Annotated in this window: 93 protein-coding genes, 1 tRNA gene and 3 pseudogenes (1 of these 97 running past the window's edge); 48 read left to right on the top strand and 49 right to left on the bottom strand. The window is 70.0% G+C overall.

Annotation, left to right across the window (positions count from 1 at the left end):
* Nucleotides 1-10: 10 nt before the first annotated feature.
* The 5 genes from ACFWZ2_RS21430 to ACFWZ2_RS21450 all read right to left on the bottom strand — a co-directional run bounded on the left by ACFWZ2_RS21430 (nucleotide 11) and on the right by ACFWZ2_RS21450 (nucleotide 7,029).
* Nucleotides 11-4,171, bottom strand: a complete 4,161-nt coding sequence (locus ACFWZ2_RS21430) for a DUF6531 domain-containing protein (protein WP_384547920.1) — start codon at nucleotides 4,169-4,171, stop codon at nucleotides 11-13.
* 7 nt (nucleotides 4,172-4,178) lie between these two features.
* The gene (locus tag ACFWZ2_RS21435) at nucleotides 4,179-4,490 is read right to left on the bottom strand and encodes a hypothetical protein (protein ID WP_384547922.1); all 312 of its coding nucleotides are present in this window, start codon (nucleotides 4,488-4,490) and stop codon (nucleotides 4,179-4,181) included.
* Nucleotides 4,491-4,570: 80 nt separating this feature from the next.
* Nucleotides 4,571-5,671, bottom strand: a complete 1,101-nt coding sequence (locus ACFWZ2_RS21440; protein WP_384547923.1) for a hypothetical protein — start codon at nucleotides 5,669-5,671, stop codon at nucleotides 4,571-4,573.
* Nucleotides 5,668-6,309, bottom strand: coding sequence for a hypothetical protein (locus tag ACFWZ2_RS21445; RefSeq protein ID WP_384547926.1), 642 nt, complete (start codon nucleotides 6,307-6,309; stop codon nucleotides 5,668-5,670). The genes ACFWZ2_RS21440 and ACFWZ2_RS21445 overlap by 4 nt, the downstream gene beginning before the upstream one ends.
* A 144-nt stretch (nucleotides 6,310-6,453) precedes the next feature.
* Nucleotides 6,454-7,029: a hypothetical protein gene (locus ACFWZ2_RS21450; protein ID WP_384547928.1), complete on the bottom strand. Its 576-nt coding sequence runs from the start codon at nucleotides 7,027-7,029 to the stop codon at nucleotides 6,454-6,456.
* A gap of 317 nt (nucleotides 7,030-7,346) precedes the next feature.
* On the opposite strand from ACFWZ2_RS21450, the gene ACFWZ2_RS21455 reads away from it, so the two are divergent.
* Nucleotides 7,347-8,585 (top strand): DUF6236 family protein, encoded by a 1,239-nt coding sequence (locus ACFWZ2_RS21455; RefSeq protein WP_384547930.1) that lies wholly within the window; start codon nucleotides 7,347-7,349, stop codon nucleotides 8,583-8,585.
* A gap of 42 nt (nucleotides 8,586-8,627) precedes the next feature.
* Entirely contained in the window at nucleotides 8,628-9,188 is a 561-nt protein-coding gene (locus ACFWZ2_RS21460; RefSeq protein ID WP_384548099.1) for an HD domain-containing protein, read from the top strand.
* A 4-nt stretch (nucleotides 9,189-9,192) separates the two neighbouring features.
* Here the strand turns inward: ACFWZ2_RS21460 and ACFWZ2_RS21465 are convergent, their stop codons facing one another.
* Together ACFWZ2_RS21465 and ACFWZ2_RS21470 are read right to left on the bottom strand one after the other, a co-directional pair.
* Nucleotides 9,193-9,660, bottom strand: coding sequence for an NUDIX hydrolase (locus ACFWZ2_RS21465; protein ID WP_384547932.1), 468 nt, complete (start codon nucleotides 9,658-9,660; stop codon nucleotides 9,193-9,195).
* Between the two features lie 153 nt (nucleotides 9,661-9,813).
* Nucleotides 9,814-10,471 (bottom strand): annotated as a pseudogene (locus ACFWZ2_RS21470) (serine hydrolase); the annotation flags it as partial.
* 230 nt (nucleotides 10,472-10,701) lie between these two features.
* On the opposite strand from ACFWZ2_RS21470, the pseudogene ACFWZ2_RS21475 reads away from it, so the two are divergent.
* Nucleotides 10,702-10,860, top strand: a pseudogene (locus tag ACFWZ2_RS21475) (arsenic transporter); the annotation flags it as partial.
* A gap of 115 nt (nucleotides 10,861-10,975) precedes the next feature.
* On the opposite strand, the gene ACFWZ2_RS21480 reads toward ACFWZ2_RS21475, so the two are convergent.
* The 6 genes from ACFWZ2_RS21480 to ACFWZ2_RS21505 all read right to left on the bottom strand — a co-directional run bounded on the left by ACFWZ2_RS21480 (nucleotide 10,976) and on the right by ACFWZ2_RS21505 (nucleotide 15,232).
* Nucleotides 10,976-11,052 (bottom strand) — tRNA-Pro (locus ACFWZ2_RS21480).
* 284 nt (nucleotides 11,053-11,336) lie between these two features.
* On the bottom strand, nucleotides 11,337-12,680 hold the full coding sequence (locus ACFWZ2_RS21485; RefSeq protein WP_384547933.1) for an endonuclease domain-containing protein: 1,344 nt from the start codon (nucleotides 12,678-12,680) through the stop codon (nucleotides 11,337-11,339).
* 454 nt (nucleotides 12,681-13,134) lie between these two features.
* Nucleotides 13,135-14,031, bottom strand: a complete 897-nt coding sequence (locus ACFWZ2_RS21490; RefSeq protein ID WP_384547935.1) for an IS3 family transposase — start codon at nucleotides 14,029-14,031, stop codon at nucleotides 13,135-13,137.
* Entirely contained in the window at nucleotides 14,028-14,327 is a 300-nt protein-coding gene (locus ACFWZ2_RS21495; RefSeq protein ID WP_384547937.1) for a transposase, read from the bottom strand. The genes ACFWZ2_RS21490 and ACFWZ2_RS21495 overlap by 4 nt, the downstream gene beginning before the upstream one ends.
* A gap of 21 nt (nucleotides 14,328-14,348) precedes the next feature.
* Nucleotides 14,349-14,585 carry a hypothetical protein gene (locus ACFWZ2_RS21500; RefSeq protein ID WP_384547939.1) on the bottom strand — a complete coding sequence of 79 codons (237 nt, stop codon included), beginning with the start codon at nucleotides 14,583-14,585 and terminating at the stop codon, nucleotides 14,349-14,351.
* Entirely contained in the window at nucleotides 14,582-15,232 is a 651-nt protein-coding gene (locus tag ACFWZ2_RS21505) for a plasmid pRiA4b ORF-3 family protein (RefSeq protein ID WP_384547940.1), read from the bottom strand. The genes ACFWZ2_RS21500 and ACFWZ2_RS21505 overlap by 4 nt, the downstream gene beginning before the upstream one ends.
* A gap of 72 nt (nucleotides 15,233-15,304) precedes the next feature.
* Between ACFWZ2_RS21505 and ACFWZ2_RS21510 the strand changes: the two genes are divergently transcribed.
* The 8 genes and pseudogenes from ACFWZ2_RS21510 (at nucleotide 15,305) to ACFWZ2_RS21545 (ending at nucleotide 24,390) form a co-directional block, all read left to right on the top strand.
* Nucleotides 15,305-15,565, top strand: coding sequence for a hypothetical protein (locus ACFWZ2_RS21510; protein WP_384547942.1), 261 nt, complete (start codon nucleotides 15,305-15,307; stop codon nucleotides 15,563-15,565).
* A gap of 323 nt (nucleotides 15,566-15,888) precedes the next feature.
* A complete protein-coding gene (locus tag ACFWZ2_RS21515) occupies nucleotides 15,889-16,653 on the top strand; it encodes a hypothetical protein (RefSeq protein WP_384547944.1) in 765 nt (254 codons plus the stop codon).
* A 189-nt stretch (nucleotides 16,654-16,842) separates the two neighbouring features.
* The gene (locus ACFWZ2_RS21520) at nucleotides 16,843-18,780 is read left to right on the top strand and encodes an SMI1/KNR4 family protein (protein WP_384547946.1); all 1,938 of its coding nucleotides are present in this window, start codon (nucleotides 16,843-16,845) and stop codon (nucleotides 18,778-18,780) included.
* Between the two features lie 163 nt (nucleotides 18,781-18,943).
* Complete coding sequence (locus ACFWZ2_RS21525; RefSeq protein ID WP_384547948.1) at nucleotides 18,944-19,606, top strand: hypothetical protein; 663 nt, start codon at nucleotides 18,944-18,946, stop codon at nucleotides 19,604-19,606.
* A 31-nt stretch (nucleotides 19,607-19,637) separates the two neighbouring features.
* Complete coding sequence (locus ACFWZ2_RS21530) at nucleotides 19,638-20,609, top strand: TRM11 family SAM-dependent methyltransferase (protein ID WP_384547949.1); 972 nt, start codon at nucleotides 19,638-19,640, stop codon at nucleotides 20,607-20,609.
* Nucleotides 20,596-21,111 (top strand): annotated as a pseudogene (locus tag ACFWZ2_RS21535) (DNA cytosine methyltransferase); the annotation flags it as partial. The gene ACFWZ2_RS21530 and the pseudogene ACFWZ2_RS21535, both read left to right, overlap by 14 nt.
* A 79-nt stretch (nucleotides 21,112-21,190) precedes the next feature.
* Nucleotides 21,191-21,592 carry a hypothetical protein gene (locus tag ACFWZ2_RS21540; protein ID WP_384547951.1) on the top strand — a complete coding sequence of 134 codons (402 nt, stop codon included), beginning with the start codon at nucleotides 21,191-21,193 and terminating at the stop codon, nucleotides 21,590-21,592.
* Nucleotides 21,593-22,119: 527 nt separating this feature from the next.
* A complete protein-coding gene (locus tag ACFWZ2_RS21545; protein ID WP_384547953.1) occupies nucleotides 22,120-24,390 on the top strand; it encodes a recombinase family protein in 2,271 nt (756 codons plus the stop codon).
* 34 nt (nucleotides 24,391-24,424) lie between these two features.
* On the opposite strand, the gene ACFWZ2_RS21550 is transcribed toward ACFWZ2_RS21545, so the two are convergent.
* From ACFWZ2_RS21550 to ACFWZ2_RS21565, 4 genes are all read right to left on the bottom strand, one after another.
* The gene (locus ACFWZ2_RS21550; protein ID WP_384547954.1) at nucleotides 24,425-26,803 is read right to left on the bottom strand and encodes an N-6 DNA methylase; all 2,379 of its coding nucleotides are present in this window, start codon (nucleotides 26,801-26,803) and stop codon (nucleotides 24,425-24,427) included.
* Nucleotides 26,804-26,819: 16 nt separating this feature from the next.
* Nucleotides 26,820-29,222, bottom strand: coding sequence for an EcoAI/FtnUII family type I restriction enzme subunit R (hsdR, locus tag ACFWZ2_RS21555; RefSeq protein WP_384547956.1), 2,403 nt, complete (start codon nucleotides 29,220-29,222; stop codon nucleotides 26,820-26,822).
* A 29-nt stretch (nucleotides 29,223-29,251) separates the two neighbouring features.
* Nucleotides 29,252-29,917: a ScbR family autoregulator-binding transcription factor gene (locus tag ACFWZ2_RS21560; RefSeq protein WP_384547958.1), complete on the bottom strand. Its 666-nt coding sequence runs from the start codon at nucleotides 29,915-29,917 to the stop codon at nucleotides 29,252-29,254.
* 368 nt (nucleotides 29,918-30,285) lie between these two features.
* The gene (locus ACFWZ2_RS21565) at nucleotides 30,286-31,431 is read right to left on the bottom strand and encodes a DegT/DnrJ/EryC1/StrS family aminotransferase (RefSeq protein WP_384547960.1); all 1,146 of its coding nucleotides are present in this window, start codon (nucleotides 31,429-31,431) and stop codon (nucleotides 30,286-30,288) included.
* Between the two features lie 184 nt (nucleotides 31,432-31,615).
* On the opposite strand from ACFWZ2_RS21565, the gene ACFWZ2_RS21570 reads away from it, so the two are divergent.
* The gene (locus ACFWZ2_RS21570) at nucleotides 31,616-33,220 is read left to right on the top strand and encodes an AMP-binding protein (protein ID WP_384547962.1); all 1,605 of its coding nucleotides are present in this window, start codon (nucleotides 31,616-31,618) and stop codon (nucleotides 33,218-33,220) included.
* Here the strand turns inward: ACFWZ2_RS21570 and ACFWZ2_RS21575 are convergent.
* Genes ACFWZ2_RS21575 through ACFWZ2_RS21585 form a run of 3 tightly spaced genes read right to left on the bottom strand, consistent with a single transcriptional unit; the run spans nucleotide 33,201 to nucleotide 35,550 of the window.
* Nucleotides 33,201-33,728: a GNAT family N-acetyltransferase gene (locus tag ACFWZ2_RS21575; protein WP_384547964.1), complete on the bottom strand. Its 528-nt coding sequence runs from the start codon at nucleotides 33,726-33,728 to the stop codon at nucleotides 33,201-33,203. The two genes, ACFWZ2_RS21570 and ACFWZ2_RS21575, sit on opposite strands and share 20 nt — an antisense overlap.
* A 26-nt stretch (nucleotides 33,729-33,754) precedes the next feature.
* Nucleotides 33,755-34,501 carry a hypothetical protein gene (locus ACFWZ2_RS21580; protein WP_384547966.1) on the bottom strand — a complete coding sequence of 249 codons (747 nt, stop codon included), beginning with the start codon at nucleotides 34,499-34,501 and terminating at the stop codon, nucleotides 33,755-33,757.
* Nucleotides 34,502-34,524: 23 nt separating this feature from the next.
* Entirely contained in the window at nucleotides 34,525-35,550 is a 1,026-nt protein-coding gene (locus ACFWZ2_RS21585; protein WP_384547968.1) for a serine/threonine-protein kinase, read from the bottom strand.
* Nucleotides 35,551-35,857: 307 nt separating this feature from the next.
* On the opposite strand from ACFWZ2_RS21585, the gene gcl reads away from it, so the two are divergent.
* The gene (gcl, locus tag ACFWZ2_RS21590; RefSeq protein WP_384548101.1) at nucleotides 35,858-37,636 is read left to right on the top strand and encodes a glyoxylate carboligase; all 1,779 of its coding nucleotides are present in this window, start codon (nucleotides 35,858-35,860) and stop codon (nucleotides 37,634-37,636) included.
* A gap of 76 nt (nucleotides 37,637-37,712) precedes the next feature.
* Nucleotides 37,713-38,996 (top strand): Shedu immune nuclease family protein, encoded by a 1,284-nt coding sequence (locus ACFWZ2_RS21595; RefSeq protein ID WP_384547969.1) that lies wholly within the window; start codon nucleotides 37,713-37,715, stop codon nucleotides 38,994-38,996.
* Nucleotides 38,997-39,306: 310 nt separating this feature from the next.
* Here ACFWZ2_RS21595 and ACFWZ2_RS21600 read toward each other — a convergent pair whose 3' ends face one another.
* The 3 genes from ACFWZ2_RS21600 to ACFWZ2_RS21610 form a co-directional block, all read right to left on the bottom strand.
* The gene (locus ACFWZ2_RS21600) at nucleotides 39,307-40,764 is read right to left on the bottom strand and encodes a catalase (protein WP_384547970.1); all 1,458 of its coding nucleotides are present in this window, start codon (nucleotides 40,762-40,764) and stop codon (nucleotides 39,307-39,309) included.
* A 209-nt stretch (nucleotides 40,765-40,973) separates the two neighbouring features.
* Nucleotides 40,974-41,879, bottom strand: coding sequence for a 2-hydroxy-3-oxopropionate reductase (locus tag ACFWZ2_RS21605; protein WP_384547972.1), 906 nt, complete (start codon nucleotides 41,877-41,879; stop codon nucleotides 40,974-40,976).
* A 53-nt stretch (nucleotides 41,880-41,932) separates the two neighbouring features.
* Complete coding sequence (locus tag ACFWZ2_RS21610) at nucleotides 41,933-42,766, bottom strand: TIM barrel protein (protein ID WP_384547974.1); 834 nt, start codon at nucleotides 42,764-42,766, stop codon at nucleotides 41,933-41,935.
* Between the two features lie 126 nt (nucleotides 42,767-42,892).
* Here ACFWZ2_RS21610 and ACFWZ2_RS21615 point away from each other — a divergent pair, with 126 nt between their 5' ends.
* From ACFWZ2_RS21615 to ACFWZ2_RS21650, 8 genes are all read left to right on the top strand, one after another.
* Nucleotides 42,893-43,171: a hypothetical protein gene (locus ACFWZ2_RS21615; protein ID WP_384547976.1), complete on the top strand. Its 279-nt coding sequence runs from the start codon at nucleotides 42,893-42,895 to the stop codon at nucleotides 43,169-43,171.
* Nucleotides 43,168-43,545, top strand: a complete 378-nt coding sequence (locus ACFWZ2_RS21620; protein WP_384547978.1) for a helix-turn-helix domain-containing protein — start codon at nucleotides 43,168-43,170, stop codon at nucleotides 43,543-43,545. The genes ACFWZ2_RS21615 and ACFWZ2_RS21620 overlap by 4 nt, the downstream gene beginning before the upstream one ends.
* Before the next feature lie 160 nt (nucleotides 43,546-43,705).
* Nucleotides 43,706-44,221 carry a 2-oxo-4-hydroxy-4-carboxy-5-ureidoimidazoline decarboxylase gene (gene uraD, locus ACFWZ2_RS21625; protein ID WP_384547979.1) on the top strand — a complete coding sequence of 172 codons (516 nt, stop codon included), beginning with the start codon at nucleotides 43,706-43,708 and terminating at the stop codon, nucleotides 44,219-44,221.
* Nucleotides 44,218-44,634: a hydroxyisourate hydrolase gene (gene uraH, locus ACFWZ2_RS21630; RefSeq protein ID WP_384547981.1), complete on the top strand. Its 417-nt coding sequence runs from the start codon at nucleotides 44,218-44,220 to the stop codon at nucleotides 44,632-44,634. Before uraD ends, uraH begins: the two co-directional genes overlap by 4 nt.
* A 5-nt stretch (nucleotides 44,635-44,639) precedes the next feature.
* A complete protein-coding gene (pucL, locus tag ACFWZ2_RS21635; RefSeq protein WP_384547983.1) occupies nucleotides 44,640-45,572 on the top strand; it encodes a factor-independent urate hydroxylase in 933 nt (310 codons plus the stop codon).
* Nucleotides 45,573-45,639: 67 nt separating this feature from the next.
* Nucleotides 45,640-47,064, top strand: a complete 1,425-nt coding sequence (locus ACFWZ2_RS21640; RefSeq protein WP_384547984.1) for a nucleobase:cation symporter-2 family protein — start codon at nucleotides 45,640-45,642, stop codon at nucleotides 47,062-47,064.
* A 45-nt stretch (nucleotides 47,065-47,109) separates the two neighbouring features.
* Entirely contained in the window at nucleotides 47,110-48,495 is a 1,386-nt protein-coding gene (locus ACFWZ2_RS21645) for an 8-oxoguanine deaminase (protein WP_384547986.1), read from the top strand.
* Between the two features lie 347 nt (nucleotides 48,496-48,842).
* Entirely contained in the window at nucleotides 48,843-50,207 is a 1,365-nt protein-coding gene (locus tag ACFWZ2_RS21650; RefSeq protein ID WP_384548103.1) for a nucleobase:cation symporter-2 family protein, read from the top strand.
* A 71-nt stretch (nucleotides 50,208-50,278) separates the two neighbouring features.
* Here the strand turns inward: ACFWZ2_RS21650 and ACFWZ2_RS21655 are convergent, their stop codons facing one another.
* Nucleotides 50,279-52,087 (bottom strand): DUF4157 domain-containing protein, encoded by a 1,809-nt coding sequence (locus tag ACFWZ2_RS21655; protein WP_384547988.1) that lies wholly within the window; start codon nucleotides 52,085-52,087, stop codon nucleotides 50,279-50,281.
* A gap of 507 nt (nucleotides 52,088-52,594) precedes the next feature.
* On the opposite strand from ACFWZ2_RS21655, the gene ACFWZ2_RS21660 reads away from it, so the two are divergent.
* Both ACFWZ2_RS21660 and ACFWZ2_RS21665 read left to right on the top strand, forming a co-directional pair.
* Nucleotides 52,595-53,734, top strand: coding sequence for a nucleobase:cation symporter-2 family protein (locus ACFWZ2_RS21660; protein ID WP_384547989.1), 1,140 nt, complete (start codon nucleotides 52,595-52,597; stop codon nucleotides 53,732-53,734).
* A 57-nt stretch (nucleotides 53,735-53,791) separates the two neighbouring features.
* A complete protein-coding gene (locus ACFWZ2_RS21665; protein WP_384547990.1) occupies nucleotides 53,792-57,298 on the top strand; it encodes a hypothetical protein in 3,507 nt (1,168 codons plus the stop codon).
* A gap of 12 nt (nucleotides 57,299-57,310) precedes the next feature.
* Here ACFWZ2_RS21665 and ACFWZ2_RS21670 read toward each other — a convergent pair whose 3' ends face one another.
* Nucleotides 57,311-58,228: a hypothetical protein gene (locus ACFWZ2_RS21670; protein WP_384547992.1), complete on the bottom strand. Its 918-nt coding sequence runs from the start codon at nucleotides 58,226-58,228 to the stop codon at nucleotides 57,311-57,313.
* A 170-nt stretch (nucleotides 58,229-58,398) separates the two neighbouring features.
* Nucleotides 58,399-59,259, bottom strand: coding sequence for a chitosanase (locus tag ACFWZ2_RS21675; RefSeq protein ID WP_384547994.1), 861 nt, complete (start codon nucleotides 59,257-59,259; stop codon nucleotides 58,399-58,401).
* Between the two features lie 301 nt (nucleotides 59,260-59,560).
* Here ACFWZ2_RS21675 and ACFWZ2_RS21680 point away from each other — a divergent pair, with 301 nt between their 5' ends.
* Nucleotides 59,561-60,208, top strand: coding sequence for a DUF4360 domain-containing protein (locus ACFWZ2_RS21680; RefSeq protein WP_384547996.1), 648 nt, complete (start codon nucleotides 59,561-59,563; stop codon nucleotides 60,206-60,208).
* Nucleotides 60,209-60,312: 104 nt separating this feature from the next.
* On the opposite strand, the gene ACFWZ2_RS21685 is transcribed toward ACFWZ2_RS21680, so the two are convergent.
* A complete protein-coding gene (locus ACFWZ2_RS21685; RefSeq protein WP_384547998.1) occupies nucleotides 60,313-62,538 on the bottom strand; it encodes an alpha-N-acetylglucosaminidase in 2,226 nt (741 codons plus the stop codon).
* Nucleotides 62,539-62,739: 201 nt separating this feature from the next.
* Here ACFWZ2_RS21685 and ACFWZ2_RS21690 point away from each other — a divergent pair, with 201 nt between their 5' ends.
* The 3 genes from ACFWZ2_RS21690 to ACFWZ2_RS21700 all read left to right on the top strand — a co-directional run bounded on the left by ACFWZ2_RS21690 (nucleotide 62,740) and on the right by ACFWZ2_RS21700 (nucleotide 66,191).
* A complete protein-coding gene (locus ACFWZ2_RS21690; RefSeq protein WP_384548000.1) occupies nucleotides 62,740-63,501 on the top strand; it encodes an IclR family transcriptional regulator in 762 nt (253 codons plus the stop codon).
* Between the two features lie 174 nt (nucleotides 63,502-63,675).
* Nucleotides 63,676-64,038 (top strand): hypothetical protein, encoded by a 363-nt coding sequence (locus ACFWZ2_RS21695; RefSeq protein WP_384548001.1) that lies wholly within the window; start codon nucleotides 63,676-63,678, stop codon nucleotides 64,036-64,038.
* 317 nt (nucleotides 64,039-64,355) lie between these two features.
* Nucleotides 64,356-66,191: an alpha-L-fucosidase gene (locus ACFWZ2_RS21700; RefSeq protein WP_384548003.1), complete on the top strand. Its 1,836-nt coding sequence runs from the start codon at nucleotides 64,356-64,358 to the stop codon at nucleotides 66,189-66,191.
* 11 nt (nucleotides 66,192-66,202) lie between these two features.
* Here the strand turns inward: ACFWZ2_RS21700 and ACFWZ2_RS21705 are convergent, their stop codons facing one another.
* Nucleotides 66,203-66,463 (bottom strand): DUF397 domain-containing protein, encoded by a 261-nt coding sequence (locus ACFWZ2_RS21705; RefSeq protein ID WP_384548005.1) that lies wholly within the window; start codon nucleotides 66,461-66,463, stop codon nucleotides 66,203-66,205.
* Nucleotides 66,460-67,293 carry a helix-turn-helix domain-containing protein gene (locus ACFWZ2_RS21710; protein WP_384548007.1) on the bottom strand — a complete coding sequence of 278 codons (834 nt, stop codon included), beginning with the start codon at nucleotides 67,291-67,293 and terminating at the stop codon, nucleotides 66,460-66,462. Before ACFWZ2_RS21710 ends, ACFWZ2_RS21705 begins: the two co-directional genes overlap by 4 nt.
* Nucleotides 67,294-67,448: 155 nt before the next feature.
* On the opposite strand from ACFWZ2_RS21710, the gene ACFWZ2_RS21715 reads away from it, so the two are divergent.
* Together ACFWZ2_RS21715 and ACFWZ2_RS21720 are read left to right on the top strand one after the other, a co-directional pair.
* Complete coding sequence (locus ACFWZ2_RS21715; RefSeq protein ID WP_384548009.1) at nucleotides 67,449-67,892, top strand: ATP-binding protein; 444 nt, start codon at nucleotides 67,449-67,451, stop codon at nucleotides 67,890-67,892.
* 147 nt (nucleotides 67,893-68,039) lie between these two features.
* Complete coding sequence (locus ACFWZ2_RS21720; protein WP_384548010.1) at nucleotides 68,040-69,347, top strand: phytase; 1,308 nt, start codon at nucleotides 68,040-68,042, stop codon at nucleotides 69,345-69,347.
* 19 nt (nucleotides 69,348-69,366) lie between these two features.
* Here the strand turns inward: ACFWZ2_RS21720 and ACFWZ2_RS21725 are convergent, their stop codons facing one another.
* Nucleotides 69,367-70,818, bottom strand: a complete 1,452-nt coding sequence (locus ACFWZ2_RS21725; RefSeq protein ID WP_384548011.1) for an MFS transporter — start codon at nucleotides 70,816-70,818, stop codon at nucleotides 69,367-69,369.
* A gap of 104 nt (nucleotides 70,819-70,922) precedes the next feature.
* Between ACFWZ2_RS21725 and ACFWZ2_RS21730 the strand changes: the two genes are divergently transcribed.
* The 9 genes from ACFWZ2_RS21730 to ACFWZ2_RS21770 all read left to right on the top strand — a co-directional run bounded on the left by ACFWZ2_RS21730 (nucleotide 70,923) and on the right by ACFWZ2_RS21770 (nucleotide 79,962).
* Nucleotides 70,923-71,318 carry a winged helix-turn-helix transcriptional regulator gene (locus ACFWZ2_RS21730; protein WP_384548013.1) on the top strand — a complete coding sequence of 132 codons (396 nt, stop codon included), beginning with the start codon at nucleotides 70,923-70,925 and terminating at the stop codon, nucleotides 71,316-71,318.
* 178 nt (nucleotides 71,319-71,496) lie between these two features.
* The gene (locus ACFWZ2_RS21735) at nucleotides 71,497-72,825 is read left to right on the top strand and encodes a S41 family peptidase (protein ID WP_384548105.1); all 1,329 of its coding nucleotides are present in this window, start codon (nucleotides 71,497-71,499) and stop codon (nucleotides 72,823-72,825) included.
* An 83-nt stretch (nucleotides 72,826-72,908) separates the two neighbouring features.
* Nucleotides 72,909-73,223: a hypothetical protein gene (locus tag ACFWZ2_RS21740; RefSeq protein ID WP_384548015.1), complete on the top strand. Its 315-nt coding sequence runs from the start codon at nucleotides 72,909-72,911 to the stop codon at nucleotides 73,221-73,223.
* A 5-nt stretch (nucleotides 73,224-73,228) separates the two neighbouring features.
* Nucleotides 73,229-77,575, top strand: coding sequence for a DUF6531 domain-containing protein (locus ACFWZ2_RS21745; protein WP_384548017.1), 4,347 nt, complete (start codon nucleotides 73,229-73,231; stop codon nucleotides 77,573-77,575).
* Complete coding sequence (locus ACFWZ2_RS21750) at nucleotides 77,572-78,405, top strand: colicin immunity domain-containing protein (protein ID WP_384548019.1); 834 nt, start codon at nucleotides 77,572-77,574, stop codon at nucleotides 78,403-78,405. Before ACFWZ2_RS21745 ends, ACFWZ2_RS21750 begins: the two co-directional genes overlap by 4 nt.
* A 13-nt stretch (nucleotides 78,406-78,418) precedes the next feature.
* Nucleotides 78,419-78,844 (top strand): contact-dependent growth inhibition system immunity protein, encoded by a 426-nt coding sequence (locus ACFWZ2_RS21755; RefSeq protein WP_384548021.1) that lies wholly within the window; start codon nucleotides 78,419-78,421, stop codon nucleotides 78,842-78,844.
* A gap of 34 nt (nucleotides 78,845-78,878) precedes the next feature.
* Nucleotides 78,879-79,091, top strand: a complete 213-nt coding sequence (locus tag ACFWZ2_RS21760) for a hypothetical protein (protein ID WP_384548023.1) — start codon at nucleotides 78,879-78,881, stop codon at nucleotides 79,089-79,091.
* 36 nt (nucleotides 79,092-79,127) lie between these two features.
* Nucleotides 79,128-79,712 carry a hypothetical protein gene (locus tag ACFWZ2_RS21765; RefSeq protein ID WP_384548025.1) on the top strand — a complete coding sequence of 195 codons (585 nt, stop codon included), beginning with the start codon at nucleotides 79,128-79,130 and terminating at the stop codon, nucleotides 79,710-79,712.
* On the top strand, nucleotides 79,705-79,962 hold the full coding sequence (locus tag ACFWZ2_RS21770) for a DNA-binding protein (RefSeq protein ID WP_384548027.1): 258 nt from the start codon (nucleotides 79,705-79,707) through the stop codon (nucleotides 79,960-79,962). Before ACFWZ2_RS21765 ends, ACFWZ2_RS21770 begins: the two co-directional genes overlap by 8 nt.
* A gap of 3 nt (nucleotides 79,963-79,965) precedes the next feature.
* Here ACFWZ2_RS21770 and ACFWZ2_RS21775 read toward each other — a convergent pair whose 3' ends face one another.
* The 11 genes from ACFWZ2_RS21775 to ACFWZ2_RS21825 all read right to left on the bottom strand — a co-directional run bounded on the left by ACFWZ2_RS21775 (nucleotide 79,966) and on the right by ACFWZ2_RS21825 (nucleotide 90,700).
* Nucleotides 79,966-81,261 carry an MFS transporter gene (locus tag ACFWZ2_RS21775; protein WP_384548028.1) on the bottom strand — a complete coding sequence of 432 codons (1,296 nt, stop codon included), beginning with the start codon at nucleotides 81,259-81,261 and terminating at the stop codon, nucleotides 79,966-79,968.
* Nucleotides 81,262-81,386: 125 nt separating this feature from the next.
* Nucleotides 81,387-82,211, bottom strand: coding sequence for an endonuclease I family protein (locus ACFWZ2_RS21780; RefSeq protein ID WP_384548030.1), 825 nt, complete (start codon nucleotides 82,209-82,211; stop codon nucleotides 81,387-81,389).
* 192 nt (nucleotides 82,212-82,403) lie between these two features.
* A complete protein-coding gene (locus ACFWZ2_RS21785; protein ID WP_384548032.1) occupies nucleotides 82,404-82,826 on the bottom strand; it encodes an acyl-CoA thioesterase in 423 nt (140 codons plus the stop codon).
* Nucleotides 82,827-83,048: 222 nt separating this feature from the next.
* The gene (locus tag ACFWZ2_RS21790) at nucleotides 83,049-83,702 is read right to left on the bottom strand and encodes a hypothetical protein (RefSeq protein ID WP_384548034.1); all 654 of its coding nucleotides are present in this window, start codon (nucleotides 83,700-83,702) and stop codon (nucleotides 83,049-83,051) included.
* 66 nt (nucleotides 83,703-83,768) lie between these two features.
* A complete protein-coding gene (locus ACFWZ2_RS21795) occupies nucleotides 83,769-84,656 on the bottom strand; it encodes a TIGR03619 family F420-dependent LLM class oxidoreductase (protein ID WP_384548036.1) in 888 nt (295 codons plus the stop codon).
* A gap of 70 nt (nucleotides 84,657-84,726) precedes the next feature.
* A complete protein-coding gene (locus ACFWZ2_RS21800; RefSeq protein WP_384548038.1) occupies nucleotides 84,727-85,335 on the bottom strand; it encodes a histidine phosphatase family protein in 609 nt (202 codons plus the stop codon).
* Nucleotides 85,336-85,436: 101 nt separating this feature from the next.
* Nucleotides 85,437-86,228, bottom strand: coding sequence for a hypothetical protein (locus ACFWZ2_RS21805; RefSeq protein ID WP_384548040.1), 792 nt, complete (start codon nucleotides 86,226-86,228; stop codon nucleotides 85,437-85,439).
* Nucleotides 86,228-87,520 (bottom strand): VWA domain-containing protein, encoded by a 1,293-nt coding sequence (locus ACFWZ2_RS21810; RefSeq protein ID WP_384548041.1) that lies wholly within the window; start codon nucleotides 87,518-87,520, stop codon nucleotides 86,228-86,230. Before ACFWZ2_RS21810 ends, ACFWZ2_RS21805 begins: the two co-directional genes overlap by 1 nt.
* Before the next feature lie 80 nt (nucleotides 87,521-87,600).
* On the bottom strand, nucleotides 87,601-88,827 hold the full coding sequence (locus tag ACFWZ2_RS21815; protein ID WP_384548107.1) for an FAD-dependent monooxygenase: 1,227 nt from the start codon (nucleotides 88,825-88,827) through the stop codon (nucleotides 87,601-87,603).
* A 35-nt stretch (nucleotides 88,828-88,862) separates the two neighbouring features.
* Nucleotides 88,863-89,444, bottom strand: a complete 582-nt coding sequence (locus ACFWZ2_RS21820; RefSeq protein ID WP_384548043.1) for a peptidase — start codon at nucleotides 89,442-89,444, stop codon at nucleotides 88,863-88,865.
* 44 nt (nucleotides 89,445-89,488) lie between these two features.
* On the bottom strand, nucleotides 89,489-90,700 hold the full coding sequence (locus ACFWZ2_RS21825) for a pyridoxal phosphate-dependent aminotransferase (protein WP_384548045.1): 1,212 nt from the start codon (nucleotides 90,698-90,700) through the stop codon (nucleotides 89,489-89,491).
* 84 nt (nucleotides 90,701-90,784) lie between these two features.
* Between ACFWZ2_RS21825 and ACFWZ2_RS21830 the strand changes: the two genes are divergently transcribed.
* Entirely contained in the window at nucleotides 90,785-91,456 is a 672-nt protein-coding gene (locus ACFWZ2_RS21830; RefSeq protein WP_384548047.1) for a winged helix-turn-helix transcriptional regulator, read from the top strand.
* A gap of 39 nt (nucleotides 91,457-91,495) precedes the next feature.
* Here ACFWZ2_RS21830 and ACFWZ2_RS21835 read toward each other — a convergent pair whose 3' ends face one another.
* Nucleotides 91,496-92,707, bottom strand: a complete 1,212-nt coding sequence (locus tag ACFWZ2_RS21835) for an amidohydrolase (protein ID WP_384548049.1) — start codon at nucleotides 92,705-92,707, stop codon at nucleotides 91,496-91,498.
* Nucleotides 92,708-92,795: 88 nt separating this feature from the next.
* Between ACFWZ2_RS21835 and ACFWZ2_RS21840 the strand changes: the two genes are divergently transcribed.
* From ACFWZ2_RS21840 to ACFWZ2_RS21850, 3 genes are read left to right on the top strand one after another with little or no spacing between them, the layout of a single operon-like run.
* Nucleotides 92,796-93,467, top strand: coding sequence for a TetR/AcrR family transcriptional regulator (locus tag ACFWZ2_RS21840; RefSeq protein WP_384548051.1), 672 nt, complete (start codon nucleotides 92,796-92,798; stop codon nucleotides 93,465-93,467).
* Complete coding sequence (locus ACFWZ2_RS21845) at nucleotides 93,467-95,200, top strand: ABC transporter ATP-binding protein (protein WP_384548052.1); 1,734 nt, start codon at nucleotides 93,467-93,469, stop codon at nucleotides 95,198-95,200. The genes ACFWZ2_RS21840 and ACFWZ2_RS21845 overlap by 1 nt, the downstream gene beginning before the upstream one ends.
* 1 nt (nucleotide 95,201) lies before the next feature.
* Complete coding sequence (locus ACFWZ2_RS21850; protein WP_384548054.1) at nucleotides 95,202-97,166, top strand: ABC transporter ATP-binding protein; 1,965 nt, start codon at nucleotides 95,202-95,204, stop codon at nucleotides 97,164-97,166.
* A 7-nt stretch (nucleotides 97,167-97,173) separates the two neighbouring features.
* Here ACFWZ2_RS21850 and ACFWZ2_RS21855 read toward each other — a convergent pair whose 3' ends face one another.
* Nucleotides 97,174-97,887, bottom strand: a complete 714-nt coding sequence (locus ACFWZ2_RS21855) for an SDR family oxidoreductase (protein WP_384548056.1) — start codon at nucleotides 97,885-97,887, stop codon at nucleotides 97,174-97,176.
* A gap of 421 nt (nucleotides 97,888-98,308) precedes the next feature.
* Between ACFWZ2_RS21855 and ACFWZ2_RS21860 the strand changes: the two genes are divergently transcribed.
* From ACFWZ2_RS21860 to ACFWZ2_RS21875, 4 genes are read left to right on the top strand one after another with little or no spacing between them, the layout of a single operon-like run.
* Nucleotides 98,309-99,877, top strand: a complete 1,569-nt coding sequence (locus tag ACFWZ2_RS21860; RefSeq protein ID WP_384548058.1) for an AMP-binding protein — start codon at nucleotides 98,309-98,311, stop codon at nucleotides 99,875-99,877.
* 1 nt (nucleotide 99,878) lies between these two features.
* The gene (locus tag ACFWZ2_RS21865; protein ID WP_384548060.1) at nucleotides 99,879-102,305 is read left to right on the top strand and encodes an amino acid adenylation domain-containing protein; all 2,427 of its coding nucleotides are present in this window, start codon (nucleotides 99,879-99,881) and stop codon (nucleotides 102,303-102,305) included.
* 34 nt (nucleotides 102,306-102,339) lie between these two features.
* Nucleotides 102,340-103,587: a cytochrome P450 gene (locus ACFWZ2_RS21870; protein WP_384548062.1), complete on the top strand. Its 1,248-nt coding sequence runs from the start codon at nucleotides 102,340-102,342 to the stop codon at nucleotides 103,585-103,587.
* Between the two features lie 24 nt (nucleotides 103,588-103,611).
* Nucleotides 103,612-105,129 (top strand): tryptophan 7-halogenase, encoded by a 1,518-nt coding sequence (locus ACFWZ2_RS21875; RefSeq protein ID WP_384548064.1) that lies wholly within the window; start codon nucleotides 103,612-103,614, stop codon nucleotides 105,127-105,129.
* On the opposite strand, the gene ACFWZ2_RS21880 is transcribed toward ACFWZ2_RS21875, so the two are convergent.
* The 6 genes from ACFWZ2_RS21880 to ACFWZ2_RS21905 are packed head-to-tail and all read right to left on the bottom strand — an operon-like array spanning nucleotide 105,101 to nucleotide 114,330.
* The gene (locus tag ACFWZ2_RS21880; protein ID WP_384548066.1) at nucleotides 105,101-109,597 is read right to left on the bottom strand and encodes an amino acid adenylation domain-containing protein; all 4,497 of its coding nucleotides are present in this window, start codon (nucleotides 109,595-109,597) and stop codon (nucleotides 105,101-105,103) included. The two genes, ACFWZ2_RS21875 and ACFWZ2_RS21880, sit on opposite strands and share 29 nt — an antisense overlap.
* A gap of 26 nt (nucleotides 109,598-109,623) precedes the next feature.
* The gene (gene fabG, locus ACFWZ2_RS21885; RefSeq protein ID WP_384548068.1) at nucleotides 109,624-110,370 is read right to left on the bottom strand and encodes a 3-oxoacyl-ACP reductase FabG; all 747 of its coding nucleotides are present in this window, start codon (nucleotides 110,368-110,370) and stop codon (nucleotides 109,624-109,626) included.
* A gap of 24 nt (nucleotides 110,371-110,394) precedes the next feature.
* Nucleotides 110,395-111,504 (bottom strand): beta-ketoacyl synthase N-terminal-like domain-containing protein, encoded by a 1,110-nt coding sequence (locus tag ACFWZ2_RS21890; protein WP_384548070.1) that lies wholly within the window; start codon nucleotides 111,502-111,504, stop codon nucleotides 110,395-110,397.
* Nucleotides 111,505-111,515: 11 nt separating this feature from the next.
* Nucleotides 111,516-112,760 carry a beta-ketoacyl-[acyl-carrier-protein] synthase family protein gene (locus tag ACFWZ2_RS21895; protein ID WP_384548072.1) on the bottom strand — a complete coding sequence of 415 codons (1,245 nt, stop codon included), beginning with the start codon at nucleotides 112,758-112,760 and terminating at the stop codon, nucleotides 111,516-111,518.
* A 26-nt stretch (nucleotides 112,761-112,786) separates the two neighbouring features.
* Complete coding sequence (locus ACFWZ2_RS21900) at nucleotides 112,787-113,029, bottom strand: acyl carrier protein (RefSeq protein ID WP_384548074.1); 243 nt, start codon at nucleotides 113,027-113,029, stop codon at nucleotides 112,787-112,789.
* Nucleotides 113,026-114,330, bottom strand: a complete 1,305-nt coding sequence (locus ACFWZ2_RS21905) for a cytochrome P450 (RefSeq protein ID WP_384548076.1) — start codon at nucleotides 114,328-114,330, stop codon at nucleotides 113,026-113,028. Before ACFWZ2_RS21905 ends, ACFWZ2_RS21900 begins: the two co-directional genes overlap by 4 nt.
* A 444-nt stretch (nucleotides 114,331-114,774) precedes the next feature.
* On the opposite strand from ACFWZ2_RS21905, the gene ACFWZ2_RS21910 reads away from it, so the two are divergent.
* A protein-coding gene (locus tag ACFWZ2_RS21910) for a lysine N(6)-hydroxylase/L-ornithine N(5)-oxygenase family protein (protein WP_384548078.1) crosses the window boundary here: on the top strand, nucleotides 114,775-115,343 show its start. 754 nt of this gene lie beyond the right edge of the window; 569 of the gene's 1,323 nt are visible here — the first part of the coding sequence; its start codon is at nucleotides 114,775-114,777; its stop codon lies off the right edge, out of view.

Here is a 115,343-nt window from a genome sequence, read left to right on the forward strand (position 1 = left end):
AACTACAGCCTCACTGCTTGATCCTGGCCGTCACTCCAGAGGATCCGCACCCATTTCCGTTGGCATCCTTGAGGTTTGCGGGCTTCAGGCCGCTGTACCACCCTCCGTCCTCTGTGCATCCCTTGGCGATGAGCCCTTCGGGGTCCATCTGGAGGTGTGGATTGGTGACATAGGCGACCGGGTTCGGTCCTGCGTCCAGGCCGAGCGGATCAGGGCTGATGTACCGGGCAGTTTCGGGATCGTAGTGCCGGAAGTAGTTGTAAAAGAGCCCCGTTTCCCCGTCGTCGTACTGCCCAGGGAAGCGGAGGGGCGTGTAGGCGGCGGCGTCACGGTTCCAGGACGTTGCGCCCCACACAGTCGTCCGGCTCTGCCAAGCCACATCCCCTTGTTCGTCGACGAGTTCACTGGGGGCGCCGACGAGGTCCGTGACGATGGCGAAGAAACGCGAGTCGACGTCCGCCTGCGGCTCAGCGTCAAGGCCGGTTCGCCGTTCGAGTTGGGTGAGGGGACGGTAGGCGTCGTAGTCCCAGGTCAGCGTCGTCTGCGTTGCCGTGTCGGTCTGTTCGACCACACGAGGGCCGTCCCAGGTGAAATAGACGGAGTGCATGATCGAGCGTTCGTCGTCCGTCATGCGGTGCTTGGCCGTGCGGCGCCCCAGCGGATCGTAGGTGTACGTCCACAAGGTCCCGTCGGGGGTGCGGCAGGAGGTCAGCCGACTTTCCGCGTCCCAGGTATAGCGCCATGTGTCCGGCTTTCTCGATAGCCGGTTCTTCTGGCGCAGGACGGTGCGTCCTGCCGCGTCGTATTCGCACCGGATCCGGCCGGCAGTGAGCAGCCTGGTTCCCTCATAGGTGCGCTCGCCTCGCCCCTCACAGCGATGGGCCTCATCGGGCCATTCCGCCTGGGTCTGGTTGCCTGCGGCGTCGTAGGTGTATTCCTCGGTCCAGTTCTCGGCTGTGACGTGCCGTGGCCTGCCGGTCAGGTCCAGATCGAAGGACGTGCTTGTCCCGAGCAGCCGGTCGGATATGCGTTCCAGGAATCCGTCAGCACGGTAGTCGTAACCGAGGTCTCGCACGATGCGGTCAGGGGTGGCCAGAACTTGCGATATCAGACGGTCGCATTCGTTCCAGGCTGAGGTGAGAGTGACGGGTTGGCCGGACCGGCCGAAGGCCCGCGACACTTCGCGGCCCCGTGCGTCGTGGGCGAAGACCAGGGGGCGGCCGTCACTGCTCACGCTCGTGCGGTTTCCTGCGGCGTCGTAAGCGAACTCGGACACCGCTCCCGTGGGCGTGGTGCGGGATGTGACACGGCCCAGCAGATCGTAGGTGTAACGCGTGGTGCGCCCGTCGACCGTCTCAGAAAGCGGGCGCCCGAGGGCATCGCACTCGAAGGTCATCGTCGAGGTCGGGGAGGACAGGCGCACCAGGTTGTCGGCCGCATCATAGGTGTAGTGGGTGGTGTGCCCTGCTACGTCCTTCGCCACGATACGGCCGAGCGCGTCATAGCTGGTGGATATGCGCCCGCCGAGGGGTGTTGTGCGGGCAACGACCCGGCCTGCCTGGTCGTGCTCGTAGCTGATGGTGCGGCCGTCGAAGTCGGTTTCCGATGTCAGGCGCCCGGCCGGATCGTATGTGTATGTCCAGGTGAGGTTCTGGGGGTTGAGGACCTGGACGAGTCGAAGTTCGGTGTCGTAGGTGAACTCGTAGCGGCTGCCATCAGGGCCGATGCGGGCCGCGACCCGGTCGAAGTGCGTGTATTCGAAGCGGGACACGGTGCCCAGGGCATCCGTGCGGGCCGTGCAGTTGCCCTCGCCGTCCCAGGTCGATGTCTCTTCGCTGCCATCCGGCATGACGCGGCGTGCGAGCCCTCCTTCCACGGTCCAGGTCATCCGCGTGACAGCGCCGAGTGGGTCCGTGACCGTGACAGGGCGGCCGAAGGCGTCGCGTTCGTAGCAGGTCACCGCGCCGAGCGGGTCTATGACCTGGATCGGAAGCCCTGCCTTGTCGCAGCGGATGTGTGCGGTGTGGCCCAGGGGATCGGTGACGCCGGTGAGGTGCCCTGCCGAGTTGTAGGCGAAGCGAATCTGGGCACCCGCCGCATCGGTGGCTGCGGTGAGGTTGCCCCGTGCGTCGAAGGTTTGATGGCGTGTGAGACCAGAAGGTCCGGTGACTCGGACCGGCTGGCCCAGTTCGTTGTACTCCACGATTGTTCCGCGCCCGTCAGGGCGGATGGCGGAGGCGAGGAGTCCGGTCTCGTCGTAGGTGAACTGCCTCGTGTGACCGAGAGGGTCGGTGACGGAGACCAGGCGGCCCTGGTCGTCCCACTCCTGGTGGGTGACATGGCCGAGCGGGTCCGTCCGGCGGACGAGGCGAGATGCCTCATTGTGTTCGTAATAGCTTGTGTGGCCAAGGGAGTTGGTGACCTTGGTGGTGCGGGTCTCATCGTCGTAGGCAAGTGTTCCCGAAAGGCATCCGCCGCTGCCTTCCGTAGCTACGACGCGACCGTGGTCGTCGTATCTGTAGTTGTACGCCGTGCCGTTGCGGTCGAGCCAGGAAACGATGCGGCCCGCGTCGTCGTACGTGAAGTGCTCGGAAAGACCTGAGGAGTTGGTGACGTCAACTAGGTTCCCTGTTGCCTCGTCATAGCCAAGGGTGAGAAGGCTGATCCCGCGCGAAGAGGGGGCGTCGGCGTCGAGGAGGCGCAGGCCGGTGATGCGAGGCAGGTGAGGATGCCGGTCCAAAGCGATCCGGTAGCCGGCAGTGTGACTCACCTCGATCGGGGCGCCGTCAGCAGCGTAGTGGACGGTGATGCGCTGGTCATTGAGGTCCGCGATCTCCTGCAGAGGGAGGTCGATGGCTTGGCCGTCCGCTGCAGGCCGGGGGGAATGGAAGACATGTGCAAGGCCGGTGCCCGGGTCGAACAGCCGCAGGGCACCGTCGGTCTCGGTGTCCCAGGACAGGAAGAGACGCGCCCCGGTTGTCGGAGATACGGGCTCGGCTGCATCGGGAGCCAACCGCGGGAAGACCAGGCGCGCGCCGTCGGGGGTGGCGTAAGTGATGGTCTCATCGCCGACTTGAAGGCGCTGGTCGAGCGTCGAAGCCCAGGATATGCCGAACCAGCCGCCCCACCGATAGGACGAGAGGTGAGTGCGTTCCAGGACGAGGGGAAGGGTGCCCGGCAGTTGGACGTCCGTCTCCATCAGGAGCATGTCGCCCGTGGCGACGTCGATCGGATCGACTACCCACTCTCTTAGCTTTGCTCGGATCGACGCGAGATTTACCTGCAGTTTCCCGGGCAGCAGGTTCGGGCGGCCCAGACCATCGCGGCCCAAGCCCAATGCCTTGCCGATCTTGGACAGTTCGCCGGGCTTGAGTTTCTTGAGTCCCTTGCCGAGGGCCTTGCCCAGGACGCCGGCGCCGACGCCGAGGATCGCGCCCTCGGCCAGCAGCTTGGAGAGCTTGGCGGGGTCCTTGAAGGCGCCGGGATCTTGCAGGGCGGCGTCGAAGGCGGCGAACTTCATTCCCTCGCCCGCCATCTTGCCGACCCTGGCGATCGTCTTGATCTCCCCGAGGGCCTTCAGCGCCCGCTCCAGGCCGCGGATCGCCTCCATCACGGTGCGGATGACCGAGGCCATGCGGGTCCCGGACTTCTCGATCCGGGCGATCAGCGCCACGACCTTCGCGGCGCGGGCACCGGCCGCGAGGTTCCCGGCGATCATGGACAGGCCGCCGGTCAGCACCGACAGCGCCAGGCTCGCGATCTCGAACTCGGCGATCTCCGCGAGGAGCACGCCGATCTCGGTCAGCAGTTCATGGGCCTCGTCGGCGAAGTCGTCCAGCGCCTTGGCACCGGTGCGCAGCGAGTCGGCCATCTCGGTGGCCTGCGTGCGGGTGGCCTTGGCCCGCTTGTGGAGGGCCTTGGCGGCCTTGCCCTCCCACTCCAGATCCGTGAGCGCGCTCTCGGCGGCGTGTGCGGCAGCGTCAAGGCCCTTGGCCAGGGAGCGCCACTGCTTGGCTATCTCGCGAATGCCGTCTGGATCGACGAGCGGATCGGTGATGCCCAGGAACTCCAGTCCGCTGGCGAGGGTGTCACCGAAGGCGTGGTTGGCCTTGTTGATCCAGTGCAGCGGGTTGAGGTCCTCGACGTCGATGCCGGGGATGTCGAAGCCCATGGACGGCTCAGCCCTTCTTGGCGCGGGCCGCGGCGCTCAGCAGCACGTCCAGCACGTCGAAGGCATCGGAGACATCGCCCAGGAACTTCGCCTCCGCCTCCCACTCCTTGTGCAGGCTCTTGGTGAGTTTGGCGATGGTGTCCATACCGTCCTGGATGTCGTCCTTGGCACTCATCAGCGAGCCCAACACCCCGAAAGCGGACAGGTCGTGCGAGGCCGCCTTGAAGTCATGCAACGGCTTGCGGGTGTGATCATCCACCTTGCCCAGCGCGGACGCCGCCTTGTGCAGGGATTCCGCATCCTTCTTCAGGTCCGACATACCTGCCCGCCCCCGTGGGTTGAGATGGTTCTACGTGCTACGCGCTGACGCGTGCAGACCGGACCGGCCTGCAGCCTCGGTCAGCGGTTGATGGACTGGATCTCCTGGACCGTCATGTCCTGGGTCGTCTCGAAGGTGCCATCCGGCAGATCACCCTTCGCGCCGCCCGTGCCCTCCCAGGAGATCTCCCAGGTGATCGACGCCTTCAGCTCGTACGGTTCGCCGCTCGTGGCGCGGAGGTACTGGATCCCGCACGGCGGCTCCTGCCCGGCGTCGCCCTTCTGGTACGGGGCGCCAATGGAACCGTCCTCATTGACCGGGCAGTCACTGGAAGAGGGGAAGGTCTTCGCATCCTCGGTACCCGGCTCCAGATGGAGGGCGACGGGCTTCGCGGTGGTCACCGCGTACAGGCCCGTGCCGGGCAGGTCAGCGCGGACCGTGACGTCCTTGAAGGTGGCCTTGTCCAGCCACACCCAAGTGGGCAGGTTCACCGTCGACTTGCTCTCGGGCTTCAACTCGACCTCGGTGTCCGGGACCCTGATCTTGTCGTACGCAAAGGCGGCGAGCGTCTCAGGCGTGGGGGCGTTCTTGTCCTTGGGGATGGTGCCCTCGTCCTGCCAGAACATGATCCGGCCGCAGTCCCACGCCTTGGAGTCCTGGTACATGCCCTCGCGGACCGTGCTGCGCCAGAACATGCCCTTCTTGCCGAGGTTGTACTTCTTGTAACCGTCGGCCGTGGTGTCTCCGGGGCGATTCAGGTCGAAGTTGGAGTCCGCCTTGCCCTTCTCGTAGTGGTCCACCCAGAGGCCGTTGCTCCACCACACGTGGGCGTTCACCAGCCCGCCCTCACCAGTCGCGACCGCGTCCTTCAGTTGCTTCGGCGAGAAGACCGGCTCGTACCAGCAGGCCGGAGGCTCCCAGTTGGGGTCCACGGACTTCAGCTCGCCCACCGACGCCTTCGTCGTCTGGCCGCCGGGGTACGTGAGCTTGATCTTCGAGTCGGACACCGAGGCCATCAGGTCCTTGCCCGATGCGCCACCCTCCACGGAGTTATGTGTCCCTCCGCCTCCTGGTGACTCCTTCCCGCCGTCGCCGATGGCGAGTGCTGGTGAAGGGAACAGGACGGCTGCGGCAACGAGTAGAGCCAAGGTTCCCTCGACGGAACGCCGGAGGGATGTCATCGGCCGCAACCTCCCTCGTCGGTCTCCACGGTTGAGGTCTGCCAAACACCCTGGGCGTTCCTGTCCAGCCGCGTTCGGTACTGGATCTTGGGATTCTCGCCTTCTGGCGTACCTGCGACCTTGCCGGTCTTGAGATTCCGGGTGTAGCCCTTGGCCTCGTCAACGCAGTAGAAGAGGACGCCGAACCCTTCATTGCTCACATGCACCTGGGGATTGAAGACGCGGACGCTTCCCTTGAGGGTGAGATCTTTGTACGTCTTTACCCACTCGGCTCCGGATTTGCGGGCCGTGCCCGTGGTGTAGAACTTCATCGCGCTGAACTGCGGATCGCCCGCCATGATGGCGGCGTATCCGGCCCGCAGGCGGCCCTTCCCATCGTCCAGGATGGCTTGCAGCTTCGGATCGCTGTTCGTCCAGCCTTCGAAGTTCGCCTGGAACGTCTTGGGCAGCTTGATCTCCGGCCGCTTGGCCCCGTCCGCCGACACGGACGGCGAGGACGAAGCCGACTTCTCACTGCCCGTGTCAGCGCCGGCGATCTTGTCGTTGTCCTTGCTGTCGTCCGAGCCGCCGCAGGCGGTCAGCAAGAGGGCCGCGGATGCGGTGAGCGCGGCCGCGACGAGCCGGGTCGAGCGAGTCACTGTTGTCTCCGGTGAGGTGAGGGTTAACCCAAGCGAAGCAACGCTATCTGTGACCACCTGGTGACGATGAGAGCGGGTCAGGCTTTGGCTGAGACGTAGTGGTGCTGAACCGCCCCGGCTCGAGTGGAGACCACGGCGATCCCACTACGCACGCCTCTTCTCCAGATTCCCCAGCACCTGTCCAGCCACCTTGCGCGCCTGGTTGTTGAGGTCCTTCTCGGCCACCACGTGGGCGGGCGAGTACCTCTCGACGTACAGGAACTGCCCCGCTCCGATGTCTACCGTGAGCGACGACCGCCAGGTATCGCCGTACATGACCTGCCGCGCTGCGTTACGGCCCTTGAGGATCACGGGGACGGCCTTCGTCGGGCTCGCGTCCGTCGCGTCGGCAACCTGGAGCAGTGCGGTTTCGTTCTTGAACAGGCTGACGACGTAGCCTGCCGGATTGTCCTCGTCGGACGTCATCAAGAAGTAGCAACTGACCTCGCCCTTGGCCGAGTCGGGCTCGGTGTCCTCGATACCGGCGGCCTGCTGCTGGGCATCCGTGAGCGCGGCCTGGCAGATGGAGCTCTCGTCGACTCCATCTGCCTTGATCGGCGCGGCGGCTGACGTACCTTCGGCGGCGGACTTGGCGGACGTAGTCGCCGGGGTTTCCGAGGAGGAGCATCCCGTCACCAGCAGAGCGGAGAGTGACACCAGGGGCCACGCGCGCGACGACATACGCACTGTGGATTCTCCTCAATAGCCTTTGGCTGCGGCGAGCTGAAGCGGGCACGACATCGTAGCCACCAGATCTCCGCCCACCTCACGCTGGCAGTCGTGCGACCTCCCGAGCACACCCCCAAGACAAGGTCACTTCGGCGCCTCCGTGCCCGTAGTTGTGCACCACGGGGGCCCTGCCGCCCTCACGGGTGTCGACCTCGACCCGCACCTCCGCCGTCGCAAGCCCAGTGATCCACCCACAGCAGGTGTGGGTCATGATGACCGCGTGCCGCCGCGCTAAGCAACGGTGGCGAGCGATGGGGGGGGAACACGGAATGCAGACCATCGGCCTCTACTACCCGCACGTCCACGTCCAGAAAGACGTCTGGCTGAAGACCGCCGCCCTCTACTGGCCCAAACTCGCCCGAGTGGTTGCCGACGGCTATCCGGTCAGTGATTCCGCGACAGCCATTGCCTTGGGGGATGGGCTCGATTTCTGGGAGGACCTCGATCCGAAGAGCGCCGCGGCCGCGGTTGAGGGTCCCTTTCTGTCCGTCATCAGGGAACACGCTGCCGCACTTCGGTATCTGTACTCGGTCTCGCCCGATCAGCTTCGCGGCGGTGACGGTGCCGATCCAGTGCCGCAGAGTGCGAATCGCCTCAACCGGTACGCGCCCCCACCCGCACCGGGAGACCCCGTCGGGGTCCGGAGGGTTACGCGAGCTGCGGAGTTGTTCTGGGACGAAGTCTCCCCGGATCTCCGCGAGGCTCTGATCAGAGAGGGCCTGGCGCTGAACACCAATCGGCCCTTCGAGCGGTCCGGGTACGTGGACAGCCACTGGATCTCCATGGACCCGATGCTGGCCTGGGTGTACAAGTGCGCCCTTACACACGAGATCGCCTCCCGGAACCGCCTGCACCCCACTACGGACCAGATCGCCGCACACCAAGCGAGCCAAGCCTGGGACGCCGAGCGTATAGCGGCTGTCCTGCTGGGGCACCGTGTGGGACCGTCCGAGGAGCCAGTGGCGGGTCGCCTCGGCCAGCTCGCGGTCCAGATGGTCCTTCCGGACAACATTGCGCAGGTCCCAGTGCAGAAGCTTGTCGAACTGCGCAAGCGTCACGAGACCGAGTTCAACGCCTTCATGGGCGCCGTCGCTCTCGCGGCGGAGGATGTGCAGGGAGAGCTTGCCGGCATCGAGAGCCACAAGATCCTTGCCTCCTACCTCGACCATGTACGGCAGGAGCGTTTCCAGAAGCCACTGGATGACCTCAAGGCCGCCATGAAGGGTCTGAAGATCGACACCGCGTTCGGGGCGATGAACATCCAGACCCAGCTGCCCGCGGTCAGCGGGGCGCTCGGCGGACTGGCCATCGACAAGCCGTACGTCACCGCCCTCGGTGTCGCCTACGGACTCCTGGGGATTCGACACTCCACAGCGAAGCAGCGCGACCAGCTGCTGGCCAACTCCCCCGTCTCGTATCTACTCAGGGTCGAACAGGGCCTGGAGCCCGGCGGCCTGATGCGCCGAGTGACGCGTGCAGGGCAACGGGTCGGGGGAAGCGGGACTTGAGGCGGTCTACAGCCGCTGTCACCGACGTATCCTCCAACCGTGATGACGGTCGGGCGGTCGTATGAATTGGCGGAGGCGCTGCTGGGCGAGAGTCTGCCGAAACGCTGGGAGCACACGAAGGGCGTGGCAGCCTGCGCTCGACGGCTGGGGCCGCTGTTCGGGGACCAGAGTGAGTTCCTGGAGGCGGCTGCCGTTCTGCACGATATTGGGTACGCGCCGCCGCTGGTCGTCACCGGCTTCCACCCGCTTGACGGTGCACGTCATCTGCGGACGCTCGACGCGGTCGACGATCGAGCCGTGCGCCTGGTGGCGAACCACTCCTTCGCGCTCCTGGAGGCCGAGGAGCGTGGGCTTCGCGCTGAGCTGGCCGACGAGTTCCCGCTGCTCGACGATCCTCTCCTGGTGGACGCGTTGGTGTACTGCGATATGACCACGACGCCGGACGGCGGGCGTACGACGTCGGAGGAGCGGGTGGGCGAGATCCTGGGCCGCTACGGCAAGGACAGTGTCGTCGGCCGGTTCATCCGCCGGGCCGCACCTGGGATCCACGAGAGCGTGGGCCGGGTGCGGGCGGTGGCGAACGAGCTGGGCGTGGTGCTCTGAGCAGCTATCCCAGGTAGGGGTAGGTGCCGGCCAGGTAGTGGCCGATCTGTTCATGCATGCTGGGGTGGATGTCGAGGGCGTCGAGGTCGTCCGGGTGGGCCCAACGCACGTCGTCCGCCTCGTCGTTGATCGTGGGCTTACCGCCGACGGGGCGGCCGATGTACGCGACCTCGTACTGCTGGCGGATCTCACCGTCGGTGTAGGCGACGATGTGGTGCGGGTTGGTGTAGACGCCGAGGAATCCGGTGACTTCGGCGACGATGCCGGTCTCTTCCTCGCATTCGCGGACGGCGCACTGGGCGGCGGTCTCCCCGATGTCCTGGGCGCCTCCGGGCAAGGCCCATTGGCCGGTGTCGCGGCGTCGTTGCAGGAGGATCTCTCCTTTGTCGTTGACGACGAGCATGTTGCTGGCGGGGATCAGGGTGCTGGCCTTGGGAGCCTTGGGGTCGTTGTAGTACTCAATCCTGCCCACTGCGGTGGTGCTCCTGCCTGTCGGGCGCCCAGGGGCGCGCTGTCTTCCAGACCGCTTCGAAGCCCTCGTCCTATCGTTCGAACCATTCCGCATTGGCGAAGGCTGTAGACACGGCTGACCGCGTGGGATGAGTCCGCTGTGCTGGGGCTCTCGTCACGTGAGTGACCTGCGTACTGCGTCGGCCAGCGATGCGGCACGTACATCGTCGGGGCCGCTGATGATGTGGTTCATCACGTAGCCGAAGGTGATGCCGTGTTCGGGGTCGGCGAAGCCGAGTGAGTCGCCTCGGCCGGTGTGGCCGAAGGAGTGCGGACCGGTCATGGGGTTGTCCTCGGTGGGCAGCATGGATCCGGAGCTGAACCGGCTGGGCGCCACCAGCACTTGGTCCATCCCGTTGGCCTGTTCCTTGGTGGCCGAAGTGAGGGTCTCCGGGGTGAGCAGGCGTGTCAACGGCGTCCACCTCGCCGATCAGCCCGCGTACATGCGCGCCAGTCCACGCACGGTGCCGATGCCGTTGGAGACCGGGAGCTCCGCGGCCTGTACTTCGGGGGAATTGAAGTCGATCTCGGCTGGGCCGGTGACTGTGTATGCCCTGTTACTGAAAGAGTTCGGGTCGCGCCAAGCGGCGACCTGTTCGCGGAGTTCCTCAGGGGTCGACTCTGGAGGAACGGTGGTGACGTCGACGTCCGACGTCCGGCTACCGGTGCACCATGCGGCTGCCCCGGCCGCATTCGCTCGTCGGCAGCCCGATGAAGAGGTCCAGGCCCAGTGGGGCGGGGATCTCGTCGGCGAAGAAGTCGCCCGGCGTGCGGACGCCGTGGACCTACTTCTTGAACTCGGCGCGGCCGGGAACGGTGATGCGGTGCCGACGTGCGAATGCGGCGGCGGGGTCGGTGAACCCGGCCGAACCGATCACGATCGCCACGTCGCGCCATGGTGGGACTGTGCTATGCAGTTGAACTGCTGCACGTGCCCGGATGTGATCCGTGCTCGGTAGCGCTTGCACTGGATGATTCGAGGTTGCCGTCGCCGTCGGCGAGGCGTTCCCGGTGTCTCCTTGCCGGGGTGCTCGCGGTCGTGGCCGTCACCACCGCTGTACTCAGCCTGGACGCGACGGTGGTACTGCTCACCCCCGTGGTGTTCGCGGCGGCGCGGACCGGGGTGCGGGCAAAGCCGTATGCGTACGTCGCCGCGCACCTAGAATTGTGCGCTTTCGCGGATGGAGGGTGATCGTGTTGTGACCACCCCTCCCTGGAGAACGCTGGAGGTGGTCCTTTCGCTTTGGAGGAAACGGCTTCCGACCTGCGTGAAATGTTGGTCGGGACGACAGGATTTGAACCTGCGACCCCTTGACCCCCAGTCAAGTGCGCTACCAAGCTGCGCCACGTCCCGATGCCCGTCTGACCTGGAGCTTTCACCGGCCATTCGTGCATGAGAACCATATCAGGGGGACCGTGCGTCCTTAGCCGATCAAAGCAGGTGCCGGAATCCGGCCGGCGCGACCGGGTGCCTGGGCGTCAAGGGCGCCTCCCGTCGCCTCGCCGGCCACATCGTGCAAGTGCACAGCAGGGTCTGGGGTATCACTGCTGCGCATGTCGCCGGGGCGTACGGGGTGACCGTGTCGGGGGTCAGCAGCTGCGAGGTGACGTGAGGGTGCCAGGTCTCTTGGCGCGCGTTCAGAACAGTGCCAGGCCCTCGCCGCTGGTGTCCGCGATGACTGGCCGGGACTGGGTGGGGAGGTCGTCCAGGCGGTCGGGGCCGGCTGCGGCGGCCACGGCAGGGGCTGTCTCGGCCAGCCAGATGCGAAACCGCTCGGCGGCTTCGCGGTAGGGGACTTGCGCCAGGATGCGGTGCTCGCCGGAGGGGCAGAGGTCGACGGCGACCGTGAGCAGGCAGGAACGGGGTGCCTGCTGATTGCCCGTCCAGGACACGCGCAGGACACCGCAGGGCGTGCGCCCGCGGGGGGCTTGGTGGCTCGGGCGTAGTGATCGGCAGGCTGTGTGGGCGGTCCATGCGGCCAGGTGCGGCAGGGGCAGGGTGGTGCGTGCGCGGCAGCCGGGGCAGCGGTGCCAGTGGCGGAGCCAGTCGTCGGTGTCGGTGTGGAAGAGGCGTGTGTAGCGGCCGGCTACGCGGATGTCGTTGCTGTACAGGTGGTCGGGGCGTTCTTGTGTGTTGCAGGACTGGCAGACGGGGGCGCGGACGTAGCCGTGTTCGTGGCAGTGGTCGAGGACGGTGGCGGGTGCGGTGCGGCAGACGGTGCACGCCCACCCGGCCACCCTGCGGGCGGTACCGGGCTTCCTGCTGAGCACCGAGTACAGCTGGCCGTCCAGCTCTTTGTTGTACGGGCGCAGTGAGGCGATGGGGCCCTCGGGGCTCGTCATCCGCCGACCGTCGGCGTCTTGGGCCTGCCGGGGAAGGGAGGGCGGCTCGGTGACGGCTGCGCTCGCCTGGCGGGTCCGCGCTGCGTGTACCCACTGCGTTTCGGTGTGCTCGGCCGCATCCAGCAGCCTGACCACAGCACGCGGCAGCCACCACGTCCGCTGCGTCCCGTCGCGGGTCTGCTCCACGAGGATCTGTCGCCAGTCGATCCCCGCCAGATGGTACGGCCGGCCGACTTCACGACGTGCTGCCCGCTCGGGGCCGCTCAGCTCCTGCAGTTCCCGCGTGATGCGCTGGCGCCAGCGCAGCGGCTTTTGATCGTTGCACTCCTGCCTCGGCGTCCCACGGAACGGACCGATGCGGACCAGGTCGTGGCGGTCCATCCTCACCGCGTTGAGTTCCGCGGCAGCTCGGCGCACCTCGACCTCGGGCACACTCCACTGACCGTCGCTGGCCCTCTCCGTTGCCACCACATGGCTGCAGAGCAGGACGTACCCTGCCCGGGCGTGGGCAGGAGAGCGGGTGCATGTCCCAGACGCCGTCGGCACAGCGCTGTCGGCCGTCAAATCGGCCCACAGCGCGTCCGCGGCACCCAGGGTGATCAGGCCGTCCGTGCGACCGGGCATGACACGCTCTGACATACCGACAGGCTAACGGCCTGCAACACGGCAACGGGTCTCCAAGCGCCTCAGTCAGCCGCGCCGCCGCCCGCAACTCCCTATTCCTGAGTACCTGGTTCGTCAGCACCTCCTGTGCCCGCAGCCTCACCACCCGAATGTCAAGAGTTGTGAGCGGACAGCGGCCACGATCAAGGGCCGTTGACCGACCCCAGGGGCCCCAGTTCATGAGCGGGAAGGCTCTGCACCTCTCGGGCCTCTGGCACGGCGAAGAGCTGTGCCCGTCCGTGTTGTCGGCTCACGGGTGGGCGCAGTGGTCGAAGCGGAGGCCATCAAGGAGAACTGAGGTTCTTGATCACTTTGCTCGCCGTGGTGCGCGCGGGTCCGAGGCGTGGGTCCTGGGGGTGGGAGTGCGGCCCGAGCAGCTTGGCGCAGACGAAGAGGGTGAAGTTCCACCGCGATCTTGGACACTCGATCGTTACGCTGCGAGGGTGTGACCTTGTTCGTGGCGCTGACGCGTCTCGAGCGGGGTGAGATAGCCCCACTGCGGATGCTTGCGCAGGCGTCGGCGGTTGTAGAAGGTTTCGACGAAAGAGAAGATTTCCGCTCTCGCGGTGGCCCGGTCGGGCCAGAGGCGGGTGCCGATCTCCTCTTTCAGCACGGCGAAAAAGCTCTCGGCCGCAGCGTTATCGTAACAGGAGCCTGTTCTTCCCATACTCTGTCTCAGGTTCAACTTGCCTGTCTCGCGGCGCAGTTCACTGGAGGTGTATTCGCTGCCGCGGTCCGAATGTGCGATGCAGCCGGGCTTCAGACGGCCGCGGCCGGCAGCCATTCTCAGCGCGTCGACGACCAGGCCGGCGCGGTGGTGGTCGGCCATCGAGTAGCCGACTATCTCGCGGGTGGCCAGGTCCAGCCAGGTCGCGAGGTAGAGCCAGCCCTCGGCGGTGGGGATGTAGGTGACGTCGCCGACCAGCTTGGTGCCTGGCGTGTGCGCGGTGAAGTCGCGGCCGAGCAGGTCGCGTGCGGGAACGGCCTTCTTCGCCTGCCGGGTCAGGTTCCGGCGCCTGCGGCGGGGCACGCCGCAGGCGCCGCGCTCCCACATGATGCGCTCGATCCGCTTGCGGTTCACTCGCCTGCCGAGGCGTCGGAGTTCGGCGTGGATGCGTGGGGCACCGTAGGTGCCCCTGGAGGCGGTGTGCAGCACGGTGATCTCGTGCGCGAGGGCCTCGTCGGCCGCCTGCCGGGCGGCGCGGGCCTTCGCCGCGGCCTGCCAGGCGTAGAAGGAGGAGCGGGCCACGCTCAGCAGCCGGCACAGGAAAGCAATGCCATGGGTGGTCTTCTCCGCCTCGATGAACGCGAACACGTCGTCGTTCACCGGTCGCTCTCCTTCGCGAAGAAGACCGCGGCTTTTCGCAGTACCTCGATCGTCTTGGCCTGCTCGGCAGCGAGCTTGCGCAGCCGCTTGAGCTCCTCGCGCTCCGCCGTACTGAGCTCGCCGGGGCGGCCTTCGCCGCGGTCGGTCTTGGCCTGCTTGTACCAGCCGCGCAGCGACTCCGGGCTGACCCCGAGCTCCCGGGCGATCTCGGTCACCGTGCGGCCCGTGGAGTCGACGAGCGCAATCGCATCCTGTTTGAACTCCGCGGTGTACCGCTTCGTGTACTTACTTCCCACCTGGCACTGCTTTCCCTGGGCTCACATGTCCCAGTGTCCAGGTGTCCAAGCAACAGGTGGAACTTCAGACTCCCTGGCGTGCGCGGCCTGGGCGGCGACCGTGCGCTGCTGGATGGCGGCGAGTACCTCGTGAGCTTCGGCCAGGTGCAGTCCGGCGGTGGCCGGGGTGAGGGCGGCGCGCTTGAGCGTGCCGACTTCGTGGGTCTCGAGGGCTGTGCCGTCCTGGTGGTCGATGACGAGCTGCACGGTGAGCTTCACGGGCGTATCCCTCGGGTGTCGAGGCCGAGCTGGTGCAGGGCTCGGTTGACGGGGCGGCGGTCGAAGTCGTCCAGGAGGGCGTAGCGGTGCAGGACGAGCATCCCCTCGCGGTGGTCGAGGACCAGTTCGCGGCAGGTTGCCTCGTCGGGGGCGGCGAGGATCTCGGAGAGTACCTCCGCCATGCGGCCCGCGATGGTCAGTGGAGACAGGTCCCGGCGCAGCCGCAGGCACTCCGTCACGCTGCAGCAAGCATCTTCCGGGGGCGCCTGGCGGGCCCCGCGGGTGCAGGCCGGGTGGGGGTGGCGCGGTGCCGGGGTGAGGATCTGCTTGACGAGGATGTCGTGGTGCCACTGGGCGATGAAGTCGTACTGGTAGCTGAACCGCTCGCGCACGCGCAGGGCGAAGCCGGCGAGGCGGACGTGGTGGGCGTTGTGGGAGAAGCCGGTCCCGCCGGGGCGCCACAGCCCGTAGTCCATGCCGTGGACGGTGAAGCGGTGCAGGTGGTCATCACTCCAGCTGAAGGCGGTCTGCAGGATCGCGTGCAGGCCGGCGATCGAGGTTTCGGCGTCTACGAGCAGGCGGCGCCAGATCGGCGGGCTGATCCCGCGCAGCACCACCCGCAGTTGATACACCGCGTCCCCGGGCACATCCGGGTTCCTGCCCGAAGTGCCTCATGGTCACAGGCGGTTCACCCCCCCGTGTGCCCGTTGTGCTAGCGCGTGGACCGCTCCACCCTCTACCGCCGGGTCGAAGACCTGCGTGAACCGGAGGAACTGCGCTGCCGCGCCTGCGAAGTCATCATCCTCGCCCCGGAAGTCGCCTGCCCCAGCTGCAGCGAGGACGACCCCGCACCCGTCGCGCGCACCGCGTACGACGAGGCCCACGCCGAAGACCCGCCGGAACCCGACGACCACGGCGGCCTCGCACGCATCGGCCACCCGACCGTCACCCCGGGCTCACTCGCCGATCAGCAGAGGTGATCAGCGACGCCTGCCCTTCCACGTCCGCGCTCACCTCACACGGGAACGTCAGCAGGTGTCCACAACTGTCCATTCAGCGCGGGGCCTTCGAGAACCTGCTGCTGTGACCATTATCGAGAGCATCATGTCTGGCCTGATCGTTGCGCTGATCGGATGGGGCACACGGTGGGCCTGGACCCGCTGCCGCCAGTGGTTCCGGGCCCGACGAGCGGACGCCAACGCCCCTTCCGACGGCTGAGCAGATCCGATCCATCGACCTGAGACAGGGGCACGACATGGGGCGAACAGGGAATTTGGAACAGCCGGACCTTGCCCCCGGACCGATGCGTGACTTCAGCACGGCCATGCACGCGTTGCACCAGCGGGCCGGAAGTCCCAGTGTCCGGGACATCGCAGGCGAGATAGGGCTCGCCCATGGCACCGTCCACAACGTATTCACCAAGCCCAGCCTCTCCCCCCGGGATACGGCCATGGCCGTCGCCGAAAGGCTCACACTCCGGGTGCGATGGGGTAGCGGGGTCGACCCTGAAAAGGCCATCGACGCGGAGCTGAACCGGCTGGAGCAGCTCTGGCACCGGGCCTGGGAGGCTGAGAACCCCTCTCGTCGGCCCGAGCTGCCTGATGCCACAGTCGAGCTGCTTCATGGCCTCAGCCCCAAGTGCACCCTGTGTCACCATTCCCGGCAGCCTCGTGACATCGCCCCCATTCAGAGTTGGCCCGCCGCACGTCGCCTGGCCTTAGGCCCCCCAGGCCAGGACGGCACGCCCAGCGTCCGCTATATATACGACCCGTGGCGGCTGCTGGTCCTCTGCCAGCACTGCCAGCAGAGGCAGCACGCCGGAGCTGCGGATGAGCAGGAGCTTCGTACGGCGCGAACCACGCTGGACTGCCAGTCCGGGGCGGCCCGGCACTACGCCCGCTTCATCGACCAGTATCTGACTGATAGCCAGTCTTTTGACTCGGTCATGCTCCCGGCGCTCGCTATCGTCAGCGCCGATCCTGCAACCCATATAGCCCCGTACGTCATACACGGAAAAATCAAGGTTGACCGCGCCCGGGGGATGGTGACCATAGGCAAGATCGAATGAGCTGACTGGTCCTTGGCAGAGCCCTACGGCCCCTGGTCACCGCTACCCCGCCCCCCACGGTTTTCCCGCCCTCGCACTCTTGGGCCACGCAACGCCCTCATAGCGACCTTTGGCGCTGTCACGTTCCGGGCCCGCACCGTGCCCCGTGGGCGGGCGTTGATGTCAGTGCCGGGTGCGACGATCGCACTCATGACTGAGATGGCTGGTGCGAGTTACGACTGGCAGGGCTTCCTCACGCGGTGGAGCGAAGAGTGGGCGGACGCATGCGATCCCGGTGAAGTGCGGGACGCCGGTGATGAAGAGGCCCGCCGCGCCCGCTGGCTGGGCTTCCAACCGGCGACACCTGCGCACATCGCGGCCCTCGAAGAGCGCCTTGGGCACCGACTGCCGCCGTCGTACCGGACGTTCCTGGAGGTCACCGACGGCTGGCGGCATGCAGGTGGATTCGTGTGGCTGCTCGCGGGCACGGAGGGAGCCCGCTGGCACGAAGACGGCGCGGAACTCGCCGAGATCTTCCAGGAGGACCTGGACGAGGAAGCAACGCGGGAGGAGATCCTGGAGGCCACCATCTGGACCCGGGGCCTTGAACTGGCGGTGGAATCCGATGCCGTGGACGTCATGCTGGACCCGGAAGACGTGGACGAACACGGCGAATGGGCGGTGTACACATGGGCGCCTTGGCGGGCCAGCCCTCCTGAACGGCACGCGTCCTTCTGGGAGTTCATGCAGGACGTATACCGGGAGTTCCACAGCCTGCGGGCGGGAGCCGTCAACGCGCCGGAGTTCGTGAACGCCACGACTGAGTCGCTGGACGCCAAGGTGGATCAGGCACGGCGTGCCGCGCTGCGCGGCGACCATGAGCGGGCTGAGGCGGTCTTCAAGGAGGCACAGTCGTTCGGCAGGCCCCGCGCCGGGGCGCTGCGGGACCAGATCAGGTGGCTGCTCGGTGACCGGTACTCCAGGTACTTCCACGGACTCGCTAGCGACTCTGTGTACGCGCCGGATCTGCTGCCCGCCCTGATCGCTGGCCGCGGGGGGCGGCGGTCCTGGAATGAGGAAGGAACGCATGAGTTCCAGATGCGCGGTGGATCCGATGAGGTGCGAGCGCTGGAGCGGCTGATACTGCGGCAACTGCGGGAGGGCGCCTACGCGTACACCGCGCCAGGGCCGTTCGGTGACGCTGTGGAGAGGGCCCGGGAGCAGGCGCGGTGGGGCGAGATGGACGTGGCCTGGCGGACACTGCTGACCGCGATGCCCCAGTGGCAGCCGCTGGGCGTTGACCACCTCGCGCCGGTGGGCCTCGCCGCTGACCCGCTCCTCGGGTCGCTGCTCACACCGGAACGGGGTCGGGCACTGCTGGCCACCCCCAGAGGCGAGGAGGCGACCGGCAGCTGCGGCGTGGCGGTCGACGAAGACCCCGAGGGCCTGGCATGGCTCGCGGAACGGCCTCCGAACGGCCAGCGTCAGAAATATCGATTTGTCCTCGTGGAGGGGGTGGAGCCCGATGTGCTGCCTGCCCTCATCGGCGATGAGGACGGCGCGGAACTGCACGAGCCGATGACGCTGTGGGATGCGCACGCGAAACTGCGGTCGAGCCGGACGTCTTCCTCGTACGAGGACAAGGCACTGGTCGCCGTCGGTCGGGCCGGGCACGGCTGGAGCTTCGCCTTCGACAATCGGCCACAGGGGTTCAACGAGGCCCGGTTCGTCTCCCCGGTCGTCGCCGCCGCACGGCACGGTCGTGCCGTAGTGGTCTGGGCCGCGCCCGACCAGTTCGGCAGAGGCGCCCTGTTCCACCTCTCCGTGGCCGAGCGCGGCACGGAACGCTACTCGTTCACGGTCCTCGGTGAACGGTGCGAACGCTCCGGAGCGATACCGCAGGACCTGGACCCGGACCGCCTCTTCCCCGAGGTTCGAAGCGGTGGCCCGAACCGGGAACTACCGGGTGAGGCCGCGGCCTTGGCGGCGATTACCGCGACGTTCGGTGTCATGCTGCCCCGTTTCGCCCTCGACCATGGCCGACTGCACACCTTTGCCACCCGCTCCTGGACACGCCCGCCTGGCCCAGGCGAGACGTACATGGTCATCACCTCCGGCCCGCTTCGACCAGGCACCTCAGACGCGTGAACTCCCGCCCGCCGGGGCCGCGCAGCAGCGCCACCGCGCGTGACGGTAGCGTCCTTGGGAATCGTGCGAGTTCGGCATCACGGCAAAACTCAGTCGTGGATTCCCTATTACTTCACGTCAGCACGAGACGGCCGCACCCGCGGCATCGGGCGCCACCCAGCCCATGTCCAAGACTCCATCCCCCGCCATCCACCCGCACACGTCCCGCTCCCTGCCGACGACGATCTGGTTCCCCGGACCGGACGAGCCCAACGCCGCGCCCATCCCCGGTGCGGTGCTGCCCGCCTGGGCGATCGACAAGGTCCGCACCGAGTACATCGGACGCCCCGGCCACCGGCCCGCCCCGCTGCTCAAGATCGCGATCCGGGACACGGACCCGGGCATGGACACCCGTATCCCCTGCACGTCCCTTCCTGCCGCGACCGACGCAGTAGACGCCACGGGCGGGCCGTCCATCCTGCTCGCCGAGCTCCACCCCGACACCCTCCCCGCCCCTGCCCACGGCCTGCCGACCGGCGGTATTGAGATGCCCGGTGCGCAGGAGGACGGCTGGGCCGGGTTCTTCCACCGCGCCCACCGGCTCCTGCCCGCCCACGGCTTCCTGCTGTTGGCCACCCGCCAACGCCGGGACTCCGGACGCCTCACCGACCCGCTCGGCGCGCTGATCGCGTCCGCCCGCACCGCCGGTTTCCGCTACCTCCAGCACATCGTCGTCGCCTACGCACACCCGGTCGGCGACCGTCTCGTTGGCGCCTTGCCTGTGGATGCCTCGCCGGGTGTCGCGCACTGCGACCTGATCGCCCTGTCCGCGATCACCCATGCGTAGGCCGAGGAAGCAGAGGAGCAGGAGAACCGCCGTGCCGTCCCCCCTCTCGGTCTGGAACACCGCCCCCACCTCCGGCCCCGCCCAGCGCGGCGACCGCTACGTGACCGGCTCCGCAGCCCACCCGGCCAAGATGCTCCCCGCCATCGCCGCCCACGCGATCACCACCTACACCAGGCCCGGCGACCTGGTCCTGGACCCGATGTGCGGCATCGGCACCACCCTCGTCGAGGCCCTCCGCCTGGGCCGCCACGCCCTCGGCGTCGAGTACGAACCGCGCTGGGCCGCCCTGGCCCGCGCCAACATCCGCCACACCCCCCAGACGACCGGACCCGGCAGCACAGACGTCGCCTGCGGTGACGCCCGCCAACTGACCGACCTCATCGACCAACGCCACCACGGTCACGTCGCGCTCGTCGTCACCTCACCTCCGTACGGGAGCTCGGTGCACGGACAGGTCCGCTCCACCCGCGAGACCGGGCACCGCGGCGTGACCAAGAAGGACTTCCGCTACAGCCACGACCCCTCCAACCTCGCCCACGTCTCCACCGACCGCCTCCTGCACGCCTTCACCGAGATCCTCACCCAGTGCCGCCACGTCCTGCGCCCCGGCGGCACCGTCGTCGTCACCACCCGCCCCTGGCGCGAACGCGGTGAACTCATCGACCTGCCCTCCGCCGTCCTCGCCGCCGGCCAGGCCGCGGGACTGACCCCCGCCGAACGCAACGTCGCCCTCCTCGCAGGCATCCGCGACAGCCGCCTGATCCCACGCCCCTCGTTCTTCCAGATGACCAACGTCCGCGACGCCCGCCAACGCGGCATCCCCCTCGCCGTCGTCCAGCACGAAGACGTACTCGTCTTCACCAAGCCCGGTCCGCACACCGGCAGCACCGGTGGAGCAACCACCCACACGCGACAGGGCACGACGAGAACCCGCTGGCCGCTCACCACATCAGCCGTCCGCTCCCGCACCTGTGCCCGAAGGAGCCGCTGTGGCGGGCGCTGACCTGACCATCGGCAGCCTGTTCTCCGGCGTCGGCGGCCTGGACCTGGGCGTCCAGGCCGCACTCGGCGGCCACATCGCCTGGCACGCCGAGACCGACCCCCACGCTGCCCAAGTCCTGACCCGCCACTGGCCCCACGTCCCCAACCTGGGCGACGTACGGGCCATCGACTGGCACCGGACCGCACCCGTGTGCGTCCTCACCGCCGGATTCCCCTGCCAGGACCTCTCCGTCGCCGGTCCTCGCGCCGGATTGGTCCCCGGCTCCCGCTCGGGGCTCTGGCGCCATGTCGTTGACGCCGTCGACGCCCTCAACCCCTGCCTGGTGGTGATCGAGAATGTCCGCGGCCTGCTCTCCACCCGCGCCGGAACCCACGCCCTTCGCCAGCTGGAACCCTGCCCGCGGTGCATGGGAGACTCACCCGCACCACCCCGCATGCGGGCACTGGGCGTGCTACTCGCAGACCTGGCCGACCTCGGGTACGACGCGAGATGGACATGCGTACGCGCCTCTGACGTCGGCGCACCCCACCGCCGCGAGCGGGTGTTCCTCACCGCCTGGCCCGCAGCACCCCACCGACGAAGTGCTGTTGAAGACCCCCACGGCGAATCTGGGAGTCAACGGCGGCACTCAGCACCCGGCCAAGCGGAAGGCCGGCGGCCACGGCCCCACCCTTGCCGACGAGATCGAGCACCTGCTGCCCACCCCGCGAGCGAGCGACGGCACCAAGGGCTCGCCGAACCAGCGGTACAGGAACGGCGGCCTCACCCTGGCGTCCACCGCGGCGGAGCTGTCTGTTGCGGGTGCGCAGGCAGACTGTGGCGACGTCACGCCGCTGCTGCCCACCCCGACGTCAGCGGATGCCAACGGCGGCGCGGGCACGACCCCGAAACGCAAGGGCGGCATGAACTTGAGAACGGCCGTCACTCACCTGCCCGCTGGTGGGGCGACTACCGGCCCGCCATCCGCCGATGGGAGCACGTGATCCACCGCCCCGCACCCCAGCCGACGCAGCCCGGTACACGCCGTCTCTCCGCCGAGTTCGTCGAGTGGATGATGGGCCTGCCAGAGGGGTGGGTGACCGCTGCCGACATGCCACGTGCTGCTCAGCTCCGGCTTCTCGGCAACAGCGTTGTCGTTCGGCAGGCCGAAGTGGCTGTGAGGTCCCTCCTTGGCGCTCACGCGGGGGCCATGCGATGAGTCATTCGGCGCATAAAAACGGGCCGAATGAGATTCGTGATCCGGGCGAAGACGAGGCTTCATTCGGGCGAAGTCGTGTAGATCGGCATACCGATCCCGAGAAGTTGTCAGAAGAGTCCGCCGATGTCATCTGGCTGGTGAACGACGAGCACGAACAAGCCTCATATCACCGTCTGTTGAAGCTGCTGTTCAGCTGCCGCTCTGACGGTCCCTCACCCTAAGCTGCCGCGACATGCATGGCCCCGGGGTGCTCCAACACCCCGGGGCCCGGGTGGCCTTGAGGGCTGCCCGGCCAGTCGTGGAGGGACTGACATGACTCACACTCTCACGCCTACCCTGCGGGCTGTCGACTATCTCCGGGTGTCGACCGAGGAGCAGGCCAAGGGCTACGGCATCGCGTATACGGGGAAACGAACGGCCAGATACATCGAACGTAAGGGCTGGGCTCATGTGGACACGTATGCCGATGAGGTCAGCGGCAGCTTGGAGGCCCATCAACGGCCCGATCTGAAGCGCCTTATGGAGGACGCCAGGCGCACGCCCAGGCCATTCGACATGGTGGTGGTCAATGAAGGGCGTGGCATCGGCCGTACAGGTCGGGCTTTCTGGAAGTGGGTCTGGGAGCTTGAAGATCTCGGTGTGTACGTAGCCGTCGTCAAGAAGGACTACGACAACACGACGCCCTCAGGTCGCTCCCAAATGCGCAAGGACGCGGACTACGCCGAGGAAGAGCGCGAACTGATCCGTGAGCGGACTCAAGGGGGTGTCCAGGAGAAGGCCGAAGAAGGGGGCCACCCTGGCGGCGTCGCGCCGTTCGGCTGGCTCATCGAGGACAAAGGGAAGAAGGGGAAGAGCCGGATCGTGCTCGACGAGGACTTTGCGGCTCCGCTCCTCCGAGCTGCGAGGAAGCGCATCGTTGAGGGCGGCCTGGCTCCTCACGCGGTGGAGGATGAGTTCAATCGTCAGGGCGTACGTGGTCCGACGCGGGATTACTGGCCCCGTGGTTCGCTCCGGCACATCCTGACCGGTCGTGCGGTGCAGGAAGCGGTGCGGGTCCACAGGGACCCCGGGAGCAACCGCGGATCGCGCGGGACGCGATTGGACTCCGCGGGTAAGCCGCTGTACGGCGAGACCGTCGTCATCGACTTGCCGCCGCTCTTCACCAAGGACGAACTGAGGACCCTCAACGCCGCGTTGGCCCGGACCGTGAGTGTGCCCTCCGCGGGCACGACGGTGCACTCCTTGAGTAGGCGCCTCATCGGAACCTGCGGCAAGCACTACACAGGCAACAGCCGCATTGGGCGGGAGGGAGCGCGGGTCTACCGGTGTACGGGGAAGGCCCAGCGCTACGTGGGAGCGCCACGATGTGACTGCCCGCAGATCGATGCCACAGAAGTGGAGCGGCGAGTCTGGGACGAAGTGTGCTCCCTGCTTTCGGATCGAGATCGTCTGGTGGCCATGGCTGAAGACTGGATCGACCTTGGACGGTCCGGCCGCGTCGACTTCGTCGCACGAATCGCCGAGCTGGAGAAACAGCTGGTCGGCCACGACACCGCGATCTCCGCGGCCGTTGTCGTGGCAGCGAAACAGCAGGACGCCAAGTCCGCCATCGAGCGAGCCGTTCTCACCCTGACGAAAGAGCGGGAGCAGACCGTTCAACTCCTTGAGGAGGTTCGGCGGTGGCAGCAGGAAGCCGAGCAAGCCGTTCAGCGAGGCCTTGATCTGCAGGAGCTGGTGGAGATGGCCCGCCACCGGCTTCCTGACATGGATGCCGATCAACAGGCCCTGGCTTTCAAGCTGTTGGACATCCGGGTCACCGTCCTGGGAGAGATCCGGCGGAAGACGCGACGCGACGACGGGATCAGCGAATGGTTCCGTTCGCGCGAGCGCCATGTGCCTTCGCTCACGGACGAGGCCTGGGCGTTGGCCGAGCCGATCTTCGCCATGCGCAGGGGCAGGCGCCTCAACGACCCGAGGGGCGTCCTCGCCGCCATGTTGCACAAGGCACGGACAGGGTGCGCTTGGGATGCGCTGCCTTTCTCGAAAGGCAGCCTCGCCAGTTCATGGCAGCGATGGAGTTCGACGGGACTTTGGGCGCAGCTGATGGACGCCCTGGCCGATGTGCCGGGCTCGGCTCTTCCCGAGAACGGCGTGACGCTCCCACCCCTGGAGATCCAAGGACGCGTCGACCCGCGGCTCTTCGTTCGCCTAGATAAGCCCCCTGAGAACACCGACGTGTTCAAGGCGTCCGACTACAAGATCTCCCCGTTCGAGCTGGAGAGCGCGCTGTTGGAGCACGAGGCGGTGGCCGAGGCGGCCGTCGTGCCCGCGCCGGACCCGGTGCGGCTCGCGGTCCCCAAGGCGTACGTCGTGCTGGCGAAGGGCTGGACGCCGGACGAGAAGACCGCGGAGGCGATCTTCGAGTACACCCGGTCGGTGCTGGCCCCCTACAAGCGCATCCGGCGCATCGAGTTCACGGAGGAACTGCCCAAGACCGTCTCGGGGAAGATCCGGCGGGTCGATCTGCGGGAGCGTACGGCGGAGGGGACGCCGGACGAGTGGCTGGAGCCGGGCAGGGGCTGAGAGGTCGTACGGCCGTCGCGGCCCGGGTGCGGGCTCAGGATGCGGAGGCGGATTCCAGCGAGAGCTGGGCGATGCTGTCCGGTACTTCGTCCCGAGCCCGGTCCGCGAGGTCGTCGCCGCCCGTCATGGGCGGCGCGTCGACCCGCGTCGCCGCGACGGCCAACTTCTCCGCGACCGCGTCGCAGTGGGCCTTCCTGGTCTGGAGTTCGTCGCAGAGCTCCATCAGTTGACCGAGCCGCTCGACGATCCGTCCCTGTTCGCCCAGCGGCGGCACGGGAACAGAAACCGCGGACAACTGCGCCTGGTTCACCTTCGGCATGGCCAGACGGTTGTCGCCCCGGGTCACCGCCTTGATGAAAGGGGGCGACAGGATGAACGCGTGCAGGTAGCGGGCGTCGATCCAGGAGTCGATCGGATACATGTCGGCACTGCAGAGGCCTTCGAAATCGACCAGGACGGATTTCGAGAGATTCGGGCGGATCTTCGAGTAGAGGATCTGGCCGGCGAAGAACCGGTGCTTGCTGCTCGTGACGCCGTCCTCCTGAATCGTCCGGTAGTTCAGCAGACGACCCGTGGCCTTCTCGATCGAGTCCGGCGCGACATGGGGCATACCGGGGGATTCGGTCGGGTCGACCAGGTGGGAGGCGATATGGGCGACCTTGGAGAACGGCGCCCATTCCCAGCCTCGCGGAAGGGGGAACGGGGGAACCGGGGCGATGGTGGTGGTGGATTCGGTGCTGCGCCTGCGCCCGCGCTTCGGCTTGGCGGCGGCTTCCGCCCGAGCGGCGAGGGAGCGGAGAAGCGCACCGGCCTCCTCTTCCTCGGGCTGCTGCGGGACGAGCTGACCCCGCACGGCCAAGTCGTAGATCATTTCCCGCAGACGCGAAACTCCGCCGGGGGCCTGGGCGATGACATCGAAGGACTCGATGAACTGCCGTGACGGCAGGGCCTGCGGTCCGAGCGCGCTCTTCAGCTCGCCCTTGAGGGAGTTCAGGGTGTTCGTCAGCTGCAGCGCGGCCCGGCGGTGTTCCCGCGTGAGGACGACGGGGTCGACATGGGCCAGGTCTTGGGCGTTGGGGTTCTTGACGTCGAGGCTGTAGCCGGAGCCCACGATGTCACTGACGTGGACCTTCCAGGCGTGGTCGTTCTCTTCCCTGGCGTGCCACCATGCCTGCTCGGGGCCGAACTCCTTGAGCTGCATGGGCTTCGTCTTGCTGTAGCTGGAGACGCCGGAGGGGAAGGGGTGCTCGTAGTACCAGATCTCCTGTGTCGGTTCCCCCTTGGTCAGGAACAAGATGTTGGTCTTGATGTCCGTGTACGGCGCAAAGACGCCCTTGGGGAGTCGCACGATGGTGTGCAGATTGCACTCCTCAAGGAGCCGCTTCTTGAGACGTGCCTTGATCCCGTCCCCGAAAAGGGTGCTGTCGGGGAGGATGACCGCGGCCCGCCCGCCCTCTTTGAGCAGCTCCATGACGAGCACGAGGAACAGGTCCGCTGTTTCGCGCGTGCGGAATTCGGACGGGAAGTTCAGCTCGATGCCGTCTTCCTCCATCCCGCCGAACGGAGGGTTGGTCACGATGATGTCGACTTGATCGTCGGAGCCGTAGTCGCGCAGCGGACGGGCGAGCGTGTTCCCGTGCCGGATCCTGTCCGGTACTTCGACACCGTGGATCATCATGTTCGTGACGCAGAGCAGATGCGGCAGGGCCTTCTTCTCGACACCCGCGACATTCCGCTTGAGCTGTGCAAGCTCCTCCGTCGTGGAAACCGTCTGCCGCGCGTGTTCGTACGCGGCGGTGAGAAAACCGCCCGTGCCGCACGCGGGGTCAAGAATGGTCTCCCCGGGTTCGGGGGCGATCATCTTGACCGCGAATTGGGTCGCCGCGCGTGGTGTGTAGAACTCCCCGGAATTTCCGGCGCCTTGCAGGTCGCGCAGGATCTTCTCGTAGATCTCACCGAAGAGATGACGCGTGGTGGACTCGTTGAAGTCGATGTCGTCGTTGATCTTGTTGATCACCTGACGGAGCAGGGTGCCCGACTTCATGTAGTTGTACGCGTCTTCGAAGACGCTCCGCAGCAATGCGCCACGCTGTCGCGTGCGGTCGTCCATGGCATCGAGGTCGAGCTCCTTCATGGTGGGAAAGAGCTGACCGTCCACCAGCGCCAACAGGCGCTCGCCCGTGGGGGCGTCCTTGCCGAGGGACTCCTCGTCCGCCCATGCCTCCCAGCGGAGATGCGCGGGCACGGGGGAGACGAAGTCGTCGTCGTCGAGCTCGGCCTGCGCCTCCAGGTCGCTGTAGATCTTGAAGAAGAGCATCCAGCCGAGCTGGCCGATCCGCTGGGCGTCCCCGTCCACACCGGCGTCCTTGCGCATGATGTCCTGGAGGGACTTCACGGTATGGGTGAGGGACATCAGGAACTCCCAGGACCTAGCCAACGATGTTGTACAAGCGGGATTTCAGCTCCCGGATGGCATTTCGGTACCGAACTTTACCGCCGAAGCAGCGTACCAGCTCCACCGGCGTGCCAAGACGGTCAAAGGGGGAAAGCTTCAGGACCTCGATATTGTCGAGAGGCCCGATCCCCTGATCCACATACTTGTCGAGCAGGGCGGCCATGACACGTTGGGACAGTGGGGTACTTCCGAGAGGCCCTTGAATCGTCAGCTCGACCCGCTCGCGGCGCGTGTGAAGAGGCATGTCGAAACCGGCGTGCAGAATGACATCAAAAGGATCGAACTGGGGCCCGTACTGGGTGACGAGGGACTCGACGAGAGAGTCGTCGGGGAACGTTTCGGCGAGAAATTCTCCCGGCTTGTCGGCGGCAGCCCATCGCGCCTTGAATTGTTCGGCGGACGTGAACTCCTCGCGTATCTTCCGCCGCGTGTAGTCGGTGCGGAGTTCCTTGACAATTTTTCCCGTGTGGTCCCGGTATTGAATGCTTTCGTCGACCACGGTGAAGGTGACGCCGCTGACGACATGAGTCGCGGAGGGAGCGGAAGGCGCGGAAGGCGCGGAAGACGTGAAAGGAGCGGAAGGCGCGTCCCCCGGGTCCAGGATCTCGCTGATCTCGCTCTCTTCGAGCGGCGGGGCGTCCTCGTCGTCGGGAACGTCGATCTCGACTTCCTCCGGCGAGACGTCGAGAATCTGGATCGGCGGCCCGTCCCAGTCGTCATCGGCGAAGAGTTCGGTTGCCCCGCGGAAATCCAGGATGGTGAAGAAGTACTTCTGGTGATCGGCGCGGATTCTGGTGCCGCGCCCGATGATCTGCTTGAACTCGGTGAGGGAGCGGATCCTGCGATCGAGCGCGATGACGTGGCACGTCTGCGCGTCCACGCCGGTGGACATCATCTTGGAGGTCGTCGCGATGACGGGGAGCGGGCGCTTGGGGTCGATGAAGTTGTCGAGCTGCTCCCTGCCCTGAGGGTTGTCGCCGGTGATGCGCATGACGTAGCGGTGGCTGCGCTGCACCTGTTCCGCGTTGAGCGGGTCGTTCGCCAGCGCTTGGCGCATCTCTTCCGCGTGGTCGATGTTCTCGCAGAAGACGATGGTCTTGTCCATCGGGTTGGTGCCGGCGAGGAAGGAACTGACCTTGTGCGCGACCGCCTTCACCCGTTCCGGGAATCTGATGGACCGGTCGAACTCTTCGGCCCGGAACGTGCGCTGCTCGATGCGGTTCCCGGAGTCGTCCGTCTGGTCGACGGCCGGCTGCCAGCCGGTCACGTCGTGGTCGAAGCGGACACGGATCACCTTGTACGGGGCCAGGAATCCGTCCTCGATGCCCTGCCGCAGCGAGTAGCTGTAGATCGGTTCGCCGAAGTACTCGATGTTCGATACGTACTTCGTCTCCTTGGGGGTGGCGGTCATGCCGATCTGGACCGCGGAGTCGAAGTGGTCGAGGACTTCCCGCCAGGCGGAGTCCTCCCGGGCGCTTCCGCGGTGGCATTCGTCGACGACGATGAGGTCGAAGAAATCCCGGGGGAGCTTGTCGAAGACCGGCTCGACTTCCTCGGACCCCATGATCGCCTGGTACAGGGCGAGATAGATCTCGTAGGACGTGTCGACCTTCCCCGTCTCGCTGTCGACGAGGCCCCTGTCCAGCTTTGTCATCACGGCGCCGAAGGGGCCGAAGTCATTGACCATTGTCTGGTCGACGAGGATGTTCCGGTCGGCGAGGAACAGGACTCTCTTGGCCTTCTGTGTCTTCCAGAGGCGCCAGATGATGTTGAACGCGGTGAACGTCTTGCCGGTTCCCGTCGCCATCGCGAGAAGGATTCTGTTCTCGCCCCTGGCGATCGCTTCGATGGTGGAGTTGATGGCGAGCTGCTGATAGTAGCGAGGCGTCTTCCCCGTCGCGGACGGATAGTTCTGGCTGAGCAGCAGGCTCTCGTCGGCGCCCTCGATCCGCTTCCATTCCTTGTAGCGGCGCCAGAGCTCTTCGGGGGAGGGGAACTCGTCGAGCGTGAGCGGAGTCTCCCGCCGGGGGGCGAGTCCTGTCCGGTCGTGGAACAGGAATCCGTCGCCGTTGGAAGAGAAGACGAACGGGATCTGCAGGGCCTCGGCGTAGCCCAGACCTTGCTGCATTCCGCTGCCGACGGAATGGTTGTTGTTCTTCGCCTCGATGACCGCGATGGGGATGTTCGGCTTGTGGAACAGGAGATAGTCGACGCGCTTCGGCTTTCCGCGTGCGACGACCTTCCCGCGGACGATGATCTTCCCGTCGGTGAAGGGGTATTCGCGGCGCCATTGCCGGTGCGTCCATCCCGACCGCTCTAGGGAGGGCGTGATGTACCGATCGCAGATGTCCGCTTCGCTGAGCGCGCGCTTGTTCACTTGTCTCCTGCCCCGTAGCCGCTTGTGGCTCAGCGTACTTGCCGGGTCTCATCCGGTCCGGGGCCGGGCAGTTCCGCGAAGACGCGGGCCCCGCGGTCCTCGGCGACGTCCAGCGAGGCGAGCACCGAGGGGGTCACGATGCTCGGCAGCAGATGCCGCATGAGGGCGGCCGCGCGCCGGTCGAGGTCCCGGTATCTGCTGGCCCACTCGGACATGGACTGCACACCGGTGAAGCCGCCCACGACGACCTCGGCGCTGGCGGCGGTGTCGACGTGCGCCAGGAGTTCGCCCTGGGTCTTGGCGGCGTCGAGGAGGTCCTTGACGATCTCCACCCACGGGTCGAACGGGCCGCGGTCCTCCGGGCGTTGCGCGGGCTGGTTCATGGAGAGACGTACGCCCGCGCGGACCATCGGGTCGTGCTGCAGCTGGTAGCCGTGCAGCAGGACGACGTCGACGAGTTCCTGGACGCGGCAGGCGCGCGGCGGCACCGCGGGCCGCTCGGCCTGCTCGGCGAGCACGCCGTGGGCGAGGTCTTCCTTGGACTGGAAGTGGAAGTACAGCGCCCCCTTGGTGACTCCGGCCGTCCTGAGGATCTCGGTGATGGTGGCCGCCTGATAGTCGTGCTCGTCGAAGACCCTCGCGGCGGCCTCGAGGATCGCTCGACGCGTCCTGATCGCCCGGGCTTGCTTGGCCACACGACCCTCCTCCTGGCCCGTCCCTGAATCAAGTATCAAACCAGAACGCCGGTTTGTGATCCAGGGGTGATCGGGGCGTCTCGGGAGGGCGACCGGATTCCATCAGTCGGGCCGGACTGTGTTTCACTGGGGGTGTGCCGGGAACGCCCTGGCCGTACGGGAGTTGGGCTTGAGGGGTGCGGGGCGCGGTGAAAGTGGCCGCCTCGGTCGAATCTGGCGCGGTCTTTACGGCGACTGAGGGCGTTGAGTTTACAGACCGTACGGTCTGTTTATAGACTCCCGCACGGATGCGAAAGCAGTCGGCACTTCATCCCCCGGTGTGCCGACGGGCCGGTCGCGGTCTCCACCGCGACCGGCCGTTCCTGACTTCAGAGTTGACGGCGTGCCTCGATGGCCTTGTGCAGGGTGGTGGCCACGGTGTGTACGTCCTCGTCGTCGAGGCCGGGGTGCAGGGGCAGGCACAGGGTGCGGTCGGCGGCGTGGTCGGAGCCGGGCAGGGTGAGGTCGTCGGGTGCTCCGTAGGTGGGGACCTTGTGGAGGGGTGCGTAGCGGAAGGTGGTGTAGATCCCGGCCGCCCGCAGGTCGTTGGCTGCGTCGTCGCGGACGCCGGGGGGCATCTGCACCCAGTAGAAGTAGTAGGTGGAGGTGTGCCCGTCGGGCAGGGGTGGGGGTGTGAGCAGGTCGGGGATGCCGGCGAGTTCGCGGTCGTAGAGCTGGGTGATCTCGCGGCGCCTGGCGACGAGTTCGGGCAGGCGGCGGAGCTGGACGGTGGCGATGGCGGCGGTGAGGTCGTTGCCGATGACGCGGCGGCCGACCTCGGGGATGTCCAGTTCCCACCAGCGTGAGGAGACTTGGGCGTGGCCGAAGCCGGTGGGCTGGGTCAGGCCGTGGTAGGCCAGGCGGCGGGCGCGGGCGGCCGCGTCGGCGTCGCGGGCGTAGAGCATGCCGCCGTCGCCGCAGACCATGACTTTCATGGCGTCGAAGCTCCACAGGGCGAAGTCGCCGTAGGTGCCCACGGCCTTGCCCTCGACGGTGGAGGCGACCGAGCAGGCGGCGTCCTCGATGAGGGTGAGGCCGCGGCGTTGGCAGAGTTCGGCGATGCGGACGATGTCACCGGGGTGGCCGCCGTAGTGCAGGATCAGGACGGCCTTCGTGCGCTCGGTGATGGCCTGTTCGATGTGTTCGGCGGTGGGGTTGAGGGTGCGGGGGTCGACGTCGCAGAAGACGGGGCGGCCGCCGCAGGCGGTGATGGCGTTGGCGGCGGCGACGAAGCTGAGGGAGGGCAGGACGACCTCGTCGCCCTCCTCCAGGTCCAGTGACTCGACGGCCAGGAAGAGTCCTGCGGTGCCGGAGTTGAGGAAGATGACGTGTGCGGGGTCGACGTCGAGGTGTGCGGCGAAGGCCGCTTCGAACGCCTGGGTGCGGGGGCCGTGCCCCAGCCATTTGCTGTCGAACACCTCGGCGACGGCGCCGAGTTCCTCCTGGCCCACCTGAGGCTGATGGAGATGAATCATGATCGTGACCCCCCATGTGTCGATACTTCCTTGATCGTAAACAGGGTGATCTTCACGTCGATCTTCACGTCGATCTTCGGACAGGCCCTAGGCGGCCCGCGGGCGCCGGGGGCATTCTGGGCGCCGAGACGCACCAAAGTTGCAGGCAGCGGGCGCCCGGGAGCGCGGCGCGAGGAGGATTCCGGTGACTGAGAGCTCGTACGCGCACGGGACCAGCGGGACACCCCTGCTGGGGGACACCATCGGGCGCAACCTCGACCGGGCCGTCGCGGCCTGGCCCGACCGGGACGCGCTCGTGGACATGCCGAGCGGCAGGCGGTGGACGTACGCCGAGTTCGGGGACGCCGTCGCGCGGCTGGCGCGGGGTTTCCTCGGCTCGGGCGTCGGCAAGGGCGACCGTGTCGGGATCTGGGCGGTGAACTGTGCCGAGTGGGTGCTCGTGCAGTACGCCACCGCGCGGATCGGCGCGATCATGGTGAACATCAACCCGGCGTACCGCGCCCATGAGCTGGAGTTCGTCCTCAAGCAGGCCGGGATCTCCGTCCTGGTCGCCTCGCGGTCCCACAAGAGCAGCGACTATCGCGCGCTCGTGGAGCAGGTGCGGCCGGGATGCCCCGAGCTGCGCGCCGTCCACTACATCGGGGACGCGTCGTGGGACCTGCTCGTCGACGCCGCGCGGACGGTCACCGGCGCGGAGCTCGCCGCCCGCGAGGCCTCGTTGAGCTGCGACGACCCGGTCAACATCCAGTACACGTCGGGCACCACGGGATTCCCCAAGGGCGCCACGCTCTCCCACCACAACATCCTCAACAACGGCTACTGGGTGGGCCGCACGGTCGGCTACACGGAACAGGACCGGATCTGCCTGCCCGTGCCCTTCTACCACTGCTTCGGCATGGTGATGGGAAACCTGGGCGCCACCTCGCACGGCGCGTGCGTCGTGATCCCCGCGCCGTCCTTCGACGCCGTCGCCACGCTGCGGGCCGTCGAACAGGAACGCTGCACTTCGCTGTACGGCGTCCCGACCATGTTCATCGCCGAGCTGAACCTGCCCGACTTCGCCTCGTACGACCTGAGTTCGCTGCGCACCGGCATCATGGCGGGCTCGCCGTGCCCGGTCGAGGTGATGAAGCGGGTGGTCGCCGAGATGAACATGGCGGAGGTCTCCATCTGCTACGGCATGACCGAGACCTCGCCCGTGTCCACGCAGACCCGCCGCGACGACGACCTGGAGCGCCGCACCGGCACGGTCGGCCGGGTCCTGCCGCACATCGAGGTGAAGGTCGTCGACCCGGCGACCGGCGTGACGCTGCCGCGCGGTGCCTCCGGCGAGCTGTGCACGCGCGGGTACAGCGTGATGCTCGGGTACTGGGACGAGCCCGAGCGGACCTCCGAAGTCATCGACGCCGGACGCTGGATGCACACCGGTGACCTCGCGGTCATGCGGGAGGACGGCTACGTCCAGATCGTCGGCCGCATCAAGGACATGATCATCAGGGGCGGTGAGAACGTCTACCCCAGGGAGATCGAGGAGTTCCTGTACGGCCACCCGAGGATCGCCGACGTCCAGGTCGTCGGCGTCCCCGACGAGCGGTACGGCGAGGTGCCGCTGGCCTGCGTCATCCTGCGCGAACCCGATGACGTACTCACGCTCGACGATCTCCAGGCGTACTGCAAGGGGCAGTTGGCCCACTACAAGATCCCCGCGCGGCTGCGGATCCTGGAGTCCTTCCCGATGACCGTCTCGGGCAAGGTGCGCAAGATCGAGCTCAGGGAGCGGTATCGCTGAGCTCACGGCGCATGCACAGGCGGGGCCACCGGTCGAGGCCGAGCTCCGCCTCGTGCGCGCGGATCGCCGCGAGTTCCGGGGTGAGTTCGTCGGCGGTGAGCGGGCGGAAGCCGATGCGGGCGTAGTACGGGGCGTTCCAGGGCACGTCGGCGAACGTCGTCAGGGTGAGCGCGGTGCGCCCTGCCGTACGGGCGCGGTCCGCGGCGTGCTCGATCAGGGCCCGGCCCACCCCGCGGCGGGCGGCCCGCGGGTGCACGGAGACCTGCTCGATGTGCTCCGCGTCCGCGTCCGCGACCGGCTCGGTGATCAGATACGCGACCGGGGAGCCGTCGGGCCCCGCGGCGACCCAGGCCCGTCCTGCCCGGCGGAACCGGTCGAGCTCCTCGACGGCGGGCGGCTCGTCGTCCGCGATCGCGGCCATGCCGATGCCGCGGAAGGGTTCTCCGGCGGCTCGCTCGATGTCCTGGAGGGCAGGAAGTTCGGCGGCGGTGACGGGGCGTATGAGCATGGGGCGAGTATGCCTGGGTACGCCGCTTACGCGCCTGTCGCGATGAGTTCGTCCGCCGCGCTGTTGACCGGCCGGGGCGTGCCCGTGAGGTCCATCGTGAACAGCGGTACGCCCAGGGAGTCCGCGCGGCTGCGGGCCTCGTCGGTGTACCCGGCGAGCGAGAAGAACGCGCAGGTGACCGGCGTGCCGACGGGCTCGGTCAGCGCGCTCAGCCACAGGCACTCGATGTCCCGCGGCGGGGTGCGCCGCAGCGAGGGCTCGACCTGGGCCAGCATGCCGCGCGCGGTGATCCGGACGCCCGAGGGCGGGCGACGGGCGGCGCTGCGGGTGTTGAGGTAGCCGAGCCACCGCAAGTACAAGGCGACCACGGTCACGGCGTCGCGCGCGTCGCGGATCGTCACCGGGTGGAAGGCGGGGCGGGGCCGCGGGGCCGTGCGGGGGAGGGGGATGTGGGCGGGTGGGGATGCGGGGGCGGCGGGGCCGGTGGGTTCGTCCCCGGTGGCCTTCGGGCCGACCGGTATGCGGAGCACCGCCCCGCAGGTACAGCCGAGTTCCGGCTGGGGCCACTCGCCCTGGCGTCCGCAGGAGGGGCAGCACACGGTCACCCAGGAGTCCGCCCACGTCTGGTCGGTGAGGGCGGAGACCGCGGCGCCGCGGGCCACCGGTGGGACCACGGGGGCGCCGCACGCGCAGGGGAACGCCGGGGGAGCGTACAGCTGCTCGTGGTGGCAGAGCGGGCATCGCACCGGCACGCCACGGTCCGTCATTCCCATCACCGCCTGCCTGTTGTGAGCCGTCAGTCGTCAGCCGTCTCCCATCGTCCACCAAAGTCCCTTGGGCAGAGGGCGAGTTGACACAACGGGCGGGTGGGTCCGGCGGCGAGGCTCGCGAGGGCGAGCAGGGCCGCCGCCACGGTGAGGGCCTTGCGGCGGCTGCCGGGGAGCGGGTGGCCCGCCATGCGGGCGACCGTGCGGGGGGTGGGCCGGGCGGCGGGGTCCTTGGCCAGGCAGGCGGTGAGGAGGGGGAGGAGCGGCTCGGGGGTGCCCGCGAGGTCGGGCGCGGCGTGGACGGTGCGCAGGTCGACGGCGTCCTGCGGGCCGCCCGCGAAGGGGCCGTGTCCCGTGGCGGCGAAGGCGAGGACCGCGCCGAGGGAGAAGACGTCGGCGGCGGGGGTCGACAGGCCCTGGGTCAGTTGCTCGGGGGCGGCGTACCCGGCGGCGGTGGGGGCAGGGCCGCCCGCCGCGTGACGCGTGCGGGCGATGCCGAAATCGACGACGCGGGGTCCGGCCTCGGCGAGCAGGACGTTCGACGGGGTGAGGCCGCGGTGCACGAGGCCCGCGCCGTGGATGGTGTCCAGGGCCCAGGCGAGGGCGCGCGCGAGGGAACGCAGCTCGGCGAGGGGGAGCGGCCCGCCCGCGCGGGTGCCGCCGGTGCCGCCCGCGCCGGTGCCATCCGTGCCGCCCGCGCGGGCACCTCCCGTACCGCCCGCGCAGCCCGCGCCCTCCGTACCTACGGACCCCTCCCGCACCCGCGCCTGCAGCGTGGGCCCCGGCACGTACTCCATGGCGAGCCAGGGCACCGCAGCGGCCGCGTCCGCGTCGACGAGTGCGGCGGTGTGCCGGCCGTGCACCGCGCCGAGCGTGCCGACCTCGCGGGCGAAGCGGGTCCGGAACTCCTCGTCCCTGGCGAGAAAGGCGTGCACCACCTTGAGGGCGACGGCGCGGCCCTGCGGGTCGTGCGCGAGGTGGACCGTCCCGGTCGTGCCCTGTCCGAGCAGTGGTCCGGTCGTCCAGCGGCCGTACGTCTCCGGTGCTGTGGCCACGATCGACCCCCCGGTGGTGTGGCGACGGTGTGGCCCGAATCCACCGTCTGGGACGCCGGGGGCGGCGGGCGTGGTTCCCGGTCGGCGGGGTGCCCGGATCGGCGCCCGGATCCCGGATGTCTCTTGACGGTCTCCGCGGGGCGCCTCTACATTGCTTCCATATAGCAGAACATAATTTCCACAATGCGGAAACTGAAGCTCACCGCGGGGCGCGACGGGAGCCGAAACCGCCAGCCGTACTCGTCGGCCGCGAGGCCGCCGAAGCTGTCGAAGCTGTTGTCGAAGCAGGAGAACTCCCATGGCTCGTATGACCGCTGCCCGCGCGGCAGTTGAGATCCTCAAGCGCGAAGGCGTCGTCAACGCGTTCGGTGTTCCGGGCGCCGCGATCAACCCCTTCTACAAGGCGCTCAAGGAGGGCGGTGGCATCGACCACACCCTCGCCCGCCACGTCGAGGGCGCCTCGCACATGGCCGAGGGCTACACCCGGGCCAACCCGGGCAACATCGGTGTCTGCATCGGTACGTCGGGTCCCGCGGGCACCGACATGATCACCGGCCTGTACTCCGCGACCGGCGACTCCATTCCGATCCTGTGCATCACGGGCCAGGCGCCGACGCACCTGCTCCACAAGGAGGACTTCCAGGCCGTCGACATCGCGACGATCGCGAAGCCGGTCTCGAAGATGGCGGTCACCGTCCTGGAGGCCGCGCAGGTCCCCGGCATCTTCCAGCAGGCGTTCCACCTGATGCGCTCGGGCCGCCCCGGCCCCGTCCTCATCGACCTGCCGATCGACGTCCAGCAGACCGAGATCGAGTTCGACCCGGAGACGTACGAGCCGCTGCCGGTCTACAAGCCGTCGGCGACCCGCGCCCAGATCGAGAAGGCGATCGGCTTCCTCCTGGAGTCCGAGCGCCCGCTGATCGTCGCGGGCGGCGGCATCATCAACGCGGACGCGTCCGACCTCCTGGTCGAGTTCGCCGAGATCACCAACACCCCTGTCGTGCCGACCCTGATGGGCTGGGGCACCATCCCCGACGACCACGACCTGAACGCGGGCATGGTCGGCCAGCAGACCGGCCACCGCTACGGCAACGCGACGTTCCTGGAGTCGGACTTCGTCCTCGGCATCGGCAACCGCTGGGCCAACCGGCACACCGGCTACAAGCTGGACGTGTACACCGAGGGCCGCACGTTCGTGCACGTCGACATCGAGCCGACGCAGATCGGCAAGATCTTCGCGCCGGACTACGGGATCGCGTCGGACGCGAAGGCCGCGCTCGAACTCTTCGTCGAGGTGGCGAAGGAGCTGAAGGCCGCGGGCAGGCTCCCCGACCGTTCGGCGTGGGTCGCGTCCCACCTCGAGCGCAAGGAGACCCTGCAGCGCCGCACGCACTTCGACAACGTGCCGATGAAGCCGCAGCGCGTGTACGAGGAGATGAACAGGGCCTTCGGTCCGGAGACGCGCTACGTCACCACGATCGGCCTCTCCCAGATCGCCGGCGCGCAGATGCTGCACGTCTACAAGCCGCGCCACTGGATCAACTGCGGCCAGGCGGGCCCGCTGGGCTGGACCATCCCGGCCGCGCTCGGCACCGCGAAGGCCGACCCGGAGACCCCGGTCGTCGCGCTCTCCGGCGACTACGACTTCCAGTTCATGATCGAGGAACTGGCGGTCGGCGCGCAGCACCGCATCCCGTACGTCCACGTCCTGGTCAACAACGCCTACCTGGGCCTGATCCGGCAGGCCCAGATCGGCCTCGACATCAACTTCCAGGTCAACCTGGAGTTCGAGAACCAGAACTCCCCGGAGCTCGGCGTCTACGGCGTCGACCACGTCAAGGTCGCCGAGGGCCTCGGCTGCAAGGCGATCCGCGTCACCGAGCCCGACGACCTCCTGCCCGCCTTCGAACAGGCCAAGAAGCTCGCCGCCGAACACCGCGTCCCGGTCGTCGTCGAGGCGATCCTGGAGCGCATCACCAACATCTCCATGAGCCCGACCGCGGACATCAGCGCCGTCAAGGAGTTCGAGGAGATCGCGACCGAGCCCGGCCACGCGCCGACGGCGATCCGCCCGCTCAAGGTCTGACGCGATACCGAAAGCCCACAGGGGCGGTCCACCAGAGGGGGGTGGACCGCCCCTTCGGCGTGCGCGGAAAGCCCGATTGTCAGACCCGCGCGACAGACTGGCGGCCATGGACATCAGATCCGACTTCGCGCTCGAGCTGCAGCTGGAGAGCGCGTGTGACGTGGCCAGCACAGAGGAAGTGAAGGCTGCGGTCAGCGCTGTGGTGCAGCACATGGTGAGCGGCCGCAGTAAGCGGCGCGGTGGCAAGAAGCTGCTGGACCTGCTGGCTGAGGCGCGTTCGAAGGCTGCTGCTTCGGGCGAGTGGCACGTCGTGCGCCTGCTTCAGGACTCCGTCGACTATGCGGAAGGCCGCATCCTGAAACTGGAGTTCGAGGAGCGGTATCGGCTGTTCCAGGACGGCATCCGTAACGATCACCGCCGAGAGTTCCTGGCCCGAACGCTGTGGAACAGCCATAGCTTTGTGGTCGAGGCAGGAAGAAAGTTCCTGGAGCAACATCCGGCCGTCACCGCGCTGGGCCTGCTGGAGCACGTACACCAGCAGGGCAGGGACGCGTGGTTCCTGGAGGCCCCGGACGACCGCCCCGGTCGGTACGTCATCCCGCGCGGCCGCGCCGAGATCGCGATCTGGCTGGAGCGCACCCTGCGCGACGGCCGCATCGACGTCGAAGACCCCGTCGGGGCCGCCCGGAAGATCGCCACGTCACCGGAGGCGCTCGCGCTGCTCGCGGCCGACGAGGAGGGGCAACTGCTGCTCCAAGCGGCCGAGTTGCGCCGCCGGGCCGCAGGTCTTGAGGAGTTGCGCACGGTCGTCGAGAACCCCGAGGCGTCCGAGGCCGACCTCCAGAAAGTCCTGGAGGGGCAGTACTGGATATTCGGCGGCGACTTCGTCGGCGAGGCGGCACACCGCAGGCTCGTGCCCGGCGACGAGCTGGACATTCCCCTGATCCGCGGTGACGGAGCCCTGCACGTGGTGGAGCTCAAGCGGGCGATGAGCCTCAAGGGCGCGCTGGTGAAGAGACATCGCAATGCCTGGGTCCCGACCGCCCAGGTGCACGACGCCGTGGGTCAGGCCGTCAACTACCTCGTGGGGCTTGACGAGAACCGTGAGCGCATCCACGAGGAGTTCGGCATCGAGACGCGCCGCGCCAGTGCCATCGTCCTGATCGGGCACCCCGGCCTTCAGGCGGAGGTGCCGGAGGCCGAGATCAGCGAGGCCCTGCGCACATTCAACACGCACGTGAACCGCGTCGAAGTCCTCACCTACAAGGAACTCCTGGATAACGCGCACCGTGCGCTCGGCACGCAGAAGAGTGCCGGTACGGGACCGTCCGTACCGGCACTCTGGTCTGACGTCGGCTGAGCGTCGACATTGTTGCCGCCCGACGGCGCGCGACTGGCGGAACATGCATACGCGCTGCCGGACGGAGTTCGTGGGCCCCTGGGCGAGGGGGGACGGAACCGCGGCGGTTGCGACGGGCCGAGGGGGCTTCCCTCCCTCAGGTCGAGAAGGAGTCCGTCGGACCATGACCACCGCACTGGCTCGCAGAGCCGCCGCGGACCGTGTCTGCCCGCGTGCGTCACGTACCACCCCTCATCCGGGTCCGTGACGACGGTGCGGGCTCATCGCCGGTGAGCTGACCTCCCGTCAATTCACCGGCGAAGCCTGGGAGTCAGTCCTCGCGCAGGGCGCGGACGGCCTCCTCGACGCGCTTGCCGTAGTCGGCGTCGGCGGCGTGGAAGTGGGCGAGGTTCTTCTCGATGACGTCGTCGCGGGAGACCTGGGAGAGGCCGCCGGCGATGTTCGCCACGAGGCGGGACTTCTCGTCCTCCGACATCAGGCGGTACAGCTCGCCCGCCTGGAAGAAGTCGTCGTCCTTGGTGTGGGCGGGGGCCTCGTGCGTGCCCGTGTGGCCGTTGACGGCGAGCGGGGCGGAGAGGGCCTTGCCGGTCTCGGCGGGACCGTCGTACGAGTTGGGCTCGTAGTTCTTGCGGTCGCGGCCGTACGCGTTGGATGCCATCAGGCCGTCGCGGCCGTAGTTGTCGGCCTTCGTCGCCTTGGGGGCGTTCACCGCGAGCTGGGTGTGGTTGACGCCGAGGCGGTAGCGGTGCGCGTCCGCGTAGGCGAACAGGCGGCCCTGGAGCATCTTGTCGGGGGAAGGACCGATGCCGGGGACGAAGTTGTTCGGGGAGAAGGCTGCCTGTTCCACCTCCGCGAACACGTTGTCGGGGTTGCGGTCCAGGACCAGACGGCCCACGCGCTGCAGCGGGTAGTCCTTGTGCGGCCACACCTTGGTGAGGTCGAACGGGTTGAAGCGGTAGTCGGCCGCGTCCGCCGCGGGCATGATCTGCACGTGCAGCGTCCAGGACGGGTTCACGCCGCGCTCGATGGCCTGGAGGAGGTCCGTCTGGTGCGAGTTGGGGTCCTTGCCCGCGAGCTCGGCGCCCTGCTCGGCGGAGAGGGAGCGGATGCCCTGGTTCGTCTTGAAGTGGTACTTGACGAAGAAGGCCTCGCCCTGCGTGTTCGTCCACTGGTAGGTGTGCGAGCCGTAGCCGTTCATGTGGCGGTACGACGCGGGGATGCCGCGGTCGCCCATCAGCCAGGTGACCTGGTGCGTCGCCTCGGGGGCGTGCGCCCAGAAGTCCCAGACGTTGTCCGGCTCCTGCTTGCCCGTGAAGGGGTCGCGCTTCTGGGAGTGGATGAAGTCGGGGAACTTGATGGGGTCCTTGATGAAGAACACCGGGGTGTTGTTGCCGACGAGGTCGTAGTTGCCCTCTTCGGTGTAGAACTTCAGCGCGAAGCCGCGCGGGTCGCGGACCGCGTCCGCGCCGCCCAGGTTGTCCGCCACGGTCGAGAAGCGCAGGAAGACCTCGGTGCGCTTGCCGATCTCGCTGAGGAAGTCGGCGTGGGTGAAGCCGGTGACGTCGTCGGTCACCTCGAAGTAGCCGTACGCGCCGGAGCCGCGGGCGTGCACGACACGCTCCGGGATGCGCTCGCGGTTGAAGCGGGCCAGCTTCTCCAGGAGGTGCTGGTCCTGGAGCAGGATCGGACCACCGACGCCGGCGGTGGCGGAGTTCTGATTGTCGGCGACGGGGGCGCCGGACTCGGTCGTGAGCACACGCTTCGACATGGTGGCGAGGTTGACCTTCCGTACGGAACTGCTTCAACTGCTGACGGTGTTCGGGAGCGTATGGAGCCCTGAGCAGCTACGTCAACAGTTTGTTGAAGTTTTTGGGTGGGCCTTGATGCGGTGGGTGTTCCGGGCCGCGGCGACGCCTGGGCGCGACAGGACAGGTGTCAGCGCCGCCACGGCCCGGAAGTTCGAGAGGAGCTCTGTGGCTAGAGCTCGGCGCCCGAGAGACGCTCGACGGAGCGCAGCAGGGCGGAGTGGTCCAGGCCGCCGTCACCCTGCGCGCGCAGCGAGGCGACGAGCTGGGCGACGACCGCGCCGACCGGCAGGGCGGCGCCCACGTTGCGGGCGGCGTCGGTGACGATGCCCATGTCCTTGTGGTGCAGGTCGATCCGGAAGCCGGGCTTGAAGTCCCGGTTCAGGAAGTTGTCCTTCTTGCGGGTCAGGACGGTCGAGCCCGCAAGCCCCCCGTTCAGGACGTCGAGCGCGGCCTGCAGGTTCACGCCGGACTTCTCCAGGAAGACCACGGCCTCGGCGCACGCCTGGATGTTGACGGCGACGATCAGCTGGTTGGCGGCCTTCACGGTCTGGCCGGAGCCGTGCGGTCCGCACAGCACGATGGTCTTGCCGAGCGCGTCGAAGAGCGGCTTGGCCTCGTCGAAGTCGGCCTGGTCGCCGCCGACCATGATGGAGAGCACGGCCTCGATGGCACCGGCCTCGCCGCCCGAGACGGGGGCGTCCAGGACGCGCAGGCCCTTCTCCTTGGCGGCCTTGGCCAGGTCCACGGAGGTCTGCGGGGTGATCGACGACATGTCGACGATCAGCGCGCCGGACTTCGCGTTCTCCAGGATGCCGTCGGGGCCGTACGCGATGGCCTCGACCTGCGGCGACGCGGGCACCATCGTCACGACGACGTCGGCGTCCTTGACGGCCTCGGCGATGGACTTCGCGGCGGTGCCGCCGGCGGCGGAGAGCCGGTCCAGCTTGTCCTGCTCCAGGGTGAAGCCGGTGACGGAGTAACCAGCCTTGATCAGGTTCTCGGACATGGGGGAGCCCATGATGCCGAGGCCGATCCATGCAATCGCCGGGCGGGCGGAGTCAGCAAGGTTGCTCATGAGGGTGCCTCTCTTACGGCTCTAAAGCGTGTTCTACGTCGATGAGTTGGCGCTCAGCGCGCGGCGCGGGCCTCGCGGGGAAGCCACTCGAAGGAAGCGGCGGCGTCAGCGGCCTTGTACTCCAGGCCGACCCACCCCTCGTATCCCGTCTTCTTGAGCTGGTCGAGGAGGCCCTCAAGGGGGAGCGAGCCGGTGCCGGGGGCGCCGCGGCCCGGGTTGTCCGCGATCTGCACGTGACCGGTCTTGTCCGCGTAGGCCGCGATGACGGACGGCAGGTCCTCGCCGTTCATGGACAGGTGGTAGAGGTCCATGAGGAACTTCGCGTTGCCGAGGCCGGTCGCGGCGTTCACCTTGTCGACGGTCTCGATCGCCTTGGGCGCGCTCACGATCGGGCAGAGCGGCGACTCCGGCTTGTTCAGCGCCTCGATCAGCAGGATCGCGCCGACGCGGTCGGCCTCGCGGGCGGCCAACACCAGGTTTTCCAGGGCGAGTTCGTCCTGGGTGGCCGGGTCCACGCCCTCGACGCGGTTGCCGTACAGCGCGTTCAGGGCGGTGCAGCCGAGGGACTTCGCGAAGTCCGCCGCCACCGAGAGGTTCGCGCGGAACTTCTCGCTCTCCTCGCCCGGGATCGACAGGGCGCCGCGGTCGGGGCCCGGCAGCTGTCCCGCGTAGAAGTTCAGGCCCACCAGCTGGACGCCCGCGTCCTCGATCGCCTGCTTCAGGGCGTCGAGCTCGGACTGCTCGGGGGTGGGGGCGTCGACCCAGGGCCACCACAGCTCGATCGCCGTGAAGCCCGCCGCCGCGGCGGCCGCGGGGCGCTCCAGGAGCGGGAGCTCGGTGAAGAGGATCGACAGGTTCACATTGAAGCGCTGGTCGGAGTATCCCATGGGGCTTCCGCGCTCCTTCCGTATTGCGGAAGTTCATTTCTGCTTGATGGAAGAGTGCATGCGATCCGCCGAAGCTGTCAAGAGGGGGCTGCCGAAAAATCGAGGACCGGCAGTAGGTTGTTCCGCGTGCGATTGAGAGTGGAGTTCACGACCGAACCCTTCGACCTCGACGAGGCCCCGGCGCATGCGCTCGTCGCCCGTGAGGTCATCCAGGGGGCCCCGCTGGACGCGGTGGACGTAGGTCCGTTCGGCAACACGGCGGAGGGCGACATCGACGCGGTGCTCGGCGCCGTCGACGCGATGCTGCGCCGGTCCCTGGGGGCCGGGGCGACCCGCGTCTCGCTGCAGGTCAATGTGATCGGCGAACCGGGGGAGCCGCGAAAGCCGGGGGAGGCGGATAAGTGACCAGCTTCGGGGACGATCCCTTCGTCACCGCGGTCAAGCCGCTGGTGGACGCCATGGGCGGCGAGATGATGCCGCCGGCCGAGGCAGGGGCCGACGACGTCGTCCTCGCCTGGGAGGGCGTGGACGTGGTGGCCGTGCGGCTTCCGCAGCTCGCGGACTCCCTGGACCACATTCTTCTCGCTCTGGAGCGCAAGCGGGGCATGCCGCTGGCCGAGCTGGACCGCAAGGCCAAGCAGGAGGTCGTACGGATACTGGAGGCGCGAGGAGCCTTCTCCGTACGGCACGGTGTCGAGACGGTGGCCAGTGCGCTCGGCGTCAGCCGTTTTACCGTTTACAACTACCTGAACAGGGAGAATGCCGCGAAGGGCGACTGATCGAACGTCGTCCCCGAGTTACTCTTTGCAGCCGAGCCGTCACCCGTGTCGTCGGGTGGCGGCTTCTTTGTTCAAGTTATTTCAACAAACTGTTGACGCCGTGTTGTTGAAGGTCTTAGCTGTTCCGCAGCCCGTCCAGCACAAGGCCACGGAGGCTCCCGTGACTTCGAGTACGACACTGGGCATCGCCCGGTTCAACGCCTTGGAGGAGGCCGCGGCCACCGCCGCCCTCCACGAGGCATGCGCCTCTTCGGCCTGGGGAGGAAAGCTTCTCTCCCAGCGCCCCTACGCCACCGCCGAAGCCCTCTTCGCCGCCAGCGACGCCGCCATGGCCGAGCTCACCGCGGACGACCTGGCGGAGGCGATGGCGGGGCACCCGCCGATCGGTCGCCCGAAGCCGGGAGACCCGACCTCCGCCCGCGAACAGCGCGGCATGGCCGGGGCCTCCGAGGAGCTCAAGGCCGAACTGCTCGAACTGAACCTGGCCTACCAGGAGAAGTTCGGACATGTCTTCCTGATCTGCGCGACCGGCGCCACCGCCGAGTTCATGCTCGGCCAGTTGAAGGTCCGGATCGAGAACGGGGCGGAGGAGGAGCGCGAGATCGTCCGCACCGAACTGGGCAAGATCAACCGCATCCGCCTGACCCGCCTCGTAGAAGAAGGAAGCGACGCATGAGCACCGGACCCGCAGAAAGCACAGCATCGGTGTCCACCCACATCCTGGACACCAGCGTCGGACGCCCCGCCGAGGGCGTCGCCATCTCCCTGTCGGCCCGCAGCGGCTCGGGCAGGGAGTGGAAGGCGCTCGGCGGCAGCGCGACCGACGCGGACGGGCGCTGCAAGGACCTCCCGGCCCTGCCGGAGGGCACCACCCACGTACGTCTCGACTTCGAGACCGAGGCGTACTTCCTGAGCAAGAACAACCAGCAAGCCGAGGCGCAGCAGGACGCCCCCGCGAATCGGGACAGTGGCACGACCGAAGCGTTCTTCCCGGAGGTGGCGATCACGTTCGCCGTCACGCCGGGCGAGCACTACCACGTACCGCTGCTGCTCAACCCGTTCGGCTACTCCGTTTACCGAGGGAGCTAGCAGACATGCCCACCATTCTGGGACAGAACCAGTACGGCAAGGCTGAGAACCGGGTCGTAAAGATCACGCGGGACGGCGACACCCATCACATCAAGGACCTGAACGTCTCGGTCGCCCTCTCCGGCGATCTGGACGACGTCCACTACAACGGCTCGAACGCCAACTGCCTGCCGACGGACACCACGAAGAACACGTGCTTCGCGTTCGCCAAGGAATACGGCATCGACTCCGCCGAGCAGTACGGCATCCACCTCGCCCGGCACTTCGTGGACAGCCAGCCCTCGATCCACCGTGCGCGCATCCGCATCGAGGAGTACGCCTGGGAGCGCATCGGCGGCTCCGACAGCAACTCCAAGTTCATCGGCGCCGACGAGGTCAAGCACTCCTTCGTCCGCAAGGGCCAGGAGACGCGGCTCGCCCAGATCACCTACGACGGCCAGAACTTCGAGGTCCTCTCGGGCCTCAAGGACCTGACCGTGATGAACTCCACGAACTCCGAGTTCTGGGGCTACATCAAGGACAAGTACACGACCCTGCAAGAGGACTACGACCGCATCCTCGCCACCTCCCTGTCCACCTGGTGGCGGCACAACTGGACCAACGACGAGCAGCGCATGCCGAGTTGGGAGCGGTCGTACGAGCAGGCCAAGAAGCACATCCTGCACGCCTTCGTGGAGACCTACTCGCTGTCGCTGCAGCAGACGCTCTACCAGATGGGTTCGCGGGTCATCAACAACCGCAGCGAGATCGACGAGATCCGCTTCTCCGCGCCCAACAAGCACCACTTCCGCCAGGACCTCTCCGCCTTCGGCCTCGACAACGAGGCCAAGGACGGGGCCGTCTACTACGCGGCCGACCGTCCCTACGGCCTCATCGAGGCCACGATCCTGCGGGACGGCGTCGAGCCGAAGATCCCGGTCGACATGACCAACCTCTGACGCGGGATGCGCGCCCCCGCCCCACCGCAGTGGGCGGGGGCGCGCCACACCGGAGGGAACATCCGCAATGGCACAGCCTGCAAAGGGGCCGGCAGCAGCCGAAGGCCCGTGTTCCACCCCATCGGACATAGCTGAGGGCGCGTCAACCGCCGCCTGTCATCCGGTGGATGAGAAGCTCCATCCCTCGCGGCTCGTCCCCGCCGCGCTCCAGCACATCGCGGCCATGTACGCGGGTGTCGTCACCCCTCCGCTCATCATCGGCCAGGCGTGCGGCCTGGACACCGTGGCCCAGACCCGGCTGATCGCCGCGGGTCTCCTCATCGCCGGTCTCGCCACCATCCTGCAGACCCTCGGCGTCAAGGGCTTCGTCGGCAACCGCCTGCCGTTCGTGAACGCCGCCTCCTCCGCGGGCATCGCGCCCATCCTCGCCATCGCCGAGACCAACGCCAAGGGCGACCAACTCCCCGCGATCTACGGCGCGGTGATGGTCGCGGGCGTCTTCTGTCTCGCCGTCGGACCGTTCTTCGGCCGACTGCTCCGCTTCTTCCCGCCGCTGGTCACCGGCGTCGTCATCACGCTCATCGGCGTCACGCTGATGCCGGTGCCCGTCAAGTGGGCGCAGGGCGGCGACGAGACCGACCCGACCTTCGGCGACATGAGGTACCTCGCGCTCGCCGCCTTCACGCTCGTCGTGATCCTGCTCTTCCAGCGCTTCGGCCGTGGCTTCGTCAAGCAAGTCGCCCTGCTGGCAGGCATGTTCATCGGCACGCTCGCCGCGATCCCGTTCGGGATGGCCGACTTCACCTCCGTGCAGACGGCGCCGCTGGCCGCGCTGCCCACGCCGTTCGCCGCGGGTGCGCCGGTCTTCCAGCCCGCCGCGATCCTCTCGCTCTGCATCGTGATGCTGGTCCTGATGACCGAGTCGGCGGCAGGCATGCTGGCCCTCGGTGAGATCTGCGAGCGCAGGACCGACGGGAAGACCATCACCCGCGGTCTGCGCACCGACGGCATCGCGACCCTGGTGGGCCCCGTCTTCGGCGGCTTCCCGACCTCCGCCTTCGCGCAGAACGTCGGCGTCGTCTCGCTGACCCGGGTGCGCAGCCGCTATGTCGTGGCCGTCGCCGGTGGCGCGCTCATCGTGCTCGGCGCCTTCCCGGTGCTCGGCGCGGTCGTGAACGTGGTCCCCATGCCGGTGCTCGGCGGCGCGGGCATCGTCCTCTTCGGCTCCATCGCGGTCAGCGGCATCCGTACGCTCTCCGAGGCGGGCCTGGACGACAGCTCCAACATCATCCTGGTGGCCGTGTCGCTCGGAGCGGGCATCATCCCGCTCGCCGCGCCCACCTTCTACGCGGACTTCCCCGCGTGGGCCCAGACCGTGCTCGGCTCCGGCATCAGCGCGGGCGCGCTCGTCGCGGTCTCGCTCAACCTGTTCTTCCACCATCTCGGCACCCGCGGCAGCACCGAAGCCGCCGCGGCACTCAAATCCTCCTAGGGTCATGCCGTGCCCACATCGCCACTCACCTGTGAAGGAAGCACCATGGCACCTTCTTCGGCAGACCGCATCGTCATCGAGAACGTCGCCATCGCGACGGTCGACGCCCACGACACCGAGTACGCATCGGGGTACATCGTCGTCGCTGGCAACAGGATCGAGTCCATCGGCGCGGGCAAGGCGCCCGAGGGCCTGGAGAACGTGGTGCGCCGCGTCGACGGCACCGGCCACCTCGCCACGCCCGGCCTGGTCAACACGCACCACCACTTCTACCAGTGGATCACCCGGGGTCTCGCCACCGACCACAACCTCTTCAACTGGCTGGTGGCGCTGTACCCGACGTGGGCGCGCATCGACGAGCAGATGACGTACGCGGCCGCGCAGGGCTCCCTCGGCATGATGGCCCGCGGCGGTGTCACCACCGCCATGGACCACCACTACGTCTTCCCGAAGGGCTCCGGCGACCTGTCGGGCTCGATCATCCGTGCCGCCTCCGAGATGGGCGTCCGCTTCACGCTGGCCCGCGGTTCCATGGACCGCAGCGAGAAGGACGGCGGCCTGCCGCCGGACTTCGCCGTCGAGACCCTCGAAGGCGCGCTCGCCGCCACCGAGGAGACCGTCAAGAAGCACCACGACGCGTCGTTCGACGCGATGACGCAGGTGGCGGTCGCGCCCTGCTCGCCGTTCTCCGTATCCACCGAACTCATGCGCCAGGGTGCCGAGTTGGCGCGCCGTCTGGGCGTACGACTGCACACCCACGGCAGCGAGACGGTCGAGGAGGAGAAGTTCTGCCACGAGCTGTTCGGCATGGGCCCGACCGACTACTTCGAGTCCACCGGATGGCTCGGTGAGGACGTGTGGATGGCGCACTGCGTCCACATGAACGACTCCGACATCGCGGCATTCGGCCGTACGGGCACGGGAGTTGCCCACTGCCCGTCCTCGAACGCGCGCCTCGCGGCCGGTATCGCCCGCGTCCCCGACATGCTCAAGGCGGGCGTCCCGGTCGGCCTCGGCGTCGACGGCACCGCCTCCAACGAGTCCGGTGAACTCCACACCGAGCTGCGCAACGCCCTGCTCATCAACCGCCTCGGCGCGCACCGCGAGGCCGCCCTGAATGCCCGTCAGGCGCTGCGCCTGGGGACGTACGGCGGCGCCCAAGTCCTGGGCCGGGCCACGCAGATCGGCTCCCTGGAGGCGGGCAAGCTCGCCGACCTGGTCCTCTGGAAGATCGACGGCATCGGGCACTCCTCGATCGCCGACCCGGTGACCGCCATCGTCTTCGGCGCGGCGGCCCCGGTCACCCTCTCCCTCGTCAACGGCAGGCCGGTCGTCGAGAACGGCCGCCTGCTGCACGCCGACGAGGACGCCATCGCCCGCTCCACGCGGGAGGAGGCGCAGCGTCTCGCGCGGATCGCCGCCGGGAGCTGACCCCATGAACTCCGGTTGAGGGGGACGGCCCTCGACCGGACTTGAGCAGCCGAGCGGGCTGCTCAAGTGCCGCCCCGGAACGCGGCCCAACACTTCGCGTTCCCGGGGCGGTCAGTACTACCTGGGCGCAGTACCCACAACTTCACATCGAGCAGGTCCTTGCACCACGCACCACCTCCCAGAAGCGAAAAGTGCCGGCCGCGGGCCGGGACTGGAAAACAACCGGAGGAGCCACAGTGGCCACTCAGCCCAGGTTCACCAAGCAAGGCACCACCCCGGATCCCGACGCGGACGAGGGATCCCACCAGGCCGTACACCCGGTCGACGAGAAGCTTCCGCCCCTGAAGATGGCGACGACCGGCCTGCAGCATGTGGCCGCCATGTACGCGGGTGTCGTCGCACCGCCGCTGATCGTGGGAGCGGCGATCGGACTGCCCGCCAAGGAACTCACCTTCCTCACCGGCGCCTGTCTCTTCACCGCGGGCCTCGCCACCTTCCTGCAGACCCTCGGGATCTGGAAGATCGGCGCCCGGCTGCCCTTCGTGAACGGCGTGACCTTCGCCGGTGTCGCGCCGATGCTCGCCGTCGTCGACTCCACGAAGGACAAGGACGACGCGCTGCCGATCATCTTCGGCGCGGTGATCGTGGCGGGCGTCCTCGGCTTCGTCGCCGCCCCGTTCTTCTCCAAGATGATCCGCTTCTTCCCGCCGGTCGTCACCGGCACGGTCATCACCCTGATCGGCATCTCGCTGATGCCCGTCGCCTTCGGCTGGGCGCAGGGCCCGGTCCCCGGGGCCGACGACTACGGCTCGATGAAGAACCTGGGACTCGCGGGCAGCACGCTCGTCATCGTGCTGCTGCTCCGCCGCTTCACCACCGGCTTCGTGAAGCAGATCGCCGTACTGCTCGGCCTGGTCATCGGCACGCTCGTCGCGATCCCCTTCGGCGTCACGGACTTCGGCCCGGTCGGCGACGCGGACGTCGTCGGCTTCCCGACCCCGTTCCACTTCGGCGCCCCGCAGTTCGCGGCGGCCGCGATCGTCTCCCTCTGTGTCGTCATGGTGGTCTCGATGACCGAGTCCACCGCCGACATGCTGGCGCTCGGTGAGATCGTGGACCGTCCCGCCGACGAGAAGACCATCGCGGCGGGCCTGCGCGCCGACACCCTCGGCTCGGCGGTCAGCCCGCTCTTCAACGGCTTCATGTGCAGTGCCTTCGCGCAGAACATCGGCCTGGTCGCGATGACCAAGATCCGCAGCAGGTACGTCGTGGCGGCGGGCGGCGGCTTCCTCGTCCTGATGGGTCTGTGCCCGATGGCGGCGTCGCTGATCGCGGTCGTGCCGCGGCCGGTGCTCGGCGGCGCGGGTGTGGTGCTCTTCGGTTCGGTCGCGGCGAGCGGCATCCAGACGCTGGTCAAGGCGAACCTGGAGAAGGACAACAACGTCCTGATCGTGGCGGTCTCGCTGGCCGTCGGCCTGATCCCGATCGCGGCGCCGGAGTTCTACCACGCGTTCCCGGAGACCGCGAAGATCATCCTCGACTCGGGCATCTCGACGGGCTGTGTGGCGGCCGTGCTCCTGAACCTGGTCTTCAACCACATCGGCGGGGGCCGCGACGACGACGAGGTCACGGCGCCGATGGAGGGAGGCTCGGCGATCGCCGAACAGCGCACGCACTCCTCGCCCTCGGGGTCCTCCGCCGCCGTGCACTGACGTGCCGAAGGGCCGGTCGGGCCCCGTTCCCTGCCTCATGAACTCACGTGGAACGGGGCCGACTTCCGGTGCTACGCCCTGATCTGCTGGTCGGCGTTGCGCTTGACGATCTCGCCCGCCACCTTGTCGACCACCTTGCCGGACATCGGGTCGAAGGAGGCGACCTTCGCCTCCAGGGTGCCGAGTTGGGCGTGGTCCACGGCCTTGACGTACAGGGAGATGTTGCTCGCGAAGGGCGTGCCGGGGACCGGGTCCGCGGTGAAACGGGCCCAGAACCGCTCCGGATCCTGCGCGGCCCACTGGACGATCATGTTCTCCCACGGGATCATCGCCGAGTTCACCGCGTAGAGACCGGGCACGAGGTTTCCGCCCTCGGTCCGTCCGCCGAGTTGCGCGCCCCGCACGTGCAGCCACTCCCAGTTCTGGTTCATGGGGGCCGAACCCTCCAGGAAGCGGTTCGCGTAGGCGGCGGCCGCGAGGGCGTTCCAGTTGCCCATGGCGGCGTCCTGGCCCGCGCCGCGGTCGACGGCCCGGATGCCCGTTCCCGGCACCCAGCCCGTGTCGGGGGTCACGGCGGGCAGCGCCTGGAACTGGGCCGTGAGCTGCTGTCCCTCGGGGCTGTCCGGGTCCAGGGCGTCGAACCCCTCGTCCCCGATGGACTCCGCGCCGATGCGGATCCGGTGGGTGTCCGACCGTGCCTGCGTCACCCGCGATCCGTAGACGACCTTGCGTGATCCGTCGGGGCTCTCGTAGGAGTAGGCGTTCTGTGTCGCCGTGGCGATGTCCTGGGAGGCGGCTTCGAACATCTCGGCCCTGTGGACGCCGTAGAACTCCACCTTCTCGAACGCCGCCTGGTCCTCGGCGGAGATGCCGAGGAGTTCGAAGGCCTCGTTCCGCGACGAGACGTTGAGGGCGATGAGGACGCCGTCGGGGTCGGGCAGACGGGAGCCGCCGCCGGTCTGCCAGATGGCGGGCCGATTGCGGCTCGCGAAGTTGGCGAGCCCCTTCGCCTCCCGGCCGTCCAGCTGGATGGGCCGCAGGTGATTGGCCTCCGCGTCGTAGACGAAGACGGGGCCGAGGGCGCCCAGCAGGTCCGGGAGTTCCCGGGTGCTCGCGTTCGCGGCCGCCGCCTGGAACTGCTCGACCGCGCCGTGCAGGACGAACAGCGGGCGGGAGTTGAGGTGGTAGAGGTAGGAGTACTCGGGGCCCGGGGCGCTGGTGTCCTGATAGGTGCGCCTGTCCCGGTCGGTGAGGCGCATGATCCGTTGGATCGGAGCGCTCTCGGACGGGGCGGCGGCCGCCGTGTCGGCCTGCGCCGGTGCGTCGGTCACCGCGGGGGCGGTCCCCGACAGGGCGCGGCGCGCGTTGTCCTCCGCCTCCCGCTCGAACCGGTCGCCGGGGTCGCTGACCTTCAGGCCGTCGCCGTTGTCGGTGCCCGCGACGGGGCCGCGGCGCTGCTGGATGACGTGGGTCAGCTCATGGGCGAGGGTGTGCCGGTCCGCGCCGCCGTCGCCGACGACGACGTGGTTGCCGGAGGTGTAGGCGCGGGCCCCGACCTCGGCCGCCGAGGCGCGGGCCGCGCTGTCGGTGTGGATGCGCACGTCCGAGAAGTCGGCGCCGAGCCGGGCTTCCATGTCGGTGCGGGTGGCGTCGTCCAGCGGCCGTCCGCCGGTGCGCAGCACGCCGGGCACCGCGGACCGCTGCACGGCGGCGTCCTGCTCCTTGAGCGCGTTGACCACCGCGGCGTTCCCGGCGCTGCGCTGCAGGGCCAGGAGCAGCTGTGCGGACGCGCCCGCGGGACCCGTGCCATCGGCCTGGGCGCGGGCGGGAGACCCGGCGGGGCCGGTGTGCGGGGTCTTGGCGGGGTCGTGCGTACGCATGCAGGGGGCCGTTTCGATGGGCGGAATGCTGACCTCACCTGCATACGCGTTGTACGGGGGGCGGCGCGAGGTGTGCGAGGGCAGAACTGGAAGGTCCGGAAGGCAGCCCGTCCTGCCTCGTACGACGTCTTCCGCTGCCGGGGTGCGCTGACGTAGCGTCGTGGCGCCGTCGACCGTACGGCGGAAGTTACTTTCCATGCGGTGATGCTGGCCCTGTTCCGTGTCGCGTGAACTCCACGGAACGGGGCCGACGTCCAGCATCACGTAATGGCAGAAGAGCCACCCATGAGTTGTCAACTGCTGGTCGGTTCACCGACCAGCTTGCACAACGAACGCCACTGGCTGTGACACGCCGTTTGCGTCCAGCTCCACCACGGTGGAACGGAGGCGATTGACTGCGCCCCGCACCTACGCGGTCAAGCGTCCCGTATGAAACCGGGTCCACCGGCGATGCCGGATCTGTGCCTTCGAGGACTCCCGCGTGGGAGAGGCAACGTACTGCATCCCGTGGGGCGTTGGACAGCTCCGCAGGTCAGCTGCGACGGCGTCTCGTTCGCGGGCGTCGGCGTGATGCTGACGATCATCTCGACGCAGGGCGGCGTCGAGGCGGGCATGCCGGTCGTCTTCGGCGCGATCATCGTCTCAAGTCTCTTCGGTTTCCTGGTCAGTTCGTACTTCTCGCGCCTGGTCCGCTTCTTCCCGCCGGTCGTCACGGGCTCGGTCATCACCCTGATCGGCGTCTCGCTCATCCCGGTCGCGTACGACTGGATCGTCGACGACTCACCGACGGGCACCCCGGAACCCAGGAGCATCGGCCTCGCGGGCGCCACCGTCCTCGTGATGCTCCTGCTCCAGCGCTTCACGCGCGGCTTCCTCAAGCAGATCAGCATGCTCTTCGCGATGATCTTCGGCACGCTGCTCGCGATACCGATGGGCCTCGCCGACTTCTCCGAGCTGGACGGCGCCGACCCGGTCGGCATCCCCTCTCCGCTCCACTTCGGCGCCCCGGAGTTCAACCTCCCCGCGATCATCTCCATGTGCGTCGTGATGCTGGTGATCCTCACCGAGTCGACCGCCGACATGATCGCCCTCGGCAAGATCGTCGAGAAGGACGTCGACGAGAAGACCATCGCCCGCGGGCTGCGCGCCGACGCCCTCGGCTCCGCGCTCAGCCCGCTCTTCAACGCCTTCCACGCCAGCGCCTTCGCGCAGAACATCGGCCTGGTCGTCATCTCCAAGGTGCGCAGCCGCTTCGTCGTCGCGCTCAGCGGCGCGATCCTCGTCCTCATCGGCCTCAGCCCGGCCGCGGCCGCGCTGATCTCGGTCGTCCCCATGCCGGTCCTCGCCGCCGTCAGCCTCTTCCTCTTCGGCTCCATCGCGGTCAGCGGCATCCAGACCCTGCTCCAGGCCGACCTGCACCGCGGCGACAACGCCCTGATCGTCGTCATCACCCTCGGCGCCGGCCTCGCCCCCGCCCTCTCCGACGGCTTCTACGCCGCCTTCCCCGACTGGGCCCAGATCGTCCTCGGCTCCGGCATCTTCACGGGGTGCATCCTCGCGGTCTCCCTGAACCTGGTCTTCAACCACCTGGGTACGAAGCCGAGTCCGGCCACCGCCGACCAGCCGGAGCCCGCGGTGACGCACTGAGCCGGAGGCGCGATACTGCTGCCGGGAGTGTCGTGGGGCGGCGCGGGGAGGGGCCGGATGGAGCGGCGCGGGCTGAAGCTCGCCGTGAACGTGCTCGTGCTCATCGGCACCACGCTCCTCGGCATCGTCCTCAACTACGCGACGAGCGGCACGTCCGACGACTTCGGGCCGTTGCGTTTCCTGCGCGACAGATCACTGCCGCTGCTCGGCGTCGTCGTGCTGCTCCTGATCGGCTGCACCTGGTGGCTGCACCTGCTCGACCGGCCGGTCACGGCCCGCCCCGCGTGGGACTCGAGTCAGCCTCCCTACCCGGGACTTGAGGCCTTCACGGAAGCCGACGCCGGGGTGTTCTTCGGGCGGGACCGGGAGGTCAGGGAGCTGGTGGGGCGGCTGAGGGGCGCGGGGGCCGGGGGCGTGCGGGACCGGGTCGCCGTCGTCATCGGGCCTTCGGGGAGCGGCAAGTCCTCGCTGGTCGCGGCCGGGCTGCTGCCCGCCCTTGCGAAGGGGCGCGAACGCTGGTCGGTGGTGCCGCCGTTCGCGCCCGGCGCGGAGCCGGTGCCGGCCCTGGCCGCCCGCCTTGCCGACGCCGGACGTCTGCGTGCGGGGCGGGGCGCCCCGGTGCTCGTGGTCGTCGACCAGCTGGAGGAGCTGTTCACGCTCTCCGGCGAGCGGGACCGCGAGGAGTTCCTGACGCGGGTCGGCGGCGCGCTGGCGGCCGATCCGCACCTGTGGATCGTGGCCACCCTGCGCTCGGACTTCCTCACCGATCTCCTGGAATCCGGACACGCGGACCTCGTCCGGCATCCCCTGCTCCTCGGGGTGCTCGGCCGTGCCGAACTCTTCGACGTCATCGAGCGGCCCGCCCGGGCGGCGGGCCTGGCCTTCCCGCCGGGCCTGGTCGCCCGCATGGTCGACGACACGGGCGGCGGCGACGCCCTGCCCCTCCTCGCGTACACCTTGCAGGCGCTGTTCCTGCGGTCCGGGACCGAGGGTTCGATGGCCGAGGCGGACTACCTTCAACTGGGCGGTGTGGCAGGGGCGTTGGCGGAGCAGGCGGACCGGATCGCGGCCGGTCTCCGCGCGGCCGACGCGAGCGCTCCCGTCCTTGCCGTACTGCTGAAGTTCGTCACCCTGGAACACGGTGAGCATGGCGCGCCCACCCGCCGCCGGGTGCGCCGCGCCGACCTCGCGCCGCGCGAGCGCGCCGTGGCCGACGCCTTCGTCGAGGGGCGGCTGCTCACGGGTGACGGCGACGTCATCGACGTGTGCCATGAGGCGCTGTTCCGGCAGTGGGCGCCGCTGCGGGAGGCGGTGGCGGAGGCCGCCGAAGTGCTGCGGTGGCGTACGGAGTTGGAGCGTCTTGCGCAGGACTGGGAGCACTCCGGGCGGCGCGCGGCGTATCTCCTGGGCGGGGAGCGGCTCGCGGCCGTGCGGGGGTGGCTGGCGCAGGCGCCCGACGTGCTCGGGGGGACCGCCCTGATCGACGACTTCCTCGCGGCTTCGGTACGACGCGACAGTGCTGCCCTGGTGCAGGTCGCGGACGCCGTGGCGCGGCGGGCCATCGAAACGGCGGACCGTGACCCGGAGTTGGCGCTGCTGGCCGCGCTGGCCGCGATCGACGAGTGCGCGCCGACGTCGGTCGCGCAGCGGGCTCTGCAGGTCGGGCTCAGGTCCGCGCGGCGGTGCGCCGTGTTCCGGGGGAACGGGGGCAATGTGCGCGCCCTGTCCTGGTCGCCGGACGGGGAACGGCTCGCGGCCGCGTACGAGGACGGGAGAGTGCGGATCTGGGCGACGGAGCCCGGTGGCGTGGGGCGGGAGCCGCTGACCGTGCTCGTGCGGGAGGGCGGCGAGGGCGGCGAGGACGACAGTGCTCTCACGGTGGCCTGGTCGCCCGACGGGCGGCGCCTCGTCGCCGGGTTCCGGGACTGCCGTGGCGTCATCTGGGACACGGCGAGCTGGGCCGAGTGCGGTGTGCTGCCCGGGAGTTGGGGCGGGAGCGCCGCATGGTCGCACGACAGTGCGCGGATCGCGATGGTGTCGCTGGACGGGTTGCGGGTCTGGGACGCCGGGACGTGCGCCGAGGTGATGGTCCTTTCGCCGCCCTTGGACGAGGAGCGGCAGGTGTGGCGGGTCGACTGGTCCAGGGACGGGAGGTGGCTCGCGGGTGCGGCGGACGGCGGGTGGGTGTGGGTCTGGGGCATGGCGACCGGGGAACCGGGTCCCGGCTCGCTCCGGCACCGGCTGACCGCCGCCGATGTGGCCTGGTCGCACCAGGGAGGGCGCCTCGCTTCGGTCTCCGAGGCGGGCACGGTCGCCGTCTCCTCGTTGGAAAGAGGGGTCTGGAGCGACGACACGCAGGCGCAGCGCGAGCTCGTCGTGCCGCTGCCCTGCGTGACCTGGTCACCTGACGACGTCCACATCGCGGTGGGCGACAACGAGAAGACCGTTCATGTGTGGAACGTGCTCACGAACGAGAGGCTTGCCCTGAGCGGCCACGGTGACTGCGTCAACGACATCGCGTGGCAGGGCGATCGCATCGCCACCGCCTCCCGCGACGGGACCGTGTCCGTGTGGGACATGACCACGACCGGCACCTCGGTGGGGACGCGGCTGTTCCCGGGTGGTGCGCGGCACAGTCTCAGCTGGTCGCCGGACGGCGCCCGCATCGCCACCTGCGGCCTGGGTGACGAGGTGCTCGTCCAAGGCCCGGCGCCGCACGGCGCCATCGCCCGGCTGCGGCAGAACGGCGAAGCGGCCGACGCGGCCTGGTCGCCCGACGGCACCCGGCTTGCCGCCGTCACCCGCACCGGGATGATGACCGTCCACGACAGCCGGGACATGTCGCCGATGCTGGAACTCCCCGCACCGGGCCGGGCGTTCACCTCCGTGGCCTGGTCACCGGACGGCACCTGCCTCGTCACCACCGAGAACGACGGCGGCACCCGCCTTCGCGACGCCCGCGACGGCACGCACCTCCTGACCCTCGAAGGCGACCGCCAATGGCTCGCCCGCCCCGCCTGGTCGCCCGGAGGAAGCCGCCTCCTCACCTCCCTGACCAGGTCATCGGCCTGCGTCTGGGACGTCACGACAGGCACCCGCCTGACCCTGCTCGAAGGCCACACGGACTACACGGTCAGCGTGGCCTGGTCGCCGGACGGGCGCCGCGTCGCGACCGGTTCGCGCGACCGCACGGTCCGCGTGTGGGACCCGGGCACCGGCGCCGAACTGGCGTGCCTGACCGGCCACGAGGAGCGTGTGCAGGGGCTCGGCTGGTCGCCGGACGGCACCCGGCTCGCCACCGGTTCCTGGGACGGGACCGTACGCCTGTGGGACCCGGACGAAGGGCGCGAGCTCGCTGTCGTCGGCATCCACGACGACCAGGTGAACGACCTGGCCTGGTCGCCGGACGGCACCCGGCTCGCCACGGTCTCCCGCGACCGCACGGTCCGCCTCTGGAACCCCGCCATGGACCTCGACGAGCTGCTCGCGCTCGCCCGCTCCCGCGTCTTCCGCGCCCTCACGGACGAGGAGCGGCGCGAGCTGCTGCTGCCCGCGCGACGTTGAGGTCGCCTGCGGTCAGCAGAGCCCCGACGCCCGGACCGAACCGCCCGCGTTCTCGTCGTCGGTCCCGAGCAGCGCCGTCCGCGTATCCGGCACGCACTCCACAGCCTCGATCTTGTGCCCCTTGAACTTCCGCAGGACGTCGGGGGACTTGTCGACGGTGAGCCGTACCGTGCCGGAGCGGTTCACGGACAGGCGGCCCGCGTCGCTGACCGCCGAGGCGAAGGGGCCGTCGTCGCCCGAGTCCGAGGCCGAGCCGATGAGCAGGCGGCCCGATTCCGTGACGGTGATGTCCGAGACGTGCCGGACGTTGCCCGACGGGTAGGGCGCGCGGTAGCGGGCCGTGGTGACGGGGCCGAAGTCCGCCTCGCCGTACTTGTTGAAGGAGAACGGCGCCGCGTGCAGCGTCGCGGGACGGTCCTTGCCCGCGCCCCGGTCGGCCCAGACGGCCGCGAGCCTGCCGTGGCGGGAGGTCAGCGCGAAGCTCTCGTAGTCGTCGCCGTCGGCGATCGCGGGGAGCGGCGAGACGTCGAGGACCTCGGCTTCGGAGCCGGTCGTCTTCAGGTGGTAGACGAGGCCGCGGCTGGCGAGCGCGAGGTATTCGCCGGTGGTGCCGGGCACCGCCTCTATCGCCTCCAGGTCGATCGGCTCGCCGCCGCCGGACCAGGCGAGCGGTTCGACGGTCGCGGACCGGCCGGGGCGGTAGGTGAGATCGGCGACGCGGTTCTGGCCGGGCTTCTTGTTGTCGCGTACGACGAGTGCGTGCGTGGCGCCGTCCGCGCGACCGGTGAGGGCGAGGCCGCTGATGCCGGAGGTGATGTCGTCACCGGCACGCTGCCAGCCGCCGTCCGCCACGGCGACGGGGGCCGTGGCGCCGCCCGAGGTGAGGAGGGCCGCGGTGGCGGCCGCGAGCACGGTCGTACGGAGAATCATGGATCTCTCACCTCGGTGCAGGATGACGCGCGTAGACAGGGAGTTGGCGGGGACCGTACCCATTTCAACCTGTCAGAGGCAAGAGGTGTGCGCCCCGAAGGGGCGCGGGGAACCGCGCGACCGGCCACGACGTACCCGCGGCCGTGGACCCGCAGTTCCCCGCGGAGTGCCTAGCCGATGTGGTACGGGTCCCCGTACACCTTCCAGTCCAGCGGCGTGTCGAGGTTGAGGTTGCCCTTCTTCAGGAAGACCCGCTGCGCGGTGTCGACCCGGCTGGTGTCCTCGTGGGCCTCCTCCTGCTTCATCGCCCAGACGCGGGCGTCGAGGAAGGCGTTGAGGTACTTCACCTCGTCGCCGCCCTGGGCCGGCGGCTTGGCCGAACGCAGCGCGCGCTTGCGGATGTTGCGGAAGCTGGTGGAGTCGCTGCCGTCGCCGTGCATGACGATCGCGTCGTAGTACGCGAACTGCCCGAGCACGCCGATGCCGTCGGCCTTGCCCTGCTGGACGGCCGGGTTGAAGTAGACGCGGTCGCGCTCGTCGTCCTGCGCCTTGCGGAACTCGGCGTCCGTGTCGGCGGCCCGCTCCCAGTCGGGCTTGAACGTCGGGTCGAGGCCTTCGTGCGAGTCGGTGCCGTCGACCCTGCGCAGCGCGGGCAGATACTTGGCGAGGATGTTGTTCGGCTTGCGCTTGGTGTAGAGCTCGACGAGGTCGAGCATGTCGCCGGTGCCGGAACAGAAGCCGATGATCCCGGCGGTGTAGCCGCGTCCGTCGTCGATGTCCTCGCAGTAGCGGTACCACTTCTTCCATTCGAGCGAGGAGTTCTCCGCGCTGCAGACGATCCGCATCGCGATCTCCTTCTTCGCCGGGTCGTCGAGCCCGGCCGCGGCGACCGTGCCCGAGGTCTGGGTCGCGGTGGCCGTCTGGGTGGCGAGGAGCGGTCCTGCCACGGCGGCGGCGCCGATGAAGGCGAGCAGGGTGCGGCGCGAGGTGGCGTGGCCGGTGGTGCGCGGGCGTATGTGGGGGGTCTCCACGAGGGCCTCCTTGACGGGGAGTTCGAAGCGAGTTCGAGCAGGTTCGAGGAAGTGCTAAGGGGAGTTCATGGGTCCGCGTTCTGTTAGGAAGGTTTCCTACCAGAGATTCGGCATGTCGTATACCCGTCAAGACACGCGGAGTTGCCGACGCCGAATGGCCGGACATCGCCCTGTCCACCGGACCCATTGGTCCGTACGATCCCCCTCGCTCGACGCAATCCGTTCCTGCAGGCGCCTGCAGCCCGCTCATCGCGCTACAGCACTTCTCCAACTCCCCACATCAGTAATGGAACGGAGAACCATGGCTGGTGCACTGCTGCTGACCGGCGCCGTCGCGGCGCTGTTCGGCTCGACGCTCCCCGCGCAGGACACGTCCGCGAGCATCCCGACGCCCCCGGACAAGATCGTCATCGAGATCGCCACGGTGAACGGATCCGGTTGCCCCGCCGGTACCGCCGCCGTCGCCGTCTCCGAGGACAACACGGCCTTCACGGTCACCTACAGCGACTATCTCGCCCGGGCGGGCGCGGGCTCCGACCCCACCGCCTTCCGCAAGAACTGCCAGCTCAACCTCGTCGTGCACGTCCCGCAGGGCTTCACCTACGCGATCGCGAGCGCGGACTACCGCGGGTACGCGTCGCTGCAGCCCGGCGCCAAGGGCACGGAGAAGGCGTCGTACTACTTCCAGGGCTCGCCCCAGACGGCCGCGATCAGCCACGAGTACAAGGGCACCTACAACGACAACTGGCAGGCCACGGACTCGACGGACTGGGCCCAGCTGGTGTGGGCGCCGTGCGGCAAGCGGCGCAACTTCAACATCAACACCGAGTTGCGGGTCGACGCGGGGACGTCGGATCCGGCGAAGGCGAGCTTTATGACGATGGACTCGACCGATGGGGACATCAGTACCGTGTACCACCTGGCGTGGAAGGAGTGTCCGCGCGGGTGAGCTCGGGGCTGCGCCCCTTGCCCCCCCCGGGTGGGGGGCGCAGCTCTTCTTTCGGGTGCGGGTGGGGTGTGGCTGGTCGCGCAGTTCCCCGCGCCCCTAGCCCCCTACGGGGCAGACAAGGTGGCTCGTACCTGAGTTGCCAACCTGTGTACGTCGCCCGTCGGGTGTGTTCTCAAAGGGCCCGGGTCTCGGGTCCAAGCGTCCTCCAGCTCGAACCAGTCGATCTCTCTGGGCTCTCTGCCCTCCGTGAGCGCCGAGCGGAGTTCCTTGAAGTAGCGGGTCCAGCGGAGGCGGTAGAGGCCGCCGACGAGGTCCGCCCATTCGCGGTTGGCGTAGTCGTGGAGGCCCGCGTTCGCGCCGGGGCGGGGGCCCCAGGTGGTGAGCAGGGAGAGCTGGTCGTAGGCGAGCCGGTCGCGTTCCTGCGGGTCGGCGCCCCAGGCGCGGGCGTCCGCGACCCAGCGGCCGAGCAGGTGGCGGGAGTCGGTGGCCACGAGGCGGTCGAGCAGGGCCATCAGGTCGAGCCAGTCGCGGGTCAGGCGGTCGAAGTGGGCGGTGTCCCCGGCGTCGTACGCCTCCTTGATGCGGGGGAGCAGGACGCGGCTGCGGTTTGAGAGTGCCTGCCGGGCGACGTCGAGGAGGTCGCGGCGGTAGGCGGATGAATCGCGCAGGTCGCGGCGTACGGCGAGGAGTTCGCCGAGTGCGGGCTCGAAGTCGGCGGGGTCGTAGCGCAGTTTCTTCGGGGACCAGGCCGCCGCCGATGCCGCCGCGAGGTCGGGCCGCGCCCCGAACAGGCCGTCGGCGCCCTCGGCCCATTCGTCGGCGCGGGTGGTGCCGTAGGCGGTGCGGCGCAGGATGTCCCATGCGGCCATGGCGTGCCGGTCCGGTGCTCCGTACCGCGCGTGGGACCACTCGGAGAACCAGTTGGTCAGGTCCGACTCGCCGGTGCGCCACGCCAGTTCGGAGAACAGCTCGAACGCGGCCGGGTTGTTGTCGGCGGCCTCTGGCATGAGGGAGATGCCGCGCAGCGTGCTGCCGTCCTTGGTGCGCCACTTCTCGTAGAGGGCGGCCCAGTCGGGGGTGTTGGCGCCGAGGACGGTGTGTCCGCCGAAGTTCCAGATGGAGCCGAAGGTGTAGGGCGTGGAGCCCCAGTCGGACTCGCGGTCGGTGATGTCCGGGAAGCGGTCGGAGAGGCCGTCGACGACGAGCATCCGCTGTTTGTCGACGGCGTCGGTGAGGGCCTTCGGCGGATTGTGCTGCCAGCCGAGGATCACCCAGGTGGCGCCGGGGTGCGCGGTCCGCAGCGCCTTCTCGACGCCGCGCGCGGCCTCGCCGACGGGTACGTCGCCGGGCTTTCCGCCCTCGTGCAGGAGGTCCATCTTGTACATCGTGGACGGGCCGAGGAGATCGTCCTGTGCGCGGTAGAACGCGGCGGCCGCGCGCGCGAAATGGCCGGTGCGCGGATCCAGCCAGTCGGGCCGGGCGAAGCCCACCCAGTCGCCCTGCGGGACCGTTCGCGCGCCGGGGTTCTTGTCGGTGAAGCGGGGCGGGACGGTGCCGTAGTAGCCGGGCAGGACCGGGGTCATGCCCAGCTCGCGGAGCCGGTCGCAGACGCGGCGGCCCAGGCGGGCGCGGGCGTCGAGCAGCTGCCGCGACACGGGGTGCGGGAACGCCGCCATGTTCTGCAGCAGCCACCACGGCTGGTGGGCGGGGCCCGGGATCCAGGCGCGCAGTTCCTCGTCCGTGTATCCGAACTCCTGGAAGGCGCGGTGGTACACGGCGTCGGCGCCGACGTACACGAGGACTTCGTTGTAGCCGTGCAGCGCGAGCACGTCGATCTCGCGCTCCCAGTACCGCCAGTCGTGGTAGGCGCCGGTGTAGCCGTCGTTGGTGTCGTTCAGTACGAAGCGGTGGGCGACGCCCGCCTCCCCGGTGAGGACGGTGGCGGGCGCGGGGAGCCGGTCGGGGAGGTCGGTCTGGCTGCCCGCCCAGGTGATGTTGGCGTGCGCGGTGTGCTTCAAGTAGTGGCGCAGACCGGCCAGTTGGGTGGCGGGTCCGGTGCCAGCGACGGTGATGCGGCCGGTGCGTCCGGTGACGCGGAAGGCGTCCCGCTGCCCGGTGCGCGGGATCGTACGGAAGGTGAGCTGGTCCCAGTGGCGGGGCAGCAGTCGCCGGGCCGCGTCGGCCGCGGCGTCCCGGCGCGGGGCGGGCGTGCCGTCGGCGGTGGTGCCGTCGCGGGGGACGCCGTCGGCGGTGGTGCCGGAACAGGCCACGGCGGCGACACCTGCCGTACCGGCAAGGCCGGTGAGGAAGGTGCGGCGGGGGAGAGGCATAGGGACTCCGTGAGTCGGTGGGGATGCGGTGCGGTGCGGGTGCGCGGTGCATTCCGAGAGGTCTCTTCCCCTGCTTGCTCCCGTGTCACGCCTGGGCCGGACCGCACGGCAGACTGGTGGACGGGCCTGTCACCCTCACGGGCCCGCCACCCTCACGGGCCGCCGGAAACGGCGTACGGGGAACGGGGAACGGGGGACATCATGAAGCGTGGACGGACGCCGCCGCCCGAGGACAGGGCCGCGGCCCCGGTCGGCCGTGGCGTACTGCAAGGGGCGTTCCTGCTCCTGGAAGAGCTGGCGAGAGCGGGCGACGCGGGGCTCACCGACCTCGCGGCCGGCACCGGACTGCCCAAGGCCACCGCGCACCGCCTGCTGGACCAGCTCGCGGCGCTCGGCGCGGTGGAGCGCCAGTCGGGCCGCTACCGCATCGGCGCCGCGGTGGCCCATCTGGCGCGGTCGTGGGGCACCCATCATCCGCTCGGCAGGGCCGCCGTGCAGCCTCTGCGGCGTCTGTCGGCGGCGACCGGGGCGAGCGTGGCCCTGGCGGCTCCGGCTGCCGTCGGCAGACGCATGGTGATCGTGAGCGGGGTGCCGGGACCCGCGGACGAGGTCGTCCCGCACATGCCGGGCCTGATCCTGCCGTCCGGCAACGCGGCCGACGTCGTCATCTCCGCGTCCAGACCGCCCGTCGCGCCGCCGCCGGAGTTCTCCCCCGCCGAGTGGGCCCGCCGCCTGAGCAAGGTGCGCGAGCGCGGTGTGGACCTGCACTACGACGAGGAACCGGGCGCCGTGACCTGTCTCGCGGTACCGGTCTACGCCCCGTCAGGCCGGGCCGTCGCGGCCATCGGCGTGTGTTTCGTCGGGCACCGTCTGCCGTCCGCCGCCACGGCCGACGCGGCACGGCGCGCGGCCCGGATGGTCGGCGAGAACCTGGCGCGCCTGCCCCGCACCCGACGGCTCTGAGAAGGCGTGCCGCGGTGCCCGTTCCGCTGGGTGGACCGGAACGTGGGGGTTCGGCCGTTCGCGAGGAACACTGGTCAAGCCGCATTCCGAACGGAGATTGCGGCCCAACTCACCTATTGATGAGGTCAGTTGGTGTGCCATTCATTCATCGCGAGCGCGAATCGGAGAACAGCAATGAGCACAGTCAATGCGGCCAATGCCGTCACGCCCCGGATCGCGGGGGCCGTGCAGGAGGTGGCCCGCGACGGCAAGGCCGAGGCGGTCGGCGGGAATCTCGGTGAGGCCTGGCGGGGCTGGGTGACGTGGGGCCCGGGGAACGGGACGTGGGACCTTACGATCTCCTGGGGTGTGATCAACCCGAACTCGACCGTCGTCATCACGGCGTCCGAGATCGACGGCAACGGCAACAGGTTCGTCGGCGCGGCCCCGTTCCAGGTGTCGAGCGTCGCTCCCGGCAACGGGGCCGTCATCTTCAAGATCAACATCGGTTGGAACAGCCCGATCCCGATGCGCACGGACATCCTCGTCTTCAACTGAGGCCTGACGCCTTGACGGATGCGGGGGCGGGGGGCGGGGGGGGGGGGAGGGCCCCCCCCGGCCCCCGGAGCCCGACCCCCCGGGGGGGGTGAGGGAAAGGGGAAGAGGGATGCGGGGGCGGGCGCCGGGGCGGGCGATACGCCGCCCCGGAGCCCGGGTCACGGAAGCCGCGGAGGCGTCTCAGTCATCGGATCGATAGCGGTGTGATGGGGTCAACTGGTCGCCAGATCGGGCCAGTTGACCCCATTGACATCCGATCTATTCCTCCCTACGTTCCCGAGCGACCCCTCCACCTAGGGAACCCCGGGAGCCGCCCCATGCGCCACAGAGCCACTGGAATCGTCCTGCTCCTCGCCACCGCCCTCGTGGGCACGGCGGCCATGTCGAGCGCGACCGCGGCCCCGAACGGGCCCCCGGCTCCCCGGCAGCCGAAGGCCACGGGCCCGGGGACCGACCACGCGTCGGACGATCCCTTCACCGCCGACCGCACCAACTGGTTCCGCCAGGACCGCTTCGGCATGTTCATCCACTTCGGCGCGTACTCGAACCTGGAGGGCGAGTACCGGCGCCCCGACGGCACCGTCTGCCGCGACGCCGAGTGGATCAAGCGGCAGTGCGACATCCCCATGGACGCGTACGAGAAGCAGGCGCAGGGTTTCAACCCCGCGGACTTCGACGCGAAGGCCGTCGTCAAGGCGGCCAAGGACGCCGGGATGCGCTACATCGTCATCACGTCCAAGCACCACGAGGGCTACGCGATGTGGCCGACGAAGGTCAACGACTGGAACCTGCGCGACCATTCGTCCTTCGACAAGAACCGCGACATCCTCGCCGAGCTGAAGAAGGCCTCCGACGACGCGGGCATCAAGCTCGGCTTCTACTACTCGATCTGGGACTGGCACGACAAGGACTTCCCCGACCCGGCCACCTTCCCCCAGTACGAGAAGCGCATGTACGCCCAGCTGAAGGAGCTGGTCGACACCTACGACCCGGCGCTCCTCTGGTTCGACGGCGAGTGGGACACCGACAACCCCCACAACCCCTGGACGGCCAAGGACGGCGAACGCCTGGAGTCCTATCTGCGGGGGCTGAACCCGGATCTGGTCATCAACAACCGCGTCGGCAAGCGCCGCGTCGTCGACGGCGACTACGGCACCCCCGAGCAGGAGATCCCGGGCGCCCCGGTCGACGGCCAGCTCTGGGAGTCCTGCATGACCCTCAACGGCCATTGGGGGTACGCCCGTTACGACGAGAACTGGAAGTCCGCCCAGACCCTGACCCGCAACCTCCTCTCCACCACGTCCCGCAGCGGCAACTACCTCCTGAACGTCGGCCCCGACTCCCGCGGCCGCGTCCCGGCACCCTCCGTCGACCGCCTCAAGCAGATGGGCGACTGGCTGCGCACGGCGGGCCAGGGCGACGCGGTCTTCGGCGCCCGCTACGGCGGCCTCGTCGACGAGCCGGCCTGGGGCCATGTGAGCCGCAAGGGCGACAAGCTGTACGCGGCCGTCACGCAGTGGCCATCGGCGGGCGGCGCCCTGCACCTCAAGGCCCGCACCGACTTCGCCGTGAAGTCGGCCCGCGTCCTCGGCAGCGACCAGAAGGTGACCGTCACCAAGGCCGGTGACGGCTACGACATCACGCCGTCGGGCGCCGCGACGAACGACATCGCGACCGTGGTCGAGCTGACGGTCGACCCCGGACCCACGGCACGCCCCGGCCGCGGCAAGGGCCTCAAGCAGGAAATCTTCGACAACGCGAAGCTCGAAGGCACCCCGAAGATCACCCGCACCGACCCCACCCTCAACCACGCCTGGAAGTACACCGGTTCACCCGACGCGTCGGTCCCCGCCGACAACTTCAGCGTCCGCTGGAGCGGTGCGATCGAGCCGCGCCGCTCCGAGACGTACACGCTGACGACCGTCTCGGACGACATGGTCCGCGTCTGGCTCGACGGCAAGCTCGTCATCGACTCCTGGACGCCGCACGAGCCGAGGATCGACAAGGCGCAGGTCGCCCTCACCGCGGGCAAGCGGCACTCGATCAAGGTCGAGTACGCGGAGCGGACGGGCGAGGCCCACCTGAAACTGCTCTGGTCCAGCCCCGGCCAGGAGCAGCAGATCGTGCCGAAGAGCCAGCTGTACGCGCGCTGACGTCACTCCCCCTATCGACCGTGACCCCGCGCCTGGGCGGCGTACGACACGAACTCCGCCCAGGTGCGGGGCTCCAGCGCGAGTCTGGGGCCCTCGGGGCGCTTGGAGTCGCGGACGTGGATGGTGGTGGGGCAGGGGGCGAACTCGACGCAGTCGCCGCCGCCCCCGCTGCTGTAGCTCGACTTGCGCCAGGCGAGGGCGACTTCGAGGCAGTCGCCGGAGCTTCCGCTGCTGTAGCTGCTCTTGAACCAGGCCAGTTCGGGGGTGCTCATTGCGCTCCTCGCATCCGCTTGAGCAGGCTCACCGAATCTTCGAATGAGAGAGCCTGTGCGCGCATCCTGGCATACCGCATCTGGAGCATGCTGACCACTTTCGGGTCGGCGTGGAACTGGCCACTCTCCTGCCCCTCGGTGTAGGCGAACCACTTGTTCTCCGGCGTCTCCAGCAGCTGCATGGGGCCATCGAGACCCGCATGACTCTCCCGCGCCACCGGCATGATCTGAATCTCGATGTTCCGCCGCTTCGACAGCTCGAGGACATGGTCGATGAGTTCCATAGTGACTTCATGCCCGCCCATGCCGCGCAGGAACAAATGTTCCTCAAGGATGAAGCTGAAGGCCGTGTTCGGCCGTTCCGTGAGGATTCGTTGTCGCTCGACCCGCGCCGCCAGCCGCGCCTCGATCTGTTCGTCGTCCAGCGGTGGAAGGCGGTTGACGAACAGCGTCCGCGCATACGCCTCGGTCTGCAACAGCCCCGGGATCAACCGGCATTCGTACGTGGAGAGCGCTACCGCCTCCTGTTCGAGGTGGGCCCACCGCCGGAACCATGAGGCGAGCCCGCGCTGCCGGGACAGCTGGTTCACGGCGAGCCGCAACGTGCCGAACGCGTCCAGCGCCGCCTCGCTCCGGTCCACGAACCGCGTCGGCGGAAAGCGCCTGCCCTGTTCGATCGAGGCGATGAAGTGGGCGGAGTATCCGATCTCCGGGGACAGGGACTCCTGTGTGTACCCGGCGCGCTTGCGGAAGCTCTTCAGGACCGCGCCGAAGGCCTTGAGCCCTTCGGTCGGTTCTGGCTCGTTACTGCTCGACGTACTTGACGACATCACGGGTATCCCCTGACGCTCGCATATCGGTCCCCGCCAACTCGCCCATGGTCACGTTGGGTTACCCGTACTGTCCACCGTTCGCACTCGTACAATTACGGAGCGTACGAGTTTCGTGCCTGGTGGCATTCCGGGTGCGCGGCCACCGTTGCCGCATGCCGATTCAATCCCGACCCGCCAGCCCCTCCGCCCTCCGCACCTTCACGCAGCGCCTGAGCGCCACCCCGCGAGGCGCCCGCCTGGCGAGAAGGCTGGCCAGGTTCCACCTGGACGGCTGGGGCATCGCGTACGACACCGAACTCTCGGACGCCGCGGAGGCGATCGTCGGCGAGCTGGCCGCGAACGCCGTCACCCACGGGCGCGTGCCGGGCCGCGACTTCGAGCTGGGCCTGACGCTCCTCGCGGACACGCTTCGTATCGAGGTCACCGACACCCGTGGCGAACTCAGGCCACCCGAGGAACCTGAACTCCCCGAGCCCGAAGGGGAGTCGGGCCGTGGGCTCGTGATCGTGGCGGCGCTCGCCGTCGAGTGGGGCGTGGGCGGGCGGGAGGTCGGCAAGACGGTTTGGGCTCATCTGCCCCTGCCTCAACGCCAGTGACGCGCAAGGGCGTTGGTGCGCGAGGCGTCGGTTCACCCCGTGTACATCCGGGCGAGGTGAATCCGGACGCGCGACGTACGCCGGGCGGACACGGACAGGCCCCAGTCTCACGCACGATCCGTCCGTCCCGGAACGAGGAGACACCGCGTGACCAGACACTGTCCGACACGTCGAGCGATCGGCTCGGTCGCCCTCGCCCTGACCACCGTCCTCGCGGCGGTCGCGGCCACGACCGCCACGGCCGCCGCCGACCCCCTGCCGGGCGTCGCCCCGCGCGCCGAGACGCCCGTCCTGCACGACGACGACGCGGGCGGCAACGCCGACGCGGACGACCCCGCGATCTGGCGCGACGCCGCGCACCCGGAGCGCAGCCTGGTGATCGCCACGGCCAAGGAGGGCGGCCTGCGCGCCTACGACCTCGACGCGCGCCCCGTCCAGTCGATCGCCGCCCCGCCCGCCGAAGGGCCCGACGACGCACCGGGCCGCTTCAACAACGTCGACCTGATATCCGGCCTCAAGCTCTCCGACGGCGCGGCCGATCTCGCCGTCACCAGCGACCGCGGCAACGACCGGCTCCGCTTCTACCGCATCGACCGCGACCGCCCCGGCGGCCCGCTCACCGACGTGACCGACCCCGCCGCCCCGCCCGTGTTCTCCGCCGACCAGGACGAGATCGACGAGCAGCGCACCGCGTACGGCCTCGCGACCTGGCGGGACAGGGCGAGCGGCCGCTCGTACGCCCTGGTCAGCCGCCGCGAACGCACCAGCGTCGCGCTCCTCGAACTGGTCCCGGGACAGGGCGGCAAGGTCACGTACCGCAAGGTCCGCACGCTCGACCTGCCGTCCTCGTTCCGGCTGCCGAACGGCACCTCGTGGACACCCTGCGCCGAACCCGGTGAACTCCCGCAGGTCGAGGGCATGGTGGTCGACCCGGCCGACGGCACTCTCTACGCGGGACAGGAGGACGTCGGCATCTGGCGGCTGCGCGCCGACCTGACCGGCGAGCCCCGGCTCGTCGACAAGGTGCGGGAGTACGGCGTCCCCGGCGTCTACGACGAGGAGACGGAGGAGTGCACCCCGGGCGCCGACCCCGGCTACGGCGGCCGGCGGATCACCGCCGACGTGGAGGGCCTCACCCTGATCGAGGAGTCCGACGGCGACGGCCACCTCCTCGCCTCCAGCCAGGGCGACAACACCTTCGCCGCGTACGACCGCGAGCCGGGCGACCACAACGAGTACGAGGGCGGCTTCCGCGTCACCCCCGCGGGCGGCGCGCTCGACGGCTCCGAGGAGTGCGACGGCGCGGCCGCGCTGAACGCGCCGCTCGGACCGGAGTACCCGCACGGCCTCCTGGTCGTCCAGGACGGTCACGACGCCCCCGGCGACGGCGAACGCCCCGCCACGAACTTCAAGTTCGTCGACCTCGGGAAGGTGCGGGACGCCCTGGACGACTGACGCCGCACGGGCCCGTACGTCAACGCCGCGGGCCGCCGGGGCGCAGGACGGTCGCCGCGAGCGCCAGGCCCGCCGCCGCGATGCCCGCGGCGACCAGGAAGGCCAGCCGGTAGCCGTCGGCGGTGGCGGCGAGCGCGCCCGTCCCGTGCCCGGTCAGGGACTCGGTGCGGCTCGCCGCCAGGGTCGTGAGCACCGCGATGCCGAGCGAACCGCCCACCACCTGCGTGGTGTTGAAGAGCCCGGAGGCGAGCCCGGTGTCCTCGTCGGACGCGCCGCTCATGGCGAGCCCCGTCACCGCGGGCATCGCGGCCGCGAACCCGGCGCTGAGCAGCAGCATCCCGGGCAGCACGTCGACGGCGTACGACCCCTCCGCGGGCAGCCGCCCGAGCAGCGCGAGGCCCGCCGTGATCAGGGTGAGGCCCACGAGGAGCGTGCGGTGGGCGCCGAAGCGGCCGATGACCCTCGCGGACAGGCCCAGCATCAGGGTGCCGATCACGACGGGCGCGGGCAGGAACGCCGTGCCCGTCATCAACTCGCCGTAACCGAGGACGCGTTGGAGATAGAGCGCCCCGATGTACTGGAAGCCGTACATCCCGGCGATCATCGCCATCTGCACGGCGTTCGCGCCGGTCAGGACCCGGGAACGGAAGAGCCGGAGCCGCAGCAGCGGCCGGGCCGCCCGCGCCTGCCGGACGGTGAACGCGACGTACAGGAGGAGCGACGCGGCGGCGAGGAGGACGGTCGTCGCCGTGCCGTGCCCGGCGGCGCTCACGATCGTGTACACGGTCAGCATCAGCGCGCCGGTGATCAGCGCGGCCCCCGGATAGTCGGCGCCTTCGCCGAGGCCCGTCCCACGGTCCGAGTCGAGCACACGCACCGCGGCGACCAGCGCGACGACCCCGATGGGCAGATTGATCAGGAAGATCCAGTGCCAGCTCAGCGTCTCGGTCAGTGCCCCGCCGAGGAACGTGCCGATCGCGCCGCCCGCCGCGCCGACCGCGCTGAACACCGCGATGGCCCTGGCCTGTTCACGCGGCTCGGGGAAGAGGGCGACCAGCATGCCGAGCACCACGGCCGAGGTCATCGCGCCGCCCACCCCCTGGAGGGCGCGGGCCGCGATCAGCACCCCCTGACCGGTGGCGACGCCGCACACCACGGACGCGGCGGTGAAGACCGCGAGCCCCGACACGAACATCCGCTTGCGCCCGACGAGATCCCCGAGCCGCCCGACGAGCAGCAGCAGCCCGCCGAAGGCGATGAGATAGGCGTTGACCACCCAGGCGAGCCCGGCCGCCGAGAACCCCAGATCGCTCTGGATGGCGGGCATCGCGACCGTCACGATATTGCCGTCGATGATCGTCATCAGGGCCCCGGACGAGAGGACGGCGAGCGACGCCCAGGGCGAGGCGGCCCCGCGGGGCGAGCGCCCCGGCGGGGCTGGGGTGTTGACCTCGGACACGGCCTGGGACATGGTGACGACCTCCGTACTTGGCGCCTGTGAGCTGCAAAGGTGCACGACTTGTAACGGGGCTCATCGTGAATGCCCATGAGGGCGGGGAGTAAGGAGGCACTTTGATGTCCCAGGGGAACACCGGTGTTACCTCGCAGGTCGTGAACGCGCAGGCGTGCCCGGTCCGCGAAGTTATTGACAGGGTCGTCGGCAAATGGAGCGTCCCGATCATCATCGCCGCCACGCACGGCCCCATCCGCTTCACCGAACTGGAGCGCGCCATCGACGGCATCAGCCGCCGCATGCTGACCCTGACCCTGCGCAACCTGGAACGCGACGGCCTCCTGCAACGCACCGTGCACCCCACGGTCCCGCCCAAGGTCGAGTACGAGCTCACCCCCGTGGCCCGCGAGCTGCACGGCACCCTCCTCCAGCTCACCGGCTGGGCGGAGCGGCACCGGGTCACGATCGCGGAGTCACGGGCGGCGTACGACGAGAAGCGGGGTCTTGTGGAGGCCTGAGGGGGTGCGGGGGATATCCCCCGTGCCGATCTTCCGGCCCGCCCGATGGTGCGGGCCCGGCTCCCCGGCGATCGTGGATGGCCTGACGCAGATCGCGTACAGGGAGAGGAAGACCGTGCGACACAGGAGTTCCAAGGCCGCGACGGCAGCCGTGGCTCTGGCCCTCGCGGGCGGCGCCATGGCGCCCGCCGCGGCGACGCAGCAGACCCGGCCACCGGCGTCCGCCGAGGGCGTCTGGCGCGTGGAGGGCTACGGCGCCGCCCTGACCATCAAGGACGGACGGCTGCGCGAGTACCAGACCACGGACATCAGCTGCCTGAAGGGCGGCTCCGCGAAGCGGACGGCACCGGGCCGGTACAGCGCCGCCGACGGCACGGTCCTCACCGTCACGCCCCAAGGGCCCCGGCGCGGATCCCTGCACGTGTCCGGATCCGCGGGCGACCGGGAGCTGCGGCGCATCGCGGAACTCCCCGAAACCTGCGACCCCGACCACCCATTGCCCAAGGACCCGGTGACAGCGTTCGACGTCTTCTGGCAGTCCTTCGAGGAGAACTACCCCTTCTTCGCCGCCAAGGGCATCGACTGGCACGCCGTACGCGACACCTACCGGGCCAAGGTGCACGCCGACACGACCAGGGACGAACTCTTCGCCCTCTTCAGCGAGATGGTGCGGCCGCTGCACGACGCGCATGTCATGGTCATCGACGGCGACCACAGGTTCTACCAGGTCCGCCCGGGGACGACCGTGCCCGGCAAGGAACTCGACGCCAAGGTCAAGGACCACATCGTGCGCCGCGACCTCAAGGGCGAGCAGCCGCAGGAGTTCGCGAGCGGCCGGATCAGCTACGCGGATCTGCCCGGCGGACAGGGCTATCTGCGCATCTCCGGCTTCGCCGGATACGACACGAAGAACCCCTCGTACGCCGCCCAGCTCGCCCAGCTCGACAAGGCCCTGGACACCGTCCTCACCCGCGAGCGCACGGCCTCCCTCAAGGGACTCATCATCGACCTGCGGGTCAACGGCGGCGGCTCCGACGCCCTCGGCCTGCACATCGCCGAGCGCCTCACCGACACCCCGTACCTCGCCTACCGCAAGCGCACCCAGTACACCCGCCCGCAGCCCGTCCCCGTACGGCCCGCCAAGGACACCCCCCGCTACGCAGGACCGGTCGCCCTCCTCACCGGCGGCTCGACGGTCAGCGCGGGCGAGACCTTCACCCAGGCCCTCATGGACCGCCCCGGCAGGACGGTCCGCATCGGGGAGTCCACGCAGGGCGTCTTCTCCGACGTACTGCAGCGCAAGCTCCCCAACGGCATGGCCATCTGGCTCCCGAACGAGGAGTTCCTGACCCGCACGGGCCGCACCTTCGACGGCACGGGCATCCCGCCGCACCTGCGTACGCCCGTCTTCACCGACGAGGAGTTCGAGAAGAACCGCGACTCGGCCTTCGACAAGGCGGTCGCGGTGCTGCCCCACTCGCCCCTTTACCATCCCATTACTGAATGACGGCGTTCCGCTTACCCGTTGCGACTACTGTCTGCCGTTGGCTTGTGCACATTGCAACGTGAGGTATCGGGGGACGGACGGCCATGGGGGACCTGGGCAAGGACTCGGAGTCGATAGCGAAGGCGGCACCGCTGCTGCGCAAAGCGCCGCATCACATCGCAAAGCCGCTGCACGACTTCAAGACCGCGTCGCACGACCTGTCGGCGCTCGGCGCCCTGGGCGCGCTCATGAGCGCCACCGACGACGTGCGCGAAGGCATGGAGACGCTCGCCGAGGTCGCCGAGGACCTCGTGGACGAGTGGCACGGCGAGGCGAAACTCATGACCGACCTGTCCGAGGCGTTCGACGTCCTCGACGTCCTGCTCGAAGCCGCCGCACGCGGCAAGAAGCAGGGCTGAACCCCATGGTCGACCTCAACCCCCTGCACTACATCAACAAGTTCAACCACATGGCCGGCGACAACATGGCCAGCATGATGGAGTTCCTCGGCATCACCGACCCCGCCGTGGACCCCGACGGCGTCCGCGAGATCGCCAAGAAATGGCGGTCGCTCGCCAAGGCCGTGGACGCGTCCGTCAAGGACGCCGAGGCCGCGCTGCGGGACGTGACCTGGGAAGGCAAGACCGCCACCGCCTTCAACAAGCGGGCCAAGAAGACCCGTTCGCAGGCCACGAAGATGGCCGACTCGCTGCGGGACGGCGCCGACGCGCTCGACAAGTACGCCGACGAGGCACACGAACTCCTCACCGAACTCAACGTCATCATCCTCGAAATCATCGAGGTCGAGATGGCGGGCCTCGCCCTGTCCGTCCTGACCGGCGGCGCCTCCGCCGTCGTCAGCAGCCTGGCCGCGGGCGCCCGCTTCGCCAAGGTCATGGCCCTCATCGGCCGCATCGAACACGCGGGCACCGCGATGGCCCGCACCATCCGCGCGGTCCTCGAAGTCATCCGCGGACTGCGCAGGGCCCTCAAGGCCCTCAAGGAGATCAAGACGATCGCGCGGGTCGGCAAGATGGCGGGCGAAGGCGCCAAATTCGCCGCCCTGGACACCCTGTTGAAGGACCCCTCCACCTTCAAGGACCCCGGCAAACTCGCCGAGACCCTCGCCCTTGGCGCGGCCCTCGGCGTGGGACTCGGCAGCCTGGGCACCCTGCTCGGCAAGGGACTCGGCAAACTCAAGCCCAAGGACCTGTCCAAACTGCGCAGCGCCATGAAGCTCAACTGCGCCTCCTTCGAACGTCTTTCGCTCCGCCCGGGCTTCGACAAACTGCCCGCCTCCGTGCGCAACGCCCTCAAGAAGTTCGTCCGCGACCCGATCGACGTGGCCACCGGCGACATGGCGCTGCCGCGCACCGACGTCAACCTGCCCGGCGTGCTCCCGCTCCTCCTGGAGCGCACCCACCTCTCCTCGTACCGCTACGGCGGCTGGTTCGGCCCGTCCTGGGCCTCCACCCTCGACCAGCGCGTCCAGGCCGACGACGACGGCTTCATCTACGCCGCCGCCGACGGCGCCCGCCTCTGCTTCCCCGTCCCCGACCCGGAGAGCAACACGCCCGTCCGCCCGGACACCCCCGGCTCGCGCCTCACCCTCTCCTGGGCCGACGACTTCGACGGCGCGATATGCGTCACCGACCCCGAGAGCGGGATCACCCAGGTCTTCCACAGCCCGGTCCCCGCCGCCGCGGGCGAGGCGGTCGACGTACCGCTCCAGTACCTCCAGGACCGCAACGGCAACCGCATCACCATCGAGTACACCGAAGGCGACATCCCCGCCGCCGTCACCCACTCCGGCGGCTACCGCATCGCCCTGGACCGCGACGAGGCCGACTCCCGCATCACGGCCCTCCGCCTCGAATCCCCGACGGACCCCGCCACCACCCCCCTGGTCACCTTCACCTACGACGAGTCCGGCCACCTCACCGAAGAGACCAACTCCTCCGGCCTCCCCATGCGTTACACCTACGACGCCGAAGGCCGCATCACCTCCTGGACCGACCGCAACGGCACCACCTACCGCTACACCTACGACCCCCAAGGCCGCGTCACCACCACCGACGGCACAGCCCACGCCCTCGCCTCCACCCTCACCTACGACGACGCGACCCGCACCACCCGCGTGACGGACTCCCTCGGGCACGTCCGCGTCTACGAACACAACCAGGCATTCCGCCTCACCCGCGAGACCGACCCCCTCGGGCACGTCACGACCCAGGAGTGGGACGAGGAACTGCGGCTCACGGGGGTGGTGGATGCGGTGGGGAACGCCACCCGCTACCGCTACGACGAGCAGGGCCGGGTCGCATCGGTCACCCGCCCGGACGGCCTCGCCACGACCGCCACGTACAACGAACTGGGGTTGCCGACGACGGTCACCGAAGGGGACCGGATCCTGTGGCGCCGGGAGTACGACGAGCGCGGCAATCTCACCGGAGTCACAGACCCGGCCGGAGCCGTGACCCGATCCGCCTACAACAGGACCGGTCATCTGACCACGGTCACGGACGCGCTCGGCCACACCACCCGCGTGCGCTGCAACCCGGCCGGACTCCCCGAAAGCATCACCGATCCGCTGGGCGCGACGACGCGATACGGGCGAGACGCGTTCGGACGCCCCGTCACGTGCACCGATCCACTGGGCAATGTGACCCGGATGGAGTGGACCGTCGAGGGGAACCTCACGCTCCGCGTCACCCCCGATGGCAGCAGCGAGTCGTGGACCTACGACGGCGAAGGCAACTGCACCACCCACACCGATGCGATGGGGGCGGTCTCCCGCTACGAGTACGCCCCCTTCGACCTGCTCGCCGCCCGCACGGGGCCCGACGGCGTCCGCCACACCTTCACGCACGACAGCGAACTGCGACTCACTCGGGTCACGAACCCGCAGGGCCTGACCTGGGACTACGAGTACGACCCTGCCGGACGCCTGCGCAGTGAGACGGACTTCGACGGGCGCGCGCTCCGTTACCGTCACGACGCCGCGGACCGGCTGGTCTCCCGCTCGAACGCGCTCGGCCGCGACACCCACTTCGCCTACGACGAGCTGGGGCAGATCGTGCGCCAGACCGTCGACGGCATCAGCACGACTTTCGCGTACGACGCGGCAGGACAGCTGACGCGAGCCGTCGCCCCGCAAGCACGGGTCGACTTCCGGCATGACCTCAACGGCCGCCTGCTGTCGGAATCGGTCAACGGCCGGACCACTTCCTACCGTTACGACGCGCTGGGCCGTCGCATCAGCCGCACCACGCCGAGCGGCGCCACCAGCGGCTACACGTACGACGCCGCCGGCAACCTCGCCGCGCTCGACACGGCCGGCCGCACGATCGCCTTCGAGTACGACCCGTCGGGCCAGGAGACGATCCGGCGGATCGGCGCCGACATCGGCGTGTCCAGCACCTACGACGCCCGCGGTCGCCTGACCCTCCAGTCGGTCACGGGTGGGGGCGGACGAGCGGTCCGACGGCGCGCGTACGACTACCGCGCGGACGGCAACCTGGTCGGGCTCGACGACGACCTGCACGGCACCCGTCACTTCGACGTGGACCCGGCCGGGCGCGTCACGGCGGTCCGGGCAGAGGCGTGGTCCGAGAGCTACGCCTACGATGCGGTGGGCAACCAGACACAGGCGTCCTGGCCCGTCGCCGAACCGGGTGCGGAAGCCACCGGCACCCGCACGTACGAGGGCACCCGCATCACTCGGGCCGGAGCCGTCCGCTACGAGCACGACGCGCTGGGCCGGATCGTGCTGCGGCAGAAGACCCGACTGTCCCGAAAGCCGGACACCTGGCGTTACGCGTGGGACGCCGAGGACCGGCTCGCCTCGGTCATCACTCCCGACGGCACCCACTGGCGTTACCTCTACGATCCCCTGGGCCGGCGCATCGCCAAGCAGCGGCTGGCGGCGGACGGCGTCTCGGTGGTCGAGCAGGTCGAGTTCAGCTGGGACGGCGCGACACTCTGCGAACAGACCACCACTGCCGACGAGCTGCCGAGCCCCGTCACCCTCACCTGGGACCACCAGGACCTGCACCCTGTCGCGCAGACCGAACGCATCGGGGCCGACGACGCCTCCCAGGAAGAGATCGACTCCCGCTTCTTCGCGATCGTCACCGATCTGGTCGGCACGCCCAGTGAACTGATCGACGAACAAGGGGACATCGCCTGGCACAGCCGTACCACCCTGTGGGGCACCACCACAGGGGAGGCGAGGGGCGCCGCGTACACACCGTTGCGTTTCCCGGGCCAGTACTTCGACCCGGAAACCGGGCTCCACTACAACTACTTCCGTACCTACGATCCCGAGACCAGCCGCTACCTCAGCCCCGACCCTCTGGGCCTCGCCCCGTCCGACAACCCCAACGGCTATGTCGACAACCCGCACAGCTGGACAGATCCTCTGGGGCTGGCTCCCTGCGCCAAGGGAGGCTGGTCGGACAAGGCCGACTTCTCAAGCCAAAAAGTGATGAGCAAGAAGTTCCACTCTCACGCGAAGGACTTCCTCGACAATCCGGGAAACCTCAACGGAGCCAACCTCAAGGCCTTCCAGAAGTCCATGCAGGAGCACATGACCGCTCCAGGGACCAAGATCTTCCGGTACAACTACCGCAAGCAGGGGCAAGCCGTCGGCTTCATCGACCCGCAGTCACTGAAGATGGTCATGCTCCGCTCCGACGGCAAGTTCTGGTCTGCCTTCCAACTCAACAAGAACCAGTTCTCCGACATCGTGCAGCGAGGGTTCCTCTGGTGAGCAAGGAAGGGAATTCAAGAATGGGCAGAGACAGCGGCAGAGGGGTGCGGGACGTCGTCTCCGGCACGGGATCCTTCCGGCGCGAGTGGCTCGCCGCGAGTGACAAGAGCGTGGTGCCGGTGCCTTCCCCCTCCGGGATGGACAAGCATCTGGCCCGACGAGTGAGCTCCGGCGCCGCACAGGCGGGCCACGATCACGTCATCGCATGCCGTGTGGAGGAGGCTGGTGTCGCGGAACCGGGGATCGAGATCGCGGCGACCCAGGAGAGCATCCTTCGGGAAACCCCCTGGAACGATGGGGAGTTCCTGATCGTGCTGCCCGATCTCGCCGGGGCACTTCTCGTCACCGACCAGGGATACGCGCTGATCGCCGGCGAGGGAGACTTCCTCCGGGGCGGCATCCCCGAAGGGGTCGACCAGGCGACCGTCGACTTCTCCCGATACGCGAAACGGGTCGGGCGCAGCCACCCGGCCGTTCTCGCGGTGGCGGCGCAGGCCCGGCCCGTTCAGGTGGCGTGGGCCTCGAAGAGTGATGTCGCCGAAGGGTCGGCCACCGCGCAACAGATGGCACTCATGGAGTCGTTCGCGGCGGACGACATCGGTGGCGAGGAATTCGCCGTGGCATGGCTGGACGCCCGACGGCAATCCCTGCACCTGCGAGAGCGCTTGCGGGAACCCTTCTCCAGGATCCTCGACCAGGTCTTCTACGCGCTCGACGACTACGTCATCGATCCTGGCCTGCGCGATGCGGACGACATGACGAATGAGCAGCTTCAGGCACAGGTCCGTGAAAGCCTGGCCGACCTCGACGCGCTCGAGCGCAGGCCGTAGGAGACCGAGGAAGATGCCGGCTCCGAAGGCGCCGCTCGACCGCGGCCGCACCCTCGACGAACTGGAGGGCCGGCGCTGGCCGGACCCTCCCGTGGACACGACCCCCATGGTCAGGAACGTGTACGAGCTGCGGCGCCGCCCCGTCGGCACCCTGGAGCCGCATGAGCTCGCGCGGCTGATCGGGCAGGACGTGGGGCTGCCCTGGCTGCTGCCGCTGGCGGTGGAGATCCTGCGGGACACCGCGCCGAAGCAGGCGGAGGGCGGCTGGTTCGACGACGACCTGCTGTACGCGGTCGTCACCAGAAAGCCCGCCGCCTGGGCCGCCGCCCCACAACTCGCCCACGAACTCAAGGAGACCGTGGCCACCCTGACCGACGTCTCACGCTACGTCCGCCAGGAGATCGACGCGTTCCTCGCGGCGGTCCCGGGCGACGACTGACCCGGCACGGGCTCATGCACGCTTCGGAGGTTCGGTGATCGAGGTCGAGAAGGCCGGACGGATCCGTTCCGGGGACGACGCGGGAAAGTACGTCAAGATCCAGGAACTTCCCGACTCCCCGCCCAGCTACCTGATCCTGCTGGCCCATGACCGGCAGTTCGAGCACGGCTGCGGCGACCACTGGGTCGAGGACCACGCATCGCTGGAGGGCTTCTTCCGCGAGAGCCAATGGGTCGTCGACTGGTAGACCGACGACTTCCACCCCCGAGAGGAGACCGGCGGCATGCTGCACGAGGTCGAGGACATCGAGCGGGAGAGGGGGCGCGTCGCACGGCGGCCCCGGGCTCAGGGCGCGCCGCCGGTGCTGAGCTGGTTCGAGGTCAGGCCGACCGTCCCCACCGAGGCGTACGCCGCCCGCTTGAGGTCCGTGCTCGATGCCGCGCTGGGCGTTGCCCTCTCCGCGGACTTCGCCGAGGAGGACCTGCCCGCGGACTCCGTCCCGGGGTGGTTCGCCACGGTGAGCGGCCCGCTCTTCGCCCGGGCACCGGAGTTCGCGCGACGGGGCCGAGAGCGCTACGCCGCGGCGATCCGGGGCGGATCCTGGGAACTCCAGGGCTGGCTCCACGAGTTCGACCCCGATTCGGAGAGCCGGGGCTGGGCGTGGTGGGACCTGACACACTCACCGGACGGCAAGCTCCGGATCTGGGCCGACACCTGGGGCGAAGCCTTCTTCGCCTGCGACGAACTCCGCTGGCTCGCCTACGTCGCCGGTTCCGACGAAGTGAGCGGACCATATCTCGCCAAGGCCGAGAGTTGGCACACGGAGGTCCGAGGCCCGGGCTTCCTGAGGGGCGACGACAGTGGATGAAGACGTGGAGGAGGCGACGCGGTCCCGCCTGCGCGCGCTGGCCGACGGTGCGGTCACGCCCGAGGAGGTTTCCGCGTGGGCGCTGCGCGTGAGGGAGAGCGATGTTCCGCAGCTGTGTGAAGGGCGGATCTGGACCGCCGTCGACCGGCTCTCCGGTGCGGACCTCTTGGCGGCGCCGGGGCAGTATCTGCACGGGAAGGAGGACTTCGATGCCTGGGTCGAGGAGTTCGACGGCAGCGGAGCCGGTTGACCCTCAACCCGCCCCCTTCCCCGCCGATTCCGCGACCGCGGTCGTGGAGGAGTCGGTCACGCCTCGGCTGTCCGCCTTGCGGAGGTTGCGGATGGCGGGTACGGAGAGGAGGGCCAGGGCCACGCCTAGGGCGATTACCGCGTTGAAGGCCAGGACTTGGCGTATGCCGAAGATTTCCGAGGCGGGGCCGGCGAGGGCCTGGCCGACGGGGAGCATGGCTACGGAGCCTGCCACGTCGTAGGCGTGGACGCGGCTTCGTACGTCGGTCGGGACCTGGGTGAGGATGCTGGTCGTCCACATGACGCCCCAGAAGGCGTTGGCCGCGCCGGCGGCGGCGAGGCCGGTGGCGATCAGGGGGACGGGGAGGTCGAGGGCCACCGACGCCGGTTGCAGCCAGTACAGGAGGAGCGCGGCGGAACCGGCCCGCAGGGGGCGCACCGGCCGTACCCGCATGGCGACGAGCGCGCCGACCACCATGCCCGCGCCCATGGCCGAGTTGACGAGGCCGAGCGTGCGGGGGCCGTGTTCGGAGACGACCTGGGTCGCGATCAGCGGGACCATCGGCCCCCAGGACGCGATCATGAGGACCATCCAGATCACGATGACGCCCCAGAGCCAGGTCCGGGAGCGGAACTCCTGCCAGCCTTGGGACAGGTCGGATCGGAAGGAGTTGCCTCGGGATTTCACGGACCGGTGGTCCGGTGCCGGGAGGCGTAGCAGGGCGAGGCAGATCGCGCTCGCCAAGTACGTGCAGGCGTACGCGACGAAGACCCCGCCCGGCTCGGTGAGGCCGACCAGCGCTCCGGCCACCGCGGGGCCCGCCATGGTCATCAGGGACTCGATGGTGCGGATGGCCCCGTTCGCGCCCTGTACGTCCGCGGCGATCCGCGGGATGAGGGTGGGCAGTCCCGGCTGGAAGAGCGCGGCGCAGATGCCGTTGACGGCGGACAGCACGCAGATCTGCCAGACGACGATGTGGCCGGTGAAGAAGAGGCAGGCCATGACGGCCTGCACGCCGACGCGCACCAGGTCCGCCCCGATCATGAGGACCCGGTTGTTCACCCGGTCGGCGATCACCCCGCCGAAGATGACGAACCCGGCGAAGCAGGCCGTCATGCTGGCCAGTACGGCTCCCACGACCCCGGCCCCGTAGCCGCTCAGGACGAGACCGGTGGCCAGCGCCACCGGTGCCATCATGTCGCCGAGCCTGGCGACGCCGCGGGCGGCGAAGAAGAGCGTGAAGTTGCGGGACCACAGGCCCCCTGGCGTGCCGGACGGGTCCCCGGGAGCAGTGTTCATGATGGGCGCAGTGTGGCGTCAACCAGGTTGCTGGGCAAGCGAATTACGGCCGTGCGGGCGGGCGGCACCCGCGGCCCTGACGGAGTCGCGGGCCGCGGGTGCCGTACCCGGTTCGACCGGGTGGTTCACCAGACCTCTTCCACCCACTCCGGGTGGTCGATGAACGGGTTCCTGTTGTGCTGGAACTTGTCGAATATGACCTGGTTGCGGTTCTTCTCGAACGCGTCCGGCGGGTCCTCGTCGCTCCACTGCTTCAGGACGGAGAGGCGGCCGATGGCGGGCGCACTGCCGTTGTCCACCTGGTCGTTGGGCTCCAGGTCGGGGAAGCCGTCCTCGCCGTCGTAGCGCACGGCCATGTAGAGGATCATGCGGGCCACATCGCCCTTGACGGCGTCGCGGGGCTCGAAGGAGTCGTCGTCGGTGAGGCTGCCGGGGGCTCCTTCGACCGCGCTGCCGCCGTTGTCGAAGTCCTTGTTGCCCCGGATGCTGTTGACCGTGACGTCCTCGGGGCGCAGGTGGTGGATGTCGGTGCCGGGGCCGGTGGCCGTGCCGAAGTCCCCGTGGGACTTGGCCCAGACGTGCTCGCGGTTCCAGTCGCCCTGGTCGCCGCCGCTGCTGCTCTTGCTCCGCGAGGTGCCGGAGTAGAGCAGGATCACGTTGGAGGCGTTGGCGGGGTCCTCGTCGGTGCTCTTGAGGGCGTCCCAGACCTGGTCGTACGAGAGCTTGGTCTGGTCGCTGATGATGGTGTGCAGCGCGGACTTGAGCTCGGGACCTGTCTTGCCGAGCGCATCCTGGTAGTACGTGTCGTCGTAGGCGCCGACGGCTGCGGGTGCCGGGGCCGGTGTGGGGGAGGTGGTGGCCGTGGCGGTGGCCGGCACGGTGATGCCGACGAGGACCGCGGCGGCGGTCAGGGCCAGGGGTTGCCAGCGGCGTACGCGCGGGACGGGCATGTGGGGTGTGTCCTTTCCCGGAGTCCTCGCGCGCCGCGCGCCCGCCCAATGAGCGCGCGGTCTACGCGAGTTGACCAATCAACAACCGGGAGAGTGGCACGGATGTACGTATCCGCGTGTGAACGTCGTGGGTCGGTTGGGTAACGATGTCATGTACACGGCTGGGTGAGGGATGGGTGGGGCGCCTGACGGCTAGAGGCCCAGCAGGCCCGGGTCGGACGCCAGTGCGCGGAAGTAGTCGAGCGGATCCGACACCATCCGCCGCTCCTTGAGGTGCAGGAGACCGGCGACCCCCGTGACCGTCGCGGCCAGCGTGCCGTCCGCCTTGGCTATCGTCTGCTCGGTGCGGAAGGTCTTGCGCTCGCCCCACACGAACAGGCAGGTCACCGTGATCTCGTCGCCCGCGCGCAGCTCGCTGCGGTAGCGGAGCGTGTTCTCCAGGGCGACCGGGCCCACGCCCTTGTCCAGCAGGTCGGTCTGCTCGATGCCGGCTTCGCGCAGCAGGGACCAGCGGGCGTGCTCGGCGTACTGGAGGTACACGGCCTGGTTGAGATGGCCCTGCGAATCCGTCTCGTAGCCACGGACGCCGATGCTCACGGAATACGGGTCTGCCACGGGGTTCCCTTCGACGGGGTTGGGTCGCACGGGGCACGGGGTGTGCCCTGTGCGTTCAACTCATCGGTGGGGTGGGGCATTCCGGTGGGGGTGGTGTGTCGGTGCGGGTGCGTCGTGGCTTGTTGCGCAGTTCCCCGCGCCCCTGGGTGGTCCGTCTTGGTGTGGTCCTTTCTGCGGGGGCGTCGTGGTTTGTTGCGCAGTTCCCCGCGCCCCTGAAGGGGCTTACGTTCGGCGCGGGGACGCCAGGAGGTAGGGGGTGTTGGTGCGTGGGGGTTTGTGTTGGCTGGTTTGCCAGCCTGCCTCGTTGAGGGCGGTGGCGCAGGTGTGGAGGGAGGCCGGGGTCGGGGCGTGTACGGCTACTGCCTCGGGTTGGGGGGTGGGGGTGACGCGGTAGCCGTCGGTGCCGGGGCCTGCGGGGAGGCAGCCGGTGGCTTCCAGGGCGAGTGCCGCCGCCTGGACCAAGTGGCTCCGCTCCCAGGCGCAGGGGCGGTCGCGGGAGCCGTCGGTGTTGGTCATGCGGCGCAGCTCGACGAGGCCCTCCCAGGCGGTGCGGACCTCCCGCGCGCGGGCGGGGCCCTGGGCGCCGGGTGGCGTCGGCTCGGTGCCGGTGCGGGCGGCGAAGACTCCGGAGGGCGCGGGCGAGGGGGAGGGTGGCGGCTCGGGGGTCGGGGGCGCGGTGCCCTCATCGCGTACACCCTCCTCGCGTACGCGATGACCCGCGGGCGTCAGGAAGTACGCGTGCGGCGGCCGGGGATGGCGGAAGGCGAGGCGCGCCCGCACCAGGCCCGTGAGCTGGGTCTCGGTGCCGGACAGCCGCCCGGTCGCCGGGTCCGCCGCCTCGATGATCCGTCGCTGGACGGCAGTCGGCGGTCTCATCGCACACGCACCCCTTCCCTGGCCGGTCCCGTCACCTGGTACCGATGGTGTCCTGCGGCACTGACATCAGGGTGCCGTCGACATCACGAGCTCAAGGACCCGCCGGTCCGCGTCGGCGTCCGTCCGCTCCTCGGGGGTGCCGGGATACGTGTCCAGGAGTACGTCGGTGGCGCCGAGTTCCCCGAGGGTCTCCAGGTCACCGCGGACCTGGTCGGCGCTGCCGTGCCCGAGCGGGCGTTCCGCGGTGTCCGGCTGCTGCCCGAGCCGGATCTGCAGGCGCGGCACGAGATCCGGCACGGGGCGGCCCGCTGCGGCGGCGGCCTCCGCGATGCGGGGGAGCGCCTCGCGCAGCGCCGCAAGGGTCGGCATGAACGGGTGCCAGCCCTCGCCGAGACGCGCGGCCCGCACCTGCGCGGCGGGGGAGTTGCCGCCCACCCACACGGGCAGGTGGGGGCGGGTCGCGGGGGCCGGGGCGGTGCGGACGTCTTCGTACGCGACGTACGTGCCCTGGAAGGACGTCGGGTCCTCGCTCCACGCGGCGCGTATCGCCGCGAGGTACTCGTCGGTGATCGCGCCGCGCTCGCGGAAGGGCACGCCGAGCACCTCGTACTCGGCGGCGGACCAGCCCACCCCGGCGCCCAGGATGAACCCGGCCTCGTTCAGCCGGTCGATGTTGGCGGCCATGCGGGCGGTCTGCAGCGGATGCCGGTACGGGATGACGGTGATGGTCGTGCCGAGCCGCAGCCCCGGCACACGGCCCGCGAGGTGCGCGGCGAGCACGAACTGGTCGTAGAACGGCGCCGGATAGACCGCGTGGACGTCCGGCGTCACCGCGATGTGGTCGGAGATCATCGCGAACTCCAGGCCGAGGTCGCGGGCGTCGGTGGCCTGTCGTACGAGGGATTCGGGGGTCGTGCCCGCGCCGAAGTTGAGGAGGTTCACGCCGTATCGCATGAGCGCAGTCTTGATGATCAAGATCGCGCCTGTCGAATGCCTCGAATCCCCAGAATCCGCGGATTCCCCGTCAGTTCGCGGGCCCGGCGGGACGCAGGTTCCAGCCCGCCACCACCGGTCTGCCGTGCTCGGTGCTCAACCGGCTCACCGTGCCCGTGGCCAGCAGGAACATCGAGCCGCCCGAGGTGGGCAGGCCGAGCCTGCGGGCCGTGAGGACGCGCAGGAAGTGGCCGTGCGCGAAGAGGACCACGCTGCCCTCGTTCTCGGCGAGCGCCGCGTCGACCTTGGCCAGCATCCGGTCGGCGCGCTCACCGACCTGGTCGGGCGTCTCGCCGGGGTGCTCGGGCGGTCCCGGGGCCACCCCGTCCGTGAAGAGGTACCAGTCGGGGTGCGTGCGCTGGATCTCGACGGTGGTGAGGCCCTCGTACGCGCCGTACTCCCACTCGCTCAGATCCGGGTCGACCCGCGCGTTCCTGAACCCGGCCAGCTCCGCGGTCTCCCGCGCCCGCACCCGCGGGCTCGTGAACGCGGCACCGATCCGGTACGTGCCGACGAGCGGCGCGAGGTGGCGCGCCTGCTCCCTGCCGTTGTCCGTGAGCGGGACGTCCGTCCAGCTGGTGTGCTGCCCGGAGAGGGCCCACGGCGTCTCGCCGTGCCGGACGAGGAGCAGATCGCCCATGGTCGCGCACATCCTGTTCTCGTGGGGGTGGCGGAACCGTCCGGTCCCGCCACCCCCGAGACTGCCACGCGGTGCAGGTCACCCGCGTGCGGGGGGCCGCCTCACAGTCCCTGAGGCACCCGGGCGGGCCGTCCCGAGCCGCGCGTCAGGGCGTAGCCGCCGACGCCCGCGAGCGCCGCGAGGACGCCGCCGCCCGCCGTCCACAGCCAGCGCGACGACCACCAGCCGCCCGCCCAGCCGTCCTCCGGCTCGGTGGCGGCGGCGGTGCGCTGCTTGTCGGCGGAGCCCGCGCCCGGCACCAGCGGTTCGCCGAGCGAGCCGTCCACGGCCTGCGCGCCGCCCGCGTCGGTCGTGGTGACCTTCGTCCGGACGCTCACCGGGAGGCCCAGGTCGTCCGCCTTGAGGTCGGTGACCGTGAGCCGCAGGTAGTACGTGCCGGGCAGCGGGTCGTTGGCCCACTGCTCCGACCAGGCCCTGACCGTGCGCAGCGAGCAGGACAGCGAGACCGACGCGGTGTCCTGCGCCGCGGTCTTCGTCGGCGTGCCGAGGCGGCACGCCTGACGGCGCCTGAGCCCGTCGTACACGTCGACCTGCCAGGTGGACGCGGCGTGCCGTGCGGCCGCCTCCGGCAGCTTCACCGTGGCGTGCACGGTGGCCCGCTGCCCGGTGTCCACGGGGAACGCCCAGTACAGGTAGTCACCCGTGGACGCCTCCGCGGTGGCCTCCTGGTCGGGGCGGATCGCGGTGGCGGTACGGAAGGAGGTACCGGCCTCGGTCGGCGCGTCGCCCTTCTCGTCACCGTCGGCGTACGCCGCTCCGGCGGCCCCCGCGAGGATCAGCAGCGCGGCGCCGGTCGCGGCGGCGCACCGCCTCAACACACGTGTCGTACGCATCAGTTGGTCCTCCAGACCGCGAAGCGCCAGCGGGAGACCCAGCCCCAGACCAGACCGGCGACGAAGCCGGTGAGGGCGAGCAGGCCGAGCAGCCACCAGCCGTGGCCGAGCCCGAAGAACGCCACGTCGGACGCCTCGTCGGGGGAATCCACCAGGTCCACGGCCAGCTCGACCGGCAGGCCCGGCGTCGTCTTCACCGAAGCGGGCGCGGAGAAGGAGTTGCTGATGCGCAGACAGACGGTCCTGGAGGTGTCGTCCTCGTCGTCGTCCGCCTCCGGCGTCGGATGGCGGAGCCCCGTCGAGATCACGTCGGTGCGCCCGTCGCCGGACTCCTGGCCGCGGACGATCTCGCGGCCGTTCGGCGTCTCGGCCCGCAGCAGCACGCCGTAGTCCTGGTTGACGGCACGGTCGGCCGCCACGCTCACGGAGGCGCGCAGCTCCTTGCCCGCGGGCACGTCCACGCGGTACCAGCGGTGCTCGCCGAACTTCTCGCGGTCGGTGTACAGGCCCGACTTCAGCTCCGGCGCCGCGGAGCACTCCGCCGCGCCCTTCGTCTCGACCGGCGTGACCACCGGGTCGGCCGCACGGTCCACCAACTGCTTGACACGGCCCGAGAGTTCATCGGTGTGCCGGATCGAGGTGTACGTTCCGCCGGTCGCCTCGGCGATGCAGCTCAGCTGGTCGCGGGTCTTGGCGTCCGGCACCAGGCCCAGGGTGTCGATGGTGAGGTTGATGCCCTTGGCGGAGATGTCGCGGGCCACCACGCACGGGTCGAGCGGCTGGCAGGTGTCCTCGCCGTCGGAGATCAGCACGATGCGGCGGCTGCGCTCGGCGTCGTCGTCGCGGGTGAGGTCGTCCGCGGCCTTGAGCAGCGTCGGGCCGATCGGGGTCCAGCCGGTCGGCGCGAGGGTCGCCACCGCGGTCTTCGCGTCGGTGCGGCCCGACGTGTCGAGCTGCTCCACGGGGTAGAGCAGCTCGGTGTCCTTGCAGCCCGTCCTGCGGTCGTCGCCGCGGTAGTTGGCGCCGAGGGTGCGTATGCCGAGCGCCACCTCGTCCGGGGTCGCGTCGAGGACCTCGTTGAAGGCCTGCTTCGCCGCGGCCATCCGGGACTTGCCGTCGATGTCGCGGGCCCGCATGGAGCCGCTGACGTCGAGGACGAGCTCGACCTTGGGGGAGGGCTTGGCCGGTTCGTCGCCGTCACCGGCGGCCGCGGGGCCTGCCGTGACGAGCCCGGCGGTCAGGGCCGCGAGCAGGGCGAAGGCCCAGGCCGCCGGCCGTTGTCTTGTGATCATCGCCGGATCCTATTGATCCCGGCGTGCTTCCCCCAAACTTGACTTCGGGCCCCGAAACGTCGTCAGAACCGCGCGGGCGGTCACCGCTTGAGCTGCCGCCCGCCGAACGCCCCCGCGCCGTCCGCCTGCTTCCACCACGCCTCGAGCGCCGACTGGTCCATGGCCCGCCAGTCCGGCGTCGCCTGGACGAGTGCACCGCCGAGGCGCCTCCCCAGGTCCACCATCGAGCGACCGGAGAGCGTGCGGTCGGTGTCGTACGTGTCCAGGGCGTCCTCCCAGGTGTCCGCCGTGGCCAGCGCGGACTCCAGGACCGTCGCGTCCTGCAGCGCCTTGACCGCGCCCGCGCCGGTGTGCGGCCGGGCGACCGCGGCCGCGTCGCCCACCAGCAGCACGCGGTCCGCGGTGCAGCGGGGCGCCGTGAAGTCGTACATGGGCTGGAGGAACAGCTCGGCGGGCGCCGTCGTGCGCAGCAGCGCGCCCCAGTACGGCGGCAGGAGCACATCGGCGACGTACCCGAGATGGGCGGTGAGCGCCTCGGTGAGGCCGCCGGGCGGCAGGCTGGTGGGTCCGGTGAGCCGCAGGTCGAGGCCCAGCCCGAGGTCGAGGTCGGCGGGCGGCGCGGTGTACAGGACCCAGTTGACGCGGTGGCCGCCCGCGCCGTCCGGGATGCGGTAGATGATGACGTGGCCGCCGGGGAAGACGGCGTACACGCAGTCGTCCTCGGCCCACAGCTCCGGATCGTCCAGGCGGGCCTCGGGGAACGCGCCGCGCCAGGCGAGGTATCCGGCGTAGGCGGGGCGTACGTCGCCGAACGCGGCAGCGCGGGTCGCGGAGCGGTAGCCGTCCGCGCCGATGACCAGGTCGAAGTGGTCGCTGCCCGCGGCGGTGTCGACCCGGGTGCCGTCGGGGCCCGGGTGCAGTGCCTCGACGGTCGTGCCGGAGCGGAAGACCGCGGACTCCGGCACGCGGCCGCGCAACTCACGCCACAACGGGCCCCAGTTGTAGGTACGGAACGGGAAGGGCATCGTGGCGATCTCGCGGCCGAGTCCGGTGGGTTCGGCGTCGTCGCGCACGTACCAGCGGCGGCGCACTATCTGCACCCACGGCATGCCCGCGTCCATGTACCCGGCCGACTCCAGCTCCGCGTAACGGGAGTTGTGCACGGCGAGTCCCACGCCGCGGTCCGCCAGGTCGCCCGTGGCGCGCTCGTACACGGTGATCTCGTCCGCACCCCCGCGGTGCGCGGCCAGCGCCGCGGCACACCCTGCGATGCTGCCGCCGACGACGGCGACCCTGCCTCCACGCATCATGGCGCCATCCTGGCAGGCGGGGTGACCGGCTGTCAGCGCAGTGACACTCCACGTCCGGCGAAGAACGGCTCGAACTCGTCGGCGGCCAGCGCCGCGGTGCGGGTCCCCGCGTCGATCCCCGACGGATTGTGGAAGTGCAGGCGCCCGTCGGGCGTGCGTCCCGTGAGCAGGACGAGGTGGCCGCCCCGGCCCGGCGCGGGGCGGTGCGGGCGGCGGATCTCGTAGTGCACGGAGGCGATGACCTGCCGTCCCTCGTCGAGCAGCGCGCCGATCTCCTCGACGGAGAGGTGCCGGTGCACGGCGGCGTCGACGCCGAACTCCTCGCGGGCGTACGCGGCGAAGGGGGCGTAAATCATTCCCCGGATCACGCCGCTCTCCTCCGTGTACGCGCCGTACTTCAGCGCGCCGTCCCGGAGTTGGAACAGGGACGGCGAGGACGGGCCGAGCGCCATGCGGAAGCACGTCAGTCCGCACAGGTGGCCGCACCAGCGGGCGTAGTCGTCGAGCGTGACCGCACCCGAGGTGCGCCAGGCCGGGTCCGCGGCCCGGTCGAAGTCTTCGTACACGATGGGTCCGACGAGTTCCGGCGAGGCGAACTGCGTGTGGACGGGCACGGTGCAGGTGGTGCAGGGCGGCACGGCACTCCCGGGGCTCTGGGTCACTGGCGGTAGCTGCTGAGGAAGCGGCCGATGCGGCTGATCGCCGCGTCCAGGTCGTCAGCGTAGGGGAGGGTCAGGATGCGGAAGTGGTCGGGGCGCGCCCAGTTGAAGCCGGTGCCCTGGACTACCTGGATCTTCTCCTGGAGGAGGAGGTCGAGGACGAACTTCTCGTCGTCGTGGATCGGGTGGACCTTCGGGTCCAGGCGCGGGAAGGCGTACAGGGCGCCCTTGGGCTTGACGCAGGAGACGCCGGGGATCTCGTTCAGCTTCTCCCAGGCCCGGTCGCGCTGTTCGTGCAACCGGCCGCCGGGCGCGGTGAGTTCATGGATGGACTGGCGGCCGCCGAGCGCGGCCTGGATGGCGTACTGGGCGGGGGCGTTGGGGCACAGCCGCATGGAGGCGAGCATCGTCAGGCCCTCCAGGTAGTTCTTGGCGTGCTGCTGCGGGCCGGTCACGACCAGCCAGCCGGACCGGAAACCGGCCACCCGGTGCGTCTTGGAGAGGCCGCAGAAGGTGAGGACCACGAGGTCGGGGGCGAGGGCGGCGACGCTGTGATGCACGGCGTCGTCGTACAGGATCTGGTCGTAGATCTCGTCGGCGAAGACCATCAGGCCGTGCCGCCGGGCGAGATCGAGGATGCCCTCCAGGATCTCCTTCGGGTAGACCGCGCCCGTGGGGTTGTTCGGGTTGATGATCACGACGGCCTTGGTGCGGTCGGTGATCTTCGAGGCCATGTCGTCGAGGTCGGGGTACCAGTCCGCGGACTCGTCGCACACGTAGTGGACGGCCTTGCCTCCGGAGAGGGTCGTCACGGCGGTCCACAGGGGGAAGTCGGGGGCGGGGATGAGGACTTCGTCGCCGTCCTCCAGGAGGGCCTGCACGGCCATGGTGACCAGTTCGGAGACGCCGTTGCCGAGAAAGACGTCGTCTACGGAGACGTCGTCCAGGCCGAGCGCCTGGTAGCGCTGGGCGACGGCCCGGCGCGCGGAGAGGATGCCGCGCGAGTCCGTGTAGCCGTGCGCGTTCGGGAGCATCCGGATCATGTCCTGGACGATCTCCTCGGGCGCCTCGAAGCCGAACAGCGCGGGGTTGCCGGTGTTGAGGCGCAGGACGCTGTGGCCCGCCTCCTCCAGGGCGTTGGCGTGCTCGATGACCGGGCCCCGGATCTCGTAACAGACCTCGCTGAGCTTGCTCGACTGCCGGAACTCCATGCGCTGCGCCTCCCGTGACGTGTGTTACTTGGTTTTACCAAGCCTCCGCTTGGAAAGTCCAACAACTTGCATAGACTATGTCGCATGCCACCTCAGCCCCGGCCGCAGTCGCGGTCCCGCCGAAGCTACGACCAGTACTGCGCAGCCGCCCGTGGCCTGGACGCCGTCGGCGACCGCTGGACCCTGCTGATCGTCCGGGAACTCCTCGCGGGCCCCCGCCGCTACACCGACCTGCACGCCGACCTGCCCGGCGTCAGCACCGACGTCCTCGCCTCGCGCCTGAAGGACATGGAGCAGCAGGGCCTGTCCACCCGCCGCAGGCTGGCCCCGCCGTCGGCCGCGTACGTCTACGAACTCACCGAAAGGGGACGGGAGTTGCTGCCCGTCCTGCAGGCCATCGCGGCCTGGGGCGCCCCCGCCCTGGACGAGCGCAGGCCCACGGACGCGGTCCGCGCCCACTGGTTCGCGCTGCCGCTGCTCAGGTCCCTGGAGGCGGCCGAGGTCGAGGGCGTGGTCGAAGTCCGGCTCGACGAGGGCCGGTTCCATGTGCGCGCCGCGGGCGGCGGGGCCCGCACCGGAGCCGAGGCCTACGGCGAAGGCCCCGCCCCCGCCGAGCCCGACGCACGCATCGCCCTGGACGCCGACACCTGCGTGGCCCTGAGCCGGGGCGAGTTCACCGTGGGGGAGGGCGTACGGTCCGGCCGCATCGAGCTGACCGGCGACGGCGTACTGGCGAAGGCGCTGCGCGAGACGTGAGAGAGCGCGGGGCCGCGCCCTCCCCGGCGCGCCCCCGGCCTACCGGCCGCCGAGCCAGGCGAGCGCGGCGCCGACCAGCGTCTCCACGCCCGTCGCCAGCGTCGGATCGAGCACGGGCGCGAAGTACGGCGAGTGGTTGGTCGGCACGCTCTCCGCGACCCGGCCCGCGGCCTGCGCCCGCGCGTAGGCGGCCGGATCGGTCCCGCGCACGAACCAGTACGCGGAGGGGATGCGGCCGCCGTCGGTCAGCAGCCCGAAGTCCTCGCTCGCCGGTATCACCGGCGCGGGGACCAGCCGTTCCGGGGCGAAGTGCGCCGCGAACGCCGCGAGCACGGCGTCGACGGTCCGCGCGTCGTTGACCAGCGCCGGAAAGCCGTACAGCAGGTCGATGTCCGGCTCCGGCGCCCCGGACGCCGCCGCCTCGCCGCGGACGATCCGCTCGATCGCCGCGAGGGCCCGCTCGCGCACTGCGGGGTCCAAGGACCGCAGGGACAGGCCCAGTTCGGCCTCGTCGGGAATGATGTTCTCCTTGGTGCCCGCGTGCAAGGACCCGACGGTCAGCACCACCGGATCGCTCGCCGCCATCTCCCGTGACACCACGGTCTGCAGGCGCAGCACCGTCGCCGCGGCCATCACCACCGGGTCCACGGTCGCCTCCGGGCGCGAGCCGTGCCCGCCCTTGCCGTGCAGCCGGATCCGGATGGCGTCACCGGCAGCCATGGCCACCCCGTGGCGGTGGCCTATCTGGCCCGCGGGGCCCGGGCCCACGTGCTGGCCGAACGCGACCGCCGGGGTGCCGAACCGCTTGTACAGGCCGTCGTCGAGCATTGCGCGGGCGCCGCGGCCCGTCTCCTCCGCGGGCTGGAACACCAGCAGCAACCTGCCTGCCCAGTCGGTGTGGTGACGGGCCATCAGGGTCGCGGCGCCGATCAGCCAGGTGGTGTGCAGATCGTGGCCGCAGGCGTGGGCGACCCCGTCGTGCGCCGACGCGTACGGCAGGCCGGTCTTCTCCGTGACGGGCAGCGCGTCCATGTCGGCGCGCAGCAGCACGGTCGGTCCCTCGCCCCGCTCCAGGACGCCGACCACGCCGGTGCCGCCCACCCCTTCGAACGTGTCGCAGCCGAGCGCGCGCAGCCGCGCCGCGACCAGGGCGGCCGTGCGGTGCTCCGCGAAGGACAGCTCGGGATGGCGGTGCAAGTCCTGGTACAGATCGGTGAGTTCGGTGAGCAGGTCGGGTGGCGTGGGGATCATCGGGTGCCTTCCGTCCGGTCGACAGGACGCGGCCGATCGTAATGCCTCCCACTTGTTCAAGTGAGCGCTCACTCATTACGCTGCGCGGGTGACCGACGACACGACTCAGGGACGCCGACGACGGCGCCGCGCACCCTCCCTCGAACCCGAGGAGCGGCGCGCCGCCATCATCGCCGCCACCCTCCCGCTCCTCCTGGAGCACGGCGTCCCGGTGACCACGCAGCAGATCGCCAGGGCCGCGGGCATCGCCGAGGGCACGATCTTCTCGGTGTTCCCGGACAAGCAGTCGCTCATCCACGCCACCGTGCTGAGCAGCTTCGAGCCCACGCCCATCGTGACCGCGATCCAGGCGATCGATCCGGGCCTCGCACTGCGGGAGCGGCTGGCCGCGGTGATCGGCATCATCGCCGACCAACTCGTCGCGACCGAACCGCTCGTGGTCGCGCTGCGTGGCCAGTCCGCACCCGCCGAGGTCAAGGAACCGTTCATGGCGGAGGTGGCGCGCTACCGGCAACGGCTCGTCGCGACCGTCGCCGAGGTGGTCGAGCCCGACCGCGGGATCCTGAGCCGCCCGCCCGCCGCGGTCGCCCAACTGGTGGTCGCCATGGTGTTCGCCACCACCCGCGGCACCTTCGGCCTCGGCGAGGCGCTCGGCACCAGCGAGATCGCCACGCTGCTCCTGGACGGCGTGCTCAAGGGCGAGCGCACGGCGGAACCGGCACGGCGGCCGGAGCGGCCGAACGGAAAGGTGCGCCGCTGATGCTGCTCCCCTTACTCCGGCAGCGACTGCGGCCCTACCGGCGCTCCCTCGCCCTCGTCGTCCTCCTGCAGATCGCGCAGGCCCTCGCCGCCCTCGAACTGCCCAACCTCAACGCCGACCTCATCGACCACGGCGTCCTCACCGGCGACACCGGATACATCCTGCGGACCGGCGGGGTGATGGCGGGCATCGCCCTCGTCCAGATCTGCTGCTCGATCACAGCGGTCTACCTCAGCTCCCGGGTCGGCACGGCGCTCGGCCACGACCTGCGGGCCGCCGTCTTCGACCGGGTCCTGTCCTTCTCCGTACGCGAGGTCGGCAGATTCGGCACGGCGTCCCTGTTCAACCGCACCACCAACGACGTCCAGCAGGTCCAGCTCCTGACGCTGCTCACCGGCACCCTGCTGGTGCCCGCGCCGATCGTGTGCGTCGGCGGCGTCGTCATGGCGCTGCGCCTGGACGGGCCGCTGTCCGGGCTCTTCGCGGTCATCATCCCGGTGCTCGTCCTCGTCGTCGGCTTCCTGCTCGGCCGGATGCTCCCCCTGAACCGGCTGGCGCAGACCCGGCTCGACCGCACCAACGGCATCCTGCGCGAGCAGATCACCGGGGTCCGGGTCATCCGCGCGTTCGTCCGCGACGACCGCGAGCGCCGCAGGTTCACCGAGGCCAACGAAGAACTCACCGACGTGTCGCTGCGCGTCAGCCGGCTCATGGCCGTCATGTTCCCCATCCTGATGCTGGTCATCTACCTGTCCAGCGTCGCCGTCCTGTGGTTCGGCGGGCACCGGATCGACGCGGGGCCGATGGCGGTCGGCGCGCTGCCCGCCTACCTCTCGTACCTGATGCAGATCCTCATGTCGATCCTGTCGGCCACCTTCATGTTCACCATGATCCCGAGGGCCGCGGTGTGCGCCGAACGCATCCAGGACGTGCTCGGCACCGAGCCGACGCTGCGGGCCCCCGACCACGGCAGTACCGCGCTGCCCCGCGCCGGTGAAGTCGACCTGGCCGCGGCCGAGTTCCGCTATCCCGGCGCCGAGTCGGCCGTCCTCCAGGGCGTCGACCTCATCGCCCGCCCCGGCACCACCACGGCGATCGTCGGCGGCACCGGCAGCGGCAAGACGACCCTGCTCAACCTGGTGCCGCGGCTCATGGAGGCGAGCGCGGGCACCGTCAGGGTCGGCGGCGTCGACGTACGGGAACTGGCGCCCGAGGTGCTTCAGGCGCAGGTCGGATACGTGCCGCAGCGGGCCTTCCTGTTCTCCGGCACCGTCGCCGACAACCTCCGCCACGGCAAGCACGACGCCACCGAGGCCGAGATGTGGCGGGCCCTGGAGGTCGCGCAGGCACGGGAGTTCGTCGAACGGCTCCCGCAGGGCCTCGCGGCCACCGTCGCCCAGGGCGGCTCGAACCTCTCCGGCGGACAGCGCCAGCGCCTCGCCATGGCCAGGGCGCTCATCCGCAGACCCGCGATCTATCTGTTCGACGACTCGTTCTCCGCGCTCGACCACGCCACCGAGGCGGCGCTGCGGGCCGCGCTGGCCGCCGAGACGGCCGGGGCGACCGTGCTCGTCGTCGCCCAGCGGGTCAGCACCATCCGGGACGCGGACCACATCGTCGTACTCGACAAGGGACGCGTCGTCGGCACCGGCACACACACCGAACTGCTCGCGCACAACGCCACGTACCAGGAAATCGCCCTGTCCCAGCCGGACGACCAGGAAGCCGCGTGACATGACACAGCCCACCCCCAGCAGGCGCCAGCCCCTGGCGGGCGCGGTCGGGGCCGGGCGGGCGATGGGCGGCGGGCCGCCGTCGTCCGCGGCCCTCGACCTGCGCGGCTCGGCCCGCCGCCTGGCCCGCACCCTGCGCCCGGACCGCCGCCTCATCGCCGCGACCGCGGGCTGCGCCGTGGTCAGCGTCGGCCTCGCCGTGCTCGGACCGCGCACGCTCGGCAAGGCCACCGACGTCATCGTCACCGGGCACGTCGGCGGCCAACTGAGGCCGGGCACCAGCAAGTCGGAGGCCGTCGCCCATCTGCGGGCGACCGGGCACGACCGGCTCGCGGACGTCGTGTCCGCGCTGCCCGTGGTGCCCGGCGACGGCATCGACTTCGACCAGCTGGGCCGGGTGCTGCTCCTCGCCCTGCTCCTGTACGTGTTCTCCGCGATGTTCGGCTTCGTGCAGGCGCGGTGCACCGCCCGGGTGGTGCAGCGGATCGCCTTCCGGCTGCGCGAGGAGGTCGAGGCGAAGCTGTCCCGGCTGCCGCTGAGCTACTTCGACCGGCAGTCGCGCGGAGACGTGCTCAGCCGCGCCACCAACGACATGGACAACCTCACCCAGACACTGCAGCAGACGCTCAGCCAGCTGCTCACGTCGGTCCTCACCATCGTCGGCGTGGTCGCGATGATGTTCTGGGTGTCGTGGCTGCTCGCCCTCGTCGCGCTGACCACCATCCCGCTGTGCCTGGTCGCAAGCGCCAGGATCGGCCGCAGGGCGCGGCCCCACTTCGTCCGCCAGTGGGGCACCACGGGACGGCTCAACGGGCACATCGAGGAGACGTACGCGGGCCACACGGTGGTACGCGTCTTCGGCCTCCAGGACGAGGTGCGGCGGGAGTTCGACCGCGACAACCGCGAACTGCGCCAGGCCGGCTTCCGCGCCCAGTTCGTCTCCGGGGTCATCCAGCCCACCATGCTGTTCCTCGCCAACCTCAACTTCGTGCTCGTCGCGGTGTGCGGCGGCCTGTTCGCCACCGCGGGCATGGTCACCCTCGGCAGCGTCCAGGCCTTCATCCAGTACTCGCGCCAACTGGGCCAGCCCATCACCCAGGTGGCGACCATGAGCAACCTCCTGCAGTCCGGCATCGCGTCCGCGGAGCGCATCTTCCAGCTGCTCGACACCGAGGAGCAGCCGCCCGACCCGGCGCCACCGGCCAGGCCGGGACCCGTACGCGGCCGGATCGTCTTCGACGACGTCTCCTTCCGGTACGCCCCGGACGAACCGCTCATCGAGCACCTCTCGTTCACCGCGGAGCCGGGCCAGACCATCGCCATCGTCGGCCCCACGGGCGCGGGGAAGACGACCCTGGTCAACCTCCTCATGCGCTTCTACGACAGCACGGGGGGCCGGATCACCATGGACGGCGTGGACATCGCGACGATGCCCCGCGAGGACGTGCGGCGCGACATCGGCATGGTGCTCCAGGACACCTGGCTGTTCCGGGGGACCGTCGCCGACAACATCGGGTACGGCGCCGACCGCCCCACACCCGAACAGATCGAGGCGGCCGCCCGCGCCGCACACGTCGACCACTTCGTGCGCGCCATGCCCGACGGGTACCGGACGATGCTGGACGAGGAGGGCGGCAACCTCAGTGCGGGCGAGCGGCAACTCATCACCATCGCGCGGGCGTTCCTCGTACGGCCCAGCATCCTGATCCTGGACGAGGCGACCAGCTCGGTGGACACCCGCACCGAAGTCCTGATCCAGCGCGCGACGAACACCTTGCGCAGCGGGCGGACCAGCTTCGTCATCGCCCACCGGCTCTCCACGATCCGCGACGCCGACCTGATCCTCGTCATGGAGGAGGGACGCATCCTCGAACAGGGCACCCACGACCAGCTGCGGGCGGCCGGTGGCGCCTACGCACGGCTGCACGCGGCGCAGTTCGCGGGGGCCGACCGCCACCGGGGCTGACCCCGCCTCAGAACGCCCCTTCGGGGGCCGCGACATGGATGATCTGCCCCGACACGACGGCGGCCGCGTCACTGGCGAGGAACGCCACCGTGGCCGCGAGCCGGCCGGCCGTGGGCGGCGGCCCCTCAAGGCCGGGCGCACCCGGCGCGGGCGGCAGGATCTCCGCCGCGACCGGCGCGCGGACGCCGAGCCCCGCGACGACGAGATTGGCGGTGATGCCGAACGCGTCGGCCTCCAGCGCAAGGGTCCGGGTGAACCCTTCGAGGCCCTCCCGGACCGTGGCGTTCTCCTGCCGGCCGGGGGCGCCGCGCACCTGGGCCACGGTCACGATGCGCCCGTGCCCCTCCCGGATCATCGGGTCGAACACCGCCTGGCTGATCAGGAACGCCTCCCGCAGCGGCCCGCCCACCCGGTCGTCCCAGTCGGGCACCTCGCGCAGCGGGCCGCTCACCAGCGCGTCGACGACGTTCAACAGCACGGCGGGCGGGCCGAGTTGCTCGTCGACGCGGGCCACCGCCTGCCGTACGGAATCGGCGTCGCGGGCCCGCAGCGGCACACACACCGCACGCCGGCCCGCCCGGCGCGCACGCTCCACCGCCGCGGCACCGGCATCCGGCGACGGGCCGAGCACCGCGAGATCGAACCCGTCGTCGGCAAGCCGCTCCACGATCGCGTCACCTGCGACCAAGCCTGCTCCGGCAAGGACGGCAACTCCGGTCACATCCGCCTCCCTTCAAGGCGCGGGAACCGTTCGGTGCCGGGGAGCCTAGCGGCACCGCAGGTCGAACGCCCGAAGAAGCCGGGGCCGTCCGAGAGGCTCCAACAAGCGGACGACCAGCGTCAGTTGACGGCGGATGCGGTGCACGCGCAACGAACGTCCGTGGGGCCCGTCGCTCTGGACCCGGCCGCGCGCGGCTGCCTAGACTCGGCGATGTCCATCGAGGTCCCGAGGCGCGATGGTTCCGCCTCGACCGTCGATCCGACACTCTCTGCCTTTCCCCCGCCGCGGAAGCCGGCCCCCACGCTGCCCCCTGTGCGGCGCGGGCACCGCGTCAGACCGCACGACGGATCCCCGTAGCCCGCCCCGCGACCGCGCGGCGGTGCGCCCAGCTCTGCAGCCGTACACCGAATGGGAGCGCGTCATGCCCGGCAACGACCACTACGTCCGGCAGATCCTCGAGTCGCTGTACCTCGACGAGCACCGGATCCGCCTCGTCCACCAGGACATCCCGACGCACGCCGGCGAACTGGCCGACGCGGTCCGCTCGGCCGCCGCAGGGCTGCGCGCCCACGGCGTCGGCGTCGGCGACGTGGTCGCGGTGATGACGGTCAACAACACCCCCGCCACACTCGTCCTGCGGTACGCCGCGGGCCTCGTCGGCGCCGTCGCGGTGCACGTCGGCACGGTGAACGCGGTCAACCCCGGCGACGTGCTGCGGCTCGGCGACCAGCTCGACATCGTGCGGAGCACCAGGGCGACGGTCTTCGCGATCGACGCGGAGAACGCCGACCGGGCCCGCGCGTTGCGCACCCGCTCCGAACGCCCCGTGCTCGTCGCGGGCCTCGGCGACCTCGGCCCCGACGTCGTCGACCTGAGCGAACTCCCGCCCGACGCCTTCGACCTGGCCGACGCCGCCCAGGGCGACCTCGCCGTCGTCACCTTCACCAGCGGCTCGACGGGACGGCCCAAGGGCGTCTGCTGGTCGTTCGAGGTGAAGAACGCCATCATCGCGCGGATGGCCGCCGAGGCGCGCAGGCAGACACTGCTCGTCACCGCGCCGTTGACGCACACGTCCGCGTTCACCTCCGACAACGTGCTGGTGGCGGGCGGAACCGTCGTACTGCACCCGGGATTCGACGCCGCGGCCGTGCTGCGCGCGGTCGGCAGGCACCGGATCACCCGCATGATGCTCTCCGCCCCGCAGGTGTACGCCCTCAAGGACCATCCGGACGTCGCCGCCGCGGACCTGTCCAGCCTGCGGGACCTCATGTACACCGGCAGCCCGGCCGCCGCCGAACGGCTCGCCGAGGCCGTCAAGGTCTTCGGCCCGGTGCTCTGCCAGATCTACGGCAACAGCGAGATCGGCCTGATGTGCAGGCTGACCGCCCAGGACCACGCGCAGCCGGAGCTGCTGACCACCGTCGGCCGGCCGGTCGAGCTGGTGAAGGTGAGCATCCGGGACCCGCACGACCGCGAGCTGCCCACCGGCGAGGTCGGCGAAGTCTGCGTCCACACACCGCTGTCGATGGCCGGTTACTGGGACGACCCGGAGCTGACCGCGCGGACCCTGCGCGACGGCTGGCTGCACACCGGCGACGTCGGCCACCTCGACGAACGCGGCTATCTGCATCTGCGCGGCCGGCTCGCGGACGTCATCAAGACCAACGGAATCAAGGTGTACCCGGCGGCCGTGGAGAAGGCGCTCGCGGCGCACCCCGCGGTGGCGCACGCGGTGGTGTTCGGCGTCGCGGACGCCGACCGCAAGGAGCGCGTCCACGCCGTGGTGGTCGCCCGCGACGGCCACCGCGTCACCGCCGACGACCTGCGCGAGCACGTCGCCACGGCCCTGTCGCCGAACCAGGCCCCCGCCGACGTCACGTTCCGCGCGGAGCTGCCGGTGCTCGGTTTCGGCAAGCCCGACCGGGCGCGGCTGCGCGCGGAGGCCGAGGACGCCGCGCGGCTGCCGGTCCCCAACGGAATGGAGAGCTGAGATGACCCTGCCCACCACGTATGCCGCCGGGCGGGACACCCCTCCGGCCGACGCGGCCTGGCGCGACTACCTGGCCGCGGCGGAGGAACCGACCCTGCTGGTACCGGCACTCGCGACGGCCGCGGACCCCGGCAGCGGGGGAGCGGCGAGCACCGAACGGGAGCTGTCCGAGGCGACCAGCGCCCGCATCGCCGCGCACTGCGGCACGCGCGGACTCTCCCTGGAAACGGTCGTACGGGCCGCCTGGGGCGCGGTGCTGAGCCTGCTGACCGGCAGCGAACACGTGGTCTTCGGCGGGCCCCGGCTGCCCGTCCGCGTCCGGTACCGGGCGGACACCTCCTTCGCCGCGACGGCGGTCCTGCTGGCCGACGAGTGGTCCCCTCTCGCCGGACTCGAGGCTCCTTCGAGTCAGACGGTGTACGAGCTGTTCGACACGGCGGTCGAGGTGGCCGCCACGGACCCGGCGGGCCCGCACACCGGCGGGGCCCCGGTCCGCTGCACCGTGCGTCCCGGCCGAAGGACACGGCTGTCCCTGACCGCACCGGCCGGTACCGGCACCGGACTGCCCGCGAGCCTCCTCGTCCGGCTCCTCGAAGGGTTCGCCGACGACCCGGACCGCCCGCTCGGCGCGATCGGACTCCTGACCGACGAGGAGCACCGCCGGGTCCTCACCGACTGGAACGACACCGGCGACGAGACGCCCCCCGCCTCGCTCGCCGACGTGGTGCGGCGGCAGGCCGCCGACAACCCGCACCGCATCGCGCTGGTCGGCGACGGCGACGCGCTCACCTACGCCCAGCTGGACCGCCGCGCCGACCGCCTCGCCCACCTGCTGCGGCGCCGCGGCTGCGGCCCCGAGGACATCGTCGCGCTCGCGCTGCCCCGCTCCGCGGAGATGGTCGTCGCGATCGTCGCGGCCGGCCGGGCGGGCGCCGCCTATCTGCCCGTGGACCCCGACTACCCGGCCGACCGCATCGCGTTCATGCTCACCGACGCACGGCCCGCGCTGCTCGTGACGACCACCCGGTCGGCGCCACCGGCCGGTACCGGCCCCGAGCGCATCGTCCTCGACGACCCCGGGACCGCCGCGGAACTCGACGCCGCCGCCGACTCCGGGGACGCGCACCCGCCGTGCCCTCCGGCCCACATGGCGTACGTCATCTACACCTCGGGCACCACCGGCCGCCCCAAGGGGGTCGTGGTCACCCACGCGGGACTCGCCTCGCTCGCGGCGGCGAAGACGGAGCGCATGGCGGTCGGCCCCGACAGCCGCGTCCTGCAGTTCGCCTCGCCCAGCTTCGACGCCTCGGTCACCGAACTGGTGGCCGCCTTCACCGTCGGCGCGACCCTCGTCGTCCCGCCCGCGGGGCCGCTCGTCGGCGAGGAACTGGAACGGGTGCTCGTCGGCGAGCGGGTCAGCCACGCTGTGCTGCCGCCGGTGGCCGTGGCCAGCCTCGACGAGCCCCGGCTGCCGGGCCTGCGCACCCTGGTGATGGCGGGCGAGGCATGCCCGGCCGAACTCGCCGCGACCTGGTCGGGCAACCGCCGCACGATCAACGCGTACGGCCCGACCGAGGCCACCGTGTGCGCGACCATGAGCGAGCCGCTGTCGGGCGAGTCGGCGCCGCCGGTGGGCAGACCGATCGAGGGCCGCTCGGTCTATGTGCTCGCGGACGGACTGCGGCCGGTGCCGCCCGGCGTCGTCGGCGAACTCTGCATCGCGGGCACCGGCCTGGCCCGCGGCTATCTGCGGCGGCCCGGCCTGACCGCCGAGCGGTTCGTGGCCAACCCGTTCGCTCCCGGCGAGCGGATGTACCGGACCGGGGACCTGATGTCCTGGCGACAGGACGGCACGCTGGCCTTCCACGGCCGCGCCGACGACCAGGTGAAGATCCGCGGCCACCGCGTCGAACTGGGCGAGGTGGCCGCGGCGGTGACCGGCCACCCCGGCGTCGACCGCGCGGTCGCCGTCGTCCGGGAGGACGAGCCCGGCGCCCCGCGGATCGTGGCGTACCTGGTGTCCGCGGGCGAGACCGCACCCGACCCCGACGACGTGCGCCTGCACGTCGAGCGCCACCTGGCGCCCGCCATGGTGCCCGCCGCCTTCGTGACGCTCGACGACCTCCCGCTGACCCCCAGCGGCAAGCTCGACCGGGCCGCGCTCCCCGCGCCGAAGACGGCCCCCGCCACGGCGGGCAGGCCGCCGCGCACCCCGACCGAGACCGCACTCGCCGAGTCCTTCGCAAAGGTGCTCGGGCTGGCCGCGGTGGACATCGACAGCGACTTCTTCAAGCTCGGCGGCAACAGCATGCTCACCATCGTGCTGATCCGTGAGGCCCGCCGGGCAGGGCTTTCGATCTCGCCGCGCGAGCTGATCGACAACCCGACGATCGAGGCGCTCGCCGCGGTGGCGAGGCCCACCCGGTGACCCCGCCGGACAGGCAGTACGGAAGGAGCGACGTGTGAACGACCGACCAGTGATCTCCCCCGACGACATCGACGACATCGACCTCGCCGACGCACGGCTGCACGCCGAGAACGACCTCAGCGAGGTGTGGCGCCATCTGCGCACCCACCGGCCCGTCTACTGGCACACCCCCCGCGACTCACGCCCCGGCTTCTGGGTCGTGAGCCGGTACGCCGACGCGATGACCGTCTACCGGGGCAAGGGCCAGTTCACCACGGAGGGCGGCAACGCCCTGGCCACCATCCTCACCGGCGGCGACTCGGCGTCCGGCACCATGCTGGCGGTGACCGACGGCATCCGGCACACCCAGGTCCGCAACATCCTCATGCGGGCCTTCTCGCCCCGGATGCTGGACGAGATCAAGCAGGCGCTGCGCGTGACGGTGGACCGGCTGCTGATCGAGGCGATCGAGAAGGGACCCTGCGACTTCGCCCGGGACGTGTCCGGGAACGTGCCGCTGGGCGCCATCTGCGACCTCCTCGCGATCCCCCGCGAGGACCGCAGGCACCTGCTCGATCTGACCTCGCACGCCTGGAGTTCCGACTACGCCGACGCCCCGTACGAGGACAGCTGGACCGCGAAGAACGAGATCCTGCTGTACTTCTCCGACCTGGCCACCACCCGCAGGGACGGCAAGCACGACGACGTGGTGAGCCTCCTCGCCAGCAGCCGGATCGAGGGCGAGAACCTGTCCGACGCCGAGCTGATGGCCAACTGCTACGGCCTGATGATCGGCGGCGACGAGACGGGGCGGCACGCCATCACCGGCGGGCTGCTCGCCCTCATCAACCACCCCGACCAGTGGGCGGCCCTCAAGAAGGGCGAGGCGGACATGACGACCGCCGTGGACGAGGTGCTGCGCTGGACCCACCCCTCCCTGCACGGCGGCCGCACGGTGACCGCCGACGTGACGGTCAACGGCCGGCGGTTCGCCCCCGGCGACGCCGTCAGCGTATGGATCTCCTCCGCGAACTTCGACGGCGAGGTCTTCGCGAACCCGGACCGCTTCGACCTCAACCGGTCCCCGAACAAGCACCTCACCTTCGCGCTCGGCTCGCACTTCTGCCTCGGCCACTACCTGGCGCGGCTCGAGGTCGAGGCGGTGCTCGACGGGCTGCGCCGTCTGGTGGCCGACATCGAGCAACTCGGCCCGGCGCAGCCGATCTACTCCAGCATCCTGTCCGGCATGCAGTCACTGCCGGTACGCCTCGTCCCGGAGCCGGGCGCGACCGCCGCGGCCTGACCTCCCACCAGAACGGAGACCACCATGAACCAACCGGTCAGTGAGTCCACGGACGTCGACGTCGTCGTGGTCGGCGGCGGGCCCGCGGGCTCGACCGTCGCCTCGTTCGTCGCCATGCAGGGCGGCCGGGTGCTGCTCCTGGAGAAGGAGTCCTTCCCCCGGTACCAGATCGGCGAGTCCCTGCTGCCGTCGACCACGGAGTGGATCTGCGGGCTGCTCGGCGTGGCCGACGAGGTGGAGGCGGCCGGCTTCCAGACCAAGACCGGCGGCACCTTCCTGTGGGGCGCGAGCCCGGACCCGTGGTCCTTCACCTTCGCGACCGACACCCACCGGGGACGCCACGCGTTCCAGGTCGAGCGCATGAAGTTCGACAAGATCCTGCTGGACAACGCCCGGCGGGTCGGCGTGGAGGTCCGGGAGCAGTGCGGCGTACGCGACGTCATCTCCGACGAGGAGCGGATACGCGGCGTGCGCTACACCGACGCCGACGGGGTCGAGCACACCGTCACCGCCAAGTTCGTCGTCGACGCGTCCGGCAACACGAGCCGCATCCGCAAGCACGTCGGCGGCACCCGCGAACTCGCCGAGTACTTCCGCAACATCGCCGTGTTCGGATACTTCGAGGGCGGCAAGCGGATGGCCCCGCCCCGCAAGGGCAACATCACGTGCGCGGCGTTCGGCGGCGGCTGGTTCTGGTACATCCCGCTGACCGACGAACTCACCAGCGTGGGCGCCGTCGTGCCCGCCGAGATGGCCGACAAGATCCAGAACGACCGGGAGGCCACGCTCAAACAGTTCATCAGCGAGTCGCCGATGATCAGCGACTTCCTCAGCGACGCACGCCGGGTGACCGAGGGCCCCTACGGAGAGGTACGGGTGCGCAAGGACTACTCGTACAGCAACACCCGCTTCTGGCGGCCCGGCATGACGCTCGTCGGCGACGCCGCCTGCTTCGTGGACCCGCTGTTCTCCACCGGCGTCTATCTGGCCACGTACAGCGGCCTGTTGGCGGCCCGGTCGATCAACAGCGTGCTGTCCGGACGCGTCGACGAACAGCGGGCGTTCGCCGAGTCCGAGTTCCGTCACCGCCGCGAGTACAACCTGTACTACGAGTTCCTCCAGGCGGTCTACGACACCCACCAGGACGAGACCTCGTACTTCTGGACCGCGAAGAAGCTCACCGGCAGCACCGTCTCCGAGGCCGACTCGTTCAGCTACCTCACCGCGGGCCTGGGCGCGGGCGAGTACACGTCGCTGGGCGGCGGGCCGGACGCGGCACCGCGCAAGCGGGTGCGCGGGCCCGACGAGGACGCCGCGATGCGGGCCTTCTGGGAGGGCCGCACCGCGGAGTTCACCTCCGGCAACCACCCGGACGCCAACCACCTCCAGCTGGACGGCGACAACCACCAGCGGCTGCTGCGCACCATCGAGGCGGGCTGGCGGACACGGCCCGACCGGCTGACCGTGTCGGCCGACAGCATGTACTGGCAGGAGCCGGAGCCGGAGCCCGTGGTCAGCGGGCCCGCACCCGAGGCCGGATGACCGCGGCGAGCTGAGCGAGCGGGCCCGGCAGGGCCATCTCGCGGTGCTCGCAGGCGATTTCGTGCACCTCGATCAGCCCGGTGACGTAGGGCCGCCAGGCGTCTCGGTCCGCCGAGGCCGTCCTGTGGCGGCCCTTCGTCGCACGGAACAGCAGCAGATCCCCGTCGAACGCCGCCTCGGGCGGCCTGCGCATCAGCCGGGCGTTGTTGAGGAAGACCTCCACGACCGCGGCCAGGGCCGCCGCGTCGAGCGCGGCCAACGGCCCGCCGTCGACGCCCAGTTGACCCGCGACCCCGGCCCGGTCCAGCGCCCCGTCCGGGGTGCCGGGACCGCCGCCGACGAAGTGCACGAGCTCGGCGAGCATCTCCGCCTCCCGCGGCGCACGCCCGTCCTTCGTACCGGCGCCCGGATAGCTGTCGAGGACCGCGAGCAGCTCCACGCGCTCGCCGCGGGCCTGCAGCAGGGTGGCGATGGCGTGCGCGACATGCCCGCCGAAGGACCAACCCACCAGATGGTAGGGGCCGTTCGGTTGCACCTTCAGGATCTGCTCCAGATAGTCGGCGGCCATCTCCCGCACGGTCGTCGGCAGCGCGTCGCGGCCGTCGAGGCCGCGCGCCTGCAGCCCGTGGACGGGATGCCCGGTGCCGAGGCCGTGCAGCAGCCCGGCGTAGCACCAGCTGAGGCCGACGGCGGGATGGACGCAGAACAGCGGGGCCCGGTCGCCCCTGGTCCGCAGCGGCAGCAGCACGCTCAGCGCGTCGCGCCCGCTGCCCACGCCCACCCGCTCGCCGAGCCCGGCCACGGTCGGCGCCTCGAACACGTCACGGACGGACAGTTCGGCACCCAGCACCTCCCGCACCCGGCCGACCAGGTGGGCCGCGAGCAGCGAGTGCCCGCCGAGGTCGAAGAACGAATCGTCGATGCCCACCGAAGGCAGCACGAGCGCCTCGGCGAACAGCTGGCACAGCAGCTCCTCGCGGGGCGAACGGGGGCCACGCCCCCCCGGGTCGGGGCCGACGCGGGGCGCGGGCAGCGCCTCCCGGTCGAGGGCACCCGCGGCGGTCGACGGCAGCTCGTCGAGGACGACCACCGCGGTCGGCACGGCACGCTCGCGCAGGGCTCCGCCGAGGTACGCGGCACCGGCCAGATACGCCCGCAACGCCCCCTCGTCGATACGGCGTTCGGGCGCGGGCACGGCATAGCCGACCAGGCGTCCTTCGGTGAGCGCGACCGCGGCCCGGGCGACGTCGGGATGTTCGGCGAGCACGGGGCCGAGCTCCGCGAGGTCGGCCGGGTCGGGCAGCGGGTCGTGGGCGGCACGGTCGGCACCGCCCTGCCCGCCCGCGGCGAGCCGGACCGCGAGCCCCGCCACGGTGGGCGACTCGAAGACGTGCCGCACCGACAGCTCGGTGCCGAACTCCTCACGGACGCGGCCCACCAGGCGGGTGGCGAGGAGCGAGTGGCCGCCGAGGTCGAAGAAGTCGTCGTCGACACCGACGGCGGGCACCCCGAGCACCTCGGCGACGAGTTCGCAGAGGGTCTGCTCGGCCAGCGAGCGGGGCGGCCGCCCGCCGCCCGCACCGGTCGGGTCGGGGGCGGGCAGCGCACTCCGGTCGAGCTTGCCGTTGCCGGTCAGGGGCAGCGCTTCGAGCACCACCACGGCCGCCGGCACCATGTGCTGCGGCAGCCGCGCGGCGAGCGAGCGGCGCAGCGCCACCGGGTCGACGGTCTGCGCGGTCCCGGGGACCACATAGGCGGCGAGCCGCCGGTCGCCGGTCCTGTCCTCGCGCAGGACCACCACCGCGGCGCCGACCTCGGGCTGTGCCGCGACGGCCGCCTCCACCTCGGCGAGCTCGACCCGGAACCCCCGCACCTTCACCTGGTCGTCCGCGCGGCCCACGAACTGCAGGGTGCCGTCGTCGTTCCAGCGCGCCAGGTCCCCGGTGCGGTACATGCGCGAGCCCGGCGGGCCGAAGGGATTCGCCACGAACCGCTGGGCGGTCAGGGCCGGTTGGTCCCGGTAGCCGCGAGCCACCCCGGGGCCCGCCAGATACAGCTCGCCCGGCACCCCGACGGGCGCCGACGGCAGGTCCGGTGCGAGGACGTGCGCCCGCGCGCCACGGATCGGCGTACCGATCGGCGGGGCCTCCGCGGACGCTTCGGTGCCGTGCAGCGCGGTGCTCGCGGTGGCACAGACGGTGTACTCGGTCGGCCCGTAGGCGTTGATGAGGGTGCGCCCCGGCGACCAGCCCGCCACCAGCGCGCCGGAGACCGACTCACCGGCGACGACCACCGTGGTGCCCGGGCGGACCGTGTCGTACGGGATGCTCGCGAGGACCGCGGGCGTCAACGTCACATGGGTCACCGGCGGTTCGGCGGCCAGCGCCTCGACGAGGGCGTCGACGCGGGGCAGACCGGGCGCAGGGAGGACGAGGGCCGCCCCCGACGTCAGCGCCTGGCACAGCTCCCAGAACATCGCGTCGAAACCCACCGACGCCGCCTGCAGCACCCGGCTGCCCGGGCCGACCCCCAGCGTCTCGCGCTGGTTCCGGGCCAGGTCCGGCACGCCCGCGTGGGTGACGAGCACTCCCTTCGGGGTGCCGGTCGAGCCCGAGGTATAGATCAGATACGCGGGGTGCGCCGGGTGCAGGGGCCGGTCCCGTTCGGCGTCGGCCACCTCGTGGTCGGGCAGCGCCGCACACGTTTCGGTGACCCGCGCCTCGTCGAGCACGACGGCGGGCACGTCCGAGCCGTCGAGGAGTGAGGCGTGCTCACGGCCGGTCAGTACGAGATGCGGCGCGGCGTCCCCGAGCAGGAACCGCAGCCGCTGTACGGGATGGTCGACGTCGAGCGGCAGGAAGGCACCCCCGGCCTTGAGCACCGCGAGCAGCGCCACGATCAGGTCCACCGACGGCGGCAGCGCCACCGCCACCAACCGCTCGGGCCCGACCCCGCGACCGATCAGGAGCCGGGCAAGCCGGTTGGCGCGGGCGTGCAGCTCCCGGTAACCGACCGTCGTCGTACCGCAGTGCACGGCCGGGGCGTCGGCGGCGGCCCACGGCGCGAGGAGCTCGGGCACCGTGACGGCGGGGGAGTCCTCGCCGTCGGGCCCGGTGGCCAGCTCAAGCAGACGGTCGCGCTCGGCCCGGGTGGTCAGTTCGAGGCCGACGACCGGCAACGCGGCGTCGGCGTCGACCACTTGGCGCAGCAGCCGGAGCAGCCGGTCGCGGTGGGCGACCAGCTCGGGACGCCCGTACAGGGCCGGGTTGGCGTCGAAGTGCAGCAGGTGTCCCTCGCCGTCGCCGACATCCTCGGCCGCCACGCCGAAGTCGGCCACCGGGCCGTTGGACAGGCCGTGGATGTGCCACTCCAGGCCGCCGGACCGCAGACGGCGCGGGAAGGACATCACGTTGACCACCGTGCCGAACAACTCCCGTTCGCCGGTGCCCCGTTGGAGGGTGCGGCCCAGCTCCCCGCTGCCGTACCGCTGGTACCGCAGCCCTTCGAGGATCCGCTCCGCCGCCTGCGCGCGCAGCTCGGCCACGGTCGTCCGGGGCGTGACCGTCAGGCGCAGCGGCACCGCCTGGGCCAACATCCCCGGGATCCGCCGCAGCCGACGGCTGTCCCGCCCGCCGACCGCGAGCCCGACGACGACGTCCGACGCCCCGGTCATCCGGTGCAGATAGGCCGCGGCGGCGGCCACGAGGTGGGCCGGAGCACCCGACGCCACCGGCTGGTCCCCGGCCGCGGTGCCGCGCAGCTCCGCGGCCGTGAGCTGTCGCGTCTCGCGCAGGAAGTCGGAGGGCAGCGCGGCGGGCGGCTCCCCGAGCCGCACCACCTCGGGGGCGTCGCCCATCCGGTCGAGCCAGAAGTCCTTGCACCGCCCGAACGCCGCCGAATCCCGGTACTCCCGCTCGTCGTCGAGGAGTTCGGCGAGCGCGCCGAAGGTGCGCGGCGGCACCGGCTCCCCGGCGTCGAGCGCCGGGTACAGCTCGGCGACACGGCGCACCACGAGGCCGACGCTGTAGGCGTCCAGGAGCAGATGGTGGTTCGCGTAGTACCAGAGGAACCGGTCGGGCGCCTCGCGGAACAGCGCGAACGAGAACAGCGGCGCCCGGTCGAGCGCACGCGGCTCGCGCAGCTCGGCGCGCATCCACTCCAGGGCCGTCGCCCGCGGATCGGGCGCCGTGCTCACGTCGACGAACCGCAGTGACCAGTCCGGCTGTTCCCCGAGGACCTGCCGCGGCTCGCCGTTCTCCTCGACGAACCGCAGCCGCAGCGCGTCGGTCTCGTCGACCACGCACCGCAGTGCGGCCTCCAGCGTCTCGGGCCGCACGGGACCGCGGATCTCGATGTAGCCGCCGATGTTGTAGACCGGGTTCGCGGGGGCCGACTGCTGCGCGAGCCAGATCTCCCGTTGCGCCGCGGTGAGAGGCAGTGAGGCGCTGTGCGTGGCACCGGGTTCCATCTCGCTCCGTTTCCCTTGCGTTGCGCTCAGAGGGTGATTCCGCCGTGGATCTCGAAGACGGACGCCGTGACGTACGCGGCACGGTCGGAGGCGAGGTACGCGATGAGGTCGGCGACCTCGTCGGCACGGCCGAACCGGCCCAACGGCACCGCGGTGAGCAGCTTCTTCCGCGCGCGCTCCGGCATCGACTGGATCATGTCCGTGTCGATGAGTCCCGGCGCGACCGTGTTCACCCGGATCCCGAACCGGCCGACCTCCTTGGCCAGCGCCTTGGAGAACCCGATGATCCCGGCCTTGGACGCGGAGTAGTTCGTCTGCGAGGGGTTGCCGTGCACCCCGGCGACCGAGGACAGCGTGACGACCGTGCCACGGCGCCGCTTCATCATGGCGAACACGGCGGCCCTGCAGACCTCGAACACCCCGGTCAGATTGGTCTCGATGACACCGTTCCACTGCTCGTCGGTCATCATCGCGAGCGGCTGGTCCCGGGTCACCCCCGCACAGGTCACCGCCACCTCGACGGGCCCCAGCTCCGCCTCGGTCCGGGCGATCCAGGCCCGCACCGACTCCCCGTCGGCCACATCGGCCCGTACGGCCAGGCAGCGCACCCCCGACTCGGTCGCCAGGTCCACGACTTCACGCGCCGCCGACTCGTCGGAGCGGTAGCAGAAACTCGTGTCGAAGCCCTCCTGGGCCAGCCGCAGCACGGTGGCGCGGCCGATCCCACGGGAGCCGCCGCTGACCAGCGCCACCCCGCGGCTGTCGTCAGCCATCTGTTCCCCTCGGTCTCGTGGACGTCAGTCCCGTGAACGGCGGGCCGCCGAACGCGGCTCGCCCAGGCGCAGCACGGCGCAGGCAACGGTGCCTTCGCGGTCGACGGAGCTGACGACGGCGGCCCCGCCCGCGGCCGCGGGCAGCCGGTCGAGCGCGCTGAGCACCGACACGAGCTGGAAGGCGGCGGACGCGGCCCCGGTGTCGCCGAACGGCAGCGGCGGCAGCCGGTCGAGCGCCGCCGGGTCGAACAGCCCCGCGAGGGACGCCTCTTCGCGGTCGCCCGCGGGCCCCGGCGGCCGGCTCGGCGACACCGCCCAGACCTCGCCGGGCGCGACCCCCGCCGCGGCCAGGGTGCGGAGCACGACCTGGCGCACCGCCTCGGACGGATCGTCGCCGAGGTAGACCTGGCTGCGCACCGCGAGCAGTTCGGCGAGCGCGGGACCGGCCGGCGCGCCGTCGCCGAGCACCACCGCGCACCCCTCGCCGAGCAGCACCGGCTCGGTGCCCTCGGGACGGGCGTGGTGCTCCAGCCAGGAGCGGGCCACCGAATACTCCTCGGCGGCGCCGCACACCACCCGCCGCGCCCTGCCCCGGGACAGCAGCCGCCGCTGGTAGCTCATGGCGAGCAGCCCCGCGGCACGGCCGCCCGCGACCGTGGCGTTGGGGCCCCGCAGCCCGTACCGGATCGCGCTCTGCCCGGCGGCGCAGTTCATCACCGTGTTCGGCATGCGCCCCGGGTCGACGTAGAACGGCCGCGCCCCTTCCAGCGAGTCGCGGGTGAAGTCGGTCATGCTCTGCAGGCTGCCGTTGGCCGTGCCCAGCACGAGTCCGGTCTGCTCGGGGGCGTCCGGCGCCGGATCGGCCCCGGCCCCTTCGAGCAGCCGCCCGACGGCGACCGCGGCCAGCGCCGTGACCCGGTCCATGGCCCGGGTCCCCTTGGCGCCGAGCGCCTGCTTCGGCGAGAAGCCGGGCACCAGGCAGGCGCGCGGGTCCGGTGCGGGACCGCGCGCGGGATCCGGTGCGGGATCCGGCGCGGTGGACGGTCTCGCACCGGACCAGAGGCCCTCGGTGAAGGCGTCCCTGCCCGTACCGAACGGGGACACGGCGTCCCACTCCGTGATGACGATGCCCATACGACGATTCCTTACTGGTACCTGCCGAGGACCACCACGGCGTTGTTGCCGCCGAAGGCCATTCCGTTGTTCTGCACGATCCGCAGATCCGCCTCGACCGACTCGTTGGGCACGCAGTCGATCGCGCACTCCGGGTCGGTCCGGCCGTGGTTGATGGTGGGCGGGATGAACCCCTTGGTGATCGCGAGCGCGCACCCGATGGCCGCCAGGGCGCTGGCCGCGCCCATGGAGTGACCCAGCATCGACTTCAACGACACGGTGCGGGGCGGCCGTTCGCCGTACACCTCGCGGATGGCCATGGTCTCGGTGACGTCGTTCTGCTTCGTGCCCGTGCCATGGGCCGAGATCAGGTCGACCTGGTCGGGCGTGACACCGGCGTCGCGCAGCGCGAGATCGATGCACCGGGCGACGCCCGACTGGTTCGGCGCGACCGGGTGGAAGGCGTCGCAGCTCAGCCCGCACCCGAGGATCTCGGCATAGATCCTGGCGCCGCGGCGCAGCGCCGAACCCAGCTCCTCCAGGACCAGGAGACCGGCGCCCTCGCCGGTGAGGATCCCCTTGCGGTCGACGTCGAACGGCCGGCAGCGGTCCGGCGCGATGGTGCCCAACCGGTAGAAACCGGCGAACGTCTTGCGGCACATGGCATCCGCGCCGCCGCACAGCGCCAGGTCCACCTCGCCCGAGCGGATCGCGTCGAGCCCGGTGCCGATCGCGTAGTTGCCCGCCGAGCACGCGGTGGCGATGGTGAACGCCTCCGCCTGGCGCAGCCCGAGCTCCTGGGCCACGGCGGTGGACAGCCGGACCGCGGGCACCCGCCGCACCGCGACGGGGTCGAACGCCTCGGGCCCGTGCTCGATCTCGGTCGCCACGAGCCGGTCCAGGTCGTACGCCTCGCCGTCCGTGGTGCCCACGGAGACGAGGACGGGTTCGTCCCGCACCTCCTGTACGTCGAGTCCCGCGTCCTCGACGGCCATCCGGGCGGCCGCGACCGAGAACTGGGTGGCCTTGCCGAGCTGGTCGACGTCGAGGTTGTGGATCCACTTCTCCGGGGAGAAGCCGACGACCTCGCATCCGTTGTCGTGGTCGAAACCCTCGGTGTCGAACACGCTGATCGGCCGGACCCCGCTGCGCCCCTCCCGGAGCGCGTCGGCGAAGTCCGTGGCCCCGATGCCGATGCTGGACAGCACGCCGACGCCGGTGACGACCACCCGCCGCCGCCCGGCGTGCGAACGGTCCACCACCCCTTGCGTTGCCATGGGTGCTCCCCTCAGTAGGCCGACGGCTACCAGCCGGGCGTCGCCTCGAGTACCTCGTACACGCCCCGCATGTTGACCATGCGCGGCACGTCGGACTGGTCGATCACCACGTTGAAGCGCTTCTCGAGCCCGGCGAGGATCTCGATCAGCATCATCGAGTCGGCCTCGTGCTCGTCGACGAACCTGCTGGTGTCCGTGACCTCGGACTGATCCAGCTCAAGGAGTTCGCAGACGAGCTCCTTGACCTGGTCCCTGTGCCCCTCGTTCATCTCTGCCTCGCCTCTGTCTCGGCCGCACCGGAGTCCGGTACGGCGCGCGTCGTGGGTTGTCGCGGCCCCGCGTCCCGCGGCCCGAGGCGCACGGGCAGGGCCGCGAGACCGTGCATGACCACGCTCGGGCGCCAGCGCAGCGCGTCGGCGGGGACCGCGAGCGCGATGCCGGGGAAGCGCTCGACCAGTCGGCCGAGCGCGACCTGCGCCTCCATCCGGGCCAGGGCGGCACCCACGCAGAAATGGATGCCGTGGCCGAAGCTGAGGTGGCCGGTGTTCTGCCGTTCGATGTCGAAGGCGTCCGGGTCGGGGATGTGCCCGTCGTGGTTCGCCGCGCCCAGGGCAAGCAGCACGATGTCGTTCGCCGCGATCCGGGCGTCGCCGACCGTCATCGGCTCCTTCGCGTACCGCCAAGTGGTGACGGGCGCGGGGGAGTTGTACCGCAGCACCTCCTCCACCGTCGCGTCGATGAGCTCCGGCCGCGCCCGCAGCTTCGCGAACTGGTCCGGGTGCTGGAGCAGCGCGAGCAGCGAGCTGCCGAGCAGGTTCACCGTCGTCTCGTGCCCGGCGATCAGCAGGAGGCTGGCCATCGAGACCAGCTCCAGCGGACTCAGCCGGTCACCGGCGTCGCTCGCCTCGACCAGATCGGAGAGCAGATCGTCGGCGGGCGCCGACCGCTTGGCCGCCATCATCTGGACGAGATAGCCGCCCATGGCCGTGGTGGCCCTGCGCAGTTCGTCCCGGGACGAGGCGCCCACGATGACGGTGGACCAGGCGCGGAACGAGCGCCGGTCGGCTCGGGGGATGCCGAGCAGTTCGCAGATGACGGTGATCGGCAGCGAGAAGGCGAAGGCGTCGACGAAGTCGACCGTCCCGCCCGCGGCCCGCGCGGCCATGGCGTCGAGCAACTCGTCGGTGAGCTCCTCGACGAGGGGCCGCAGCCGTTCGACGCGGCGCGCGCTGAACCCCCTGACCACCAGCTTCCGCAGCCTGGTGTGCTCCGGCGGATCGCTGTTGAGCATGTCGGTGGCGACCGTCTCGGCCACCTGCGACCCGTCGAGCCGCGCCGCCATCGCGCGGTCGATGACGGCCCGCAGCCGGGCCGAGTCCTTGCTCAGCCGGGTGTCGGCGAGCGCGGCGGACACCTCCGCACGGCCCGTGACGACCCAGACCGGAATGCCGCTCGGAATATGCGCGCGGTGTATCGGACCCACCCCGCGAAGCTCGGCGAACACACGGTAGGGATCCTGCATATAACGGTCGCTGAAAAGATCGTTCGCGCCCGATACCTCGACCGTCACGACGCCTCCTCTCTGCCGGTTGCCGGATTGACCACGACGGCATCGTGATTGTTGACCACGACGGCATCGTGATTGGTTTTTCTGGAGGGTGGAAATGGCAGGACAATCGCATGTCCCGGCGATCGGGATTCGACCGTACCGGACGGGCACCGGCGCCGACAATTTGTCTTATGCTCTGCGTCGTGACCGTCCCTTCTTCACGAAGCGGCCCGATCGCTGTCCTGTCCACAGGACACCGGTGCCGCCAATCCAGGTGGGGGAGGGCCTGACGTACGCGCTTCCGGTCGATGGTCGGCTTGCTGTTCAGCAATTAGCGGTGGGTCGATATATTGACGCCGCCTGTCGTGAAGATGGCCGTCCGGGGCGCTCCTGCCCCCTGCGCATGCAGGTCGAGGTCTGCGAAGTCATCAACCGCAATCTTGGGCACTAGCCATGGAGATAAGCATGGATAAAGAGGGATCCCCGATCTACGACGTGGTGGGCATAGGATTCGGGCCATCCAACCTGTCTCTCGCCATCGCTCTGGACGAACTGCGATCGGACGAAACTGGTGAGCCGCCTGCGGCGGCGTTCTTCGAGCGGAATTCCTCGTTCTCATGGCACAGGAACATGCTGCTTCCCGCCGCGAAGATGCAGGTCTCGTTCGTGAAGGACCTGGTGACGTTCCGCAACCCCACTTCGCCGTACAGCTTCGTCTCGTATCTGCACGAGCGGGGCCGCTTGCCCCAATTCATCAACAATCACGACTTCTTTCCCACCCGCAGGGAGTTCCACGACTACCTGGAGTGGGTGGCCTCGCGTTTCTCGCACCGGGTCCAGTACGACTCCCAGGTCACCGAGGTCACCCTGCCGCACGAGGCCGACACGGACCGCCCGGCCGAGCACGTCCGGATCAGGACCGGGACCGACCCGGTGCACGGCACGCCCGCCTACGTGTCCGCGCGCAACGTGGTCATCTCGACCGGCCTCGTCCCGAAGATGCCGATCGGCGTCGAGCGCGACGAACGCGTCTG

The organism is Streptomyces sp. NPDC059002 (assembly GCF_042740435.1).
Taxonomy (GTDB): domain Bacteria; phylum Actinomycetota; class Actinomycetes; order Streptomycetales; family Streptomycetaceae; genus Streptomyces.

Coding starts and splice junctions, on each gene's coding strand:
- ACFWZ2_RS21430 (WP_384547920.1), bottom strand. CDS start 4,171: ATGGGCTTCGACATCCCCGGCATCGACGTCGAGGACCTCAACCCGCTG.
- ACFWZ2_RS21435 (WP_384547922.1), bottom strand. CDS start 4,490: ATGTCGGACCTGAAGAAGGATGCGGAATCCCTGCACAAGGCGGCGTCC.
- ACFWZ2_RS21440 (WP_384547923.1), bottom strand. CDS start 5,671: ATGACATCCCTCCGGCGTTCCGTCGAGGGAACCTTGGCTCTACTCGTT.
- ACFWZ2_RS21450 (WP_384547928.1), bottom strand. CDS start 7,029: ATGTCGTCGCGCGCGTGGCCCCTGGTGTCACTCTCCGCTCTGCTGGTG.
- ACFWZ2_RS21455 (WP_384547930.1), top strand. CDS start 7,347: ATGCAGACCATCGGCCTCTACTACCCGCACGTCCACGTCCAGAAAGAC.
- ACFWZ2_RS21460 (WP_384548099.1), top strand. CDS start 8,628: ATGACGGTCGGGCGGTCGTATGAATTGGCGGAGGCGCTGCTGGGCGAG.
- ACFWZ2_RS21485 (WP_384547933.1), bottom strand. CDS start 12,680: ATGTCAGAGCGTGTCATGCCCGGTCGCACGGACGGCCTGATCACCCTG.
- ACFWZ2_RS21515 (WP_384547944.1), top strand. CDS start 15,889: ATGCGTGACTTCAGCACGGCCATGCACGCGTTGCACCAGCGGGCCGGA.
- ACFWZ2_RS21520 (WP_384547946.1), top strand. CDS start 16,843: ATGACTGAGATGGCTGGTGCGAGTTACGACTGGCAGGGCTTCCTCACG.
- ACFWZ2_RS21525 (WP_384547948.1), top strand. CDS start 18,944: ATGTCCAAGACTCCATCCCCCGCCATCCACCCGCACACGTCCCGCTCC.
- ACFWZ2_RS21545 (WP_384547953.1), top strand. CDS start 22,120: ATGACTCACACTCTCACGCCTACCCTGCGGGCTGTCGACTATCTCCGG.
- ACFWZ2_RS21550 (WP_384547954.1), bottom strand. CDS start 26,803: ATGTCCCTCACCCATACCGTGAAGTCCCTCCAGGACATCATGCGCAAG.
- ACFWZ2_RS21565 (WP_384547960.1), bottom strand. CDS start 31,431: ATGATTCATCTCCATCAGCCTCAGGTGGGCCAGGAGGAACTCGGCGCC.
- ACFWZ2_RS21575 (WP_384547964.1), bottom strand. CDS start 33,728: ATGCTCATACGCCCCGTCACCGCCGCCGAACTTCCTGCCCTCCAGGAC.
- ACFWZ2_RS21580 (WP_384547966.1), bottom strand. CDS start 34,501: ATGGGAATGACGGACCGTGGCGTGCCGGTGCGATGCCCGCTCTGCCAC.
- gcl (WP_384548101.1), top strand. CDS start 35,858: ATGACCGCTGCCCGCGCGGCAGTTGAGATCCTCAAGCGCGAAGGCGTC.
- ACFWZ2_RS21600 (WP_384547970.1), bottom strand. CDS start 40,764: ATGTCGAAGCGTGTGCTCACGACCGAGTCCGGCGCCCCCGTCGCCGAC.
- ACFWZ2_RS21605 (WP_384547972.1), bottom strand. CDS start 41,879: ATGAGCAACCTTGCTGACTCCGCCCGCCCGGCGATTGCATGGATCGGC.
- ACFWZ2_RS21610 (WP_384547974.1), bottom strand. CDS start 42,766: ATGGGATACTCCGACCAGCGCTTCAATGTGAACCTGTCGATCCTCTTC.
- uraH (WP_384547981.1), top strand. CDS start 44,218: ATGAGCACCGGACCCGCAGAAAGCACAGCATCGGTGTCCACCCACATC.
- pucL (WP_384547983.1), top strand. CDS start 44,640: ATGCCCACCATTCTGGGACAGAACCAGTACGGCAAGGCTGAGAACCGG.
- ACFWZ2_RS21640 (WP_384547984.1), top strand. CDS start 45,640: ATGGCACAGCCTGCAAAGGGGCCGGCAGCAGCCGAAGGCCCGTGTTCC.
- ACFWZ2_RS21645 (WP_384547986.1), top strand. CDS start 47,110: ATGGCACCTTCTTCGGCAGACCGCATCGTCATCGAGAACGTCGCCATC.
- ACFWZ2_RS21650 (WP_384548103.1), top strand. CDS start 48,843: ATGGCGACGACCGGCCTGCAGCATGTGGCCGCCATGTACGCGGGTGTC.
- ACFWZ2_RS21655 (WP_384547988.1), bottom strand. CDS start 52,087: ATGCGTACGCACGACCCCGCCAAGACCCCGCACACCGGCCCCGCCGGG.
- ACFWZ2_RS21665 (WP_384547990.1), top strand. CDS start 53,792: ATGGAGCGGCGCGGGCTGAAGCTCGCCGTGAACGTGCTCGTGCTCATC.
- ACFWZ2_RS21670 (WP_384547992.1), bottom strand. CDS start 58,228: ATGATTCTCCGTACGACCGTGCTCGCGGCCGCCACCGCGGCCCTCCTC.
- ACFWZ2_RS21680 (WP_384547996.1), top strand. CDS start 59,561: ATGGCTGGTGCACTGCTGCTGACCGGCGCCGTCGCGGCGCTGTTCGGC.
- ACFWZ2_RS21685 (WP_384547998.1), bottom strand. CDS start 62,538: ATGCCTCTCCCCCGCCGCACCTTCCTCACCGGCCTTGCCGGTACGGCA.
- ACFWZ2_RS21690 (WP_384548000.1), top strand. CDS start 62,740: ATGAAGCGTGGACGGACGCCGCCGCCCGAGGACAGGGCCGCGGCCCCG.
- ACFWZ2_RS21695 (WP_384548001.1), top strand. CDS start 63,676: ATGAGCACAGTCAATGCGGCCAATGCCGTCACGCCCCGGATCGCGGGG.
- ACFWZ2_RS21700 (WP_384548003.1), top strand. CDS start 64,356: ATGCGCCACAGAGCCACTGGAATCGTCCTGCTCCTCGCCACCGCCCTC.
- ACFWZ2_RS21705 (WP_384548005.1), bottom strand. CDS start 66,463: ATGAGCACCCCCGAACTGGCCTGGTTCAAGAGCAGCTACAGCAGCGGA.
- ACFWZ2_RS21710 (WP_384548007.1), bottom strand. CDS start 67,293: ATGTCGTCAAGTACGTCGAGCAGTAACGAGCCAGAACCGACCGAAGGG.
- ACFWZ2_RS21715 (WP_384548009.1), top strand. CDS start 67,449: ATGCCGATTCAATCCCGACCCGCCAGCCCCTCCGCCCTCCGCACCTTC.
- ACFWZ2_RS21725 (WP_384548011.1), bottom strand. CDS start 70,818: ATGTCCCAGGCCGTGTCCGAGGTCAACACCCCAGCCCCGCCGGGGCGC.
- ACFWZ2_RS21730 (WP_384548013.1), top strand. CDS start 70,923: ATGTCCCAGGGGAACACCGGTGTTACCTCGCAGGTCGTGAACGCGCAG.
- ACFWZ2_RS21735 (WP_384548105.1), top strand. CDS start 71,497: ATGGCGCCCGCCGCGGCGACGCAGCAGACCCGGCCACCGGCGTCCGCC.
- ACFWZ2_RS21740 (WP_384548015.1), top strand. CDS start 72,909: ATGGGGGACCTGGGCAAGGACTCGGAGTCGATAGCGAAGGCGGCACCG.
- ACFWZ2_RS21745 (WP_384548017.1), top strand. CDS start 73,229: ATGGTCGACCTCAACCCCCTGCACTACATCAACAAGTTCAACCACATG.
- ACFWZ2_RS21755 (WP_384548021.1), top strand. CDS start 78,419: ATGCCGGCTCCGAAGGCGCCGCTCGACCGCGGCCGCACCCTCGACGAA.
- ACFWZ2_RS21765 (WP_384548025.1), top strand. CDS start 79,128: ATGCTGCACGAGGTCGAGGACATCGAGCGGGAGAGGGGGCGCGTCGCA.
- ACFWZ2_RS21775 (WP_384548028.1), bottom strand. CDS start 81,261: ATGAACACTGCTCCCGGGGACCCGTCCGGCACGCCAGGGGGCCTGTGG.
- ACFWZ2_RS21780 (WP_384548030.1), bottom strand. CDS start 82,211: ATGCCCGTCCCGCGCGTACGCCGCTGGCAACCCCTGGCCCTGACCGCC.
- ACFWZ2_RS21790 (WP_384548034.1), bottom strand. CDS start 83,702: ATGAGACCGCCGACTGCCGTCCAGCGACGGATCATCGAGGCGGCGGAC.
- ACFWZ2_RS21795 (WP_384548036.1), bottom strand. CDS start 84,656: ATGCGATACGGCGTGAACCTCCTCAACTTCGGCGCGGGCACGACCCCC.
- ACFWZ2_RS21800 (WP_384548038.1), bottom strand. CDS start 85,335: ATGGGCGATCTGCTCCTCGTCCGGCACGGCGAGACGCCGTGGGCCCTC.
- ACFWZ2_RS21805 (WP_384548040.1), bottom strand. CDS start 86,228: ATGCGTACGACACGTGTGTTGAGGCGGTGCGCCGCCGCGACCGGCGCC.
- ACFWZ2_RS21810 (WP_384548041.1), bottom strand. CDS start 87,520: ATGATCACAAGACAACGGCCGGCGGCCTGGGCCTTCGCCCTGCTCGCG.
- ACFWZ2_RS21815 (WP_384548107.1), bottom strand. CDS start 88,827: ATGCGTGGAGGCAGGGTCGCCGTCGTCGGCGGCAGCATCGCAGGGTGT.
- ACFWZ2_RS21825 (WP_384548045.1), bottom strand. CDS start 90,700: ATGGAGTTCCGGCAGTCGAGCAAGCTCAGCGAGGTCTGTTACGAGATC.
- ACFWZ2_RS21830 (WP_384548047.1), top strand. CDS start 90,785: ATGCCACCTCAGCCCCGGCCGCAGTCGCGGTCCCGCCGAAGCTACGAC.
- ACFWZ2_RS21835 (WP_384548049.1), bottom strand. CDS start 92,707: ATGATCCCCACGCCACCCGACCTGCTCACCGAACTCACCGATCTGTAC.
- ACFWZ2_RS21845 (WP_384548052.1), top strand. CDS start 93,467: ATGCTGCTCCCCTTACTCCGGCAGCGACTGCGGCCCTACCGGCGCTCC.
- ACFWZ2_RS21850 (WP_384548054.1), top strand. CDS start 95,202: ATGACACAGCCCACCCCCAGCAGGCGCCAGCCCCTGGCGGGCGCGGTC.
- ACFWZ2_RS21860 (WP_384548058.1), top strand. CDS start 98,309: ATGCCCGGCAACGACCACTACGTCCGGCAGATCCTCGAGTCGCTGTAC.
- ACFWZ2_RS21865 (WP_384548060.1), top strand. CDS start 99,879: ATGACCCTGCCCACCACGTATGCCGCCGGGCGGGACACCCCTCCGGCC.
- ACFWZ2_RS21875 (WP_384548064.1), top strand. CDS start 103,612: ATGAACCAACCGGTCAGTGAGTCCACGGACGTCGACGTCGTCGTGGTC.
- ACFWZ2_RS21880 (WP_384548066.1), bottom strand. CDS start 109,597: ATGGAACCCGGTGCCACGCACAGCGCCTCACTGCCTCTCACCGCGGCG.
- fabG (WP_384548068.1), bottom strand. CDS start 110,370: ATGGCTGACGACAGCCGCGGGGTGGCGCTGGTCAGCGGCGGCTCCCGT.
- ACFWZ2_RS21890 (WP_384548070.1), bottom strand. CDS start 111,504: ATGGGCATCGTCATCACGGAGTGGGACGCCGTGTCCCCGTTCGGTACG.
- ACFWZ2_RS21895 (WP_384548072.1), bottom strand. CDS start 112,760: ATGGCAACGCAAGGGGTGGTGGACCGTTCGCACGCCGGGCGGCGGCGG.
- ACFWZ2_RS21900 (WP_384548074.1), bottom strand. CDS start 113,029: ATGAACGAGGGGCACAGGGACCAGGTCAAGGAGCTCGTCTGCGAACTC.